General features: G+C 46.1%; 128 protein-coding genes and 1 pseudogene. 85 read left to right on the top strand and 44 right to left on the bottom strand.

Annotated features, from left to right (window positions below; genetic code table 11):
- On the top strand, positions 1-211 hold a 211-nt coding region (locus L5M29_RS17895; protein WP_263163063.1), incomplete at its 5' end, for a transposase.
- A 203-nt stretch (positions 212-414) separates the two neighbouring features.
- Here the strand turns inward: L5M29_RS17895 and L5M29_RS17890 are convergent.
- Together L5M29_RS17890 and L5M29_RS17885 are read right to left on the bottom strand one after the other, a co-directional pair.
- On the bottom strand, positions 415-3501 hold the full coding sequence (locus tag L5M29_RS17890; protein WP_263169208.1) for an efflux RND transporter permease subunit: 3087 nt from the start codon (positions 3499-3501) through the stop codon (positions 415-417).
- A 3-nt stretch (positions 3502-3504) separates the two neighbouring features.
- Positions 3505-4587, bottom strand: a complete 1083-nt coding sequence (locus tag L5M29_RS17885; RefSeq protein ID WP_105251364.1) for an efflux RND transporter periplasmic adaptor subunit — start codon at positions 4585-4587, stop codon at positions 3505-3507.
- Positions 4588-4715: 128 nt separating this feature from the next.
- On the opposite strand from L5M29_RS17885, the gene L5M29_RS17880 reads away from it, so the two are divergent.
- Positions 4716-5705 (top strand): LysR family transcriptional regulator, encoded by a 990-nt coding sequence (locus L5M29_RS17880; RefSeq protein ID WP_113940006.1) that lies wholly within the window; start codon positions 4716-4718, stop codon positions 5703-5705.
- A gap of 1 nt (position 5706) precedes the next feature.
- Here L5M29_RS17880 and L5M29_RS17875 read toward each other — a convergent pair whose 3' ends face one another.
- Positions 5707-7074, bottom strand: coding sequence for an MATE family efflux transporter (locus L5M29_RS17875; protein WP_173246972.1), 1368 nt, complete (start codon positions 7072-7074; stop codon positions 5707-5709).
- 224 nt (positions 7075-7298) lie between these two features.
- Here L5M29_RS17875 and L5M29_RS17870 point away from each other — a divergent pair, with 224 nt between their 5' ends.
- The 8 genes from L5M29_RS17870 (at position 7299) to L5M29_RS17835 (ending at position 14117) form a co-directional block, all read left to right on the top strand.
- On the top strand, positions 7299-7589 hold the full coding sequence (locus L5M29_RS17870) for a co-chaperone GroES (protein WP_006086113.1): 291 nt from the start codon (positions 7299-7301) through the stop codon (positions 7587-7589).
- 57 nt (positions 7590-7646) lie between these two features.
- Positions 7647-9284 carry a chaperonin GroEL gene (gene groL / locus L5M29_RS17865; protein ID WP_011847850.1) on the top strand — a complete coding sequence of 546 codons (1638 nt, stop codon included), beginning with the start codon at positions 7647-7649 and terminating at the stop codon, positions 9282-9284.
- Positions 9285-9688: 404 nt separating this feature from the next.
- Entirely contained in the window at positions 9689-9925 is a 237-nt protein-coding gene (hipB, locus tag L5M29_RS17860) for a type II toxin-antitoxin system antitoxin HipB (RefSeq protein WP_263169219.1), read from the top strand.
- Between the two features lie 3 nt (positions 9926-9928).
- Positions 9929-11230 carry a HipA domain-containing protein gene (locus tag L5M29_RS17855; protein ID WP_263169205.1) on the top strand — a complete coding sequence of 434 codons (1302 nt, stop codon included), beginning with the start codon at positions 9929-9931 and terminating at the stop codon, positions 11228-11230.
- 474 nt (positions 11231-11704) lie between these two features.
- On the top strand, positions 11705-11941 hold the full coding sequence (locus L5M29_RS17850) for a hypothetical protein (RefSeq protein WP_263169202.1): 237 nt from the start codon (positions 11705-11707) through the stop codon (positions 11939-11941).
- Between the two features lie 8 nt (positions 11942-11949).
- Complete coding sequence (locus L5M29_RS17845) at positions 11950-12426, top strand: hypothetical protein (RefSeq protein WP_263169200.1); 477 nt, start codon at positions 11950-11952, stop codon at positions 12424-12426.
- A gap of 622 nt (positions 12427-13048) precedes the next feature.
- Positions 13049-13612 carry a hypothetical protein gene (locus L5M29_RS17840; RefSeq protein ID WP_263169197.1) on the top strand — a complete coding sequence of 188 codons (564 nt, stop codon included), beginning with the start codon at positions 13049-13051 and terminating at the stop codon, positions 13610-13612.
- Between the two features lie 118 nt (positions 13613-13730).
- A complete protein-coding gene (locus L5M29_RS17835; RefSeq protein WP_263169196.1) occupies positions 13731-14117 on the top strand; it encodes a carboxymuconolactone decarboxylase family protein in 387 nt (128 codons plus the stop codon).
- Positions 14118-14276: 159 nt separating this feature from the next.
- Here the strand turns inward: L5M29_RS17835 and L5M29_RS17830 are convergent, their stop codons facing one another.
- Positions 14277-14528 carry a DUF2999 family protein gene (locus L5M29_RS17830; RefSeq protein ID WP_006083102.1) on the bottom strand — a complete coding sequence of 84 codons (252 nt, stop codon included), beginning with the start codon at positions 14526-14528 and terminating at the stop codon, positions 14277-14279.
- Positions 14529-14885: 357 nt separating this feature from the next.
- On the opposite strand from L5M29_RS17830, the gene L5M29_RS17825 reads away from it, so the two are divergent.
- From L5M29_RS17825 to L5M29_RS17815, 3 genes are all read left to right on the top strand, one after another.
- Positions 14886-16400 carry an ATP-binding cassette domain-containing protein gene (locus L5M29_RS17825; protein WP_263169195.1) on the top strand — a complete coding sequence of 505 codons (1515 nt, stop codon included), beginning with the start codon at positions 14886-14888 and terminating at the stop codon, positions 16398-16400.
- A 532-nt stretch (positions 16401-16932) separates the two neighbouring features.
- Positions 16933-17229, top strand: a complete 297-nt coding sequence (locus tag L5M29_RS17820) for a DUF134 domain-containing protein (RefSeq protein WP_012088215.1) — start codon at positions 16933-16935, stop codon at positions 17227-17229.
- The gene (locus tag L5M29_RS17815) at positions 17226-17741 is read left to right on the top strand and encodes a NifB/NifX family molybdenum-iron cluster-binding protein (RefSeq protein ID WP_105251373.1); all 516 of its coding nucleotides are present in this window, start codon (positions 17226-17228) and stop codon (positions 17739-17741) included. The genes L5M29_RS17820 and L5M29_RS17815 overlap by 4 nt, the downstream gene beginning before the upstream one ends.
- A gap of 19 nt (positions 17742-17760) precedes the next feature.
- On the opposite strand, the gene L5M29_RS17810 is transcribed toward L5M29_RS17815, so the two are convergent.
- Both L5M29_RS17810 and L5M29_RS17805 read right to left on the bottom strand, forming a co-directional pair.
- Entirely contained in the window at positions 17761-18108 is a 348-nt protein-coding gene (locus tag L5M29_RS17810) for a thioredoxin family protein (RefSeq protein ID WP_263169192.1), read from the bottom strand.
- Between the two features lie 287 nt (positions 18109-18395).
- Entirely contained in the window at positions 18396-19043 is a 648-nt protein-coding gene (locus L5M29_RS17805; protein WP_263169188.1) for an excalibur calcium-binding domain-containing protein, read from the bottom strand.
- Positions 19044-19454: 411 nt separating this feature from the next.
- Between L5M29_RS17805 and L5M29_RS17800 the strand changes: the two genes are divergently transcribed.
- Together L5M29_RS17800 and L5M29_RS17795 are read left to right on the top strand one after the other, a co-directional pair.
- Positions 19455-19841: a PadR family transcriptional regulator gene (locus L5M29_RS17800; protein WP_105251375.1), complete on the top strand. Its 387-nt coding sequence runs from the start codon at positions 19455-19457 to the stop codon at positions 19839-19841.
- Between the two features lies 1 nt (position 19842).
- A complete protein-coding gene (locus tag L5M29_RS17795; protein WP_263169187.1) occupies positions 19843-20805 on the top strand; it encodes a hypothetical protein in 963 nt (320 codons plus the stop codon).
- A 147-nt stretch (positions 20806-20952) separates the two neighbouring features.
- Here the strand turns inward: L5M29_RS17795 and L5M29_RS17790 are convergent, their stop codons facing one another.
- On the bottom strand, positions 20953-21768 hold the full coding sequence (locus tag L5M29_RS17790; protein ID WP_263169185.1) for a transporter substrate-binding domain-containing protein: 816 nt from the start codon (positions 21766-21768) through the stop codon (positions 20953-20955).
- Positions 21769-22095: 327 nt separating this feature from the next.
- On the opposite strand from L5M29_RS17790, the gene L5M29_RS17785 reads away from it, so the two are divergent.
- The 4 genes from L5M29_RS17785 (at position 22096) to L5M29_RS17770 (ending at position 27035) form a co-directional block, all read left to right on the top strand.
- Entirely contained in the window at positions 22096-24153 is a 2058-nt protein-coding gene (locus L5M29_RS17785; RefSeq protein ID WP_411569046.1) for a TonB-dependent receptor, read from the top strand.
- Positions 24154-24412: 259 nt separating this feature from the next.
- Positions 24413-25255: an AraC family transcriptional regulator gene (locus tag L5M29_RS17780; RefSeq protein WP_263169179.1), complete on the top strand. Its 843-nt coding sequence runs from the start codon at positions 24413-24415 to the stop codon at positions 25253-25255.
- A gap of 138 nt (positions 25256-25393) precedes the next feature.
- A complete protein-coding gene (locus L5M29_RS17775) occupies positions 25394-26107 on the top strand; it encodes a LysE family translocator (protein ID WP_028759343.1) in 714 nt (237 codons plus the stop codon).
- Positions 26108-26204: 97 nt separating this feature from the next.
- Positions 26205-27035 (top strand): hypothetical protein, encoded by an 831-nt coding sequence (locus L5M29_RS17770; RefSeq protein ID WP_263169178.1) that lies wholly within the window; start codon positions 26205-26207, stop codon positions 27033-27035.
- A gap of 667 nt (positions 27036-27702) precedes the next feature.
- Here the strand turns inward: L5M29_RS17770 and L5M29_RS17765 are convergent.
- Positions 27703-29643 (bottom strand): GGDEF domain-containing protein, encoded by a 1941-nt coding sequence (locus L5M29_RS17765; protein ID WP_263169175.1) that lies wholly within the window; start codon positions 29641-29643, stop codon positions 27703-27705.
- A 224-nt stretch (positions 29644-29867) separates the two neighbouring features.
- On the opposite strand from L5M29_RS17765, the gene L5M29_RS17760 reads away from it, so the two are divergent.
- The gene (locus L5M29_RS17760) at positions 29868-30626 is read left to right on the top strand and encodes a phosphatase PAP2 family protein (protein WP_263169213.1); all 759 of its coding nucleotides are present in this window, start codon (positions 29868-29870) and stop codon (positions 30624-30626) included.
- Positions 30627-30681: 55 nt separating this feature from the next.
- Here the strand turns inward: L5M29_RS17760 and L5M29_RS17755 are convergent, their stop codons facing one another.
- Positions 30682-31230, bottom strand: a complete 549-nt coding sequence (locus L5M29_RS17755) for a DUF2799 domain-containing protein (protein WP_113939984.1) — start codon at positions 31228-31230, stop codon at positions 30682-30684.
- A gap of 179 nt (positions 31231-31409) precedes the next feature.
- Here L5M29_RS17755 and L5M29_RS17750 point away from each other — a divergent pair, with 179 nt between their 5' ends.
- A complete protein-coding gene (locus L5M29_RS17750) occupies positions 31410-31727 on the top strand; it encodes a hypothetical protein (RefSeq protein WP_006086079.1) in 318 nt (105 codons plus the stop codon).
- Positions 31728-32062: 335 nt separating this feature from the next.
- Positions 32063-32923 (top strand): PA4780 family RIO1-like protein kinase, encoded by an 861-nt coding sequence (locus L5M29_RS17745; RefSeq protein WP_006083079.1) that lies wholly within the window; start codon positions 32063-32065, stop codon positions 32921-32923.
- 713 nt (positions 32924-33636) lie between these two features.
- Here the strand turns inward: L5M29_RS17745 and L5M29_RS17740 are convergent.
- Positions 33637-33870, bottom strand: coding sequence for a transposase (locus L5M29_RS17740; protein WP_106649408.1), 234 nt, complete (start codon positions 33868-33870; stop codon positions 33637-33639).
- Positions 33871-34542: 672 nt separating this feature from the next.
- Between L5M29_RS17740 and L5M29_RS17735 the strand changes: the two genes are divergently transcribed.
- Positions 34543-35232 carry an OmpA family protein gene (locus L5M29_RS17735; protein WP_263169210.1) on the top strand — a complete coding sequence of 230 codons (690 nt, stop codon included), beginning with the start codon at positions 34543-34545 and terminating at the stop codon, positions 35230-35232.
- 265 nt (positions 35233-35497) lie between these two features.
- Complete coding sequence (locus L5M29_RS17730) at positions 35498-36334, top strand: molybdate ABC transporter substrate-binding protein (protein ID WP_263169173.1); 837 nt, start codon at positions 35498-35500, stop codon at positions 36332-36334.
- A 79-nt stretch (positions 36335-36413) separates the two neighbouring features.
- Here L5M29_RS17730 and mgtE read toward each other — a convergent pair whose 3' ends face one another.
- The 11 genes from mgtE to L5M29_RS17675 all read right to left on the bottom strand — a co-directional run bounded on the left by mgtE (position 36414) and on the right by L5M29_RS17675 (position 44844).
- Positions 36414-37778, bottom strand: coding sequence for a magnesium transporter (gene mgtE / locus L5M29_RS17725; protein WP_219250594.1), 1365 nt, complete (start codon positions 37776-37778; stop codon positions 36414-36416).
- Between the two features lie 250 nt (positions 37779-38028).
- Entirely contained in the window at positions 38029-38304 is a 276-nt protein-coding gene (locus L5M29_RS17720; protein ID WP_006083073.1) for an HPr family phosphocarrier protein, read from the bottom strand.
- Positions 38291-39145, bottom strand: a complete 855-nt coding sequence (rapZ, locus tag L5M29_RS17715) for an RNase adapter RapZ (protein ID WP_113939979.1) — start codon at positions 39143-39145, stop codon at positions 38291-38293. Before rapZ ends, L5M29_RS17720 begins: the two co-directional genes overlap by 14 nt.
- Positions 39142-39585, bottom strand: coding sequence for a PTS IIA-like nitrogen regulatory protein PtsN (ptsN, locus tag L5M29_RS17710; protein WP_006083071.1), 444 nt, complete (start codon positions 39583-39585; stop codon positions 39142-39144). Before ptsN ends, rapZ begins: the two co-directional genes overlap by 4 nt.
- 2 nt (positions 39586-39587) lie before the next feature.
- A complete protein-coding gene (gene hpf / locus L5M29_RS17705; RefSeq protein ID WP_028759468.1) occupies positions 39588-39875 on the bottom strand; it encodes a ribosome hibernation promoting factor in 288 nt (95 codons plus the stop codon).
- A 28-nt stretch (positions 39876-39903) separates the two neighbouring features.
- The gene (locus tag L5M29_RS17700) at positions 39904-41382 is read right to left on the bottom strand and encodes an RNA polymerase factor sigma-54 (RefSeq protein ID WP_263169171.1); all 1479 of its coding nucleotides are present in this window, start codon (positions 41380-41382) and stop codon (positions 39904-39906) included.
- Positions 41383-41489: 107 nt separating this feature from the next.
- On the bottom strand, positions 41490-42221 hold the full coding sequence (gene lptB, locus L5M29_RS17695; RefSeq protein WP_105251392.1) for an LPS export ABC transporter ATP-binding protein: 732 nt from the start codon (positions 42219-42221) through the stop codon (positions 41490-41492).
- Positions 42218-42772: a lipopolysaccharide transport periplasmic protein LptA gene (gene lptA / locus L5M29_RS17690; RefSeq protein WP_105251393.1), complete on the bottom strand. Its 555-nt coding sequence runs from the start codon at positions 42770-42772 to the stop codon at positions 42218-42220. Before lptA ends, lptB begins: the two co-directional genes overlap by 4 nt.
- Positions 42759-43319, bottom strand: a complete 561-nt coding sequence (gene lptC / locus L5M29_RS17685) for an LPS export ABC transporter periplasmic protein LptC (RefSeq protein ID WP_105251394.1) — start codon at positions 43317-43319, stop codon at positions 42759-42761. Before lptC ends, lptA begins: the two co-directional genes overlap by 14 nt.
- A complete protein-coding gene (gene kdsC, locus L5M29_RS17680) occupies positions 43316-43867 on the bottom strand; it encodes a 3-deoxy-manno-octulosonate-8-phosphatase KdsC (RefSeq protein WP_028759542.1) in 552 nt (183 codons plus the stop codon). Before kdsC ends, lptC begins: the two co-directional genes overlap by 4 nt.
- On the bottom strand, positions 43867-44844 hold the full coding sequence (locus L5M29_RS17675) for a KpsF/GutQ family sugar-phosphate isomerase (RefSeq protein WP_168825500.1): 978 nt from the start codon (positions 44842-44844) through the stop codon (positions 43867-43869). Before L5M29_RS17675 ends, kdsC begins: the two co-directional genes overlap by 1 nt.
- Positions 44845-45487: 643 nt before the next feature.
- Here L5M29_RS17675 and mlaF point away from each other — a divergent pair.
- The 7 genes from mlaF to murA are packed head-to-tail and all read left to right on the top strand — an operon-like array spanning position 45488 to position 50119.
- The gene (mlaF, locus tag L5M29_RS17670; RefSeq protein ID WP_063882287.1) at positions 45488-46306 is read left to right on the top strand and encodes a phospholipid ABC transporter ATP-binding protein MlaF; all 819 of its coding nucleotides are present in this window, start codon (positions 45488-45490) and stop codon (positions 46304-46306) included.
- Positions 46303-47088 (top strand): lipid asymmetry maintenance ABC transporter permease subunit MlaE, encoded by a 786-nt coding sequence (mlaE, locus tag L5M29_RS17665; RefSeq protein ID WP_105251396.1) that lies wholly within the window; start codon positions 46303-46305, stop codon positions 47086-47088. The genes mlaF and mlaE overlap by 4 nt, the downstream gene beginning before the upstream one ends.
- Before the next feature lie 56 nt (positions 47089-47144).
- Positions 47145-47618 (top strand): outer membrane lipid asymmetry maintenance protein MlaD, encoded by a 474-nt coding sequence (mlaD, locus tag L5M29_RS17660; RefSeq protein WP_028759401.1) that lies wholly within the window; start codon positions 47145-47147, stop codon positions 47616-47618.
- Between the two features lie 11 nt (positions 47619-47629).
- Positions 47630-48292, top strand: coding sequence for a phospholipid-binding protein MlaC (locus L5M29_RS17655; RefSeq protein WP_105251397.1), 663 nt, complete (start codon positions 47630-47632; stop codon positions 48290-48292).
- Positions 48289-48573: a lipid asymmetry maintenance protein MlaB gene (locus tag L5M29_RS17650; protein WP_105251398.1), complete on the top strand. Its 285-nt coding sequence runs from the start codon at positions 48289-48291 to the stop codon at positions 48571-48573. Before L5M29_RS17655 ends, L5M29_RS17650 begins: the two co-directional genes overlap by 4 nt.
- 19 nt (positions 48574-48592) lie before the next feature.
- The gene (locus tag L5M29_RS17645) at positions 48593-48850 is read left to right on the top strand and encodes a BolA family protein (RefSeq protein ID WP_006086065.1); all 258 of its coding nucleotides are present in this window, start codon (positions 48593-48595) and stop codon (positions 48848-48850) included.
- Positions 48851-48859: 9 nt separating this feature from the next.
- Positions 48860-50119 (top strand): UDP-N-acetylglucosamine 1-carboxyvinyltransferase, encoded by a 1260-nt coding sequence (gene murA, locus L5M29_RS17640; RefSeq protein WP_105251399.1) that lies wholly within the window; start codon positions 48860-48862, stop codon positions 50117-50119.
- A gap of 98 nt (positions 50120-50217) precedes the next feature.
- Here murA and degS read toward each other — a convergent pair whose 3' ends face one another.
- The gene (degS, locus tag L5M29_RS17635) at positions 50218-51300 is read right to left on the bottom strand and encodes an outer membrane-stress sensor serine endopeptidase DegS (protein WP_212600141.1); all 1083 of its coding nucleotides are present in this window, start codon (positions 51298-51300) and stop codon (positions 50218-50220) included.
- Positions 51301-51415: 115 nt separating this feature from the next.
- Positions 51416-52768 (bottom strand): Do family serine endopeptidase DegQ, encoded by a 1353-nt coding sequence (gene degQ, locus L5M29_RS17630; RefSeq protein WP_131524126.1) that lies wholly within the window; start codon positions 52766-52768, stop codon positions 51416-51418.
- Positions 52769-53179: 411 nt separating this feature from the next.
- Between degQ and zapE the strand changes: the two genes are divergently transcribed.
- From zapE to rlmB, 8 genes are all read left to right on the top strand, one after another.
- Positions 53180-54292, top strand: a complete 1113-nt coding sequence (gene zapE, locus L5M29_RS17625) for a cell division protein ZapE (protein WP_168825494.1) — start codon at positions 53180-53182, stop codon at positions 54290-54292.
- A 290-nt stretch (positions 54293-54582) separates the two neighbouring features.
- Positions 54583-55011: a 50S ribosomal protein L13 gene (rplM, locus tag L5M29_RS17620; RefSeq protein ID WP_105251403.1), complete on the top strand. Its 429-nt coding sequence runs from the start codon at positions 54583-54585 to the stop codon at positions 55009-55011.
- Positions 55012-55025: 14 nt separating this feature from the next.
- A complete protein-coding gene (gene rpsI, locus L5M29_RS17615) occupies positions 55026-55418 on the top strand; it encodes a 30S ribosomal protein S9 (protein ID WP_006083052.1) in 393 nt (130 codons plus the stop codon).
- 138 nt (positions 55419-55556) lie between these two features.
- Positions 55557-55745, top strand: coding sequence for a DUF2065 domain-containing protein (locus tag L5M29_RS17610; protein ID WP_105251404.1), 189 nt, complete (start codon positions 55557-55559; stop codon positions 55743-55745).
- A 72-nt stretch (positions 55746-55817) separates the two neighbouring features.
- Positions 55818-57113 carry an adenylosuccinate synthase gene (locus tag L5M29_RS17605; protein WP_263169168.1) on the top strand — a complete coding sequence of 432 codons (1296 nt, stop codon included), beginning with the start codon at positions 55818-55820 and terminating at the stop codon, positions 57111-57113.
- Positions 57114-57225: 112 nt separating this feature from the next.
- Positions 57226-57882, top strand: coding sequence for a flagellar protein MotX (gene motX / locus L5M29_RS17600; protein WP_113939975.1), 657 nt, complete (start codon positions 57226-57228; stop codon positions 57880-57882).
- A 39-nt stretch (positions 57883-57921) separates the two neighbouring features.
- The gene (rnr, locus tag L5M29_RS17595) at positions 57922-60345 is read left to right on the top strand and encodes a ribonuclease R (protein WP_263169165.1); all 2424 of its coding nucleotides are present in this window, start codon (positions 57922-57924) and stop codon (positions 60343-60345) included.
- Complete coding sequence (gene rlmB / locus L5M29_RS17590) at positions 60346-61086, top strand: 23S rRNA (guanosine(2251)-2'-O)-methyltransferase RlmB (protein ID WP_028759536.1); 741 nt, start codon at positions 60346-60348, stop codon at positions 61084-61086.
- A 127-nt stretch (positions 61087-61213) separates the two neighbouring features.
- Here the strand turns inward: rlmB and L5M29_RS17585 are convergent, their stop codons facing one another.
- Complete coding sequence (locus L5M29_RS17585) at positions 61214-62656, bottom strand: MFS transporter (RefSeq protein WP_263169163.1); 1443 nt, start codon at positions 62654-62656, stop codon at positions 61214-61216.
- Between the two features lie 242 nt (positions 62657-62898).
- Positions 62899-63642: a YdiY family protein gene (locus tag L5M29_RS17580; RefSeq protein ID WP_212600147.1), complete on the bottom strand. Its 744-nt coding sequence runs from the start codon at positions 63640-63642 to the stop codon at positions 62899-62901.
- A 213-nt stretch (positions 63643-63855) separates the two neighbouring features.
- Here L5M29_RS17580 and rpsF point away from each other — a divergent pair, with 213 nt between their 5' ends.
- The 4 genes from rpsF to rplI are packed head-to-tail and all read left to right on the top strand — an operon-like array spanning position 63856 to position 65294.
- Positions 63856-64251: a 30S ribosomal protein S6 gene (gene rpsF / locus L5M29_RS17575; protein ID WP_105251410.1), complete on the top strand. Its 396-nt coding sequence runs from the start codon at positions 63856-63858 to the stop codon at positions 64249-64251.
- An 8-nt stretch (positions 64252-64259) separates the two neighbouring features.
- Positions 64260-64565 (top strand): primosomal replication protein N, encoded by a 306-nt coding sequence (gene priB / locus L5M29_RS17570; RefSeq protein ID WP_105251411.1) that lies wholly within the window; start codon positions 64260-64262, stop codon positions 64563-64565.
- Positions 64566-64577: 12 nt separating this feature from the next.
- Positions 64578-64805 (top strand): 30S ribosomal protein S18, encoded by a 228-nt coding sequence (gene rpsR, locus L5M29_RS17565; RefSeq protein WP_006083042.1) that lies wholly within the window; start codon positions 64578-64580, stop codon positions 64803-64805.
- 36 nt (positions 64806-64841) lie between these two features.
- The gene (gene rplI / locus L5M29_RS17560) at positions 64842-65294 is read left to right on the top strand and encodes a 50S ribosomal protein L9 (protein WP_113939970.1); all 453 of its coding nucleotides are present in this window, start codon (positions 64842-64844) and stop codon (positions 65292-65294) included.
- 254 nt (positions 65295-65548) lie between these two features.
- On the opposite strand, the gene L5M29_RS17555 is transcribed toward rplI, so the two are convergent.
- Positions 65549-67747 carry a S46 family peptidase gene (locus L5M29_RS17555; protein ID WP_263169162.1) on the bottom strand — a complete coding sequence of 733 codons (2199 nt, stop codon included), beginning with the start codon at positions 67745-67747 and terminating at the stop codon, positions 65549-65551.
- A gap of 125 nt (positions 67748-67872) precedes the next feature.
- On the opposite strand from L5M29_RS17555, the gene dnaB reads away from it, so the two are divergent.
- Together dnaB and alr are read left to right on the top strand one after the other, a co-directional pair.
- Entirely contained in the window at positions 67873-69279 is a 1407-nt protein-coding gene (dnaB, locus tag L5M29_RS17550) for a replicative DNA helicase (protein ID WP_105251415.1), read from the top strand.
- A 102-nt stretch (positions 69280-69381) separates the two neighbouring features.
- Positions 69382-70458: an alanine racemase gene (gene alr, locus L5M29_RS17545; protein ID WP_263169160.1), complete on the top strand. Its 1077-nt coding sequence runs from the start codon at positions 69382-69384 to the stop codon at positions 70456-70458.
- A 424-nt stretch (positions 70459-70882) separates the two neighbouring features.
- Here alr and L5M29_RS17540 read toward each other — a convergent pair whose 3' ends face one another.
- Complete coding sequence (locus L5M29_RS17540) at positions 70883-71347, bottom strand: chemotaxis protein CheX (RefSeq protein ID WP_105251417.1); 465 nt, start codon at positions 71345-71347, stop codon at positions 70883-70885.
- A 953-nt stretch (positions 71348-72300) separates the two neighbouring features.
- Between L5M29_RS17540 and L5M29_RS17535 the strand changes: the two genes are divergently transcribed.
- The gene (locus tag L5M29_RS17535) at positions 72301-72786 is read left to right on the top strand and encodes a hypothetical protein (protein ID WP_263169157.1); all 486 of its coding nucleotides are present in this window, start codon (positions 72301-72303) and stop codon (positions 72784-72786) included.
- Positions 72787-72818: 32 nt separating this feature from the next.
- Here the strand turns inward: L5M29_RS17535 and L5M29_RS17530 are convergent, their stop codons facing one another.
- The 16 genes from L5M29_RS17530 to L5M29_RS17455 form a co-directional block, all read right to left on the bottom strand.
- Positions 72819-73070, bottom strand: coding sequence for a hypothetical protein (locus L5M29_RS17530; RefSeq protein WP_263169155.1), 252 nt, complete (start codon positions 73068-73070; stop codon positions 72819-72821).
- Positions 73067-73240, bottom strand: coding sequence for a hypothetical protein (locus L5M29_RS17525; RefSeq protein WP_263169152.1), 174 nt, complete (start codon positions 73238-73240; stop codon positions 73067-73069). Before L5M29_RS17525 ends, L5M29_RS17530 begins: the two co-directional genes overlap by 4 nt.
- Positions 73233-73508 carry a hypothetical protein gene (locus L5M29_RS17520; RefSeq protein WP_263169151.1) on the bottom strand — a complete coding sequence of 92 codons (276 nt, stop codon included), beginning with the start codon at positions 73506-73508 and terminating at the stop codon, positions 73233-73235. Before L5M29_RS17520 ends, L5M29_RS17525 begins: the two co-directional genes overlap by 8 nt.
- 217 nt (positions 73509-73725) lie before the next feature.
- Entirely contained in the window at positions 73726-73998 is a 273-nt protein-coding gene (locus L5M29_RS17515) for a hypothetical protein (protein ID WP_259574237.1), read from the bottom strand.
- Positions 73998-74399: a hypothetical protein gene (locus L5M29_RS17510; RefSeq protein WP_263169147.1), complete on the bottom strand. Its 402-nt coding sequence runs from the start codon at positions 74397-74399 to the stop codon at positions 73998-74000. Before L5M29_RS17510 ends, L5M29_RS17515 begins: the two co-directional genes overlap by 1 nt.
- 336 nt (positions 74400-74735) lie before the next feature.
- A complete protein-coding gene (locus L5M29_RS17505) occupies positions 74736-74945 on the bottom strand; it encodes a hypothetical protein (RefSeq protein ID WP_263169145.1) in 210 nt (69 codons plus the stop codon).
- Complete coding sequence (locus tag L5M29_RS17500; protein WP_263169144.1) at positions 74938-75735, bottom strand: HNH endonuclease signature motif containing protein; 798 nt, start codon at positions 75733-75735, stop codon at positions 74938-74940. Before L5M29_RS17500 ends, L5M29_RS17505 begins: the two co-directional genes overlap by 8 nt.
- Positions 75728-75964 carry a hypothetical protein gene (locus L5M29_RS17495; protein ID WP_168823769.1) on the bottom strand — a complete coding sequence of 79 codons (237 nt, stop codon included), beginning with the start codon at positions 75962-75964 and terminating at the stop codon, positions 75728-75730. Before L5M29_RS17495 ends, L5M29_RS17500 begins: the two co-directional genes overlap by 8 nt.
- The gene (locus L5M29_RS17490; protein ID WP_263169142.1) at positions 75961-76599 is read right to left on the bottom strand and encodes an S-adenosylmethionine-binding domain-containing protein; all 639 of its coding nucleotides are present in this window, start codon (positions 76597-76599) and stop codon (positions 75961-75963) included. The genes L5M29_RS17495 and L5M29_RS17490 overlap by 4 nt, the downstream gene beginning before the upstream one ends.
- The gene (locus tag L5M29_RS17485) at positions 76596-77015 is read right to left on the bottom strand and encodes a hypothetical protein (protein ID WP_263169140.1); all 420 of its coding nucleotides are present in this window, start codon (positions 77013-77015) and stop codon (positions 76596-76598) included. The genes L5M29_RS17490 and L5M29_RS17485 overlap by 4 nt, the downstream gene beginning before the upstream one ends.
- A complete protein-coding gene (locus L5M29_RS17480) occupies positions 77012-77578 on the bottom strand; it encodes an ead/Ea22-like family protein (RefSeq protein WP_263169137.1) in 567 nt (188 codons plus the stop codon). The genes L5M29_RS17485 and L5M29_RS17480 overlap by 4 nt, the downstream gene beginning before the upstream one ends.
- Positions 77575-78099: a hypothetical protein gene (locus L5M29_RS17475; protein WP_263169134.1), complete on the bottom strand. Its 525-nt coding sequence runs from the start codon at positions 78097-78099 to the stop codon at positions 77575-77577. Before L5M29_RS17475 ends, L5M29_RS17480 begins: the two co-directional genes overlap by 4 nt.
- A 42-nt stretch (positions 78100-78141) precedes the next feature.
- Positions 78142-78489 carry a hypothetical protein gene (locus L5M29_RS17470; RefSeq protein ID WP_263169133.1) on the bottom strand — a complete coding sequence of 116 codons (348 nt, stop codon included), beginning with the start codon at positions 78487-78489 and terminating at the stop codon, positions 78142-78144.
- Between the two features lie 27 nt (positions 78490-78516).
- On the bottom strand, positions 78517-78768 hold the full coding sequence (locus L5M29_RS17465) for a pyocin activator PrtN family protein (protein ID WP_263169130.1): 252 nt from the start codon (positions 78766-78768) through the stop codon (positions 78517-78519).
- Positions 78765-78935: a hypothetical protein gene (locus tag L5M29_RS17460; protein WP_263169129.1), complete on the bottom strand. Its 171-nt coding sequence runs from the start codon at positions 78933-78935 to the stop codon at positions 78765-78767. Before L5M29_RS17460 ends, L5M29_RS17465 begins: the two co-directional genes overlap by 4 nt.
- Positions 78936-79277: a hypothetical protein gene (locus L5M29_RS17455; RefSeq protein WP_263169126.1), complete on the bottom strand. Its 342-nt coding sequence runs from the start codon at positions 79275-79277 to the stop codon at positions 78936-78938.
- 172 nt (positions 79278-79449) lie between these two features.
- Here L5M29_RS17455 and L5M29_RS17450 point away from each other — a divergent pair, with 172 nt between their 5' ends.
- Both L5M29_RS17450 and L5M29_RS17445 read left to right on the top strand, forming a co-directional pair.
- Complete coding sequence (locus L5M29_RS17450) at positions 79450-79869, top strand: hypothetical protein (protein WP_263169122.1); 420 nt, start codon at positions 79450-79452, stop codon at positions 79867-79869.
- Between the two features lie 18 nt (positions 79870-79887).
- Positions 79888-80208: a zinc ribbon domain-containing protein gene (locus L5M29_RS17445; protein WP_263169121.1), complete on the top strand. Its 321-nt coding sequence runs from the start codon at positions 79888-79890 to the stop codon at positions 80206-80208.
- A gap of 49 nt (positions 80209-80257) precedes the next feature.
- On the opposite strand, the gene L5M29_RS17440 is transcribed toward L5M29_RS17445, so the two are convergent.
- A complete protein-coding gene (locus L5M29_RS17440; protein ID WP_263169119.1) occupies positions 80258-80956 on the bottom strand; it encodes a helix-turn-helix transcriptional regulator in 699 nt (232 codons plus the stop codon).
- An 80-nt stretch (positions 80957-81036) separates the two neighbouring features.
- Here L5M29_RS17440 and L5M29_RS17435 point away from each other — a divergent pair, with 80 nt between their 5' ends.
- The 37 genes and pseudogenes from L5M29_RS17435 to L5M29_RS17260 form a co-directional block, all read left to right on the top strand.
- Positions 81037-81231 carry a Cro/CI family transcriptional regulator gene (locus L5M29_RS17435; protein ID WP_259544833.1) on the top strand — a complete coding sequence of 65 codons (195 nt, stop codon included), beginning with the start codon at positions 81037-81039 and terminating at the stop codon, positions 81229-81231.
- Between the two features lie 37 nt (positions 81232-81268).
- A complete protein-coding gene (locus tag L5M29_RS17430; RefSeq protein WP_263169115.1) occupies positions 81269-81913 on the top strand; it encodes a hypothetical protein in 645 nt (214 codons plus the stop codon).
- A complete protein-coding gene (locus L5M29_RS17425; protein WP_259213817.1) occupies positions 81913-82110 on the top strand; it encodes a hypothetical protein in 198 nt (65 codons plus the stop codon). Before L5M29_RS17430 ends, L5M29_RS17425 begins: the two co-directional genes overlap by 1 nt.
- Positions 82107-82433, top strand: coding sequence for a hypothetical protein (locus L5M29_RS17420; protein ID WP_263169111.1), 327 nt, complete (start codon positions 82107-82109; stop codon positions 82431-82433). The genes L5M29_RS17425 and L5M29_RS17420 overlap by 4 nt, the downstream gene beginning before the upstream one ends.
- A 122-nt stretch (positions 82434-82555) precedes the next feature.
- Positions 82556-83332 (top strand): helix-turn-helix domain-containing protein, encoded by a 777-nt coding sequence (locus L5M29_RS17415; RefSeq protein WP_263169108.1) that lies wholly within the window; start codon positions 82556-82558, stop codon positions 83330-83332.
- Positions 83333-83334: 2 nt separating this feature from the next.
- Positions 83335-84069, top strand: a complete 735-nt coding sequence (locus tag L5M29_RS17410) for an ATP-binding protein (RefSeq protein ID WP_263169106.1) — start codon at positions 83335-83337, stop codon at positions 84067-84069.
- A 2-nt stretch (positions 84070-84071) separates the two neighbouring features.
- Positions 84072-84296, top strand: a complete 225-nt coding sequence (locus L5M29_RS17405; protein WP_263169102.1) for a hypothetical protein — start codon at positions 84072-84074, stop codon at positions 84294-84296.
- Positions 84297-84298: 2 nt separating this feature from the next.
- Complete coding sequence (locus L5M29_RS17400; protein WP_263169099.1) at positions 84299-85561, top strand: tyrosine-type recombinase/integrase; 1263 nt, start codon at positions 84299-84301, stop codon at positions 85559-85561.
- A gap of 55 nt (positions 85562-85616) precedes the next feature.
- Positions 85617-85835 (top strand): helix-turn-helix domain-containing protein, encoded by a 219-nt coding sequence (locus L5M29_RS17395; protein ID WP_263169096.1) that lies wholly within the window; start codon positions 85617-85619, stop codon positions 85833-85835.
- Complete coding sequence (locus tag L5M29_RS17390) at positions 85822-86175, top strand: hypothetical protein (RefSeq protein ID WP_259213804.1); 354 nt, start codon at positions 85822-85824, stop codon at positions 86173-86175. The genes L5M29_RS17395 and L5M29_RS17390 overlap by 14 nt, the downstream gene beginning before the upstream one ends.
- Positions 86176-86183: 8 nt before the next feature.
- Entirely contained in the window at positions 86184-86606 is a 423-nt protein-coding gene (locus L5M29_RS17385; protein ID WP_263169094.1) for a hypothetical protein, read from the top strand.
- A complete protein-coding gene (gene orn, locus L5M29_RS17380) occupies positions 86606-87226 on the top strand; it encodes an oligoribonuclease (protein WP_263169092.1) in 621 nt (206 codons plus the stop codon). The genes L5M29_RS17385 and orn overlap by 1 nt, the downstream gene beginning before the upstream one ends.
- A gap of 688 nt (positions 87227-87914) precedes the next feature.
- Complete coding sequence (locus L5M29_RS17375) at positions 87915-88274, top strand: DUF4406 domain-containing protein (RefSeq protein WP_263169089.1); 360 nt, start codon at positions 87915-87917, stop codon at positions 88272-88274.
- Between the two features lie 191 nt (positions 88275-88465).
- Positions 88466-88726, top strand: coding sequence for a hypothetical protein (locus L5M29_RS17370; RefSeq protein WP_263169085.1), 261 nt, complete (start codon positions 88466-88468; stop codon positions 88724-88726).
- 199 nt (positions 88727-88925) lie between these two features.
- Complete coding sequence (locus tag L5M29_RS17365; protein ID WP_263169083.1) at positions 88926-89459, top strand: lysozyme; 534 nt, start codon at positions 88926-88928, stop codon at positions 89457-89459.
- Positions 89440-89943 (top strand): hypothetical protein, encoded by a 504-nt coding sequence (locus tag L5M29_RS17360; protein WP_263169081.1) that lies wholly within the window; start codon positions 89440-89442, stop codon positions 89941-89943. Before L5M29_RS17365 ends, L5M29_RS17360 begins: the two co-directional genes overlap by 20 nt.
- Entirely contained in the window at positions 89825-90073 is a 249-nt protein-coding gene (locus L5M29_RS23810) for a hypothetical protein (protein WP_227257030.1), read from the top strand. Before L5M29_RS17360 ends, L5M29_RS23810 begins: the two co-directional genes overlap by 119 nt.
- Positions 90054-90389 carry a phage holin family protein gene (locus tag L5M29_RS17355; RefSeq protein WP_259213791.1) on the top strand — a complete coding sequence of 112 codons (336 nt, stop codon included), beginning with the start codon at positions 90054-90056 and terminating at the stop codon, positions 90387-90389. The genes L5M29_RS23810 and L5M29_RS17355 overlap by 20 nt, the downstream gene beginning before the upstream one ends.
- Positions 90343-90876, top strand: coding sequence for a terminase small subunit (locus tag L5M29_RS17350; protein ID WP_263169078.1), 534 nt, complete (start codon positions 90343-90345; stop codon positions 90874-90876). The genes L5M29_RS17355 and L5M29_RS17350 overlap by 47 nt, the downstream gene beginning before the upstream one ends.
- The gene (locus L5M29_RS17345; protein ID WP_263169076.1) at positions 90851-92848 is read left to right on the top strand and encodes a phage terminase large subunit family protein; all 1998 of its coding nucleotides are present in this window, start codon (positions 90851-90853) and stop codon (positions 92846-92848) included. The genes L5M29_RS17350 and L5M29_RS17345 overlap by 26 nt, the downstream gene beginning before the upstream one ends.
- 29 nt (positions 92849-92877) lie before the next feature.
- Complete coding sequence (locus L5M29_RS17340; protein ID WP_263169074.1) at positions 92878-93084, top strand: hypothetical protein; 207 nt, start codon at positions 92878-92880, stop codon at positions 93082-93084.
- Positions 93084-93269 (top strand): hypothetical protein, encoded by a 186-nt coding sequence (locus tag L5M29_RS17335; RefSeq protein ID WP_263169069.1) that lies wholly within the window; start codon positions 93084-93086, stop codon positions 93267-93269. Before L5M29_RS17340 ends, L5M29_RS17335 begins: the two co-directional genes overlap by 1 nt.
- A 16-nt stretch (positions 93270-93285) precedes the next feature.
- On the top strand, positions 93286-94866 hold the full coding sequence (locus L5M29_RS17330) for a phage portal protein (RefSeq protein WP_263169067.1): 1581 nt from the start codon (positions 93286-93288) through the stop codon (positions 94864-94866).
- Positions 94769-96859 carry a ClpP-like prohead protease/major capsid protein fusion protein gene (locus L5M29_RS17325; RefSeq protein WP_263169065.1) on the top strand — a complete coding sequence of 697 codons (2091 nt, stop codon included), beginning with the start codon at positions 94769-94771 and terminating at the stop codon, positions 96857-96859. The genes L5M29_RS17330 and L5M29_RS17325 overlap by 98 nt, the downstream gene beginning before the upstream one ends.
- An 80-nt stretch (positions 96860-96939) precedes the next feature.
- Positions 96940-97263 carry a DUF2190 family protein gene (locus tag L5M29_RS17320; RefSeq protein WP_263169061.1) on the top strand — a complete coding sequence of 108 codons (324 nt, stop codon included), beginning with the start codon at positions 96940-96942 and terminating at the stop codon, positions 97261-97263.
- The gene (locus L5M29_RS17315) at positions 97256-97600 is read left to right on the top strand and encodes a hypothetical protein (protein WP_263169058.1); all 345 of its coding nucleotides are present in this window, start codon (positions 97256-97258) and stop codon (positions 97598-97600) included. Before L5M29_RS17320 ends, L5M29_RS17315 begins: the two co-directional genes overlap by 8 nt.
- Positions 97601-97603: 3 nt before the next feature.
- Positions 97604-98161: a hypothetical protein gene (locus L5M29_RS17310; RefSeq protein ID WP_263169055.1), complete on the top strand. Its 558-nt coding sequence runs from the start codon at positions 97604-97606 to the stop codon at positions 98159-98161.
- A gap of 33 nt (positions 98162-98194) precedes the next feature.
- On the top strand, positions 98195-98620 hold the full coding sequence (locus L5M29_RS17305) for a hypothetical protein (RefSeq protein ID WP_263169052.1): 426 nt from the start codon (positions 98195-98197) through the stop codon (positions 98618-98620).
- A complete protein-coding gene (locus tag L5M29_RS17300; RefSeq protein WP_263169051.1) occupies positions 98617-99339 on the top strand; it encodes a hypothetical protein in 723 nt (240 codons plus the stop codon). Before L5M29_RS17305 ends, L5M29_RS17300 begins: the two co-directional genes overlap by 4 nt.
- A 92-nt stretch (positions 99340-99431) precedes the next feature.
- Positions 99432-103352, top strand: coding sequence for a tape measure protein (locus L5M29_RS17295; RefSeq protein ID WP_263169049.1), 3921 nt, complete (start codon positions 99432-99434; stop codon positions 103350-103352).
- Positions 103353-103390: 38 nt separating this feature from the next.
- Positions 103391-103762 (top strand): hypothetical protein, encoded by a 372-nt coding sequence (locus L5M29_RS17290; protein WP_259544799.1) that lies wholly within the window; start codon positions 103391-103393, stop codon positions 103760-103762.
- Positions 103763-103769: 7 nt separating this feature from the next.
- The gene (locus L5M29_RS17285; RefSeq protein ID WP_263169045.1) at positions 103770-106208 is read left to right on the top strand and encodes a hypothetical protein; all 2439 of its coding nucleotides are present in this window, start codon (positions 103770-103772) and stop codon (positions 106206-106208) included.
- A gap of 12 nt (positions 106209-106220) precedes the next feature.
- Positions 106221-107147, top strand: coding sequence for a hypothetical protein (locus L5M29_RS17280; RefSeq protein ID WP_263169042.1), 927 nt, complete (start codon positions 106221-106223; stop codon positions 107145-107147).
- Positions 107140-107427 carry a hypothetical protein gene (locus tag L5M29_RS17275; protein WP_263169040.1) on the top strand — a complete coding sequence of 96 codons (288 nt, stop codon included), beginning with the start codon at positions 107140-107142 and terminating at the stop codon, positions 107425-107427. The genes L5M29_RS17280 and L5M29_RS17275 overlap by 8 nt, the downstream gene beginning before the upstream one ends.
- Complete coding sequence (locus L5M29_RS17270; protein WP_263169038.1) at positions 107424-109184, top strand: hypothetical protein; 1761 nt, start codon at positions 107424-107426, stop codon at positions 109182-109184. Before L5M29_RS17275 ends, L5M29_RS17270 begins: the two co-directional genes overlap by 4 nt.
- Before the next feature lie 25 nt (positions 109185-109209).
- Positions 109210-109422: a hypothetical protein gene (locus L5M29_RS17265; protein ID WP_263169036.1), complete on the top strand. Its 213-nt coding sequence runs from the start codon at positions 109210-109212 to the stop codon at positions 109420-109422.
- Positions 109423-109530: 108 nt separating this feature from the next.
- Positions 109531-109673 (top strand): annotated as a pseudogene (locus L5M29_RS17260) (IS4 family transposase); the annotation flags it as partial.

Raw genomic sequence — 109673 nt, 5'->3', positions numbered from 1 at the left:
GAAATCTGTTATTCCAAGGCGCCGCTATAAGAATACACCTCAAGAAAGAGTCGATTGGTGCTTATATCGGTATCGACATTTAGTGGAGAATGCTTTTGGAAGAATTAAGCACTATCGAGCAATATCAACAAGATATGACAAGCTAGCAAGAAATTACGCCAGTATGGTGTCACTGGCGTTTATGTTAATGTGGCTGCCGATGTATTGCTGAACAACATTTGTACAGCAAAGATCAACAGACCCTAGTTATCGTAATTAAAGATCAATCTCAGTTTGCCAAACTTGTTTATTTAATTGATGAGTTTGTTTAAATTGTCCCTCAAACTGCAATAGATCAAAAATGAAATGGCCAGCCAGCCACGAATGACTGACCGGCCGCGCCGGGAAGCGTTTTTGGATAAAATGCGGAGCAGGTTAGCTGGGTGATTGACCTCCTGTTGCCGTCGCTTTGATATTGAATACTAGGCTGTACATCACTGGCAGTACGATGAGCGTCAGCAGAGAAGCGAAGCCTAGACCGAAAATAATTGTAATCGCCATAGAACCGAAAAACGCGTCGGGGATCAGCGGTATCATCCCGAGCATAGTGGTTATCGCGGCCATCATCACTGGGCGAACACGGCTGACACAGGAGTCGATTAAGGCAAAATAGGCTGGTTTACCTTCACTGAGCTCGAGGTTGATCTGATCGACCAAGACAATACCGTTTTTAATCACCATGCCCGACAAACTCAGTAATCCGAGTAGTGCCATAAAGCTGAAGGGCGCATCGAACAACAAGAGTCCCGCTGAAACCCCAATCAATGCCAGTGGCACAGTAAACCAGATCACTAAGGGCTGACGCACTGAGTTGAACAAAAATACGGTAATCAAAAACATCGCCAGATAACCTAAGGGAATTGAGCTAAATACCGACGCTTGTGCTTCACCTGCGGTTTCAAATTCACCGCCCCATTCCAAGCGGTAACCCGCGGGCAAGCTGATCGCTTCGACCTGGTCTTTGATTTTGCGCAGTACAGAATCGGCGGTTTCATTGCTACCAAGCTTAGGGTCGGCCATCACAGCGAGCATGCGCATGCGATCGCGGCGCATCACCAGCGGATTTTCCCACTCAGTGTTGAAGCTACTGACTACTTGGGTGGCGGGCACAAAGGTATTGTGTTCGCTGCTCCAAATTTGCAGCTTCCATAGGCTGTCGGCCTGCAAACGTTCTTCGGCGGGCGCTCTGGCGACGATGGGCAGCAAGTGGCTGGTTTCTCGGTATAAACCAATTTGCTTACCGCTAAAGTTAACCAATAGGGCATTGTCGAGATCTTGCTTACTGATCCCTGTTTCGCGCGCTTGGGCATTTTCCAGTTGCGGACGGATCAGCGGCACCTGATTACGCCAGTTGTGACGTATGCCATCCATGCTTGGTTCGGCGTGGAAAATCGCCTCGGCTTGAGCACCTAAAGCGCGCAGCACTTCAGGGTTATCACCGTAAAAGCGTGCCTCAATTTTGGCGGCGGGCGAAGGGCCGTTTTCCATGTTTTTTAAACGATATTGTGCCTGTGGGAAACGTTGATTTAACAAGGTTTCTAATTCTGGCATATAGGCTTTAACTGCGTCTAAATCCTGCATTTCTACAATCAACTGGGCAAAGGCGGGATAGCCTTTTTCTGGCTGATAGGGCAGGACGAAACGCTGCGAACCTTGGCCAATAACGGTTGTTAAGTGTTTTAGCCCAAAGTCTTTTTGCTCGTCCAGCGCAAGCATTAACTTCTCGATATCAGCGGTAAAACGCTCGGTCGCCTTGATGTCAGTCCCCTCTGGCATCCAGATATCCACAAAGAAAATCGGCGTGTTAGAAGCAGGAAAGAACACATTCTTGATATGACCAAAGCCCACCACAGCGCTGAACAGCATGGCCACAACCAGCAGTATGCTCACCAGCCTAAAGCGCAGTGCCACAATTAAGCTTGTGCGATATAAGCTGAAGAACCAGCCCTTGTAGGGATCTTGGGCTTCTTCATCGCTCGGCGCATCTTTAAATAACAGATGACAGAAAAACGGCGTGAGTGTGATGGCGGTGATCCAGCTGATAAACAGTGAAATCATCAACACTTGGAATAAAGAACGGCAGAACTCACCGGCGGCATTTTGCGATAAGCCAATGGGGGCAAAGGCAATAATGGCAATCACAGTCGCGCCCAATAGCGGCCACTGGGTTTGGGACACTATCTGTTTGGCCGCTTCCAAACGGGTCTTACCGCGACGGATACCAATTAAAATGCCTTCAGTAACGACAATGGCGTTATCGACCAACATACCAAGGGCAATAATGAGTGCGCCGAGGGAGATGAGCTGTAGCTCAATCCCGAGCACTTTCATCACGATAAAAGTACCTAGAATCGTCAGCAGTAAGATCAGGCCCATCAATAGACCTGAGCGCAATCCCATAAACAGCAGAAGCACGGCGATCACTATGGCAATAGATTCCATTAGGTTGATTAAGAAGCCGTTAACTGTCTCATCTACCGCCTGACTCTGATTATAAACCGTCGCTAAATTCATGCCGATTGGGCGTTGTGATTCAAGCTCGGCTAAACGGTCACTGACCTTTTGCCCGATTTCGACTACATTCACACCGCTAGAGAAAGAAATCCCCAGCGATAACGCAGCTTCACCTTTATTGTGATAAAGCACGTTAGGGGTTTCGTCATAATCCCTTTCAATATTGGCAATGTCGCCAAGGTAAATCAGCTCAGAGCTACCTGGAGGGCTGACGATCAAACGCGCGAGATCCTGCACATTGCTAAATTCGCCCGTGGGATGAATGCGGATACGGTTATCGCCAATCACTAAGCTGCCCGCGTTAGAGACGACGTTTTGATTGTTCACTAAGCCATAGATATAGCTCTGATCTAACCCCAGTGCCGATAGCTTTTGCTGGGAGATTTCAATCACGACTTGCTCGGTGACGTTGCCAGCAACAGAAACCTTTTTCACTCCAGGTACTAGCACTAGCTCGCGGCGCAGATAGTCGGCGTAATTGCTCAACTCGCGGTTACTGTAATCAGGTCCCGAAAGGTTAAATAAAATGCCATACACATCGCCAAAGTCGTCCATCACCTGTGGCGTTGCTGTGCCAGGCGGCAAGTTTCCCGCAGCATCATTAACTTTACGACGCACTTCATCCCACACTTGCGGCAGGCTGGTTTTATCGTAACTTTCTTTAATCTCGATTTGGATTTGTGATAAACCCGCACTATTAATTGAAGTCACATGCTTAATGGCGTCGAGTTGCTGCAGGGCATCTTCGAGCGGTAATGTCACTTCTTCTTCAACTTGCTCAGGCGATGCACCGGGATAAGCCGTGATCACTAAAGCTTCTTTAATGGTAAATTCGGGGAATTCTAGTTGCCCCAAACCGGTAAAACTGACGCTACCACCCACGAGTAGTAGCAACACAAACATCCAACTGATGACTTTGTGGCGTATCGAATACTCTGCAATGTTCATCAATTACACCCCACGCTGCCAGCGTAGTGGTTTGACTTTCATGCCATCGGATAATTGAGACACTCCAGCGCTGACGATGAGATCGCCCTTGTTGACGCCCGTTAAAATCTCAACACCTTGATTACTGACGCGTCCTAGCGTCACCATCGTCGGTTTTACTTCACCCGATTGCGCTTGATAAATCCACACTTGCACTTGGCCATCTTGGTCGCGCTTATCGATAGCGGTCACTGGCACTACCGTTGACGCGAGGGCACTAGGATCTTTGACTAAGGCTAAGGTCAACTCGGCACTCATTCCTGGAAGTAACTGAATATCTTGAGGTTGAGGTAACGAAAACACCACTTCATAGGCTTGGGTGCCCGGCGTGACTTGAGTCGAGTATTCTTTAAATTTGGCATCGAAACTTTGCTCGGGGAAGGCACTAAAACGCACCTTAGCTGTAAAATGAGCTTGATCGGTATATTGCTTCAAACCCGCCGCCATCGACTCGGGAACTTGAATGCTAATATCGAGCAAATTATTGTTTTGTAATGTTAATACCCCTTGGTTTGCTTGCACTATTTGGTGGTTATCCACTAAACGTTTGGCGACTGTACCGCTAAAAGGTGCCGTTAAACGGGTGTAACTCAGTTGATCGCGTGCAGCGGCTAAGGCGGCGGTGGCCGATTTGAGTTGCGCTTGAGTGCTATCAAACTCAGATTGTGAAATCAGCTTGCGATTGAGTAGCTCGACTTTACGTTTAAAGTCAGCGGCTAACAGTTCATGCTCCGCCTCACGGGTCATTAAATTATTGTGGGCGTCCCTGTCATCAAGTTTTGCGAGTAAGCTACCTTGAGTGACTCTTTGCCCTTCAACTAATGCCAATTCTGTTAATTGTCCTGAAATGCGGAACGATAATTCTGCGCGACTATTGGCGGCAACGCGGGCTGGAAATGTTCTGAAATCTCCGTCTTCTACATTGAGTACTTCAAACAGTTTAACCGGACGAATTGTTGCCACTTGCACTGAACTTTCCGCAGGCGAACAACCACTGATCAGGGCTGGAAGCAGCATTGTCAGCGGCAAGAGTCGATATGATTTCATGGTGGAGATTTCCTAGTTAACAAATTGTCAGCATTTCTGGGCGCGAAGATACCAGCTAAATTAGTTGCAATAAACGGGATACTTTGGGATTATCAGTCCCACATAATGAGATTGAACTTAAGGTCAAAATGAAGACAGAGGACTTAGCGTTATTCCACCGAATTGCTGAAACCGGTAGTTTGATTGAAGCGGCGGATTTACTTAACTTACCTAAATCGACTGTGAGTCGGCGTTTGCAAGCCTTGGAAGATGAGCTGAACATTAAATTGTTCCACCGTCAGAGCCGCTCTATGACGCTCACTTCTGCGGGCAGCCATTTTTACCAGCGTTCGCAGAATATTTTGGCTCAGCTCGACGAAACCCTCTTCGAAATGACCAATGACGATGCTGAGATCAGCGGGCATTTGCGCATTCAAATGTTCCCTATCCACAGCATGAAAATCTTGATGCAAGCCATTTTCCGCTTTATGGATATGCATCCTAAACTCACCTTAGAAGTCATCAGCAGTTCAGAATCCGTTGATATGGTGAAACATAATCTCGATGTGGCTTTTGTGGTCGAGCCTGCGTTGGATACCTTAGATTTAGTAGTGCGGCCGATTTTTACTACTGACTTACGTTTTTACGCGAGTCCGCAATATTTAGCGGCACACGGTACACCTAAAACACCGAAAGAGATTGAAGCACATAATGTGTCTATGTTCCGTTTATCCAACGGCAAAATCTTTAATGAGTTATTTATCGGTTCAGAACAAGAGGTGAGAGTCAGAGGTAATTTCTGCTCCAACAGTATTGAAGTGGCGGTTGAGTTTGGATTGCAAGGACGCGGCATAGTGTATGCGCCTGCTGAAGTCGTGGATGAATATGTACAAAGCGGTGAGTTAGTGACTTTGTTACCTGAAATCCAGCCCCACCAAGGCGAGTGTTTCTTAGCTTATCCATCAAGACGTTACGTGAGTTTAGCCTGTCGACGCTTTATCGACTATATCATGCAAGAGTTAGTACCAAATGGCGTGCCGATCAACATGAGTGAGCAAGGCCCACGTCGATCCTGCAAAGCCTCTACGGGAGCGTTTTCAGACGACGTGTTGCGCTTTCCCGTTAAAAAATCAAGCTAGTTTACCCCTCGCTAATGGCGTTTGCGGTCGTGATCTTTGTGGGCTCACAGATCCGCTGCGCCAGCCAATAACAGGCAATTCCCATCAAAATATTGGTCACAGGTAGCGCGAGCAGCAGGCCTTTAACGTCACCTATATACGATCCCAAGGCTGCTAGCGGCAGCATGAGCAGTACTAAGCGGCACAGATTGATGACTAATGAACTCATAGGCCTGTGGTAGGCATTGAGCGAGGTCGCGACAATAATCACTATACCTAAAGGTCCGTAGGCGCAGGGCAGCACTAAGATATAAAAACTTAGCCATTCGATAACCTGCGGATCGGTACTGAATAAATGCGCGATAGGCTCGGCTAAAAAGATCAGTGGGATATAGAGTAAGGTTTGGAAAATAAAGATAAATTTTATCGATAATAGCAGGGCTTCTTTCGCTCTGTGTGGCTGTCCTGCCCCTAAATTTTGCGCAATAAAGGGCATTAAACTCGACGACAGTGCCATCACCACTATTAATAGTACTGACTCTAATCGAGTACCGGCACCAAAGGCTGCTACGGCGCTGTGATCGATATGCGCCAACATGGCCATAATAATGGCATTGGCTAACGGATTGATTAAATTCATCAAGGCGGCGGGTTGTGCTATATGGGCTAGTTTGCTCCAGTTCGCGCGCATTCTGTCTATGTCAAAGGCGGCCCATTCGAGCATTTTGCGCCTGACAATCAACAAATATCCCGACAAAGATAAGGCAATCAACCAAGCAAACAGGGTTGCAATTGCGGCGCCTTGGATTTCTAAACGTGGAAATGGCCCAATACCAAAAATCAGTAACGGATCGAGGATAAGATTGATGAGCGCCGCCAGCGCCATGATCATCGCCGGCGAGCGGGTGTCGCCAGTGGAACGTAAACCTTGATTGCCTACCATCAACAATACCAGCAGCGGTGCGCTGACATACCAGTAAATCATATAGTCGTGGATCAGCGGCAAGCTGTCATCGTTTGCCCCGAGTAAGCGAAACAGTGGCGTAATAAAAATGCTACCCAGAGCGGCTAAACTGGCGATCAAGACAAAGGTGAGCAATAAGGCATCATGCAAGAACACTTTGGCCTTGTGGGCATTACCTGAACCGATAAGTCGACCTAAATTGGTCGAGACTCCAGCGCCAATACCAATGGCGATGCTCGAGATCACTAAGGTCACCGGAAAGGTAAAACTGATGGCGGCTAAGGCTTCAGTGCCCAATTGGCTGATAAAAAAAGTGTCAGCGAGGCTGAAACCTAGAATGGTCATAATGCCAATTAAGTTGGGGAGGCTCATGTTGAGCAGTACACGACCAATTGGCGCGGTGAGCAGCCCGTGTCTGTCTTTCATGGAAAAATAGTGCCTTGTTAGCGAGCGGAGGCGAGATTCTAGCAGGATTGTGCGGACTTGAAAAAACCGACATCAAAAAATTGAAGTTTTTTTTGTAAATGCCCTTGGATCTCGACACTGTCAGCCCCATATCTCAGACAGCAAAAGAGCAGACTAAGGTGTCTGTTTTTTTAATCACAAATAGGCTCGATTGTAGGGCATCAAATCATTAGGAGAGTTCATAGATGAATATTCGTCCATTACATGACCGCGTAATCGTTAAGCGTCTAGAAGTTGAATCTACATCAGCGGGTGGCATAGTACTGACCGGTAGCGCCGCTGAAAAATCAACTCGCGGTGAAATCCTTGCTGTGGGCAATGGCCGTATTTTAGAAAATGGCACAGTTAAGCCACTGGATGTCAAAGTGGGTGACGTGGTGATCTTCAACGAAGGTTACGGCGTTAAGAAAGAAAAAATCGACGGTCAAGAAGTCTTGATCCTGTCGGAAGCTGACCTGATGGCAGTAGTGGGTTAATCCTCAGCATCAATTCGACATTCCAATTAATCATTAAAAATTTAAAGGATAATCAAGATGGCAGCTAAAGAAGTTGTATTTGGTAATGACGCTCGCGTAAGAATGCTGGCTGGCGTAAACATTCTCGCAAACGCAGTAAAAGTGACCTTAGGCCCTAAAGGCCGTAACGTGGTATTAGACAAGAGCTTCGGCTCACCACTGATCACTAAAGACGGTGTTTCTGTTGCCAAAGAAATCGAGTTAGAAGACAAATTCGAAAACATGGGCGCGCAAATGGTGAAAGAAGTTGCTTCTAAAGCCAACGACGCCGCCGGTGATGGTACTACTACTGCAACTGTACTGGCTCAAGCCATTGTTGTTGAAGGCTTAAAAGCCGTTGCAGCCGGTATGAACCCAATGGATCTGAAGCGCGGTATCGACAAAGCCGTTATCGCTGCTGTGGCTGAATTAAAAGCCTTATCACAACCTTGTGCAGATTCAAAAGCGATTGCACAAGTTGCGACTATCTCTGCAAACTCTGACGAATCTATCGGCGAAATCATCGCAACTGCGATGGAAAAAGTCGGCAAAGAAGGCGTGATCACAGTTGAAGAAGGCCAAGCGTTAGAAAACGAATTGGACGTAGTAGAAGGTATGCAGTTTGACCGTGGCTACCTATCTCCATACTTCATCAACAAGCCAGAAACGGGCAGCGTTGAGTTAGACCACCCATTCGTACTGTTAGTAGACAAAAAAATCTCTAACATTCGCGAACTGTTACCTATCCTTGAAGGTCTGGCAAAAACCGGTAAGCCATTGCTTATCGTTGCTGAAGACGTTGAAGGCGAAGCATTAGCAACATTAGTTGTGAACAATATGCGCGGTATTGTGAAAGTGGCTGCCGTTAAAGCACCTGGCTTTGGCGATCGTCGTAAGGCAATGCTGCAAGACGTAGCAATCCTGACTGGCGGTACTGTTATTGCTGAAGAAATCGGCCTAGAACTTGAAAAAGCAACGCTGGAAGATTTAGGTACAGCTAAGCGTGTTGTGATCACTAAAGACAACACCACCATCATCGATGGTAACGGCGAGCAAACACAAATTGCTGCTCGTGTAAGCCAAATCAAACAACAAGTTGAAGAATCAACGTCAGACTACGACAAAGAAAAACTGCAAGAGCGTATGGCTAAACTAGCTGGCGGCGTAGCAGTGATTAAAGTTGGCGCAGCGACTGAAGTTGAAATGAAAGAGAAAAAAGCCCGCGTTGAAGATGCTCTGCATGCAACTCGCGCTGCGGTAGAAGAAGGCGTGGTTCCTGGCGGCGGTGTTGCTCTGGTTCGCGTAGCTTCTAAGATCGCTGAAGTAGAAGTATTAAACGAAGACCAAAAACACGGTGTGGTTATCGCACTGCGTGCAATGGAAGCGCCACTACGTCAAATCGCCACTAACGCGGGTGAAGAAGCGTCAGTTGTGGCTAACACAGTGAAGAACGGCAGCGGTAACTTCGGTTACAACGCTGGCAACGACACTTACGGCGACATGTTAGAAATGGGTATCCTTGACCCAACTAAAGTGACCCGTTGTGCATTGCAATTCGCTGCGTCAATCGCAGGTCTGATGATCACTACAGAAGCTATGGTTGCTGAGATCCCACAAAATGCTAGCCAAGATATGGGCGGAATGGGTGGCATGGGCGGAATGGGCGGCATGATGTAATCTTACTTGTCTAAATCGGTGATAACTGCGTTGCTTCACCACTCGTTTAAGAAAGCTAAACGTCGTGGTAAAGCGCCTTGTTCTAACTCGATTTATCCAACGTAAGATACTTTGCTGGTCTGGAGCCTAAAAGCCTCAAACCAAAGTTCTTGTAAAAGAAAACCCCGATACTGGTAACAGTTTCGGGGTTTTGTTTTTGGTCAGGTAATTTGGGTAAGTTTCTGGTGTACTTAGCTACACTTTTTGGGATTTAAGCACTGAAATGACCATAAAAGTGTAACATTGTACACTTTTGGTTGACTTGTCATTTTCAACAATCCAAAAGTGTAGTTCTGTACACTTTTATATTGAATGGGGCTGGTTTTAGGGCTAAGGTGTATGAAGTTACACTTTTGGAGATGATGATGGTATCACCGCTAAATCAACAATCCCTCGGCTTGTTAATTAAAGAGCGAAGGAAAAGTGCTGCTCTTACTCAAGACGTGGCTGCCATGCTGTGCGGCGTAACCAAAAAAACGCTGATCCGAGTTGAAAAAGGTGAGGATGTTTATATCTCAACCGTATTCAAAATCCTTGATGGTCTGGGGGTTGATATCGTTTCGGTTCAAACCAGCGACACCGAAACTAACGTCTGGTATTAACCTATGAGTACTTCCAAAAAGCTCACGTTAGAGATGCACCTCGGTGATTTAATTATCGGGGAATTATCCTTTGATGCGACGACCGACACCTTTGCCGTACATTACACCAAAGACTGGCAACAGAGTGGATTCCCACTATCCCCAACAATTCCCTTAGATGGCATAGGAAGTAGCAGTCAGATATCGATGTTTTTGGTTAACTTATTACCGGAAAACAAAGGATTAGATTATCTAATTGAATCGCTTGGCGTCTCCAAGGGAAATACCTTTGCCTTGATCCGTGCAATTGGCCTCGATACCGCAGGTGCTGTTGCATTTGTTCCTAAGGGGACTTTGCTGCCTGAAACACAATTACGGCCAATTAAGGCTGAAGAAGTTATTCAGCGAATTGAAGATCCCACAATGTGGCCGATGGAAATTTGGGACGGCAAACCTCGACTGTCGGTAGCGGGTGTACAACCTAAATTAAACCTGTTTTATAACGGTGAAGAATTTGCATTTGCCGAAGGTGCGCTTTCATCAACCCATATTGTTAAATTCGAAAAATATCGCCATTTAGTGCTCAATGAATTTATGACGATGCGCCTAGCTAAGGCGATTGGAATGAATGTGGCTAATGTTGATATCGTTCATTTTGGCCATTACAAAGTACTCTGTGTCGAACGCTTTGACCGACGTTATATGCCAAATGAGCAAAGGGTATTAAGAAGGCATATTGTCGATAGCTGCCAAGCACTTGGTTTTAGTGTTAGCAAAAAATATGAACGTAATTTTGGTTCAGGGCGTGATGTTAAAGATATTCGTGAAGGGGTAAGTTTTAACAGGCTCTTTAGTCTTGCTGCAACATGCCGTAATCCAGTGGCTGCTAAGCAAGACATGTTGCAATGGGCGCTGTTCAATTTACTGGCCGGTAATGCCGATGCACACGGTAAAAACTACTCATTTTTTATGACGCCAAGCGGAATGGAGCCAACTCCTTGGTACGATTTGGTCAGCGTGGCTATGTATGAAGATTTTGAACAACAGCTTGCGATGGCAATTGATGATGAATTTGATCCAAACAGCATTTACGCGTATCAATTGGCTGCATTTATTGATGGCTTAGATTTACCAAGGAATTTATTAATCAGTAACTTAACGACAATAGCGCGAAGAATACCACAGGCAATAGATGGTGTGATTTCAATGCTCCCGGCCCTCGATGAGAGTGAAACAGTATTTGTGGCTCATTACAAAGCGCAGTTGCTGGCGAGATGTGATCGTTACCTTAGTTTTGCCGCCGAGATCAGGGATGTGGAAGTGTAGTGCTAGCTACATCTTATCAGCCAGCGTTAATTTCGCAGGGAAGGGGGTACTCCTGTCACCTTCGCTTTATTTGTTAATCTATAGAGTTGTGCATATCCCATCTTTGTCCGTCTTGCCGAGGTGAATCAAAGTCGTGGGGCTTCACCCCACACCCGACCAAGAGGGGATCAACAGCAATTCCCTCTTGGATCTCCCTTGCCGCCCCTGTACCTACGGAAGCTAGCCGGACATCCATGTCCGGACTCACGTAATTTATTCCAACGCCCTGCGGCAACTTCGCAGGAGAGGGTGAACTTGTGCGGTCTTGGTGTCGGCTGTTAAATCTAAAAGATTTATACCTGTCCCATCTTTGGTCAATTGGTGGCACATTAAATTCATAAAGCTTTAAATAGCGAGGTCAATTTAACCGTGATAATCTGCTCAAGTGTATGAATATTATACTTAAACATAGCCTAATGTTATCAAGGATTGAATATGTCTATTTCAGAGGAAGCAATGCAACCTAAATGTCCTGTTTGTGGTGCTCAGCCTGTTCATACTGATGAGCATCGAAAGTTTATGATTTGTAAGGAGTGCGGTCATAAGGAGAATTTTGACGATTTTATGGAGGAGCTTAGAACTAAGGTTTTACGTGAGGTCGGTGACTCTTTAACCAAGTCTTTCGAGAATGCATTTAAGGGCAATAAGAATATTAAGTTTACTAGGAAGTAGGGGGCTTTATGGAATTGACCGTTAGTGATATAGCGGCTATTGCAGCAGCGATATTTGCGGGGGGCTCATTAGTACATAGTGTGATAATCCATCGTAAGCAGAAAGATCTACTAAGAGAGTTAGGCTGTCTCCAGCGTGAGCTAACTGCTCTTCAACTAAAAGATGCTAAAGAGCGTGAGCTAAGTAAGGCAAAGGCAGACTTTACCGCTAGATTTGTCATTTCTGGTAGTAGTAAGCGACTAGTTATTACCAATGTTGGCTCAGCTCCTGCTAGGGATGTAAGAATAGACTTTGGAGGGGAAATTTACTTTGTTATAAATTCAGAAATAGAAGCTCTGTTCCCTTGTAGCTTGGATAGCTCTGAGTCTGTTAAGTTGTTAGCAACAAGCTCATGCAGTAACCGCGCTGTAAGAGAGTCGTTTAGGCTAACGTGGATGGACGGTGCTGGCGGTGGCAGTAAGGACTTTAATGTCCAGTATAGCTAGTTCTTCTATATGCAAACGAAAATTTAACGAGCCATCCATTGTTAAATTTGCAGAGTGTATGCTTGTAAAAAAGGCATACAGATAACTGGATAGTTGGTTGGATTAAGCATTGGCATGTAAGTGACCGTTGACGGCATGGCCGCTCTTTCACATCCATGTGATCGCGGCATTTGCACTTTCGTATGCAGCAGATGCCGTCGTCGAGCCCTCATGGATACTTCTTGTGAAATAAAAGGGGTGGCGTGTCACTGGAATGACAGTGCTTAAGCATCAGCTTCCGCTGTTAAGCCGCAAACGAGCAGCAAAAGAGTTTGCCGACCTTTGATAAGATCGAAAGCGAGGACTGACACATTTCTTTCTGAGTTATTTACAAGAAAAATATAGGTGTCTTTGAGTATTCCAAGCTTCTATGACTTGGCCGTAGGGTTATATAAAAATGGCAGTCTTATGTGTGATAGATTGGAGACTATTCTAATGATAAATTGGTTGAATACTAATGTATTGGCAGACATTTAAGCTGAACAAAAATAGTGGGTTAAGCTCTTATTCTCAATAACAATGCACTATTTTCATTCGCTAAATGCGGCATTAAACGAGCAGGAAACCCAGTATGAATATCCCAATGATTACCGCGCTTCAGTGTGCTATTACCGAAGCGCTCGAGAGTATACCAACCGCTGAGGCGGAGCAGATTTATGCATTGTCTTTCTATATCAACAACGAATATGACGATCCCCGTCTACCTACGCTGACAGTCGGCTATAACACAGTCGACGAGTGGCATGCCTCGATTCCAAAGGCTTCTAGCTCTGACGAAGCAAAATGGAACTATGCCTTCTGGCTTCAAAACGAACTCCTCGTCTTTGGGGATCCTGACTCTCAGACTGCGGATATCTTAGCTCGCTGGGTGGCCGATCTCGGTCTCGGGTACAGTGATGCGGAGGAAGATGTCGATTTTGATCGCTGCCTTGAGCTCGGTCAGGAGATAACCGAGCAATTTGTTGCCGCAGTATGTGTTGTCGCTTCTACACTCCATTCCAACTTAACCGTTAGTCGCGTTTTCGGTCGTTCTGTACCCATCATAGTTCACGAGCTCGAGTACTATAACGAGATCGCAGATCAGACAGAGGCCTGTAACCCTCCCAGACTCGCCGAAGAGTTCGTTGCTTGGGTGCGCTCAATCTAACGTTAGTAATCAGTTACAGTTGGTAAGGATATAGGGCAGATTGGTTGGCGGCGGTTCAATAAGTCTAATTACAGAGCTTAATCACATAGCTTAATCACATAACAAAAAGGATGCATCGATGAACGATGAGCAATACAAAAAGGGGCTTGAGGTGCGTCGTGCTGTGATGGGCGATAGCTATGTGGATAAGGCGCTCAATAGTGCGACGGATTTTACGCAACCGCTGCAAGATTTAGTCACGGCCAATTGCTGGGGTGAGGTTTGGGTGCGTGATGCCATTTCAAGGCAAACGCGCAGTTTGATTACCATAGCGACGCTGGCGGCATTAAAGGCGCCGACTGAATTAAAGGGCCATGTGCGGGGCGCGCTAAACAATGGCTGCTCGGTTGAAGAGATCCAAGAAGTCTTACTGCATTGCACCGTTTACTGCGGTATGCCTGCGGGGATTGAAGCTTTTCGAGCGGCGAAAGAGGCGATTGAGGAGTGGCAGGCGCAACACAGTTAGCTCACTTGGTATTAATCATTTTGAGCGTCAATGGCTATGAGGTTTAGTTGCTGTGAGATTTAGTTACATTGAGGTTTAGTGGTTTTAACATTCGCTAGGGGATCTGAGTTACGCGCATTCCCCTAGCGCATGATGGCTACAAACTTGAACAGTCTGCGCTTATTTTTGCAGTTGGGCTTTTGCGGCTTCTACTTTTGAAAAATCCAAACCGAGTTCAAGTACGGCCTCTTTGATCAAGGCTGGTTTCTGCATCACTAGCCCCAGCAGTTGTTGTAATTTTTCGGCTGGGATGCCTAATTGACCGAGCGTACCCATCGCCATTAATGGATTTTCGGTTAATGTTTGAAACAGTTCTTGGATTTTAGCGTCACTGACGTTGTGTTCTTTTAAGATGGCAATAATGGGATTCATTGCATTACCTTGTTGATATGAAAGTTAAACAGGTGCCGATTTTATCACAGTTCTGCCAGAGTGGTTGCCTCACACATGCTGTACCCGTTGGATGTTGCCACGCTTTACCTATGCCATTAAGCGCATTAGATTTTATCCCCAATAAGCTTTACTCTGGTGACGTATTCCCCAAAATCTGCCGATAAAACCTGAGCGACTGTCGTGCATCGTGAGCCGTTGCATTGGATATTATGGCTCTAGATATCATGCTCTAAGATATTGTGGCTCTAGATATTATTGCCTTAGATATCATGGATCAATGCGATTGGGTAATCGCTGGCTTTTATCATCCCTTAAAAATAGAAAGGAACTGTGGTTATGCTTGATGTTGTCGCGAACCAAGACAAAAGTATTGTGGTTAAACAGTTACGATACGGGCGTGATAATGAGGTGCTAGTGGTCGATGAGTGGCAACTGCACCCTGCTGAACATTGGGCGATTTTCGCGACCGACAGTTATTGTGGTTCCTTGCTCGGGCGAATATTAACGGGTGATATTCTGCCCGATGAAGGGACGATTGCTGGCCTGCCGCAACGTATCGGCTGGGTGTCACTTGGACTGCAGCAAGCGTTGCTGGAGCGCGAGTTAGAAAAAGACGAGTTGGATTACGGTTCGAGTGTCGAATCCTTAGTGTTGGAATGCTGCCAAGATGCCAAGCAACTCCCAGCATTATTACAAAAGGTTGGGCTTGAGCCGCTGCGCCTGCGCGGTTTTCGGCAATTATCCACGGGCGAAACGCGCAGAGTCATGCTGGCACGTGCACTGGCAATGTTACCGCAATTGCTGATTTTAGATGACCCTTACGCTGGGCTCGATGCTGAACATCAGGCGAGTTTATCTGAGCTGCTGAGTGAAGTGGCCGAGCATAGCCAGTTGCTGATCATTACCTCTCGCCAAGAAGAATTGCCGCCGTGCATCAGTCATGTGGCGCTGTTTAATGGTGAGATGCTCAAATCGGGGCAGAGTGTGCACAAACTCAGCCCGTCGATGTCGATTGAGCAATGGCACAATCATCCTGTGATGGCGCAGCTGAATGCGTTATCGGCGCAACGTAGCGATGAACTCTTGGCCTTGATGGAGCGGCAAAGGCACAACGCCGAGGCGTTTGATCCTCTGGTCGAGATTAAAAATGGCAGAGTGGAATATGTCAGTGGGCTGATTTTCAGCGGCGTGAATTGGCGCATCGAGGCGGGGCAACATTGGCAAGTTCGCGGCCCAAATGGCTGCGGTAAAAGCACTTTGCTGGGGCTGATTTTAGGCGACCATCCCCAATGCTATAGCAATGACATCACGCTCTTTGGCCGACCTCGCGGAAGCGGCGAGAGTATTTGGCAGATTAAACAACGGATTGGCATAGTGTCGTCGGCGCTGCACTTGCAATATCGCGTCAGTTGCTCGGCATTAGATGTGCTGCTTTCGGGCTTTTTTGACTCTATTGGCCTGTACCATAAACCCACTAAACCTCAGCTGGATTTGGCGAAGGAATGGTTGGCTATTTTGCACATGACAGGGCTGGCGAGCACGAGCTTTAAGAAGCTCGATTATGGTCAGCAGCGGTTATTGCTGATAGGTCGTGCCTTGATTAAACAGCCACTGTTACTGATTTTAGATGAGCCGTATCAGGGCTTAGATTTTATCAATCGCACCTTAGTGATGCGGGCGCTGGAGATGATAGCCGAGCATCATCTGAGCCAATTGCTTTACGTGTCGCACCATAGGGAAGATGCCTTACCTGCGATTAAAAACTTTGTCGATTTTATTAAGCAAGATGACGGCTATTCGGTACAGGTGAGCGATAGTGAGTCTGAGGATTTCACCCGTTTAAATCCATGAACATCATCAATAACAGCGGCTTAACGGCTGCTTCTTTGTTTGCAGAGTTTGTCATTATCCCTCGGCACTCCAACGCAGGTTAAAATTGACTTTACAGGGCGCTAGCCATTGAGTGTGTTAGTCACGCTCAATGGCAATATACCTGTGGCGCGAAAGATTTTCGTATTCCAGTGAAAACTGAGATGCACCACATATCGATAATGAGGGTATCGCCCTAGTGTTTAATCCCCCATTCGTCAGACAGCAGTTCTGTTAATTAGTCATGCTTGATATAGGTAACTGTGAGCCGTCTTACAGTTTTGAATGTCGTTGGCGCGAATAATAGTTTCTGGCCTAGGCCAGAAACTCGTGACAGTTTTATGGTTCATCCACTGAACTTATTCATCAAGTCAGTTATTACGCTTGAGAATCCAGAACTATGGACTCCCTTAGCTAGATGAGCCCGAGTGTTACTCGTAGTACCGAAGATGTGCACTTAAGACCTAAAACACGATTTCAAGACATTTAAGACGACTTAAAGATAAAAACCGTTATGCCAAGACCCAAAAAATGCCGTCAATTATCGAGCTGTGTGCCCTGTAGCCTATTTAAGCCTAATGGGATCCCTGCGGTTAAATTAACCCATATTCAATTAGAGGCCGATGAGTTTGAGGCCCTCGAACTGGGTGATGTTAAAAGATTAAGCCAGATCGAAGCAGCGGCCTTGATGGGGATCTCTCGGCAAACCTTTGGATACCTTCTCGCCAATGCCCGCAAAAAGGTGGCGACGGCCATTACTCAAGGTCAAGCCTTGAGGCTGCCAACCCAAACAGACAAGGATTTATCATGATTATTGCCATGCCGATGAGCCGCGAACGCCTCGCCAGTCACTTTACGAAAGCCCTACAAATTGGCTTTTATAATGAACAGTTTCAACGAATCAAACTGGTCGATAACCCGGCAATTGAAGGTGACTGTAGTGCTAAAAAAGCCTTACTAGAGCTGATTATTCAACAAGGTACCGACATTGTACTTGTGCAGAATATCGGTGAGCGAATGTTAGGAAAGTTGCTCGATGCGGGGATTAGCGTGAGTAAAGGCAGTGCCAGTCAAACAGTGGCGACTTTGCTGGCACAAACGGCGGATCTTAATCTTAGATTGACGGATGCATCCCAAGGCCGCGCTTCACTCAAACATGCAGCCAAGGGCGGATGTTGTCATTCTACAGGTGACGGCTGTGGTTGCAGCGGTAAAGCTAAAGCAGCACCTAGCTCAACACGTCTTATAAGCACGCCAGCAGTACAGGTTAAGCTCGATAAGTCAGTGCATTACGCTGGGTTTAGACCCTTGGTAAATAAATAATCTCAGTGTTTAATTTGAATTATTCCGCCACAGTTAAAGCGTAGGGGCGGGCAAGCGCCCCTCGAATATCCACTAACGAAAACACCTTGGAAAACCGTCCAAAGGTTTTGCCATAAAACACACATTCCACCACAGGCAAGGCAAATACATTGCGGCTCGCCGCTATCTCACCTTGGGCTTGGCAATCAATATAGGCCATCCGCATCTGCGGGAATTCTTGCACCAACATCTCAGCAATTCTCGGTTTGAGCGTTTGACACACACCGCAGTTTGGCGCGCCAAATAACAACAGCACCGCCGCATGCTCAGTTAACATGGACTCCAGTATTTCAGGTGAATCAATGTGCGTGATGATATCAGTGTGCATGCGTTACCATTTTGAAGTTGCTATGGGTATGAATTCATGGGCTAGTTTGCGTATTTCTAGGGTTAAAGCCAGCCCATTTTTACCACGCTACTACCGATAAATTGACCAAGGTAGAATAAGCCAAGCATGAGAAGCCCGATACAGGCTGCAATCACTCCGGTTTGCTGTATGCCTGTCAGGCTATCTCGCCATTGTTTAGATTATTTATCATTTCACTACCTGCTACCTGCTACCTGCTACCTGCTCAGGCTTAAGGTTATACGCGTGACTTTACATATGTCGCATTGCTAACTGCACCACTGGCGCTCGCAGGGAATGCCATCATCGTCACCATCCATTTGAGTATTGGGGCAATTTTGGATGTAGAAAGTCGCCTCAGCACAGGAACTCATGTGGCTGCAATGGGTTTTACCCGCTTCACATTGGAAACTTGGTGTTGCCGTTGCTTGTGTTCGCGCTTTAGTTTCATACATGGGCATTGGCTGAGTGTCTTCATTCGTGAGGACTGGTACTTCATCGATTGCAGGAGCTTCATTGAATTCTTGGTATTGTTTAAAGCCAAAGATAACAATGGCCACGATGATTAGCAGCGGGATTATCGTATTAAAAGAGGATTTTCGTGGGCTATGGTAATGCGCTTTGTTTTTGTTATTGAAGTTTTCATTGCGTGATTGGATATGAGAGTGGGAGCGTGTTGTTGCACTCGCTGCAACGACAGCGACGCCTTCAATCGAGGCGATAACCGCTTTTCTTTTGCCGTCATTTTGCACTTCCGTTTGAAACAGAATGCTGTCGCCCACTATGGGTTTTCTCGCCATCTTTTTCAGCACCGAAATGTGAATAAACACATCTTGGGCTGCGTTTTTTTCAGGCTGAATAAAGCCAAATCCCTTTTCATCGTTCCAGCGTACCAGCACGCCTCTATCCATGAGCATTTTCTATGTCCTTAATTTAACCGCTTAATATTTTTAGTTATTGAATATCAATACTTACTTGAGTCGTTCAGATTTATCTTTTTTAAGGAGCAAACCGTACTTAGGTTGACGAATCGGCTATTCAATGTTGGATGCTAAGTTACTCAAGCAAAGGAAGTTTTGCAATTTTTTATCTTGAATTTGCTTATGTGTGACTCATTCGCATTGAGTGTATGGCGGTGGGGAAATGTGAGCACTTAGCAGAAACGGTTGGCATTTTGGTAAATTCAATACAAACAATAGATTGCATTAACAATAAACAAATCGATCAAAAAACGTGCATGAAAACTTGCAATCTTACTGTGTGCTACATAGTATTTGCTGTGTGGCACACAGTGTGTGTGACACAGTGTTAAGGACAGGAATTCGACAATGACAAGTTCACAGCTAGTCAAAATGCGACTCGAGTTGCGCCGTGGGGTATTAGTGTTGGCGGTACTGGGATTATTAAAACAAGCCCACTACGGTTATTCGCTCCGCAAACAGTTGCAGGAAGGCGGTATCGATATTGACGAAGGGACTCTGTATCCCTTAGTGCGCCGCCTAGCCGATCAAGGATTGTTGGATAGTGAGTGGCGACAGGCCGAAGGGCGTGAGCGTCGTTATTACCAATTGTCGTCATTGGGGGCTGAGTTGCTCAGTCAACTGACCGATGAATGGCAGCAACTTAATGGCGCCTTGGCTTTTTTACTGGAGCAAAGCGCTGACACTAATGGCTCTGATATGAAAAGCTCAGACGAGAGTGCAGAGGAGATTTGATATGGAATTAGTCGATCGCTATATCGCCGCGGTGCAGCGAGAATTACCCGAGAATAAACGTCAGGAAATAGGCCGTGAATTAAAAGCCAATATCTGCGACCAATTGGATGCCCTATCTGAACAAGGTGAATTGACTGAAGCGCAAATTGTCGCGGTATTAAAGCAAATGGGTCATCCCTGTAAGGTCGCGCAGCAATTTGTTCCGGCAGTACCTATTATTGCCTCTGAGGATATTCCGCTTTTTAAACATACACTTTTCACTGTGCTTGGGGTCTTGTTTGTGCTGCAGGTTGTGGGCGGCACGACTCAATGGTTGGGCTCTGCAGAGGGGGATCTATTAGGATTTATCCACCATATTGCCAAAGGTTTTATCGGCGATGCCTGTCTTGCCTTTACCGCTATCCTGTTGGCCTTTTGGAGTTTCTCGGCTCAGGGGAAACCCCTATCTGGCAGCAATTGCCAAAAATGGCAGCCGCAGAATTTGCCTAAGGTTGGGCCCGGTTGGCAGCATATTAGTTTAAGCGATGTGTTTACCGATCTGGCGACATATCTTTTTCTCTTACTTGTGATTTGGTGTTCTGTGTGGATGAGTAGCGAGCAATTAGCCGCGCGGACTGTGATTTTCAGCGCCAGTGCTCAGCAATTGTTGCAATGGTTTAGCCCTATTATTTTGCTGTCTATGGGGAATAGTCTCTGGCAACTACGCCGCCGAGTGTGGACTACTGAATTGTTACTGGCGAATATGGGGATCAATCTTGCTTATGCCTCGTTCTTAGTCTTTCTGGCCTTTAGTTCGCCACTATTACAAAGCCAAGTACAAAACCAAGGAGCTGAATTAAATGGGGAGTTTACGTTATTACAGTTAGAACATTGGCTAAGTTATACTCTAGTGATTGCCGCTATGTTCCCTGGCTATGAGGTGATTCGCGATGGGGTGCGTTGGCGTAAACTCGCAAGCAAATAAGTAAGGTTTAACCTAGGTTTTGTAGGTGAGTTTTATGCGCTTTTTCATCGAATACATGGCCTGTTCAGTATGATTGAACAGGCTTTTTACATTAGTGCCATCTTCTGTGGAGAAAAGTAAGACACGACTTTTACCGTCGATGCTGATTTATTCTGGGGTATCGCCATGATTCATTTCATTATTAAGCGATTTTTGGGCCTGTTGTTTGTAGGTGTCAAATATGCCTTCTTGCTTCATCTGTTTGAGCTCCCGAGCAAGATTAACGGCGAGTGCCGCGTGACGTTTATTTAAGTAACCATAGCTGGTGAGTTCTTCTAGGGTGGTAATCGCGATTATTTTGCTGCCTTGAAACTCAGGCGTTTGTAATAGATCCAATGAGCTTGCCTCCGTATCAATATAGATATCGATTCGGTCGCGGAGCATTTTACGAAAGGAGCTCGCAGGGGATGAAGATTCAGTCAGACGCTCCTTAGGAATGAGTCCCTTTAGCTTTTGTTCTGCGAGGAACACGCCTCGATAGTATTCGATCTTGTATTGACTCTTTTGCAGTGCTTGCCAGTCAGGTATTTTGATTTCGGGATTGTGCGCGAAGGCAATTAAATGGGTATCGATAACCGGTTCTTCAATTCGAATGAGGTTGGTAAACTTTTCGCCATAACGAGATACTCGCCCCGGCTCGCCATCCACTTTACCTGAGTCCGCCATCATACTGGCACTGGCTGCGGGAACCACTTGATAGGAGAAGTCATATCCTAAGCGTTCAAAGGCTTGGGCGTAAATCAGTTCAGCCCATTTAAAGTAGAAGTTATGTTTGGGGTCCTCATAAAACGCCATCGTAATGATAGGTTTATCAGCAATCATCGCTGTGGTTTCTGCTGTTGATTTGCTGGTTGCATGAACCGAGACACAAAAGAAAAGGCCTACCCACACACTCCAAATGTGCATATTGCTCCATCGTTGCATAGCGTGTCTCTCAAAGTGTTGAGTTATTTAGAGTATAGCTAGCCTGATAAATGGGTTCATTTTTATTCAAGCAAGATTATTTCATTACCATGATTTCGCACTAACACACGGTTGAAATGTGATCTGCTGGCGGACATTTTGTCCTTTTGGGTTTAAAAATGTGCGATACGGCACATAGAAATGATATTTGCCCGTATTTTGCTGGTTTTTTATTCATCAGAGTTTGAGCTTGATCGGTTTTTTGCTTGTAAATAAGGCGTTAAATCCTTGCCGTCTATCACCTGTAGTAGGAAAGAAAGGATGAAATCGGGACTGGGATTATCAGGAATGCGGTTATCAAAGCTTTGGTTATCAATGACGTGGTTATTACCTCTTTGTTGTTTATCGAGTGCCGTAGTGGCAGAGGCGGCAACGGACAATATCGAACGCCTTGAGGTGCGCGGTAGGCAAATTAATACCTTAGGCCATAGTACTTCGGCATCTGAGGGAATAGTCGGCGCGGCAGAAATCGAGAGTCGACCCCTATTACGAACCGGCGAAATCCTCGAATTTGTTCCTGGGATGATAGTCACTCAGCACAGTGGTTCGGGTAAAGCGAATCAGTATTTCTTACGCGGTTTTAATTTGGATCATGGCACAGACTTTAATACTCGAGTCGATGGTATGCCTGTGAATATGCGAACCCATGGGCACGGTCAGGGTTATACGGATCTTAACTTTTTGATCCCTGAACTTATAGGCGAGATCCGTTATGCCAAAGGCGCTTATTATCCTGAGGTGGCCGATTTTTCTGGCGCGGGTGCTGCGCAATTACTGCTGGCTGATCAACTCCCCCATAACCAAGTTGGGGTGACGTTGGGTGAATATGGCTACCAGCGACTCGTGGCGACTCAGGAGTTAAACACTGACATGGGGCGTTTTATTTGGGGTGGTGAGGCACAAACCTATGATGGCCCGTGGACGGATATTGATGAGGATGTGAGTAAGATCAGTGTCGTCGGGCGTTATTTAACTCGGCTCGGCGAGGGTGACTTGAGCGTCACTATGATGGCCTACGACAACAGCTGGAATTCGGCGGATCAGATCCCCGCCCGTGCGGTGGATTCTGGATTAATTGATTTTTATGGATCTTTAGATAAAGACGTCGGCGGTGAATCGAACCGTTATAGCGTTTCAGCTAATTACGATGCGGGTGATTGGCAGGGAAATGTCTACGCCATTCGTTCGACTATGAATTTATTCTCTAATTTTACCTATTTCTTAAACGATCCCATCAATGGTGATGAGTTTGAACAAGTCGATGAACGCACGATTTGGGGCGGCGATCTTAAGCGTGATTGGCAGACTTTACTTGGTGGCACTCAACTGAATTACAGTGTGGGCGGCGATGTGCGTTATGACGATATTGGCGCAGTGGGTTTGTATAACACTCAGGCGCGACAACGGCTGAATACGGTAAGGCTTGATGAAGTGCAAGAGTTGTCGAGTGGCATCTTTGGCAAAGTTGAGTGGCTGCCAGCTGATCAATGGCGTTTTAATCTTGGGCTGCGTTACGATTATTTTGATGTGCAGGTCGACAGTGATAATCCGCTTAACAGTGGTGATGCGTCTGATGGTATGTTCAGCCTCAAAGCCGGCGCTTCTTATTTGTGGAGCGATAATCTTGAGTTATATGTTAATGCAGGCCAAGGGCTACATTCGAACGATGCCCGCGGTGCAACAATCAAGGTTGACCCAGTGAGTGGCGATGAGGTCGAAAAAGTCGATCTACTTGTGCGCTCAAATGGCGGCGAATTTGGGGTGAAATACTATGACAGGGACTTTATTAATTTCTCTGCTGCGGTCTGGTATCTGCAACTAGATTCAGAATTAGTATTTGTGGGCGATGCGGGTAACACTGAGCCGAGTCGTGCATCTGAACGTTATGGTGCTGAATTAACGGCTTATTATTGGCTGAATGAGGCAATCAGTATCGATATGGAATTAGCGTGGACTAACGCTAGATTTACTGAAAATGAATTTGAAGAGGGCAAGTATATCGATGGCGCAGTTCCCTTTGTTGCCAGTGCGGGCATCACCTATCGACCCGACGGCGATGGCCTGTATTCGAGTGTACGCGTGCGGCACCTTGGCGAGCGGGTGCTCGACAGCTTTAATGACCACAAGGCTGATGCGACCACATTAGTTAACCTCGCATTAGGATACGAGTTCCGCCGCTTCGATATTAAGCTTGAGCTGCTCAATGTGTTTGATAGTAAAGATCACGACATAGATTATTTTTATGCCTCTCGTTTGCCCGGCGAAGCTGCCGAAGGTGTTGAAGATCAGCATTATCATCCTGTTGAGCCACGAATGGTGAGAGTCAGCGTGAGTTATCATTTCTAGTGATATTCATCTGTTAAGGCGATATCGAAGGTTATTACGTATGTCGCCGAGCAAAAATGTATCTCATTAAGCGTCCAGATGGTTGGGCGCTTTTTTCTGCTGCACTCATTTAAGCACTAATCTAAGCCCAAATCGTTTCAAACTATGTGGCTGCAATAATTTACTATTCCCGCGCTGACAATGGAGGCTAGAATGAGGACGAGTCGATCTGAGTTTCCCCCTGTTTTACAGCTGATGCTATAGGTAATCGCCGCGAGTTATGAGTACTGCAACCCCCATTGAAAACATTAATTATTGGCGTCATCCTAGCTTATCAGGCATAGAACTGAGTCAGGCGGAATTTACGCATTTCAGTTTTGATAAACATGTGCATCTGGATTACCACTTAGGCGTAGTCACTCAAGGTGCGCAGCAGTTTGTGAATAAGGGCAGCAGTTATCAGCTTGGTCAGTATAGTTTATCGACCTTAAATCCCGACGAAACCCACGATGGTCAGAGCCGCGATGCCGACGGTTATCGGGTGAAAGTGATGTCGATCCCCGTGGAATATATGAATGAAGTCAGCCAAGAACTGGGTTTGAAGGAGCACTTTTTCAGCGCGCCTATGGTGGATGACCCTACGCTTTATCAATATTTTATTCAGCTACACGAGCTATTAATTCAAGGCCAATGCAGTGCGCTTGCGGGTGAGTCCCACTTACTGAATTTTATTCATCTGCTGCTGGAGCGTTACCCGAGCGGTATTTCATCTTGCCTATCTAAACCGAATCAACCGCAGGGGTTATCTAAGTTGCAGGTGAGCTTAGTGAAACAGCGAATTCACGATGAGCCTTGGCATAATACTCAACTTGAAACCTTAGCCAATGAAGTGAATTTAAGTAAGTTTCAGTTTTTACGGCAATTTAAACAGGCAACAGGGATGACTCCCCATGCTTATCTCAAGCGGGTGCGTTTAGAGTTGGCGAAAAAATCCTTAAGCCATGGCGCTCTAGTGGCGGATGTGGCGCAGCAGTTTGGATTTTTCGATCAAAGTCATTTAAACAAAGCTTTTAAGCAGGCATTCCTATTATCGCCAGTGCAATTTCAGCGGCGTATGCTCTAATTTCCCCCCGTCGTTCGACGCCGCTGGTTTTTAAAAAACACTGAATAGTGCAATTTATTACAATTCAGCGCTGCGACAAATTGCCATACTGGCTGCCTCAGTTATCGTTATTAACCTTTTTTGCGGAGCCGCATATCTATGGATTTATCTTTATTACTCACCTTGGCTGTAATCCATGCCGTTGCTTTAATCAGTCCCGGACCCGATTTTGCTATTATGGTGAAGATTGCGACTCAGCAGTCCAGAAGCACTGCGGTTGCCGCCGCTGTGGGGATTTCAATAGCCATTTTAGCTCATACGATTTTGAGTCTGACCGGTGTGAGTCTACTCATTAAGAGTTCGCACACTCTGTATCTCTTAGTGCAAATTGTGGGCGCTTCTTACCTCGCTTGGATGGGGTTTGGTGCCCTGCGTGCCGGTCTTGCGATACTCGCTAAACGTAAAATGAGTGCCAGAGTCCATGCAGGGACAAATGATGATGCTGTCATTAGTGCTGGTGACGTTGAAGGTGTGGCGTCTGTTGCTGGTGGCTTAGGTGGCGCTATGTCGCGCAGGCAAGGTTTTTTGACTGGGCTTTATACCAATCTATTGAATCCGAAAGCATTAGTGTTTTTCTTAACCCTGTTTTCGGCCTTGATTACCCCAAGTGTTACAACGAGTACTAAAATCGCTTCCGCTATTTTGTTGTTGTCTTTGTCATTGGCATGGTTTGGCTTTTTAGCGGTAATGTTGTCAAAGGCGCAGGTGCAACTTAAATTGCAGCGACTAACACCGGTTATCGATGCGGTTATTGGTGTCATCTTTATGTCAGTAGCCTTGGCGATTTACTCAAACCTATTATTAACCGCTTAGTCAGGCGCAGTGTAAATCACCTTAGGTTTTAGTCTGAGGCACTTATGGTATTCTTGGCCTTTAGTCTCAGCAGAGACATTTGGAGTAAGGGATAAAGATGCCATTCGCCTCACGACTTAAGGGAAGCAAATTAGCTGTTTTCAGCCAAGTTAAACTGATGAATATCGCGTTTTCAGCGGCGTTAATATTCAGCGTTATGGGTTTAAGCATCAATGCAAACGCCGCTGATGAAGCCATGCCACAGGAATATATTCCTCTGGTGCAGGGGCTTATCGACGCCGCCAAGGCCAATGATCCTGAAGCGATTGCTAAGCGTGTGGCTTACCCGCTTAAACGTGAATATCCGATCCCCGCGATTCAAAATACCCAGGAAATGATCGCACGTTTCGATCAGGTTTTTGATCCTAAGCTGCTTGAGCAGATCGCCCATTCTAAGATTGAAGCCGATTGGCAGACGATGGGCTGGCGCGGCATTATGCTCGGTAGCGGTGTTGTGTGGCTGGATTTTGATGGCAAGATCATCGCCATTAACTATCAAACACCGGTAGAGGCAAAACTGAAAGCAGAGCTTATTGCTAAGCAACAAACGGCATTACATCCGAGTGTGAGTGAGTTTGTCAGCCCAGCGTTATCTTGGGAGACCGCCAAGTTTACCATTCGTGTCGATGATATGGGGAACAGCCAATACCGCTATGCCGCATGGGCAAAGGGTAAGTCATTGAGCGACAAGCCAGATTTAGTGCTGAATAAAGGCAAACTCGTGTTTGATGGCAGTGGGGGGAACCATTCATATCAATTTCGCAGCGGCCCATACCAGTATTATTGTTATGTCACCGTCTTAGGCGGCAGCGATAGTCCTCTAGGCGAGCTAGTGGTGTTTAAGAATGACCAAGAAATACTGACACAAGCTGTTATTAAAGCAGACTAGTCTCGTTTCCCTATCCCTATGAGTGAGATTTAAAGCAGCGACTATCCGTTGATAGTCGCTGCTTTAGTAATCCATGTTTTAGAAAGTCACTGGTGCAACAATGCTAATCTTAACTAACCCTCTCGCTGTTCGTTTAGCTAAAAAGCTACTGTCCAAAAGCGAGTTACTTACTGTTCACTCATGCTATCGCGTTTTCTCTGCTGATTAAGAGTGAAACATTAAAGACTGATAAGTATTTGATTATTTATGCATATTGCCTGCCTTAATCGAGTTCTGCACAAGTTTGTCATGATAATGCGCAGAATACGTCGACTAAGCGCTAAAACACTCGAAAATTGCACTTTAACTATAATTAAAGTGAAAATTTATTTCTAATCTGTACAGTGTGAGTATGACTCTTATAGCTTCTAATATTGAGGTCAAAATCCGTATGCCACTACAGATGGACTTGTTGCGTGTTGATGAGTGAATGACATGGCAAACCTCTATGAGTGGATATCAGCAAACGCAAAACTGCTAACAACTAAAATTATTGGTCCCAAACATTAGTCTTCAACACATATCTCTATCCAAATGTGAGTTATAACATTCTGTGGAAATGACTATTCACGTAGCATTATTCAGTCGGTTTTAATTCGCGAAATAAAAAAGAGCATTAAGGATGAACTTAATGCTCTTTTTTATGGATAAATGCCTGCTCAAACTGTGTTGCGGTAATGGGTTTACCGTAGAGATAGCCTTGGCCTAAGTCGCATTCTTCGTGACGAATAAAGGCATCTTGTTCTAGGGTTTCTACGCCTTCGGCGATCACTTCCAAGTCCAGTTTCTTACCAATGGCAATAATTGCCTTTGTTAACTCTCTATTTTGTTCGTTTTCTTCGAGTTTACTAATAAAGCAGCGATCGATTTTTAAGGTGTCGAAAGAGTATTTTTGTAGATAACTTAAGGATGAGTAGCCTGTGCCAAAATCATCTAGGGATATGCGGATACCGAGTTCTTGTAGTTTTTGGATGGCATTGTGGGCAATGTGTTCATCCTGCATCAGCATGCCTTCGGTAATTTCAAGTTCTAAGGCGGTGGGGGGCAATTGATAGAGGGTGAGTAAGTCGGCTATGTGTTCGCTAAAGCGGGGATTGCGCATTTGCAAAGGGGAAATATTGATGGCGATTTTAAACTCTTGGCCTACCTCGCGACACCATTTTGCCGCCTGAGACAGCGCGGTATGCAATACAAAATTGCCAATATCGATAATCTGGCCATTACGTTCAGCTAAGGCGATGAATCTGTCTGGGGCGACATTGCCAAGGATGGGATTATGCCAGCGCAGCAGGGCTTCGGCACCAATCACTTGCTTCGTCTTTAAGTTAATAAAGGGTTGGTAATGCAGACTTAATTCGTTCTTGTTCAGCGCATCGACCAAGTGGGATTCCAGTTGATAGCGTAGGTTTAAAGCGGCTTGCGTATCTTGATTAAAGAAGCTGTGAGTTGAGCCATCAGCCTTGCTGATCGTCATGGCAGCTCCGGCTTTTTGCAGCAGGATGGCGGCATCGATACCATCCATAGGCGCTTGTGCTATGCCCATGCTCGAGGGAATCGTGATTACAAAATCAGCCACACCAAAGGGCGTGTTACAGCAGTTAAGCACTTTATTGATGAGTTTATTGGTTTCGTTATTCGAAGGTTTGTGGGCTTGAATAATCACAAACTCGGCGCCAGCGATGCGGGCGATAAAGGTGTTTTCATCGGTATAGTGCTGTAAACGTTGGCTGAGAATAGTGAGAATTTTATCGCCAATCAGGTAACCATAACTGTCGTTGATGGATTTGAAATTGCGCAGCCCAAGATAGAGTACTGAAATCTTTTCTTTGCGATTAACTTTTTCGAGCATGATCGACAGACTATTAATCAAATTGATGCGGTTGGGTAATCCCGTGAGCGGATCGTAGCTTTTATGGTATTCCAGTGAGGTTTCGGTGGAGGTGCGGTTTTCGATTTCTTTAATGAGCTTACCGCTAAGTTCGGCGAGTTCATGGGTGCGCTGTTGTACTTTTTGCTCTAGCTGCTGATTGTGCAGTTGTAGCTTAGCCTGTTGATAAAGGGTGACTAGGTTAGCTTCGATACCATTTTGAAACCGAGCGAGTAAGCTGCGAAAAGATTGGCGGTAATTATGCTCTTGGCTATCGAGCATGCAGATAGTGCCAAAGGCACTGCTATCTGGCCAACGTAAAGGTAAACCACAGTATGCGATCATGCCGAGTTTAATGTCAGGATTTTTGTCCCAGTTTTTATCTTTTAGGGCGTTAGGAATGTGGAGTTCCTTACCTTCTTTGATCACTGTTTCGCAGTAAAGCCCGTGGCCTAAACTGTCTTTATCATGTTTTTTATAGGGATTACCTTGGGTGCGGCTCGAGGTAAAGACCTCAATATCGGTTTGATGGACACGCATGATCAAAGCGGCGGGAGTGTCGACTAATTCAGAGAGCAAATCTAAGGTTTGTTGCCAGTTATCAACCATTTCTTGGGGAACAACGATTTTGTCTGTGTCGATAGCAATGTCGGCAAATAAACGATCTTTTTGAGACTGGTTAATGGCGAGGTTGTATGGCATGAATGCTCAGTCCTAGAGGCGCGATACTATTCATAAACTATAGTCTTTTTACTCATGATGTGAGTCTTTTCGGTAAATTTAGTTACTGCAAAATCTCGGTTCTATCTTAAATACTGCGCTGTTAGATCTCTTAAGTGTTAGGTAAGAATTCAACGGTACTCTAACACTAAATGTTCTGGTTTTTGGATTTATTAGTGAATAACTATCTGAAAGATAAAGTTATGATGACATTTATGGATTTTGCTAAGGGGCATTTAATTACGCCGCTTTTAGTGTTTGCAGTGATCATAGTGGGGCTTGAATGGACTCACGCTGATATGAAAGTCGCGACTTTGTTATTTCATTGGCAAGGGGGCATCGACTCTTGGCCATTGAGAGGATATTGGTTGACCGAAGATTTACTGCATGTCACTGGGCGTAACTTTGTCATCTTGCTGGCGGTGAGTGTCGTAGTCGGCATTGCCTTTAGTTTTCGAAGTGACAGGGTAAAACCGTACCGCAAGGGCCTGATTTACCTATTTAGTAGCGTATTGGCGAGTGTGTTGCTGGTCCGAATTGGCAAGAGCGTTACTCACATGACCTGCCCGTGGGATGTGATTGAGTTTGGCGGCCATATGATACATTCATCCTTGTTTTCTCGTTTACCTAAAAGTGCTGAGTTTGGTCAATGTTTCCCGGGTGGTCATGCCAGCGGCGGGTTTGCTTGGGTTGCCTTGTATTACGTGCTGCGTGAGTATCGCCCGCATTTAGCTAAGTTTGGATTAATCTTTGGTTTGAGTTTAGGCCTAGTATTTGGCATTGGCCAAGAGTTACGCGGCGCCCACTTCTTGAGTCATGATTTATGGAGTTTAGCCATAGCATGGACGTCCGCTAGCCTACTCTACTATGTGTTTTTTCTGCGCTCGCCTGCGTTTAGAAAGTCTAAATTGGTCGCTTTGGGTCAAATGTTCAAGGTTATAAGTAGTGGAATACCGCAAAAATAACGAGCTGCGAAGCTAAAGCCCTGAGTCCTTATTGGGTTCAGTGTTTTTTTATGGCTTAAAATCTAAATTCGAAGCGCATATCAGGTCTGCGTAGGCGAGATCTTTCATCTAACAGTTGGTTTTTTTCGTTGAGTAGGCTGTTTTTCTGTTTCAATAAGTCAGCCTTGTCGGTGAGATTATTGATCTTGCCATCAAGACTGCTTATTTCTCTCTCTATGGTATTTAAGCGATCGGCAATCTCAGTTAAACGTTTGTTGGTCAGGTATTGTTGATGGCCTTGGTTATAGCGCTCAACAAACTGGTTATTACTGCAAACCCCATAATAACTTTCTCCCGCTAAGCCTACGCGGTAGCCATTTTCTGGCACGCAGTAACTGGCTAACCCTTGCTGGTATCCTTGTTTCCACTGCGCGGTATCGACACTGAGATTAAATTCACGACAATCTTTTTGATATTGATTTAATTGCCCAGAACTTGTCCCACGGTTGCCATCGGCAAGCCCAAGGGCAAACCAATCACTATTGGCGCATTCTTCAATAGATAAGCTGCTGCATTGAGTCAGGGATAAGACTGAAAGTGCGAGGAAAATGCTGGGATAGTGCATGGATAAGTTCTCTATATGTTGTGGCGTTTAGGATAAAGGCTCTTATGGGGGAGATCTAGCTATATATACCGCCGTTTATACGGTCATAGATGCGTTTTGTTGGGCTGAATCCATCACAGTTTAGCGGATGAAGGCATGATAACCAGCTGATATTGTGTTAGTTTGCGATTAACACTTTAATGTCTGCTTTGGGGTTAGCTATGATTTCACCCGTTTCATCGGCGCATTCTGCTTCATTACCGACGGCCAAATCGGTTCATCAATCTAGTGATACGGCGGAGCCAAGTGGACTGAAATCTTTTACCTATGGCGCATTGGGCTTGGCGGCTCCCAAAGCTGAGCCCAGTTCCGATGTTGCTGCGATGAGCAAAACTGAGGCGCCTACTCCCGATACAGCCCCTAATGACGCGAATGATTCGAACGATACTTATTACAGTGCTGGGCAAATATTGAAAGCGGCGGCGACCGTGGGAAGTGTGATTGCCTTATTTGTGTGAGTTAAGTTTCTGCGTAAACCTAGCTCGGATATCTATTTGAGCGGTCTTGAATTTGAATGTTCGCTGCAGGATAGTGGCTGTGGTTTTACCTCTTGCTTTATACAGGTTGGCGGAAAAGAATATTCTTTTAGTTTAAGCTTCATTTTCAGTCTCTTTCTTTGCCAAAGTCCTCAGTAAATCTGGTATTGTGTTTAACACGCAAGTGCATTAGTTTTTACTTAAAATTCGTTTAACAATCCTGAACTATATTCATCAAACTTCCGCTGGAGACCGCTTTTGTATGAAGATTTGCCCGCAGTATTCCATATCATGCCTAAGTAAGGTATAAGGGCGCTATGAAAACTCCGAAACGAATCCAACCCCTGGTTGATGAAGGACTGGTCGATGAGGTCATTAGCCAGTTAATGAGCGGTAAAGAAGCGACTGTGTACGTTGTACGCAGTGGTGATGATATCCGCTGTGCCAAAGTCTATAAAGAAGCGGACAAGCGCAGTTTTAAGCAAGCTGTGTTGTATCAAGAAGGCCGAAAAGTCCGCAACAGCCGTCGAGCACGTGCGATGGAGAAAGGCTCTAAATTTGGTCGCGATCAGCAGGAAGAAGCTTGGCAAAATGCCGAGGTTGAAGCGCTTTATCGTTTAGCGAATGCGGGTGTGCGCGTGCCAACGCCCTATGGCTGTTTTGATGGCGTGTTGCTGATGGAGTTAGTGACGGATGCCGAGGGCAATGTCGCACCGAGATTAAACGATGTCAGTATGTCGGCAGAAAAAGCCCTGAACGATCATGCGTTGGTGATGACCTATGTCAAACGTATGCTTTGTGCGGGTTTAGTGCACGGTGACTTGTCTGAGTTTAACGTGTTAGTCGATAGTGAAGGGCCAGTGATTATCGACTTGCCTCAGGCCGTCGATGCCGCGGCGAATAACCATGCCAAATGGATGTTAGCGCGTGATGTGAATAACATGACCCAATACTATGGCTTGTATGCTCCTGAGCTGTTAAAAACGCAATATGCCAAAGAGATTTGGGCCCTGTTTGAAGCGGGTGAGTTAAAACCTGAAACGCCATTAACCGGTGAGTTTACCGAAGTGCTGGTTGAAGCCGATGTCAGTGCCGTGTTAGAGGAAATTCAAGCGGCCTTTGAAGAGGCGCAAGAGCGTAAACAAAGGATCCAAGAGGCAAACGAAGAAGACTATTAATCGTCAGTCGTTTTTCGCCCATAAAAAAGACGCTCAAAGTAGCGTCTTTTTTATGCTAAAAATTAAGTGAATTATTATTTTTATTGTTGATTTTATTATTGTTATTTAATTTTTTGCGTTAGCCAATCCTTGGCTTAATCCCCTATGGAAGCTGGGGCCATCCTTGTTGCTACAAACAAGCTAGCAATCATCGAACAGTGTAATAAAAGGACAAGAGCTGAGAGAGAAATATGTTCATGACTTGGGGGAGCACAATTCACATATTTAATCTTTGGGGAAGATAACTCCCTCAATCCTTGCCGAAACCTTGGTCACTCTTCAGTCAATCTATGTAATACCAATCACGGCCTTCCTTGGCGCACTACACTTATTGCAGTGCTGGATCATCATTGATCCTGTGAATAAAATGACAAGGCCAGAGAGAGAAATATGTTCATGACTTGGGGGAGCACAATTCACATATTTGATCTTGGGGGAGATAACTCCCTCCCTAGTCTTGCCGAAACTTTTGCATTGTCCCTATCCGTTTGTTGCTGTTAATACTATTTCCCAATCTTCGCTGGGTTCATCAATTTGGACGACAAGGCCGGACTAAAAAGGGCGCTGTTATTATTGTTGTTAGCACATCTTTTACATCGTTAGCGTTATCAGCAGGGCGATATGCAATCTCGTCCGGCCTTGTCTATTCGGGCACGTTTAGCTTGTTGTACAGGCTAACCTATCGTGCGTAGCTCTTGATTGAGCTGTTTAATTTTTTTCTGTAGCTGGGCAATCTCACTCATTAATGCGCATTCTCTTTGCTGGGGTTGCAGATCGCTTTCTCGCACCCATTGGTAGACTGCCTTGGCAGATAAACCGTATTGACGTGCAACATCCGACAGTAAGCGACCTTGTACTTTAACCTCGGTGATAACATGTAGCTTGAGACTATTTTCTGCGATTCCCATGAGCGTTCCCTCTTTTACTGCCTTCGAACCAAAATATGACCGTTTGCGTTGCCTTTTATTGATGATAGTGACGCTGTTCTAAATCCCACTGGCTCAGACCTAGATGGCGCAGACAAATCCATTCGTGGCGACATAGTGCGATAAAGTTCATGACCTTTTTCATACTTCCTCCTTCATGACCCTAAATACTCGAGCCCATTTTCTGTCTCGATAGGTCCATTTAATTTGGATTAATCCTGTTGAAGTCGACTCTAGTTTTCGGCGATGTTTACCGCGTCTGACTGTCTACTCACTTAGTAGTATGTAAAATTCGTGCCAATATTCTAATTTTTATTTTAACCTTTTAAATCATTGTATTGCGCCTTCGATTAAAACGGCGTTATTTTTTAGTGCTGCCAATAAAGGTGCAAGGTGCACTATTTCGGTGCCATAGACTTGATATTAAATTGGCTGGTACAAGCCATCATTGAAACCCGAAATCTGTATCTTTGCTGACTAAAATCTGGATTAGCATAATTGAAGATGGATAAAGGATTGTCTCCAGCGCAATTGCTTATATACTGCCTGCTTTGTGGCAATCCCTAGGTCATTCGTATTACCTAATGGACGTGATATTTCTTGCCCTTTTGAGCGGTATTCACAGTCATCAATCATATAAAGAGGTTATAAATGATGAAGTGTTTTCAGGCAGTGCAATCTAAACCATCCCTGTTAGCCATAGTGGTATTGACGACCGCGCTAGTTGCATCGGGTTGTACAACAATCAATCCCTATTCAAACGAAGAACAAACCGCTAAAGCGACCAGTGGCGCATTAATTGGTGCCGTCGCGGGTGCCGCAATTGGAGTGGTATCTTCGAGCAAGAGCGACCGCGGTAAAGGTGCTTTAATTGGTGCTGCATCGGGCGCTGCAGTCGGTGGTGGTATTGGTTATTATATGGATGTGCAAGAAACCAAATTACGCCAACAATTAGCCTCAACGGGCGTGAGTGTGACCCGTAACGGCGATAACATCATTTTGAATATGCCTAATGAAGTGACCTTCGGCGTAGATCAAACCGAGTTAAGTGACGGTGCTAAACGCGTGCTGAATTCAGTGGCGGTTGTGGCCAAGGAATACAGCAAAACGCAGCTTAACGTATTAGGTTATACCGACAGCAGTGGCTCAGACTCTTACAATTTACGTCTGTCACAGGTCCGTGCTAGCGAAGTTGGTAATTACTTGATGAGTAAAGGCGTTGCCTCTGCCCGTGTAAAATCAAAAGGTATGGGTGAAGCGAGTCCTATTGCATCAAATGCCAATGCAAATGGCCGAGCACAAAACCGCCGCGTTGAGATCATACTAATACCAACGGGTAAATAGTCTGGTCTAAGCACAAAGTTCTCGCTGAAAAAGTCGCCAGGGGCGACTTTTTTGTTTTCAGTGGTGGGCTAATTGAGTGATTAGCTTGCCGTGCTTCAATTAGACAATTTGTCCTTTATGAAGCGCACCTTGAGTGACCTGCACCACAAACATATCACTGCTAATTACCTTGGGATGAGTTCGGCTTGATCCCTTTATCGATTTCACGTTCTGTATGGGAATAAGTCACAAGAATGACTTTTAGTGCCTAAAGGAGAATATGACTATGATAAGCAAAAATGTGTTAGTAGCCTTGAGTTTAAGTCCTGTCATCATGGTGACGGCTGTACAAGGAGTGCCGATGAAAGCCGAAGTGACCACAGGAGCCGCGCCGATAGAACTGCGCGCCGCAGGCAGTCTAAAGGCTGCGATGAGTGATATTATTACTGCTTATCAAGCACAGTCGCAAATGAGTGTTGTAGCGCAATATGCGCCCTCAGGTTTATTGTTAAAACGCATTCAAGAGGGCGAGAAAGTCGATATCTTTGCCTCGGCGAATATGAAACATCCACAGGCATTAGTGGATTCGGGTCAGGGCGAAGCGGTGCAAATGTTTGCCCGTAATCAACTCTGCGCTGTTGCTCAAGACACAGTTCAGGTGACGAGTTCGACGTTACTCGATACCTTGTTAGATCCTAAGATTAAAGTCGGCACCTCAACCCCGAAAGCCGACCCCGCGGGTGATTATGCCTGGGCCGTTTTTGCTAAGGCCGAAGCGGTAAAACCCAATGCGAAAGCTGCGTTAGAGACCAAGGCATTACAACTGGCGGGCGGCCCTGAGAGCGTTAAACCGCCTAAAGATCGCAACCCCTATGGCTGGGTGATGGAAAACAAGCAAGCGGATATCTTTTTAACCTATTGCACTAATGCTGTGCTGGCTAAAAAAGAAGTGCCGAGTTTACAAATCATCGACTTACCGCAGGAGCTCGCCGTGGGTGCCGACTATGGTTTACTGGTTTTACAAGGCGCTAATACTGCCGCTAAGCCGTTAGCTGAGTTTATTCTATCGACAAAAGGCCAAGCGATTTTGAGCAGTTATGGTTTCCAACCTCCGGCAAAATAGCCTTCTTTAGTTTTCCTGCGGGATAAAAAACGGCACCTTTGAGGTGCCGTTTTTGTTATTAGCTCAAACTGTTAAAGCGTTAGTTCATCAAGTAGAGCGTCGCTAACCCGAGGAAGGCGAACAGGCCAACCACGTCAGTGACTGTGGTGAGCACCATACCGCCAGCGAGGGCAGGATCGATTTTAAGTCTTTTTAAAATCAATGGAATACTCGCACCTGCAAGCCCTGCTACTGTCATGTTGATCAGCATGGCGCTACCAATTAATCCCGCCAGTGCCATATCATCCTTCCATAGCCACACGGCGACAAAGACTAAAATAGACCACATCAAGCCATTGAGAAAACCAATAGATAGCTCTTTACCGATAAGCCAGCGGGCGTTGCTTTGGCCGATATGGCCTAAAGCAATACCACGGATCACGAGCGCTAAGGTCTGATTACCGGCAACACCGCCCATGCTAGGGACAATCGTCATTAGGATGGCGATAGTGGCAAATTGCTCAATAGTGCCTTCAAACATATTGCTGACCGACGATGCGAGCAGGGCGGCGAATAAGTTTATGGTGAGCCAGAGCGAGCGACGTAGGGTACTTTTTAGTACAGGACCAAAGGTATCTTCATCTCCGTCCATCCCCGCCATACCCATCATGGAATGTTCAGCATCTTCGCGGATAACATCGACTACGTCATCGATTGTGATACGCCCGAGCAGCTTACCATCACAGTCGACGACAGGTGCCGATACCCAGTCATTGCGTTCGAATTTTTGCGCGACTTCGCTGTCGGACATGCTCACCGGAATACTTTGAATATTGGGATCCATGATATTGCGAATTGTGGTGCTTGGCGCGCAAGTCAGCAGATCTGCCAGCCTAACACCGCCAAGGACTTTGTCCTGTTTGTCGACCACATATAAGGTATCTGTGGTATCGGGTAGGTTGCCCCTTTGCCGAAGATAGCGCAGCACCACATCGATATTCACATCGGGTCTTAAGGTGACTGTATCTGTGTTCATCAAGCTGCCGGCGGTCTCATCTGGATAAGATAGGGCTTGTTCTACCCTCAGGCGATTTTGTTCCGTCATCGACTGCAGCACTTGTTTGTAAACTGCGTCGGGTAGACTTCGCAGAATATAGGCGAGATCGTCGGTGTCCATGCTTGCTGTCGCTTTCGCGACTCGCTCAGGGCTCATGCTGCGGATAAGTGGGTCTTTGAGTTCTTCACTCAACTCATCGAGTATGTCGCCTATTTGTTCCTGATCGATGAGCTGCCACAGTACTTGTCTGGCACTTGGCGGTGATGATTCTAAGATCAGCGCGATATCTGAGGCGGCCATTTTTTGCAGCATATTGCGCACATGCACGAACATGCCGCTGCTAAGCGCTTGGTTTAACTGGTCAAGACTATGTCCGGTGTGATCGTTTTCTGCATTATCTACGGGCATTTGTCCTCCATTGTGCGGCAAATTGGTTTGAGATCTTAGTGTTGGGCTAGGATTTAGCGGTGACTAAGCGTCAGTCGATGACACAGATTAAGGCGGCTAAGGTAAGGTTAAGGCCAGCGCAATGACCGCTAGTGTAATCGCCTGTGGCTTGTATCGTCGAGCGACAAATGTTTTGCCATGTGTGAATGGCAAGTTTTTTAAACTAGACATGAAGTGAAACTAACGATGAAGTGCTTAGTGTGAAGTGAAACTAACAGGCTTCGTCAAACTTAGCGTCGATTAAGGCACAAATAGCATCGAGAGCCGGCTCTGCATCTGGGCCTTCGGCGATCAGCTTGATGGTTTTACCCATGCCAGTTTCAAGCATCAGTAAGCCAAGTACACTGGCGGCCGATGCTTGTTTATCGCCTTGGATTAAGGTGATGGTCGCATCAAACTCGGAAGCCAGTACCACCAACTTAGTGGCGGCACGGGCATGTAAACCGAGCTTATTACAGATGGTTATCTGACGTTCAAGTTTTGGCATTATTGAGCTCTCGATGACGGGCATAAACTTTATGTTTACCGTTACTAAAGCGTTTTGCCAATTGCTCTGCGACGTAAACCGATCTGTGCTGTCCACCTGTGCAGCCAATGGCCACAGTTAAATAACTGCGATTGTTACGCTCGAGGTGCGGCAGCCAAGTCTCCAGTAAATTTTCGATTTGCCAGATGAACTTATTAACCAGTGGTTGACGATTTAAGAACTCAGCTACGGGTTCATCTAAGCCAGTCAATGGCCGCAGCGCCAACTCCCAGTGGGGATTGGGCAGAAAGCGCACATCGAACATAAAGTCGGCTTCGGTGGGCATTCCGTGCTTAAAGCCAAAGGACTCGAAGTTGATCACGAGTTCTTTATCGACACTACCAAGGAGAATTTGTCTGACTTGGTCGCTTAAATCATAGATATTCAGATTCGACGTATCTATGTAGTGATCGACCAGTTTTGACATAGGCTCGAGCAGTTTTCCCTCCAGCTTTATCGCTTCTTGCAAAGAGACTCGGCTCTTCGACAAAGGATGCAAACGGCGGGTTTCGCTGTAACGCTTGAGCAGAATTTTATCGCTGGAGTTAAGGAAGAAGCTCGTTAACTCAGTATCTGGAGGTAGGCTAGCGAGTTGTTTCACTAAGACCTTATCCTGCTCAGGCATGTTACGCACGTCGACACTGATGGCGACGAGATCGTTACTGCCTTTGAGTTGCTCAAGCAAACTGCCAATCAATGGCAAGGGAAGGTTATCGACACAATAATAGCCGAGATCTTCGAGTACCCTAAGGGCGACAGATTTGCCTGAGCCTGAGCGGCCCGACACTATGACCAGTTTCATCCAGTGATTACCTGATAGAGTTCCGTTTCATCATGCGTCTTGCGTAATTGCTTTAATATTTGCTTGTCGCTCAGCTTTTCGGCCATGCAAGACAAGGTACTTAAGTGCTGCTGACATTGGTCTGCAGGCACCAGTAGTGCAAATAAAATATCAACAGGTTGCTTATCGATAGCATCAAATGCTATCGGCTCTTCACACTTAATTAGTATGGCAATGGGCTGATCTATATCGGCTAGTCGACCATGTGGAATGGCGATGCCGTTACCTATACCTGTGCTCCCCATCTTTTCGCGCGCCACTAGGCTTTCGAATATCTCTTGAGATGAGAGGGTCGGGTACTGGGCAGCGACTAAGTCGCTGATGAGTTCCAGTACCTTTTTCTTGCTGCCCGGAGTGGCGCAGGTAGTGCACTCCGGCCGCAGTATGGTACAAAGTTCCATTATTAGTGTTTTGTTAACTTCTCTTTGTGTTTAATAACCTGACGGTCAAGCTTGTCAATCAGGGCGTCTATAGCGGCATACATGTCAGCATGCTCTGAAGTAGCAAAAACTTCACCACCTATGAGGTTTATTCTCGCTTCGGCAATCTGTTGCATTTTCTCAACATTGAGCACAACGTGCACATTATTGATCTGTTCGAAATGGCGTTCAAGTTTTGAAAACTTTTCTTCTACATATGCACGTAACGATTCGGTAATTTCGATATGGTGCCCACTTAGGTTTATTTGCATAGAAACGTCCTCCGATATCCACTGTAGGTTATAAACTTTTACGCTGATTAGAAGGTGGAATAAGCATAGCCTCTCGGTACTTCGCAATGGTTCTGCGGGCTACGTTGATCCCTTGTTCTGCCAGAAGTTGTGCCATCTTACTATCGCTTAATGGTTTTTTCTGGTTTTCCGCTGCAACCAGTTTCTTGATAAAGGCTCTGATTGCTGTGGATGAGCACTCACCACCATCGTCAGTACCGACGTGGCTAGAGAAGAAGTATTTTAGTTCAAAAAGTCCCTTAGGGGTATGCATGTATTTTTGAGTTGTGACCCGTGAGATGGTGGACTCATGCATTTCTACCGCTTCGGCAATATCGTTAAGCACCATAGGCTTCATGGCTTCTTCACCGTACTCAAAGAAACCTTGCTGATATTGCACTATGCAATTAGCAACTTTAAGCAAAGTATCGTTACGGCTTTCTAGGCTCTTAATAAACCATTTAGCCTCTTGCAGATGGCCGCGAATAAATTGGCTATCGGCTTGGTTTTTGGTACTGCGTGCCATAGAAGCATAATGTTGATTTACATTGATTTTGGGCATGCAGTCAGGATTAAGCTCAACGACCCAGCGGCCATTTTTCTTCGACACAGACACATCTGGGATAACGTATTCGTCATTATTGGGCGTGATCAACAAACCTGGGCGAGGATTGAGGGTTTGGATAAGTGCTATACCATCCCTTAATTCATCTTCTTTTAATTTAGTCTTACGCATCAATAATCTAAAATCACGGGCGGCGATCAGATCTAAATGATCTTTGATCAGCATGCGGGCGTTTTCTAGGTTGGGAGTATCAGCGGCGAAATGCGACAGTTGGATCAGCAGGCATTCACTTAAATCGCGTGCGGCAACGCCTATGGGATCAAAATGCTGAATGCGCTTGAGTACGGCTTCGACTTCGTCAAGCTCAACTTCAGGATTGCCCATGGCTTCGAGAATTTCTTCAGTGCTTTGGGTGAGATAGCCCTGATCGTCGATGGCATCAATAATGGCGGTGGCAATGGCTAAATCGGTTTCAGAAAACGGCGTGAGGTTTTTTTGCCATTCTAAGTGTTCGTACAAACCTTCACTGGTCTCGCCTTGGAAGGGCATATCGTCTTCACGACTGCCGCCGGGGCCTGAGTTTGGGGAGGCGGTAAACACTTCATCCCATGTGGTGTCCATGGGGAGCTCATCGGGCATGGATTCTTTGGTTAGCGACTCTGCCGTGTCTATGGTGGAGCTGTCTTTTTCTGGTGGCAGAGTGCTAGATTCACTGAAATCCGTATCGGATAGCGTTTGGTTTACAGGGGGTTTAGTGGCGTCGAATTGATCCTCTTCCAGCTCGAGAAGGGGATTAGAATCTAATGCTTGCTGGATCTCTTGCTGCAGTTCTAATGACGACAGTTGCAACAGACGTATGGCCTGTTGTAATTGTGGCGTCATGGTTAACTGTTGACCCAGTTTGAGCTGGAGTGACGCTTTCATGTTACCGCTGATCCCTACGTTATTATTGTTGGAGGAGGTCGCTTATTATCATTTTGAGTGAAGCCTAATGGCGGTATAAATTGTCTCCATAGGCTTCGCTCGATTAACTATAGCCTGAATTGTTCACCTAAGTACACAGCCCTAACTTGCTGATTGTCTAAGATCTCTGCTGGAGTTCCTTCGGCAATCAGGTTTCCGTGACTCACAATATAAGCATGTTCACATACATCTAATGTCTCGCGGACATTATGGTCTGTGATCAGTACGCCAAGGCCGCGACTTTTGAGTTGTTCGATAATCTTCTTGATGTCGATAACCGAAATAGGATCGACGCCGGCAAACGGTTCATCGAGCAAAATGAACTTAGGATTAGCGGCTAAAGCCCGCGCAATTTCGACGCGACGACGTTCGCCACCCGACAATGACATGCCTTGGCTGTCACGGATGTGGGTGATATGAAACTCTTCGAGCAGATGTTCTAGTTCTTCTTCTCGTTCTTCGTTTTTAAGTTCTTTACGAGTTTGCAGTACGGCCATGATGTTGTCATGAACAGTTAGCTTACGAAAGATACTGGCTTCCTGCGGTAAGTAACCTATGCCTTTGCGGGCACGCAGATGCATAGGATCTGCGGTTAAATCATCATCGTCGATAAAGATATGCCCCTTATCGCTCTTCACTAGCCCGACAACCATGTAAAAGGTCGTGGTTTTACCGGCACCGTTTGGACCGAGTAGGCCAACGACTTGACCGGTTTTTACCGTCAGACTGACGTCTTTAACCACTTGGCGACTCTTGTAACTTTTTGCCAGATTTTGTGCTCTTAAGGTGATTTGGGTCATTTAGAGTCCTGCTTTTTTACAGGTTTATCCGCCGGAGCGTCTGATTTAGCATCATCTTGATAGTTTTCAGGCTGAATAATAGTGATCACGCGATCGTCACCACTGCCAGTACTCTCGGCCATCAATTTCTGTTGAATCATGTTATAGCGGATTAAATTGCCTGTAACTTGGCTACCTGCTTGATCTAATGACGCCATACCTTTCAGTGTTAAGGTGCGGCTTGCCATATCGTAACGAATTTCTTTCGCGCTTGCCGATGCTGGGCGACCATCGTCTAATATTTGGCTATACGTAGCAGGGTTGCCTGTGGCGACCAAAGTTTTGCTATTTTCACCTTCAGCGGAAAATGCACGCAGTTCATTTGCTTGGATTTTTATTGAGCCTTGGGTAACTTCAACTGGACCAAAGAAGATGATCTGGTTGTTTTTGATATCCGCAGTTTGGCTCACAGCTTTAATTTTGACTTCTTGCTTTAAGTCGCCCACTTTCGCGAAAGCACTCATGCTCATAATTAGCATTAGGCTGGCAAGTAATACGTTATTTTGCTTCATATGTTCCTACTACCTGACTGGTCAATTGCACTTCTTGCGCGTTGAGGTCGGCATAAAGGCCTTGGCCTTGAATATTAAAATCTTTCCCTGTGACGTAAATGGTACGGTCAGAGGTCATTATCATAGTGTTGAGATCGAGTTCCAGATAACTGGTGGACAAGGTCTGAATCGGTTCTTCTGGGCTAATGGCATCGATAATAACATTATTTTCTAATACAACCTTGCCAGTTTCCTTGTTTAGCTTGCCCTGATCAGCCCTGAGCTGCCATTGTGCTTTACCTTGGTCTGGATAAACAAGATAAACAGGTTGAGTAAAGAAAGTTTGATTCGTTGAATCATAATGTTCCATGTGTTTCGCCGTCACACGGCTATTCACTAGTCCTTGCTCATTGAACTCAACACTGCGCAGATCTTCAACGATGAAATCTGGGGTATTTTGATCTTTAACTCTGTTATCGGAATCACCGCTGTGTTTGTTCTGGACCTGCCAGTAAAGCGCTAGTGCGGTTCCAAAAAAAGCGATAATCGCGAGTGTCACACGACTCATATACTCATTCCATGGGCCGAAGTGAATTTATTTTGACTTAGGAGTAACAGATCTGTGAGTTCACGCAGTGCACCGTGGCCACCATTGAGCGTAGTCACAAAATGGGCGTGTTGGCGTACATAGGGGTGGCCGTCAGCAACACTGACCGCTAAACCGACGACATTCATCACGGGGAGATCGACAATATCATCACCGATATAAGCCACTTCTTCTGGGGTGACACCATAAAGTGCGAGCAATGCTTCATAGGGCTCGAACTTATTGTCTACGCCTTGGTAAATATGGGTAACACCAAGGGCTGTCATACGGTTTTCAACGATTTTGGATTGACGTCCTGTGATCACGGCGAGGTTGAAACCGCTGGTGAGGAGTGAGCGCACGCCATAACCGTCACGGGTATGGAAGGCTTTGAGCTCTTCGCCGCTATTGCTCAAGTAAATACGGCCGTCGGAAAACACCCCATCGACGTCACAGATTAACAGTTTAATCTTTTGCGCGCGTTGCCACACATCATCACTGATTGGGCCGTAAAATCCTTGCTGTGGCATTAAATGACTCCTGCTTTAACCATGTCTAGCATGTTAAGAGCGCCGATAGGATGGCGATCTTTATCAATAACAATTAATCCGTTGATGTTTTTTGAGTCCATCACTTGCAGCGCTTGGGCGGCCAATACATTATCCGTGATCGTGACGCAGTTACGGGTCATCACATCGGCAATGGGCGTCGTGCGTAAATTCACTTCGGCATCGATAACGCGGCGTAAATCACCATCGGTGAAGATACCAACCAGCTTGCGCTGATCATCGATAATCGCCGTCATGCCTAAGCCTTTCTTGGAGATTTCGTACAGGGCTTCTGTGATGCAAATATCGTGGTTGACGAGCGGTAAGTCATCACCGCTGTGCATCACATCACAGACTTTTAACAGCAACTTACGTCCTAATGCACCGCCGGGATGGGACATAGCAAAATCATCACGGGTAAAGCCTTTCGCTTGCAGCAGCGCAATGGCGATGGCATCGCCCATCACTAAGGTTGCTGTGGTACTTGAGGTGGGTGCTAGTCCAAGTGGGCAAGCCTCTTCTGGGACTTCAATACATAAATGCACTTTAGATAATCGCGCCATATTCGATTCGGGTTTACCCGTTACCGCGATAACGGGCACGCCCATACGTTGGATGACCGGCATTAAGGTGAGGATTTCGCTCGACTCACCAGAATTTGAAATCGCTAAAATCACATCGTTATCGGCCAATACACCCAGATCGCCGTGGCTGGCTTCACCCGGATGCACAAAAAATGCGGGCGTTCCTGTGCTGGCGAGGGTGGCAGAAATCTTATTGCCGATATGGCCCGATTTGCCCATTCCCATGACAATCACTTTGCCTGTGCAGTTGAGGATCAACTCGCAAGCTTCTGCAAATTCAGCCGAATCAACATATTGATAAAGATTGTCTAGGGCTGACTTTTCAATGTCGATAACTTTACAACCCCATTGGCGCAGTTGTGATTTGTCTACCATGTCTATCTCTCTTTTTGCATTGTCTTTGTCGCCCCATTGATGGGATTGGAATAGCACAATTTGGTACGCGATAAAGATGATATGTAATAGGCTTTCTGCCAAGTATTAGTTTGTTTTCAGACAATTTAGCTTATGTCTTGCTGTGGTTAATTACCGAAAACAGCAAAACAATTGCGGCAGGCTAGAGCGATTGATCCGACTCGTCAAGTTCAGCTGCGTTAGCTATTCACGCACAATAACGTGTTTAGCGGCAGAAGGTCTTGAGCAATATCATCGTCTTTGTCGTTTATTTCAATGGATTTATCCCATATCGCAGCGGGTATTACCCTATGGGATGCCTCTATTGCGCAATTGCGTATCGACTCTCCCCGATAAAAGTGGGCGAAGAGTGAGCTAAGTGCGAACGAATTAGCCAATACTGCCAATTCTGCAACTAGGTTGAAAACATTAAGTAACATTTTACCTGTGCAGAGTGAAAACTTAGGGCGCATTTTCGCTGTAAATGAGGCAAATTGAAAGTATCGCAGGGCGATAGTGTCGATTCGGTTGTAGGTTAAAGCGCAATTACGTACAATTTGCGGCTCTTCGATTGGTCAGTCTCGGAAGACTAGGATCACCTCATTTGCAAATGTCGGAATCAAGCATGACTCAAGAACAAACGCCGTTGGTTGAGATCCGTAATTTGGGGTTTAGCCGCGGTCAGCGTGTGATATATGAAGATATTAGCCTGTCCATTCCAAGGGGCAAGGTGACGGCGATCATGGGGCCGAGCGGCATAGGCAAAACGACCCTGTTGAAATTGATTGGCGGCCAATTAACGCCTGACCATGGACAAGTGTTATTCGACGGTCACGATATCCATGGCGTGAGTCGTAATGAATTATTTAGTCTGCGTAAGCGGATGAGCATGCTGTTTCAAAGTGGCGCGCTGTTTACCGACATTAATGTGTTCGATAACGTGGCGTTTGCACTGCGTGAACATTCTGGACTACCTGAAGACATTATTCGCACTATCGTGCTGATGAAGCTTGAAGCCGTAGGTTTACGTGGTGCAGCTCAGATGATGCCAAGCGAGTTGTCCGGTGGTATGCAACGCCGCGCCGCATTGGCTAGAGCCATAGCGCTTGAACCTGAAATGGTGATGTACGATGAGCCTTTTGCAGGGCAAGACCCAATATCGATGGGCGTGTTAGTAAAGCTTATTCGTGAGTTATCCGATGCGCTGAATCTGACTTCCATTGTAGTGTCCCACGATGTGGATGAAGTGCTTGGCATTGCCGATTATGTATATGTGGTGGCTGACAAAAAAGTCATCGCCCACGGTACCCCTGAAGAATTAAAGTACGCTGATAATCCGCAGCTGAAACAGTTTATTCAAGGTGCTCCGGACGGCCCTGTGCCGTTCCATTATCCGGCAAATGATTACCAGCAAGAATTAATGGCAAAAGGAGTTGGCAAGTGAAGTTAATCGACAGTATTGCCGACTTAGGCCGCAGCGCGATTGAGCTAGTGCTCGGTTTTGGCCGTGCAGGCCTTATGCTGTGGGGGGCGATTTTTCGCTGGCCACGCGTGCGTAAAGGTTTTCCATTATTAGTGCGCCAGATTTATGTGGTCGGTGTGCAATCCATGGTGATTATTTTAGTCTCAGGACTCTTTATCGGCATGGTGCTCGCACTGCAAGGCTATAACATCTTAGTTGGTTTTGGCACCGAAGAAAGCTTAGGTCCTATGGTGGCGCTCAGTTTACTGCGTGAGTTGGGGCCAGTTGTTACCGCGTTATTGTTTGCGGGACGGGCGGGTTCAGCATTAACCGCTGAAATTGGTTTAATGAAAAGTACTGAGCAGCTTTCCAGTTTAGAAATGATGGCGATTGACCCATTAAGGCAGATTATTGCACCGCGCTTTTGGGCTGGAGTGATCAGTATGCCATTGCTGGCGTTGATGTTTACCGCTGTAGGTATTTATGGCGGGCACCTTGTTGGCGTGGAATGGAAAGGGATCGACAGTGGTGCGTTTTGGTCGATTCTGCAGGCGTCTGTCGAATGGCGTCAGGACATAGTTAACTGCTTGATCAAAAGTGGTGTGTTTGCCGTAGTGGTCACTTGGATTGCGTTATATCGCGGTTATCAAGTGATCCCAAATCCGGAAGGCATCAGCCGTGCAACGACCCAGACTGTCGTTCAGTCGAGCCTCGCTGTATTGGCATTGGATTTTTTACTGACAGCCCTGATGTTTGGCCGCTAACGGAACACTGCGGATTTCGACACAGGTTAGATGGATTAACAGAGTGGTAGCTGAACATGTTGACACGAAAAATTGAATTATTAGTGGGTGTGTTTCTTTTAACAGGATTGGCCGCTTTTTTGGTCTTAGTCTTTAACGTCGCCAATATTGAAGTGAAAAGCAGCGATAGCACTTATACCATACAAGCCAATTTTACCAACATTGGTGGTTTGAAGGTGCGTTCGCCAGTCAAGGTTGGCGGTGTTGTCGTTGGCCGAGTGAGCAGCATAGATTTAGACCCAGTTAAGTTAGTGGCTGTGGTCACATTAGTGATGGACAAGCGTTACGATAAATTCCCTGAAACCAGTAGTTTAGCCATTTTGACTTCGGGTTTGTTGGGCGAACAATTCTTAGGGTTAACACCGGGTTTTGTCGACGATGATGTCAGTATGCTGAAAGATGGCGATAAGATTGACGACACTCGCTCGGCATTAGTGTTGGAGGAGCTGATTGGTCAGTTCTTATATAGTATGGGTTCGAAGGATAAATAGGGGTTACCGCTATGTTTAAAAACTTATCTCGTTTTTTATTGCCGTTAGTGATGGTTTTAGGGGCAACGAGCGCAGTCGCCGCTGATGTGGTTGTCGATACGACAGATCCGTATGCCATGGTGAAAGCCGTTGCCAATAAAACCTTCGATCGTTTTCACAAAGATAAAGCATTAATCGACGCAAATTCAGACCATTTAAAGGTGATTGTTCGTGAAGAACTCATGCCTTATGTCGATTATAAATACGCTTCTTATAAGGTATTAGGCCAATATCTTAAGGATTCAACCGAAGAGCAACGCAATCGTTTCGTCAATGCTTTTGAAGGTTATTTAATCTCTACTTATGCTCAAGCCTTTACTGAATATACTAATCAAAAAGTGGAATTCTCACCTGGGATTGATTTTAGCAAAGAGAAAATGGTCGATGTAAACGTGCAAATCATCGAAGCCGGTCGCCCACCGATTAAACTGTTGTTTAAGGCGCGCCGTTTAAAGGATGACTCATGGAAGGCATTTGATTTAGTTGCCGAAGGTGTGAGCTTACTGTCTTCTAAGCAGTCGGAAATCTCTAATCTAATTCGCCAACAGGGTATCGATCCCGTGATTAAGATGCTCGAAGATCGCACAAAAGAGAAAGTGGTCATGAAGGCAAAATCAGGGAAGTCACAGTCGTGATTGAATTTGTGCAACAGGGGACAGTTTGTCATCTCAAAGGGCGCATAACCCAAGCCGATGTCATTACACTTTGGCCACAGCGGCAACAACTGCTGAATGAGTCAACCCAGATATTGTCTCTGTCTGGGCTCGAATACAGTGATAGCGCTGGCATGGCATTTTTGCTGGCGTTAGTGCGTGAACATCGCAGCCAACTTGTATTGAGTTCTGCTTCACCACAACTTAAAAAACTAATTGATTTATATGATTTAGATGCCTTCTTTACCGAAGAAGCGCATTGAGAATAGGGTAATAGATTTCATGGAATGCAGCTTAATCGAACAGATTTTACGTGATGCGTTAGGGCTTGAAGAAGTTCACGCTAGCTCGGATGGTAGCCATTATAAAGTGATCGCCGTAGGTGAATGCTTCGATGGTATGAGCCGAGTCAAACAGCAACAAGCCATTTATGCACCGTTGACGGCACACATTGCCAGCGGTGAATTACATGCATTAACGATCAAAACTTTCACGCCGACTCAATGGAAACGCGAAAAAGTTTTCAACATGCCTAGCTAGTGAGGAAAAGTGGATAAACTAACAATTCAGGCAAGCCCCCCGCTTGCCGGTGATGTGATTATTTCGGGTGCTAAAAATGCAGCTTTGCCTATTCTGATGGCGGGTGTATTGGCTGAAACCGATTTTGTGGTTTCTAACGTGCCCAATCTGCGTGATGTGAGTACGAGCTGTAAATTATTACGCTGTCTCGGCGCTGAAGTGACTGAACTCGGTGACGGACAGATCCGCATTTCTACCACTAATCTGAATGAGTTTTGCGCTCCCTATGATCTAGTGAAAACCATGCGTGCTTCTATCTTGATCTTAGGGCCGTTATTGGCTCGCTATGGTACGGCTGATGTGTCATTGCCTGGCGGCTGTGCCATTGGCGCAAGACCAGTGAACTTGCACTTACATGGCCTTGAAATGATGGGCGCCAAGATTGAAGTGAAAGAAGGTTATATCAAGGCCCGTGTTGATGGTCGTCTTAAAGGCGCACATATCTTTATGGACATGGTGAGTGTTGGTGCGACTGAAAACTTACTGATGGCCGCAGCATTAGCCGATGGCGAAACCGTGATTGAAAACGCGGCCCGTGAACCTGAAGTGATCGATCTCGCTAATTGCTTAATTGCCATGGGTGCAAAAATCACTGGTGTAGGCAGTGCGACATTGCGTATTCAAGGGGTTGAGCGTTTACAGGGCTGTAATTACCGAGTTATGCCAGATCGTATCGAAACCGGTTCCTTCCTCGTTGCTGCCGCGGTAACTCGTGGCCGTATTCGTTGCTTAAAAGCAGATCCTGCATCACTTGAGTCGGTTATCGCAAAACTTGAAGATGCAGGCGCGACGATTACTACGGGCGAAGATTGGATTGAGCTCGATATGCAGGGTAAACGTCCGAAGGCAGTGAATATCAAGACGGCACCTTATCCTGGTTTCCCAACCGATATGCAGGCGCAGTTTTGTGTACTCAATGCCTTAGCGCAAGGCACGGCAACCATAACTGAGACTATCTTCGAAAATCGTTTTATGCATGTGCCTGAACTTATCCGTATGGGCGCTACCATGGAGCTTGAAGGCAACACCTGTATTATCCAAGGGATTGAATCTTTAAGTGGTGCTCAGGTAATGGCGACGGATTTACGTGCGTCAGCGAGTCTAGTGATTGCGGGCTTAGTGGCCGATGGTAAGACGATTGTCGATCGTATCTATCACTTAGATCGTGGCTATGAGCATATTGAGAATAAGTTTCAAGGTTTAGGCGCACAGGTTGTGCGTATTCAGTGATCTGTTACTGATTTAAGCTAATTTTGAATCATTAAAAAAACCAGCTAAAAGCTGGTTTTTTGTTTTCTGCAGTTGAGCTTGTAATACTGAGTGACGCTCTAGTTATCGATCACAACCTTCTCATCGATAATCACAGGTAACTCTTGTTGTTTACCTTGGCGTATCACAGTCATCATCACTTTCTTACCCGGTGTAGTTTCAGCTATACGGTCCATTAGCATTTCAACGCCTGGCACATCTTCACCATCGTATTTAATAATCACATCCCTTGGCATTAGCTGGGCACGGGCCGCTGGGCCATTTGGATCGACACCCATAATGACCACACCTTTTAAATCGGGCAGATTGAGAATTTGTGCAATGACAGGGTTGATAGGTTCACCTGAAATACCCAAAGCACCACGGATCACGCGGCCGTTTTTAATCAACTTACCCATAATGCTGTGGGCTAATTTAATCGGGATAGCGAAGTTAATCCCATGGCCGCCACCTTCTTCACCCACTTGGAATGCTGCGGTATTAATACCGATAAGGCTGCCGTTAGTGTCAATGAGTGCGCCACCCGAGTTACCCGCATTAATCGCTGCATCGGTTTGTAGGAAGTCTAAGTAACCTGAACTTAAGCCGTTACGCCCCGTGGCACTGATGATGCCTTGGGTAATGGTCTGGCCTAAATTGTAGGGATTACCAATAGCGAGTACGACATCACCGACTTGAGGCGGACTGTCGAGATTAACGGGGACAATTGGTAAGTTATCGCCTTCAATTTTGAGTACCGATAAATCGGTTTCAGGATCGAAACCAACCACTTCAGAGGTAAATTTGCGTCCATCTTGCAGGGCGACAACAATCTCATCGGCTTTCTTAATGACATGATAATTAGTGAGAATATAACCTTCTTTACTCATTATCACCCCAGAACCTAGACCTTGAAGTGAGCCTGAATTAAGTGGCCGATTCTGATCTATGCTGAGGCTATAAATATTGACAACGGCAGGAGCTGCACGGCGCACCGCCTTGGCAAAGGATAGCTCGACTGTGTTGTTGGCACGGGTTTGTAGCAGACTACTACCGAGGGATTGGTTATCGAAATAACGTGTCACCAATAAAAACATGGCCGCCATGATAAGGCCGAAAAGGGTGGCTTTACCGAGATATAACAGAGTGTCTTTTATAGTCATGGCAGGATGGATCTAGAAAAAGGTGAGTTAGATTAACATGTTTAATCGATGTAAGCATAGGGAACCTAAGCTCCCTATGCTTATCTGTGGCAGAAAAAATGGCCTATTTTGTCGATTAACGTAGGACTAAATACAACATGCTCTTATCACGCATTATCTTCAGTGCAACGGCACCTTCTTGATCTTTAAGTTGTGCTTTAAGTGTCTTAAGATCTTTAATCGCAGTACGGTTAATACCGACAATCACATCTCCTTTTTGTAAGCCACTCATGGCCGCGGGTGAGCCTTGTGCGACATCGGTAATTTCAATGCCCTTAGATGAGTTTTCTAAGGACGCACCTTGCAGCATAGGATGCACGGCACCAGCCGCTGTTTCACTGGTTTGGCTCGCTTCACCTAAGGTCACTTTAACTGTTTTCTTATCACCGTCACGGATGAGTCCTAACTCAACGTTAGCACCTGCACCCATAGTGGCGACTTTAGCCCGCAGTTCTTGGAATGACTTAATACCACGGCCATCAACGCTGATGATGATATCACCTGCTTTTATACCGGCCTTCTCTGCGGCACTGCCCTTGGCTACTTCATTCACGAAGCCACCGTGTTGAGTGTCTAAACCGAAACCTTGGGCGAGTTGGCTATCGAGATCACGTCCCGAAATACCTAATACACCGCGGCGTACTTCTCCGTGTTCGGCAATTTGTGCCACGAGGTTTTTCACCATATTAGCAGGGATGGCAAAGCCAATACCGACGTTACCGCCGCCCGGTGCTACGATTGCGGTGTTAATCCCAATTAACTCGCCGTTAAGATTGACGAGTGCGCCGCCCGAGTTACCACTGTTAATCGCGGCATCGGTTTGAATAAAGTTTTCCAGCATTTCAATGCCTAAGCCGCTACGGCCTAAAGCACTAACAATGCCCGAGGTGACGGTTTGACCTAAACCGAAGGGGTTACCAATGGCAACGGCAAAGTCACCTACGCGTAAATCATCGGAATCAGAGGATTTGATTGCGATGAGATTTTTCGCTTCAATTTGCAATAATGCGATATCTGACTCTGAGTCAGTACCAATCAGTTTTGCTTTTACTTCACGGCCATCGTGAAGACCAACTTGAATATCATCAGCACCGTCAATCACATGGTTGTTCGTGACGATATAGCCTTTTTCTGCATCAATAATGACGCCTGAGCCTAAGCCTCTAAAAGGACGTTCTTGCACTTGCTCTTGTGGTGCATTAGGGCCGAAAAAGTAACGGAAAACATCAGGTACTCTTTGCTTAGAAACATGAGTCCCCGTTACCGCTACTGATACGACTGCGGGCGTCGTACGCTCAAGCATAGGCGCAAGACTTGGAATGGATTGTCCCTCAACCGTCTGTGGAATGGCGGCCTGTGAGACGACAGGCATTATAGTCAGGGTCGCGGCTAACATTGCGGCTGAAAGTACAGATAATTTTGTTTTCATCTATTCATAACTCCAAATAAGGGTTGAAAGATCTGGATGTAATGCATCAGCAATCGTGCGAGTGCCAGATCAAATCTGTATCGGTACCGGCTATTTGCCTAGGTAATCACTCTGACTCGCACCTTATTGAAAAAGTTCATTATATTAATAAATGTTAATTTTTTTAGCCTATTTTTCGGCTGTTTCATACTTGTTGCTGAACAGAAATCTGTGGGCGAGATTAGGATTTTTCAAGCCCTAATATCAGCGGATTTTGCCGATTAAAATGACCTACAGCATAGATGCTTATTAGACGTTTGTATGCAGTTTAGCGTTAAGGTAAAAGTCGTATTCTGCATTAATATATCCTGCGTCATATTGGCCGTGCTAATATCGTCACAGTTTTAATAAAGGACATAAGAGAATTTAAACGTGCCTCAGTTAAGCCCTTGGCAGCATTATCAAAAAGATCTTACTCGTGATGGTTTTTCCCATGATCCGGCCCAAGAAATTGCCGTTAAGGCGTTACAACGTGTCTATGAAGACTTAACTACGGCAGAAGAGCCGAGTTCTATTGTTGGGAAATTGTTTAGCGCATTAGGCTTAAAATCGGCACCAGCATCACCTAAAGGCCTGTATCTTTGGGGCGGAGTTGGGCGCGGTAAAACTTACCTGATGGATACTTTTTTTGATGCCTTGCCTGGTGAACAAAAATTGCGGGCTCACTTCCATCGCTTTATGCATCAATTGCATTTAGATTTGGATGAGTTAAAAGGCGTTCGCGATCCTTTGTTGGTGATTGCGAAAAAGATGGCTGCGAAATATCGCGTTATCTGTTTCGATGAATTCTTTGTCTCTGATATTACCGATGCCATGCTATTAGGTACGCTGTTTCAAGCGTTATTTAAAGAAGGCGTTGTGCTGGTTGCAACTTCGAATATTATCCCCGATGACTTATATAAAAATGGCTTACAGCGCGCACGTTTCTTACCTGCGATAGCCTTAATTAATCAACATTGTGAAGTACTCAATGTGGATTCTGGCATTGACTATCGATTGCGTACCCTTGAGCAAGCAGAGATTTATCATCATCCGTTAGATGCACAAGCTGATGCCAATCTGATACGTTATTTTAGTCAGTTAGCGCCTGAGTCTGAGGTGCTTACTGGTGACATCGAAATAGAAGGCCGCAGTATTAGTATTCGACAGCAGGCGCAGGGCGTATTGTTGGCCGATTTTAGAGCGCTCTGTGATGGTCCGCGAAGCCAGCGTGACTACATGGAACTTGCGCGGATTTATCATACTGTTCTCGTGAGTGGCATAGAACAAATGGGCGCCTTTTTGACTGGCGATGACATCGCTAGACGTTTTTTAGCTATGGTCGACGAATTTTACGAGCGCAATGTAAAGCTGATTGTATCGGCTCAAGTGCCACTCGAAGATATTTATGCCGATGGTTTGCTTAACTTCGAATTTAGGCGTTGCCGTTCACGCTTAATTGAGATGCAATCCCACGATTATTTAAAAACCGAACACCTGCCGTAACCCAGTAGCGTAAGAGTTTTGCATTAGCTGCGGCCTTAAATCACCAGAGGCTTGTTAATCCTTAGGATGACAAGTCCGATTGGTCGATATTTTATAATTTTTATCAAAATATCAGGTGATTTTTAACTCAGCTTTGTCTATACTCCGCCACCTGCCCACGTTACTCCGCCAATTGGGCGGAAGTTGTAAGCCGAAGTCGGTGCTCGAAGGGGTACTAAAAGGCAATTTTGTGTTGTTTGCAAATGCAGACAACATGTGAGACAGAAAATTAACTTTGGGTTTTTGTAATAATGAAGACTTTTACTGCTACACCAGAAACTGTAACTCGTGACTGGTTCGTCGTCGACGCAGACGGCAAAACTTTAGGTCGTATCGCTACTGAAATCGCTGTCCGTTTACGCGGTAAGCATAAGCCAGAATACACTCCACACGTTGATACCGGTGATTACATCATCGTTGTTAATGCTGAAAAAGTGACTGTTACTGGTAACAAAGCGAAAGGCAAAACGTACTACTCGCATTCAGGCTTCCCTGGTGGCATTAAGCAAATCAGCTTTGAAAAGCTGCAAGCGCAAAAGCCAGAAATGATCATCGAGAAAGCAGTTAAGGGTATGTTACCAAAAGGTCCTCTGGGCCGTGCCATGTTCCGTAAACTGAAAGTTTACGCTGGCGCAGAACATAACCACACTGCACAACAACCTCAAGTTCTTGATATCTAAACGGGATTAAGCAAATGGCTGCAACTCAGTACTACGGCACTGGCCGTCGCAAAACCTCTACAGCTCGCGTTTTCGCTAAAGCAGGTAGTGGCAACATCGTTGTAAATCAACGTCCTTTGGATCAGTATTTTGGTCGTGAAACTGCTCGTATGGTTGTTCGTCAACCTTTAGAGTTAGTTGAAATGACTGACAAGCTGGACATCTATGTAACTGTTAAAGGCGGTGGTATCACTGGCCAAGCAGGCGCAATCCGTCACGGTATTACCCGTGCTCTGATGCAATTAGATGAAGCACTGCGTCCATCTCTACGTTCTGCTGGTTTCGTTACCCGTGACGCTCGTAAAGTTGAGCGTAAGAAAGTGGGTCTACGTAAAGCACGTCGTAAGCCACAATTCTCTAAGCGTTAATTCGTTTTTGGAATATCAAAAAACCCAGCCTATGCTGGGTTTTTTATTGGCTAAAAATTGACGGTATAAGAAAACTCTTTGGTTGGAGTATGCTGATATACAATAAATTTATATTAAGCGAGTGAGTTTGAGGTAAGCATGACTTTTCAAATTTTTATGCTAGCAGTGGCACTTGTGTTGGTTTTGGAAGGCCTTGGGCCATTATTATTCCCAAATAAATGGCGTCGTTATTTAAATGAACTCTCCCATCAAAATCAGCAAGTTATCCAGCGACTTGGTGGGGCATTAGTCACTGCTGGAGTCGTGATTTGGGTTATTTTTGCGTAAAAAATAGCCTGCTTGCCCTTATTAACTAAGATCTGTTAAAATTCTTTTTTAACCGCAACCTTGCAGCAAATAATGGGCAAAAACGTAGTTGTTCTCGGCACCCAATGGGGTGACGAAGGAAAAGGTAAGATTGTCGACCTTCTAACAGAACAGGCAAAATATGTAGTGCGCTATCAAGGCGGCCACAATGCTGGTCATACCTTGGTTATCGACGGTGAAAAAACCGTTCTTCATCTGATCCCATCGGGTATCTTGCGCGATAATGTGAAATGCATTATTGGCAACGGTGTGGTGCTTGCACCTGACGCCCTGATGAAAGAGATCAACATGCTGAAAAATCGTGGAGTTCCTGTTGAGGAACGTCTGTTGATCTCTGAAGCGTGTCCGCTGATCCTTCCCTTCCATTGTGCCCTTGATATTGCCCGTGAAAAAGCGCGCGGTAATAAAGCTATTGGTACGACTGGCCGTGGTATTGGACCTGCGTATGAAGACAAGATCTCTCGTCGCGGTCTGCGAGTAGGCGACCTGTTCAATGCTGAACTGTTTGCTGAAAAGCTGAAAGAAGTTATGAAATACCATAACTTTATGCTGACAGAGTACTATCAAGTCGAAGCGGTTGATTACGAGCAAACGCTAGCAGATGCTTTGGCTATGGCCGATTATCTGAAGAGCATGTGTGTTGATGTGACTGAACTCTTGGATACTGCGCGTAAAGCCGGTGAGCCAATTCTGTTCGAAGGCGCTCAAGGTACATTACTCGACATTGACCACGGAACATACCCATTTGTAACCTCTTCAAATACCACAGCCGGTGGTGTTGCGACGGGTTCAGGTTTTGGTCCGCGTCACTTAGACTATGTCTTAGGTATCATGAAGGCTTACACCACTCGCGTAGGTGCAGGTCCATTCCCAACTGAACTATTATGTGAAGTCGGCGATCATTTAGGTACTAAAGGTCATGAGTTTGGTGCAACAACGGGTCGTAAGCGTCGTCCAGGTTGGTTGGATGCTGTGGCAATGCGCCGCGCAGTTCAAATCAACAGTGTTAGCGGCTTCTGCTTGACTAAGTTAGATGTACTTGATGGTCTGAAAGAAGTGAAGATTTGTGTCGGTTATCAGAATCCTGATGGCACTATCTCTAAAGTCACTCCGCTGGCCGCTGAAGGTTATGAACTGGTTACGCCGGTTTATGAAACTATGCCGGGTTGGAGCGAGTCGACTTTTGGCGCGACATCAATTGAGCAACTGCCTCAAGCAGCGATCAATTATATCAAGCGTCTTGAAGAGTTATTAGAAACACCAATCGACATTATCTCTACGGGTCCTGATCGTAACGAAACCATGATTTTGGTTAATCCGTTCAATTAAGATCTGTTAAGGCCGTGTTTCACGGCCTTTTTCTCTGCTTCTTTATGCCTTTCTCTGTTTCATTCTGCGGTTAGAAATTCAGCTCAAGCTCAAGAAATAGGTTATACTGCCGATGCAAGTATTCATCCTACTGTCATTGAGAGTCGTTATGCTACGTACAGCACTCGTTGCGCTACTGCCTTTAGTATCTTCAATGTGCTTTGCTGAAACGCAGGCGGTAGATATTTATAGTCAAGATCAATTGCTTGATTTGATCCGTAGCAATCAATACTTAGCGAAAGTGAAACGTGATGATTGCCAGTTAGTCCAAGACATTGAGGCGCGAGCCCAAGTCTTAAAACAGCCTTTATATCAATTTCTTTGGGGCGAAATGCTCAATCATGGAACGTGTGTGAAGGCTAACCCTGTGAAGGGTATTGCTTTGTTACGTGACTCGGCCGAACAAGGTAGCTCAGAAGCGATGTTAAAGCTTGCCGAGTATTATCAGAGTGGGAAATTTGTCATCCGCAATAAAGACAGAGCAGTGCATTATTTACTGCCTGCGGCTGCAAGTGGCAGTTTATCCGCTCGTATGATGTTAGTTCGTTTATTTGGTGAAGGTTATGGTAGTCCTAGGGATTACGAGATGGCCTATCACTGGTTATATAACGATGTATTTGCGGACGAGGCGACTAAGAATAAAGCCTTGTCTTTACTGCAGGTGTTAGCAGCTAAAATGCCCCCCAGTGCAGTGGCGCGGGCCCAGCAAGAACAGTTGCGAACCCGTTAAATGGTCTCTTAATCTAGAGACACATTATTTGGATATTGAATGATCAAAGACCCTCATTTTGAGCGTGAACAGGATAAGTACGAAAACCCTATCCCAAGCCGTGAGTATATTATCGATTACTTACGTTCTCAGAAATCACCTATCACTCGTGACAGTATTGCCGCGGCGTTAAACATCCAAGAGGAAGAACAACTTGAGGCCTTGCGCCGTCGCCTTCGTGCGATGGAACGCGATGGCGAACTGGTGTTCACCCGTGGGCAGAGCTATGGCTTGCCCGAGAAAATGGATCTTATCCCCGGCACTGTACTCGGACACAGAGAAGGCTTCGGCTTTTTCAAACCCGATGAAGGCGGTGATGACTTATTTATTTCGAACCGCGACATGCTGATGTATTTCCACGGTGATAAAGTGCTGGCACAAAAAGCGGGCACAGATCGTCGTGGCCGTCGCGAAGCGCGTTTGGTTCGTCTGATCCAGCCGCGAAGTGCCGCGATTGTTGGCCGTTATCATGTCGATAGCGGTATGGCATTTGTCATTGCCGATGATAAGCGTATTACCCAAGAAATTTTAGTCGCGAATGAAGATCGCAACGGCGCCCGTCAAGGTGATGTGGTTGTGGTTGAATTAACGCGTCGCCCAGGCCGTTTTGTTAAGGCTGCGGGTAAAGTGACTGAAGTGCTCGGTAAGCAAATGGCGCCGGGGATGGAAATCGAAATTGCCCTGCGTAATTATGATTTACCCCATACTTGGTCACCTGTGATTGAGAAGAAACTGCGCCGTATTCCCGATGAAGTAACCGACGCCGATAAAGTCGGTCGTGTGGATTTACGTCATCTGCCATTAGTGACTATCGACGGTGAAGACGCCCGCGATTTTGACGATGCCGTGTACGCGGAGAAAAAAGCCGGTGGCGGCTGGCGTTTATGGGTTGCGATTGCGGACGTTAGTTATTATGTCCGCACTGATTCTGCCTTAGATACCGAAGCACGTGCCCGTGGTAACTCTGTGTATTTCCCATCGCAAGTGATCCCTATGCTGCCGGAGAAAATCTCCAATGGCCTATGTTCGCTTAATCCTCACGTCGACCGTTTATGTATGGTCGCCGAGATGACCGTATCTGCTAAAGGTAAGTTGTCGGGTTATAAGTTTTATCCGGCTGTAATGTATTCCCATGCCCGTTTCACTTATACCCAAGTGGCAGCAATGTTAGAAGGCGGCCCAATTGCGCCTGAGCATGAAGTCTTGTTCCCGCATTTGCAGTGTTTACAGTCATTGTATTTAGCACTAGATGAGCAAAGAGCCGAGCGTGGTGCGATTGCGTTTGAAACCATGGAAACGCAGTTCATTTTCAATGAGCAGCGCAAGATTGATAAAATCGTGCCGCGTGGCCGTAATCAAGCCCATAAAATCATTGAAGAATGCATGATTTTAGCCAACGTATCTGCGGCTAAATTTGTGAAGAAACACAAAGGCGACGTGCTGTACCGAGTGCATGAAGCGCCATCTGAGCAAAAGTTGGCGAACTTTAAAGAGTTCCTTGCTGAGCGTGGTTTGACTATGCCTGGCGGACTTGAGCCAACGCCGTCAGATTACCAGAACGTGATGCTGCAAATTGCCGACCGCCCTGATGCTGAACTTATCCAAGTGATGTTACTGCGCTCTATGCGTCAGGCAATTTACACTCCGGATAACGAAGGTCACTTCGGTTTAGCCTTAGAAGAATATGCGCATTTTACCTCGCCCATTCGCCGTTATCCGGATTTAGTGTTACATCGTGTGATCCGTTATTTACTGGCGAAGGAAAGAGGTGAAGCTACTGAGAAGTGGACGCAGGATGGTGGTTATCACTATCAGCTCGATGAGCTCGACCAATTGGGCGAAGAGTGTTCGACCACAGAACGTCGTGCCGATGAAGCGACTCGCGATGTTAGCGATTGGCTGAAATGTGAGTTTATGCAAGATCACGTCGGCGATACCTTTGAAGCTGTAATTGCCTCAGTGACCAGTTTTGGTTTGTTTGTGCGCTTAAATGAACTGTTTATCGATGGCTTAGTGCATATCTCAAGTCTTGGTAGCGATTACTACCAATTCGACCCTATGCGTCAACGTCTTATCGGTGAGCACACAGGTCAAGTTTATCAAGTTGGCGATCCTGTGACGGTTAAGGTCGCTGCAGTTAACCTAGATGACAGACAGATTGATTTGGTTATGCTGGGTGATGACGGCAAAGGTGGTAAGCGTAAAGCATCTGCCAGCCGTGATAAGCCGATGACAGCCCGTGAGCGCGTTAATCGTGAAGGCGCTAAGCAAGGTAAAGCAGGCAAAACCGCGGCATCTAGCGCCAAGGCTGAAACAGGTAAAACCAAACCTAAGGCCAAAGCTGGCACTAAAGCTAAAAAAGCAGCAGTAAAAGATCCGGCTAAAAAGCCAAAAGCCGCTAAGCGGAGCACGAGAAAGAAATAAATGAAAAAACAAGATATTATTTTTGGGATCCACGCAGTTGAAGCCCTGTTAAAACACAGCCCTGAGCGCATTATTGAGTTGTGGCTGTTACAAGGTCGTGACGATGAGCGCTTAACTGTGCTGGCCGATCAGGCCAAAGCCTTTGGCACGACGATTCAAGTCGCTTCTCGTAAAGCCTTAGATGACAAAGCGGAAAGCAGCCAACATCAAGGCATAGTCGCGCGTGTTAAAGCGGCGAAAGTATTGAATGAGCAAGATTTAGATGTGCTGCTTGCTAACACTGAGCAAGCATTCCTGTTGATCTTGGATGGTGTGACGGATCCCCATAACTTAGGCGCTTGCCTACGTAATGCTGATGCGGCTGGCGTACAAGGTATTATCGTGCCTAAAGACAATTCAGTTGGCTTAACGGCGACTGTGAGTAAAGTGGCATGTGGCGCTGCGGAAACAGTGCCTTTATTCCAAGTGACTAATCTTGCGCGCACTATGCGTCACCTGCAGGATAAAGGTGTGTGGATTGTGGGCACTGCGGGCGAGGCAGATTGCGAGCTTTATCAAGCCGATCTCAAGGGATCATTGGCGATTGCCATGGGTGCGGAAGATAAAGGTTTACGCCGCTTAAGCCGTGAGTCTTGCGATTCACTGATCTCTATCCCTATGGCCGGTAGTGTTTCTAGCTTGAACGTATCGGTTGCAACGGGTATTTGCTTGTTTGAAGCAGTGCGTCAGCGTCGTAGCTAATATGCTTACGTTTGCCTGATCTCACATATGCAGTATCAGGCTTGAAGTAACAACCTGCAGTAACAACTGGTCGTAATAAAAAGGCGGATTAACGATATAAAGTTAATCCGTTTTTTATTGGCCTTTTTTACGTCATCGCTTTGTCTAGGTTGATCTGATGGCTATCAGTTTCATCTATTTGAACGGCTTCAGGCTCTGCTTGCTCAATATCGAAACTAAAGGCGAGTTGCTCCTCATCACTCTCATTATCATCGATAATATCGTCATCGACGCCATCGGCACCTAAATCATGCTCCGATTCATCTAAGTTAGCGCTGGGCGTCATATGCTCTTGAATTGATTCAACATCAACCCGTGGGTCCAATGCTGCCGCCAGTGGTGAAGAGACTAAGTCGCCCGTCGCCATTATGTAGTCTTGGGTGACATTAGTTTCGACTTTTTGCTGTGAATGTACATAACGTAAACGCACAAAGAGTATTAAGGTACAGGCTGACATAAAGCCATATAACATGTTATTGCCAAACCATTGCATTAATGTCGATGCGATAAGCGGACCGATACTGGCGCCTAAGCCGAAGGTTAATAGTATTGTTGCTGATAAGCCGACCCGCTCATTTTGCTCTACTCGAGAGTTGGCAAGCGCTGTGGCGAGCGGATAAAAAGTGAAACCTAAAATACCAAATAGAAAGGTCATCACCAGTGAAATCACCGGATGATAAGGGGTTAAGGCGATAGCCAAGGCTAAGATACCGAGCAATATACAGTTGATACGGATAAGGCGACTGCGGGACATAATGTCGGACAATTTTCCCATTGGCCACTGTGCCAGTAATCCCGCTAAAATCGTTGCCGTCATATACGTGGCGACTTTTTCAGGCGGTAAACCTAAGTTACTGGCGTAGGCGGGAGCGAGACCATAAAACGAACCCACTATCATGCTACCAATCGCGATTGTCGTGAGTGCTTGTGGCGCTTTTTTCCAGTAATAGGCAATTTTGAGTGGGGCTGGCACTAAGGGCGCAGGGTGAAGACGACGCGTGAGTGAAATCGGTACGATACAGAGTGAAAAACAAATTGCGATAAGCAGTAGTGGCTCTAGTCCTAAGTCGGGGAAAATACTGATCGCACCTTGGCCCAAGATTAAGCCGAAGTAAGATACGATCATATAACTCGCAAACACTGTGCCCCTTTGATTACTTTCAGCTTGTTCGTTGAGCCAACTTTCTAACACCATGTATTGGCACATCATTCCCATGCCGACTACAAGTCTGAGGAGCAGCCAAACCGCTAGCTCATCCACGAGTGCATGGCCTAATGCCGATGCAGCGACTATGCCTGCACTGGCGACAAAGGCGCGGATATGGCCCACTTGAGCGATAAGTCGATGACCAATCTTAGAGCCAGCCACTAGGCCAACATAGTAGGCCGACATCATGCCGCCAATCCATATTTGTGGCACATTCATTACTGAGAGCCTGAGCCCAAGATAGGTGGTAAGCAAGCCGCCGGCTAATACCATTAATAATGTGGTGCTATATAAAGAGGCGAAAGTGCGCAGCGGATTAGTCATATACAACTCCGAAAACACAAACTAGATTGATAATGAGGAGTGAGTATATCAGGGGTTAGTGTTTATGTTGTGTTGCAAATTGTTGGTAAATCTTGATTAATTGCGCATTTCTGCTCAAAAAATCACTGAATTATGTCGGAACAACTCAAGGGGATGCTTGTGAAGCATTCACATAGACGCCAGCCGAGTAGGCTGTGAGCGTCATGTTAGTCTATGTATTTTTTCGTATTTTTTAAAAGGAGTTATCTAAAAGTGTAAAGCAAGTTGAAGGTGGTGATGGTATCCATGGGTTGGCTTCCTTCTGGTACCACTTCAGTGTATTTGATGTTCATACCGATCTTAAATGCCCAATCTTGGAACACCAGATTTTTATAGTTCATATCTAAGGTGAGGGTGTTGTTGTTCTCGCCCACTTCCGCGGTGAGATCGGCATTGAGACTGCTGTATTCCTGTAGTTTTTGAGAGAATTTGGCAGCGGTACGAAGAATGACATCTTTTTCGGCATCAGGGCTGGGGATGGTTATCGATTCTGCAGGTAAGTTATATCGATAACCTGGGCCGAACTCGAGACTGAGTTTTGTTTTATAACTACTGATAGCATTGAAACCGTAACCACTCGAAAGCGTTGATATTTGTGTGTAACTACCGAATTGATCCCAAGTAAAATCACCACGTCCGAAGACATAACCCTTAGTCAGTTTATAGTTCGATTGTAACTGTAGCTCATATTTTTCGGAGGTTGTTTGACTTTTTTCTGAGGCAAAATAGGCTTTTAGTGTGGCTTCTTGCTTGGTTTGCTTTGTATCGTAAATCAGTTGGGTTCGACCATTAAAACTGCTGGATTCGGTATTGCCTGTGTTCAGTTGCAAGCCAGCTTCGATTTCCGCGGTAAAATCGCTGGGCGGTTCCTGATAATCAGGTGGAACAAGCGCAAGCGCAGGAAATGAAAGGAAAAACAAACTGATTGGCGCAATAACTTTTAGCATTATGTTTTATTCTTGGTTAGCTGATTTCAGACGTCCGAATGTAGGCGAACCGCCATCATACCTGTATTGATTGGCGAGGCAAAGTTATTGCTTGAGTTTCTGGCTTGCTTTCTGTACTATCTCGCGCTCAAATCAGTCACTATTTTTCGTTCCTTGCCTCCATTTGGTCTGACTGAGCCAATACCGAGGCTACATAACCGTAAGGAGCAATAAATGCGTCATTACGAAATCGTATTTATGGTTCACCCAGATCAAAGTGAACAAGTACCAGGTATGATTGAGCGTTACACAGGTGTTATCACCGAAGCTAACGGCACAATCCACCGTTTAGAAGATTGGGGCCGTCGTCAACTGGCTTACCCAATCCTTGACCTGCATAAAGCTCACTACGTTCTGATGAACGTTGAAGCTAAAGCAGAGACGATCGAAGAGCTAGAAACAGCTTTCCGTTTCAACGACGCAGTTCTGCGTAACATGGTAATGCGTACTAAAGTTGCCGTTACTGAAGCATCTCCAATGGCTAGAGCTAGAGATGAGCGCGATTCACGTCGTGGCCCAGCTGGCGAACGCTCATATGATGAAGCTCACGCTGAAGAAATCGCTGAGTAAGGTAATCTGTGACCACCAATAACTTGGTGTTGTCAGGAACGATAACTCGTTCAAGACGCTTTAAAAGCCCAGCAGGTATTGCACACAGTGTAATTATGTTGGAACACAAATCGCAGCGTTATGAAGCCGAAATGCTCCGCAACGTCTACGTACAAATTCAAGTGATATTGAGTGGCCCACGCTTTGAAAGCGTCGCAGAAGATCTGAAAGCAGGTGTGGAAGTACAAGTGCAAGGCTTTATGACGCTTCAACAGGGGCGTAATGGTCAGAACCGCTTAGTCATCCATGCCGAAAATGTCGAATTGAAAACTTAGGAGACTGTCAACATGGCACGTTATTTCCGTCGTCGCAAGTTCTGCCGTTTCACCGCTGAAGGTGTTGCAGAAATTGATTACAAAGATATCGTTACTTTAAAGAACTACATCACTGAAAGCGGCAAGATTGTTCCTAGCCGTATCACTGGTACTAGTGCTAAATATCAGCGCCAACTAGCTCGCGCTATCAAGCGTGCTCGTTATCTTTCTCTACTGCCATACACTGATTTACATCAGTAATTGCAGTATTCCTAATCGAATATAGAGGATTTGATAATGAACGTTATTCTGCTTGATAAAATCGCTAACCTAGGCAACTTGGGTGACCAAGTTACTGTTAAAGCTGGTTACGCTCGTAACTACCTTTTGCCACAAGGTAAAGCTGTTGTTGCTAACGAAAGCAACGTTAAAGTATTTGAAGCTCGTCGCGCTGAATTAGAAGCTAAATTAGCTGCTGAATTAGCTGCTGCTAACCTACGTGCTGAGAAAATCACTGCACTGGAAGCTGTTGTTATTGCTTCTAAAGCGGGTGATGAAGGCAAACTGTTTGGTTCAGTTGGCAACCGTGACATCGCTGATGCAGTGACTGCTGCTGGTGTTGAGCTGGCTAAATCAGAAGTTCGTTTACCATTAGGCGCTCTGCGTACTACTGGCGACTTCGAAGTTGAAGTTCAGTTACACACTGAAGTTAAAGCTGTTGTTAAAGTTTCTATCGTTGCAGAAGCTTAATTACTCCTTGCTTTAATCTTAAGAGAAACACCGCTTCGGCGGTGTTTTTTTATGGCTGAAATTTAGGATTTGAGTATATTTAGGTTTTGATATCGGCTCTGCGATGGATTTAAGCGATAGGTGATACGCGCCTACTCATTCAATCTCATCATCCCAAAGTGCATTCGCTGCTAAAATACGAGCCCAAATAAAAGCCGCTTACTGCAAAACAGTGAGCGGCTTTTTGTTTAGATCAACTGATTCAGCTCTGGGTGTTAATTTCTTACTAAATCCAGTTCTTTAATCAGATTATCGGCATGGTCGACTTCATCCATCATCCACAGGATATAGCGAATATCCACGTGCACTGCGCGGGTGATGGTTGGGTTGAAGAACCAATCTTTAGTGATAGCTTCATAGGTTGAGTCGAAGTTAAGGCCCACTAACTCACCTTTTCCGTTGAAGACTGGTGAGCCGGAGTTACCACCTGTGGTGTCCACGCTGGATAAGAAATTAACCGGTACTGAGTTAAATTCCTCTGGTTTATCTAAACAAGAGAAGAGTCTGCAAATCCAGCTTCGGGGATCTTGATAAACCGACTTCACCAGATGATCGCCAAAACGTTGTTCGCTAATCGCATCGAGGAGTTTTTTCGGCGCATTATAGGGCTCAACGCCTGTGTGTTTTGCGACTATGCCATCAAGACGAGTAAACGGCTGTTTATAGAGCGCATCACGTGATTGATAACCATCAACCATGCCATAGCTGATCCGTAGCGTACCGTTGGCGTCAGGGTAGACTGGCCAGTTGTTTGCTTTGTAGTATTCGATCACAGCCGCCATATAATCAGGGCGAGCACTAGACAGCTTGCCGTCTAAGATTTTTTCTGACTTTTCCTGTGCCATATTCGTGTCATAAAGTGCTACGGCTAAACGAATAAAGGGATCGGCACTGGTTTCGAAAGCGCTAGCATCGGCATTCATCCACGCGAGGCGCTTAGCTTGGTCTGTGAGCGTAGTGAGTGAGTACAAACCATCGAGTTTAGCTGCGAGATCGGCATCTTTAGTGTTCGCACTTAGCATTTCATCGAGTGCAGCTACGCGATTTGATTGGCTAAGGTAAGCATTTAAATCCTGTAGCCACAAAGTCTTATCAACAGTGACATCAAAACTTGAATCGATACGTTTAAGACGTGAGCTTAGCATTGCAATATCACGTTCTTGGTAGCCTTGCTCACGCTCGGCATCGGGCTTTTGTTTTTCTTTAGCAAGACGGTAGAGGCTGTTTGCTGCGGTTAACAATGTGCTAGATTGGGCATTGGTAAAGTAGTAATTACTTTGGAACGCTTGTTGTTGCTCGGCGAGTAACACTTCTAACTCAGCAATGAGATTTTGATTTAGCTTAGGGTTTTGTTTAAGCCAAGCTAAAAAATTATCTTCACGGCTTTGCTTAATGCCAATGATATCCGTTGCTTTAAAACCCGCTAATAGGCCGTTGAGTTTCTTCATCCGGTTGGCCATTGAGGCCATATTACCAGCGTACTTAATGGCGATATCGGCATCTTTTTGTCCCATAGCCTCGATAGTATCAATCTGTAATTGATAACGCTTAGCTTGGGTTGGGTACAACCAATCACTGGCAAATTTAAGTTCACTGGTCAGGTTGTAACGGCTAGTCGTGCCTGGGTAACCCGCCACAAACACGCCGTCACCGGCTTTTACGCCATCGGCATTGACCTTAAGGTAACTCTTTGGCTGGTAAGGAATATTATCGTCGCTATACACGGCGGGTTTGCCATCTTTACCCACATAAGCCCGTAGGAAGGCAAAATCACCCGAATGGCGTGGATATTCATAGTTATCAATATCGCCACCATAGCCCCCAACACTTTCAGGTGGTGCGTAGACTAAGCGCACATCGCGGATCATCAATTGCTTGATTAAGTAGTATTCTAAGCCGTTATGGAAACTGCGCACATTACAACGATAGTTAGCATCGGCTTCACAGCTTTTGATGAGCGCTTTACTGTGATTTTGAATGTCTTCGTAACGACTTAGCGGGTCTTGGCTGAGGTCTTTATTGATTTGCGCGGTGACATTGGTCACTGCTTCTGTGATGTATAAACGTTCGTTAGGACCGGCAGAGGGTTCCTTGTCCATCGATGTTGCTAAAAAGCCTTGTTCTAGGTAGTTATGCTCTTGCTTAGTGTTATATTGTATCGCCTTGTAGGCACAATGGTGGTTTGTCACAACTAGCCCTTGGGGGGAGACAAAACTGGCGGTACAATAGCCCAGCCCAACCACAGCGTTCATTGGATAACTTGTCAGTTCGGCCAGTTTTTCTGCCGGAATATCGATTCCGCGTTCACTGAGTTTGTCTGCAATTGAAGGCATTTGATAAGGTTGCCATTGTCCTTCGTCGGCAGTTGCTATGCCGGATGTCAGTACTAAGGCCGCAACCAATGCAATACGCATGTTCTTTCCTTATTGATTGTTAGAGTGTCCGTTGGAATGAAATAACAGGCGAGTGTAAACATCCTGTTTGCTTGACGCGGGTTTTATATCATATTTTGTTAAGTTGTTGGAAATCGGGAGCGTTAATGTCACAACAAGGTGCTTTTAAGCCTAAAAGTAAGCCAAGAGATTTGCAGCTTGATGGACTCAAGCTGCCACCGCATTCAATTGAGGCTGAACAATCGGTATTAGGCGGCTTGATGTTAGATGCCGAAGCGTGGGACAGGGTCGCAGAGGCTGTCGTAAAAGAGGATTTTTACTCTCGCTCACATAAGATGATCTTTTCTGCCATGCACAGATTGGTTGATTTAGGGCAACCGATCGATTTGATCACTGTTTCTGAACAGTTAGAAGTTGAGAACCAATTAGAAGATGCCGGTGGTTTTGCCTATTTAGGTGAGATTGCGAAAAATACCCCAAGTGCGGGTAATATTTTATCTTACGCTGAAATCGTCCGTGAACGTGCTGTCGTTCGTGACATGATCCGCGTCGCGCATGAGATTGCCGATGCGGGCTATAACCCAGAAGGTCGGGACTCGGGTGAATTACTCGACCTGGCTGAGAGTAAAGTCTTTAAGATCGCCGAGATGCGAACTAATGCTAACGAAGGTCCCGAAGGCATTAAAACCATTCTGGAAAAAACCGTCGATAAGATTGAGCAGCTTTATAACAACCCCCATAACGGTGTGACTGGAGTATCGAGCGGTTTTAACGATCTCGATAAAATGACCGCAGGCTTCCAGTCCGGTGACTTGATTATCGTTGCGGCGCGTCCTTCTATGGGTAAAACCACCTTCGCGATGAACTTGTGCGAACAGGCCGCAATGAATGAAGATAAACCCGTACTTATTTTCAGTCTCGAGATGCCGTCCGAACAGATTATGATGCGTATGCTGGCCTCCTTGGGTCGCGTTGATCAAACTAAGATCCGTACTGGTCAACTCGATGACGAGGATTGGGCGCGGGTTTCATCGACTATGGGTATCATGCTCGAGCAAGGCAAAATGTATATTGATGATGGTTCGGGATTAACCCCGACAGAAGTTCGTAGCCGCGCGCGTCGTATTGCCCGTGAGTACGGTGGTTTATCTATGATCATGATAGATTACCTGCAGTTAATGCAGGTGCCCGCCTTAAAAGATAACCGTACCTTAGAAATTTCTGAAATTTCACGCTCGCTGAAAGCATTAGCCAAAGAGTTGGAAATCCCGATTATTGCCCTGTCGCAGCTTAACCGCTCGCTCGAACAAAGGGCCGATAAACGTCCTGTTAACTCGGATTTACGTGAATCAGGCGCTATCGAGCAAGATGCGGATCTCATCATGTTTATTTATCGCGATGAAGTGTATAACAACGATTCTCAAGATAAAGGCACGGCAGAAATCATCATTGGTAAGCAACGTAACGGCCCCATTGGTCGGGTGCGGCTCACTTTCCAAGGGCAATTTTCGCGTTTCGATAATTATGCTGGGCCGCAGTTTGAAGAAGATTAATTGACGTTTAAAAACAGTCAGTTTGCGTTTGCAGAAGATGAGCTGTATTGATGTATTTTTTATATCCGTGACTTTTTATTTCCTGAGTAAACAAGGTAAATTTTGAACCCTTTTCCCCGTGCAGAAATTAGCAGTAGTGCACTGCAAACCAATCTCGCTGCGTTGCGTCAACAGGCACCAGCGAGTCGTGTGATGGCCGTCGTTAAAGCGAACGGTTATGGTCATGGATTATTGAATGTCGCTAATTGTTTAGTTAGTGCCGATGGCTTTGGCCTAGCACGATTGGATGAAGCCTTAGAATTACGATCGGGCGGCGTGACAGCGCGTTTATTGTTGCTGGAAGGTTTTTTCCGTGCCACCGATCTTCCGTTACTCGTCGGGCATGATATTGACACTGTAGTGCACCACTGTTCTCAGCTTGAGATGTTAGAGCAAACTGTGTTGTCAAAACCTGTCACTGTCTGGCTTAAAGTGGATTCAGGCATGCATCGTTTAGGTTTTACGCCCGAACAATTTTCAACGGTTTACGCAAGGTTAATGGCCTGTCCCAATGTGGCAAAACCGATCCATTTGATGACACATTTTGCCTGTGCGGACGAGCCTGAAAACACCTATACCTCAGTACAGATGGCGGCTTTTAATACGTTAACGGCAGGCTTGCCCGGATTTAGAACCTTAGCAAACTCTGCTGGTGCCTTGTATTGGCCTCAGAGCCAAGGCGATTGGATCCGTCCTGGTATCGCACTCTATGGTGTATCTCCTGTTACTGGTGATTGCGGTGCGAATCACGGGCTAGTTCCTGCGATGGAATTGGTATCACAGTTGATTGCGGTACGGGATCATAAAGCCAATCAGCCAGTGGGCTATGGTTGTTTCTGGACCGCGAAGCAAGATACTCGTTTAGGCGTAGTGGCGATTGGTTATGGTGATGGTTATCCTCGCAATGCACCGGAAGGCACGCCCGTGTGGGTCAATGGTCGCCGCGTACCCATAGTCGGCCGTGTTTCTATGGACATGTTGACTGTTGACTTAGGCCAAGGGGCACAAGATAAAGTTGGGGATAGTGCATTGCTGTGGGGTAAGGCATTACCCGTGGAGGAAGTCGCTGAACATATTGGCACTATCGCTTACGAATTAGTCACTAAGCTTACGCCAAGGGTTGCTGTTTGCTTAGCTTAACCCTGACAGATGGAATTATTCTGGGACACTTTTTAGTAAGAAAAGGGTGATTAAACACCGTTTTCTTTTATGTAAAGTGTCAGGATGAATAATTGTCACTACACGAGTGGTTACTGCAAATAACACTATGAATTATATGTATTTATTAGCGGGAGAAGTGTCGAACCAGTAGGGCTGAGATAAGCAAAATAGTGGTTTGTAGTTCACCGTTGGCGACGCAATATGTTTTGGACCTGAGGATGAAGCTGTGCTGAACTGGTGTTAGGCGGCAAAATAGACGATAAAAATATCTCAATTCAGGTTACGGTAAACCAGCCGTTCTGATCTTTGTTATCTGGCTTTAAATAAGCGAATGAAACATAAGATCCAGAGCGACAGGATATTTAATGTATTTTGAGCTGACTGGCTTGATGCATTTAAGCTATTAGTTTTCAAAACATATTTCAATATAAGCAGTACCATGCGGGCTTGTAAATGGCATGATAATCTTAGTGCCATTAGCTTTATGGGAAATAGTATGGCCTTTTCCTGATACGACCATAGGAGTGGCCATTTCAAATTCATAGCCTTTTTGACCCAAAAGATTTTTTGCGCCACCAGTCACCATATTCGTAATTTCGCCTACTAAGTCAGTCACTTCCTCGTTAATTTTACCCGGGTTTTCGCCCAGCATATTCTGCATTATCTGCAAAACAAGCTTTTGTTCGAAGGTAATCGACAGTGATCCTTTTGTTTGGGGTCCAACAAGACCTATTAGGCCGGATACATCACCCTTAGCTAAGTTATCTACTTTGATTTGGGGTTTGCCCGGCGTCAAATCCATGCTCGCCATCGTAGATATGACATTGAGCAAAGATTGGAGGAAAGGATTAATAAAATTAACGTTCATGCCTAAGTTTGTCCTCTTTTGAGCCTAAACCATGGAGTAATGGCATTGCTTAAGGCTATTAGAAAAGTTGCTTATCGACAGCAATCTTGATCACACTCTATCAGCTTAGATGAGACAGCTATAAATGTGAGGCTAATTTAAAGATATTCTTATCATTTATCTGAGTTATAGGCCGCTAAAGCTCCATATAACCGTGTCCTTTATTGTTTAGACCGTTTTGTAGATGGTTCATAAGTTTGCTTGGAAGACGCTTATCGTCAAATAGCGTTGTTTACGTCTCATACATACAAAAATGGGCTGCATTAGCCCCATTCATAGTGGCTCATGAGTGCCGATGCTGCAAAGTTTTTTAGCCTTTTTATGGAGTAACTCGACTTTTATTTGCACTTAACTCGTGAGAAGGCGTTGCTACTCAACTCTCTATCCCATCGCGTCTTACGTAATCCCATTTTATATGGCTATTTTCGGCATTGTGGAGTGCTATCAAAAAGGCGTCTTGGCCTTGAGCGTCTTAGCTGACTTTGTAAAAGTGCGATGTTCGCTGTAAACTGTCTCATTTTTTGCTTCACCCTGACGACGCATTTGTAGTGTGTTGTTCAGTACGTGTTTTCAGGTCAATTACTGGGAACATCATCTTGAGCGCTCAATCTTATAATTTGGGATACCTCACAGGATGCCCAGCAATTAGACAAATGCACAAATGTGTAAAAACAGCTTAAAATGTGAGTGTGATGATTCAATCTAAAATGAGTAAAACCCCTGTTATATCAACTATTCCAATCGATAGGACATTTAGCGTTGCGCCCATGTTGGATTGGTAAGATTTTAATTTAACCATTTGATTTATATAAGGTGGTTAAAAGTGTGGTTCACTATAGGATCACCGATTTTAAAAAGTTGTTTCATGGTTCCCCGCTGGTGATATGATTGCTCAATAAGCATTGAGGTGATCTATGGATAGAAAAACTTTAATAATACTCGCACTGATATTAACGATCGGTCCTACTTTTTCGGCTAATGCTGAAGTCTATAAATGTGCTGATGGAAAGTATCAAGCAGATCCCTGTGATGAAAACAGTCAGCCAGTTGATTTAAGTGGCGTCGGTAGCTTTATTAAAAGCAGTGACAGCATTTCTCAATCAAGCGTGGGTTCAAACGCAACTTCTGATAAGAAAAAAGAAATCAGTACGTATATTGAGAAGCAACGTATTACTCGTGAAATCACTCGGCTTGAGGGTGATCGTAAGCGGGTAATTGCTGCTCGTGATCAGCGGTTGCGTAACCTCCGCGAAAGCAGACAGTACGCGAATAACAACTTAGCCGGTGCAACGTGGCAGCAAAGCTTAGCGCAAGAACAAGTGGCAGCAGCCCAAGAGGCTGACACATTGGTGTCATCTATTGATAGACAAATTGAGCAGCTTAAAAATGAGATAAAATAAAATGGCCGTTTGGCCCTTTTATTCATTTGGTCTTAATGCGACCTAGAAAGCGGTTTAAACAACTGGTTTGCTTTTATATAGAGCGCTGACTCTTTCTTTTCTAACTTGTCGAGATAGCCATCATTGCGCGTCTCTTTACGTTTTGACATGCTGATCGCTAACTTACGTGGTCTGCTAATACCCTGTTTCCGCAATGTACTACGGACTATCCACATAGATATTCCAGTTTCTGCTGAAACTTCTTCAATGCTCATGCCTGATAAGTACAGTTCAGATATGTTCATTTCATCCCCATCCTATCTAATCGAGCAATCACTGCTTGCTCACGGCCTTGAACAGTTGATAGATCAAACTCAGGGCGCTTACTCAGGATTACCACTTGTTGCTCAAGCTCGGTAATTCTGGCTTTAAGCTGGGCGTTCTCTGCGATAGCTAGGTTAAGTCTGTCATTCATCTTCATGCTTCACCTGCCTTGGCTTATGCCATACTTCCCATGTTTTAGCCTGAAACATACCAGCAAAAGTCTTGAATGTACCAAGTATAATCAGCTTCCAAAATGCCATGATAATATGAACCAAAAAGCCGAAAGCATTTAAAGAAATAACCGCGAAAATAGTGGGAAATGTCATTAACACCATTAACGTTCTTCTAATGCCGTTATGTTTGATTGTGCCAATATATCTAGGCCTTAAACTTTTTTTATCTTCAGTGAACTCAAACATTAATTACCACCTTGTTCAAAACATCTTTTATATCTATTCCTGTACTTTTCATCGCTAAGCTTTGATAAAAAGCTCGATTCTATTAAAGGCCAATCAGCAGAACTGTTAAAAATTGCCGATTACCTTTTGTCGCATGACCACCCTGTATTGCTATCAGTTTCACCTTCAACCCATTCAAGTTGCTTGCATTGATGACACGACTTACTTAGGTTGCCCATCACTCACCACCCTTAGCGGCTTTATAGGTTCTACCATCGCTGCACTTGACTATTTTCCCGGTATCAGCGTTAAAAGATGGTGCGATACTGCGACCAATGCCACTTCCTGAAATGACATAGAGCACGCCATCGTGACACTCATACCGCGCGCCAACGTGTTTGCCATTTACAATTGGCGAGCTGTCATGCTCACACTTGGCTAGCAATACTACTAAGCCGATAAATAGCGCAAAGAAGAAAAGAATCTTGATGAGGCTTTTCAGTACGCCCATCACTCTCCCCCCTTATCTATTCTAGGAATGTGAAGCCACCCAACTGGATTTTTTTCGTACTCATTTTCAAAGTACATATCGTGACCTTCGCCGTCATTGCAGTTAATTGCCGCGTAAACCCAGCATTGTTCAGTTTCGTTCCAGTGTCCTGTTGTTAAAAATCCGAATCCGGCATCAAGCATAATCATGTCTGATCTAGGCGCAGTGGACATTGGATGTAATTCTGTTGTCACTGCATTAAGCGTGGCGGCTGTTTTAGCTGCAATACCAAGATCAACTTTCATCGCGTTTACTTGGTCCTTTAATTGCTGAATCTCGGTACCCAGTTTTTGCTTAACATCGACGAGCTCGGTGGCAGGAACGTACACACCAAGACCTTCAACTCTGCGTTTAGTTGTCATCACTTACCTTCCTTTGCTAAATCTTCTGCTAATTTTTTTCAGGAAATGTTGACAGCTTCCTGAGGTTTCTTTGGGTGCCTTGTACCATTTCCGCAAGGCGTCACGGATGATTTTTGATTGCTTCATGCTGCCTCCTTGGTGCGTTCAGTTGTTTCGCAAAAATGGCCGCGTCTGCCTCGGTTACGTTACCTAGTTGAAATGGGCCAGACTTGCAGATGTCGCAATACCAGCCGTTCTTTTTGAAAGCCGCCCCGCTTATTACGTGTAAAAAGCAGATGTGACGCATCGAATCAGCTTTACATTGAGGGCAATTAGGAGGTGTCCAGTCGGTTAAATTCATGCTGATCCCTTAATGGCTTTTTCAGCTTTCTTTTTGATAGTGACAGCCGTTTTGTGCAGCGTTTTTTTATTACTGAGTGAGGCTGTGGCGGCAATTATTTGATTTGCCATTGAAAGGGCTTCTTGTGGATCGCGCTTGAGTAAATATTGAAGTGAGATTTTTGCATCATCAGCGCTGGTATTTAGGTATCCCTGCAGCTTAGACATGATGGTCACCTTTAAGCCGTTTAGTGGACGCCATTTTTATACGCGCTAATAGCAAAACCGTTTCTTTAGCGTCGGCATGAGCGCGGCCTAAACCCATCTTGTTGACAACGGCATGCTCTGCGGTGGTGACAAGCATTAAATTGCTAATGTCACAGTTGGTGCGGTCGTTATCGATGAACCAAATTTTATGGCTTTCGGGCACTTTACCGTGGCGTTTTTCCCACTCGATAATGTGTTTTAGTCGCCATGTTCTAGGTTCAGATACTTTTACCATCACAAAGCCGTCTTTATTATCGATACGCTCTGATCCAACAGGTTTGTGGTTCAGTGGCATATCGCCTTTTTTAAACTGGGTTGCTGCAGAATTTCCGCCAGCTTGCCAACCTTTCATCCCAGCATTCCACGTTTTACAACCAGGATTAAATCGGCCAGTACGTCCCGATTTCATTTTATGGTTGCGGGTGAAAGCACGGATCTGATTAATCGTTTTTTCAGTACCAAAGGTATGGTTAAATGCCGTGGTAATTTGCTCGATGGTGAGGCGTTTATATTGCAGCTTTACCCACTCATATTGTTCGTCGGTAAAACTGCGTAATTTGCCTTTCGTTATTTCACCTTGTTTGCGTCCACAGGTGATACCGTGGTTCGAACATGCGGCTTTAATCTGCGATAGCGTCTTGGTGTAACCAAAGGCACAATTGAACAGTGCTGTGGTTTCAGCAAGTGACTTTTCAGGATACGTTGCACGCAAAAAATCAAGCATGGCAACAGTGAAGAAGAATCTAGCCATTCTTAGCCTCCAACATTTCAGGGAGTTTTCTACCTACGCCCATGTCATTTGCTGCTATTTGCGCATCGAGTGCTAAACGTGCGTTAGCCACAATTTGTGTCGAAATTTGAGTGACTGACTTGGAACGATGGATTTCATCTTGCAGCGCTTCACCTTTTAAGCTTTCGTCAGACAGTCGCTCAAGCTGTGCAAATAGGTGATTATTTAGGTCGATAAGTTTGTTTTTCATGCTGCTTCACCTGCAATATCTTCTTGCTTAAGCGGGATTTCGATTGAGCCTTTTACCTCGTTACCAAACACATCCCAGCCTTTAGTTTTTGTCCTGGCGAACATTTCAAGGCGAGGAACATCACCCATTAGCTCAACGCATTTATCACGAAATTCATCGGGCTTTTGGCTGTGGCGAATGTTTTGATATGCGCCTACGTAGCAAAGGTGTGCGAGCACTTCATCAAGGCTTTCTGGATCAAAATTACCCACTGCGCGAACGCTGCGGCATGCGGGTGTTGGTTTTCCTTTTACTGCGATGATTGCCGATTCACTGCCTGCACGGGACCAAAAGCCCATACCAAAGAATGGATTGTTGTTCACTGTTAGCTTGTTCCACACAAAGCCATTCATGTTTTTAAGGGTGAATCCCCAGCTTTTAACCAGATCAATGGCATCCTGCGGCATGGCTCCCACGTACCACATCACCAGTACACAGTTGTCGTCGGCAATGCTGCCCACATCGAGGCGCTTTAAGTCCTCGGTGCTGGTGACTGTGTACTTGGCTTGGGCGCTGGATTTCATCGAGCCGCCCGTGTTCTGGTTGCTAAATGCCCATGGTGGATCTGCGTAAATCACTTGATATTTTTTGCTCATGCCGCATGCTCCTTTGAATCATTGATAGCAGCGCTAAGTTGCTGCTCAAGTAGTTCATTCATTCCTATTGCATGCAGATAGCTTGCTGCCATGCTCACCAACTGCTCGAGTTCAACGATCCGCGCATTTGCCGCGGCTAACTTGGCTAGATGCTTTTCCCAGTCGATTTCTTTGATGGCTTCAACAACGCCCATAGTGTTGTTAAGCGTGGTTTGGGCGCGCATCAGGTTTGATAGCTCGATAAAGTGGCGAGCGGCGCAGCGTTCTGGATCCAAGCCTGTGGTGTAGTGCAGCTTTATGGCGGCAATAGTGGGCTCGGATACAATGCGCGTTAGCGATAGCAGTAAGTCGAGCTTGTGCTCTGACTCACTGCCCGCGAGTAAGTAGAGCATTTCGCGAGTGGCGGCTTTAGTCATGCTGCCACCTCTGGCTTAGTCAGTGACATGATCCAGTTGCGTAGCTCAATCATTTGAGGGCAAAACACCATTGATTCGACGTAGGTGTAAAGCTTTGGATAGTCGTGCTGTTTGCGATTGATGAACCAATCAGCGTCGGATTCTGTCAAGCAAGACTTAACAATGTCCTCATACTCTTCAACCCAAACAGTTTCAATTCCTTCCAGATCGTCATAGTCTGAATCAAAGTTTTCAATAAAATAATCAATCTTTCCCTGACCGCTAGAAATTCCAGCGCAGCGATTATCAACCCAGCTTTCCAAGCAAACTGGTAGATCATCCTCATCACAATCCAAGTAATTTACTATTTGCTCATTTATGTCACCTAAAAAACTGTCAGCAACTAAAGAGAAATCATTTTCACGATCAACAACATGAAATCTATCTGAATAATTTCTATCTGTCGGTCTGAATCTTTTGCAACGAACCTGCCAAATTGGATCGGCTGTACATCGATTATCTTGCGAGTGCATTTGCTGTGACATTTCAAGCAGGAATGCGGGGACTTCGATACGTTGGCTCATGCTTTCACCTCAACTTTTGCGGCTTGATAAGCACTTTTTACGGCTTCATATTCGCTGCCAAATATCTCGGTCGCATCGATAAGACTAAGGCGGGTATCGAGGTAAATAACATCATCGTGCAGGAACAGCGAAAGCGGGGCGAATAAGCAGTCACCCCAATTTGTACCAATCGCTTCTAGTAAAGGTATGCGTGAAACTTTTTCAGGCATCATGGCATTGTATTTAGCTGTGATAGCTTCTAACGCTTCACGATCCGCGGCTTTCGGCTTGCCGTATTTGGGGGATGAAGCAAAGCAATTAGCAGCTTTCGGCTTGAACCATAAGTGATTATTTTCAAGCTGGTTGAAGTTGTGAAAGTTAATGCCAGCACACGAAATGCATTCAACGCGATTGCTAAAAATAGGTTTGCCACCGAAGTGGTCGGCTAATTTAGTCGCTTGCTCAATCAAGTTTGCTTTAGCTGCATCAAAGGCTTTGAATGCTTGCACTGCGGTTGCGTTGGTAATTTTGTAGTAACTCATATCGATTCTCTCTGCTCTGTTTTCACTGCACTTATGGTTGCGTTACGCTGCTATTTCGCCGTTGTAGACTTGCCAAGAGATAATTTCTTTCTTGGTCTTGGGGTTAACCTTGCCAGTGGCCTTGCGGTAACGAACGTGCAGGTCGCGGCATTGGTCCTGTTTTTTTGCTAACTCAATGTATTGCGCGCAGAGCGAAGGCGTTGAGAGCGAATGCGACAGCTTTTGTGGCTTCATGGTTTCAAACTTGGCCTTTGCCATTTCATTTAGCTTGGCTTGGTATTCCGCTTGGCTGAGTTCGCGGCGGTTCGGGTGTGCGCCTTCGTATAGGCTGCACTTTTTAGCCGCTTCTTTTTTAGCTATGGTCATGGACACGCCGTATACGAAGAACATGGTTAACTCCCTATTTTTGTTCGCTGCTTAGGCTGCGCGGATCTGGTCTTTTGCTGCTGCGTCGCGCTGTTTGTCGAGGTAGGCGGCTAGGTCGTTGACGTTGACTAACCACGGGGCTTTATTGCCTTCGCCGCCGCGAAAGGCTGGTACGGGCAAGCGGCCTGCTTTGGCGTAGTTCGATGCTGTGCGTGGCTCAAGGGCAAAAAACTCTTTGCTGATTTCTTCCAGTGGCACGATCACTTTGTTGAACTGGGCCATGAGTAGTAATGCGGTGTTCATGCTATTTGCTCCGCAGCTTGCTTTAGGGCTCGCTGTTGCAGTTGTTGTTGAGTGCGCTGCCAGCCTTTGATCAGTCGCTCGAAAGTTGCGGTTTCTTGCGGGTATATGATGATCAACAGTTCACATTCAGCGATTTGCTTGTCGCAATGTTCCATGGCCGCGTTCATTTATGCTCTGCTCAAACTGAGTTGGTGCACGTTGGTTGGGGCAGTTTCATTGCTCCAAACCATCACTGAGCCGTACAGGCCTTGCTTGGGTTCGGTGAAGCGCAAGCAAAAGCTGGGGCCGAGTTCGCCAGCGTTGCCGATGAACTGGCTGTGAAAGGCTGGGCTAGGGTGGTTGTAAGCAAAGTGCTTAGTTAACTCTGCGCAGCGCGCTTGCACTCGTTGGCAATCCATTGGGTTGGTGTGGCCCTTGGCGATTGCCATGAGGCAAGCAAAGCGAATAGCAACAAGTAGACGAAACTCGGTGCGTTGCTTAGTTGATGTTTGAACTTTTGATAGAATCATTTCCGTGTTCCTAGGTAGTGGGTTTAAGTTTTCTTAAACATAATTTAGGAAAGCTTAAGTTCTAGGTCAAGTTAAAACTTAGGAAAACTTAAAATATTTTTGGTTATTTTTGATTTGGTGATTTTTACAGCAAGGGGTGATATAAATTAAGATGTTGAACTAAGGAGGGTTTATGGTCTTTTTTAAAGGTTTTTTAGCCATAGCAATTCTATTATACGTAATGCCGGCTCAATATGTTTTTGGTGCTGTTTTTAAGTGTGAAATTGGCGGAAAGCTAATTTTTCAGGACGAACCATGCCAAGAGGGAGCACAGCAAACTGTGGTTGTTGCTCAAGAAAACTCGCAACCAGAAGTGGAGTATGACCAGCATAAGTATGACGAGAGTAAATTCAGTGATTGGGAAAATACATTGATCAAGGCTGGCAAGGTTGAAGTTGGTATGAGCGTTGAGGCGCTAGAACAAAGTTGGGGAAGCCCTAAAGATATAAATCGTTCAGCTTACGGTCCTGAACAATGGGTTTTTAGGGATGGTATGTATGGACAGCGTTATGCGTATGTTCGTGATGGTAAAGTTGTGAATTGGCAGGATTAAATAACAAAGGGAAATTAAATGGCATTAATAAATTGTAGTGAATGTAATCGTGAGGTTTCAGATAAAGCTGAGTCATGCCCAAAATGTGGAGCCCCTATTTTAGGCGCAAAAGAAAGTATTTCGGCTGGTTCAAATATACGTACGATTCAAGAAACAAGTAAGAAGTTTAAGATACAGCAATTAGCCTCAATTTTGTTGTTTTTAACTGGTTTTTTCATGAGTATGTCTGGGGTAAGTGACCCTGATTATAAGCCATCAGTATGGCCTGGGTTATTTATGATAGTTGGTTTTTTGTGGTATGTTGTTAATCGATTTAGGATATGGTGGCATCATAAATGATGTACATGTTGATCTGTAGCATGATTATCTTGCTACAGATCAACAATGATTAGATTAATACCGAATACCAAAACACTTTACCGATGATCTTGATGTGTTTTTGCTTTTCAGTGTCCAGATGTTCGTCTGGCCATTCTTCTGTGTTGTAGCTGCGTAGGCGCAATCCGCCACCTGGTAACTTATAAAGCATTTTTACGCGCAACATGCCGTCGTGGTTAATGGCGTACATTTTGCCGTCAATAATATCAACTTTAGAGGTGTCTACTCCAACGGTTGAACCGTGGGGTAATACGGGTTCCATGCTGTTGCCTGCCACTTTTACGCAGGCGGCATGAGTGGCGTTAACGCCTTGGTGTTTTAGGGTTGATTTGGCAAAGCGTAGCTTTGGACCATAGTATTCCCCCGCTTCTGCTATTCCTGCACCTGCGGCAAGTTCTACCTCCATGTAAAAGGGTATCTCCACTTCATCATCACCTAAGGGGGTACTACTGTCCCATGTTTCAAATCCACCCGCCCATTCAGCATTTGACTCAGGTTTTTTTGGTTTTTCTTCACCAAACATCAACCAGTCAGGTGAGCATTGGAGTGCTTCAGCCAACTTATAAAGGTTTTGGCCTTTAGGTGAGGTATCACCAGATTCCCATTGCGAAATGGTAACGCTCGATACTCCTACTTTTTTACTAAGTTGGAGTTGAGTGAGTCCGATGAGTTTTCTTTGCTCTTTTGAGCGATCGCCGAGTGTTTTCATATAAGTAATCTTAAATCAATTTGACTTAGGTTTTATTGGTATTCATACTTAGGAAAACTTAAATTTAAGGATTCCTTAAAATGAAAACGAATGACGCTGTTGCCCACTTCAAGGGGAAATCGAAATTAGCCAAAGCGCTTGGGATTAATCCTGCCTCAGTTTCCCAGTGGGGTGATGACGTTCCTGAGCTTCGCGCTTTTCAAATTGAGCGTTTAACGGATGGTCAACTAAAGGCGACTGCGTTGCAGTTGACTCATCCCATCCAAGCGGCCTAGTGCTTAGGCTTAGATTAGCAAACAGAGGGTAAGTCGCATGAAAACCAATTCACATGTCTGTGTTAGTCGTTTGAATCTATTAATGAAGTCTATTCATCGCGTGTTAGAGCTGCCGAAAATGAATCGGTTTGCGTTGGCGATGGATTTTGTGGCTGCGGTTGATCGCCTTGGCTTGAATGATGTGTTAGCCACTGAGGGGATTAGTTTTGCTCGCACTCACGATGTTCACAATGATGCACGAGTGAATGCACAAAAGCTGTTCCGTTGGCTAGGTCAGTATGAGGGGCAGCATCCACAGGCTGATCGCTTGTTTCATGTTGAGCAAGCACTCGTGGCGGCACTGCCTGAGCATTTACGGGTGCAGTATTTGAATGATGTGTTTGGCTGTGCTGGTGTGACTGTGATTGCTGATCAGGTAACTGATGGGCATGTGTTGCATGTGGCTGATATGGCGGCGCAGCTGACAAAAGAAAACTCCGAGGCACAAATTGCGGTAATCCATTTGGCTGATGCTCCAAAACGTGAGGATTTGCTGAAGGCACATCGCGAGCTTAAAGAGTCTGCCGCGACGACTAATGGCAGCATTGCTGCGCTTGAGTTGGCTCATCCGTTTTTGGCGCGTTCTGGTTGTGCTGATAAGTCGTCTTCTATTGAGTTGCGCAAAAGCGAGCAGGTGGGCTGATGTCGGATAACGTTGATGATGCAAACAAGTTGGCCGATTTGCATTTGAATATTGCATTGGCTAAGCGTGATTTGCCTGCGCCTAGAGCCGTTACTGGCGTGTGCCATTGGTGTGAGGCTCCGGTTGATGGCGTGGTGTTTTGTGATGCCGATTGCCGTGATGATTTTGAACGTGAACAGCGGAGAGCTAAACGATGAAAGCCTTTGATCCTGTTATTTCCGTAGAGGTTAAATTAAATCAGTTAACTGATAAGTGCGCGAGTGATAAAGCCGCTATTCCTGATGTAGGTGCTAAACCAAAGTTCCCTAATTGGGATGCGTTAAATCAGTTAACTGATAAGTGCGCTGATATTCCTCATACACCTGAAGAAGATGCTGAGTTTGAACGCATCGAGCGTAATCAAGAGATTGCATTGATGGCTAATGTGATTCGTTCGGCACCGACTACGAGTGCTGAGGGTGTTGCTGCGCGTATGTTCGCTGCGGGTTATCGGTTTGATAGTTCGAAGGTTGAAGTTTAAGAAAGCCCGCTAAAGTTTGGCGACCGGATGCGGGCTTAATACCAGAGAGGCATGATCATGTTACGTATACATGGGTTTTTAGTCAATTACGTGCGCGTTTTGCTTGCATTGGAGTGTTGCGCATGAGTAGAAAAGCTACCGACTGGGCATGGGACCAGTTAATTAAACCAGCAAGTTTAAAAATACTGCTGTTATCGATGGCTGATAGAGCAGATGAATACCACCTTTGCTACCCAAGTATTGCACGTTTAACTCAAGATACTTCATTAGATAAGAAAACCGTTCAGTCAGGTATTTTGAAATTAATAGAGATAGGTTTAGTGCAAGATACGGGTAAAAAAAGAGGCCCTACTCAACGAGTACGAGTGTTAAAACTCAACTTAGAAACCTTCATTTTAAACGAACCCAAAAACGGGAACATTCCCAAAAACGGTAATATTCCCGAAAACGGGACTTTGAATGATCCCAAAAACGGGACTTTGAATGATCCCGAAAACGGGATCCGTAACCAGTCATTAGAACCAGTCACTGAATCTTTAAAAGACTCTTGTCCTACAACGAGTGCTAAGTCGGTTTTCAATGCGTTTTTCAAAGCATATCCAGCCCACCGCAAAGGCGGTTCTGATGCTGCTGCGTGGAAAGCGTGGAAGTCTGAAAAGCTGACTGACCAAGATTGTGTTTTGGCGGTTGAGTGGCTGAAGAACGCTGCGGCTGTTGAACCGAGTTGGGGTTTCAGTGCTAACGGCCAGTTTGTGTTGGGGATTACCAAGTTTATCCGCGAACGCCATTGGCTAACACCGTTGCCTAAGGCTGCCTGTGCGCATTTGGGTATTGCGGTGCACAGTGAGACTGGCGGACGTTTTGATTCGATTGGCGACTTTTTTAATACGGAGCTGTGACGATGATGGATATGAGCAGCGAAGTGAGTAAGTTATTAAAAAGATTAGGGGCACCTAAGCATATTCAGCCTGATCCGCCTGAGGTTCATCGTCAAAAAATCCGCGAGTTACAACGCCGTGATGAGGTGATCAAGTCGAATGAGCATCGCAGTCGTTTGAATAACGCTTTGTTTGGCAAGAGTGGCTTAAATGCACATTTTTTAAGTTGTTCCTTTGAAAATTATAAGGTTGAACGTGCTGATCAGCGTAAGGCGCTTGATGTTGCTAAGCGGTTTGTGGAGAAGTTTGTTGAGTTGTCGGCGGTGGGTAAGGGTTTTTTGTTTATCGGTACGCCTGGCACGGGGAAAAACCATTTGGCTGCGGCGATCGCCAATGCGTTGATGGCAAGGCATCACTCTGTTGTGTTGTTGAGTGTGATGGATTTATTTGCTCGGGTACGTGAGAGCTATAACGACCGTTCGCTGAGTGAGGAACGTTTGATTGCTGAATTTATGCGACCTGAGTTGTTGATCATCGATGAGATTGGATTACAGCGCGGCAGTGTTGACGAAATGCTGTGGTTAACGCGGATCATCGATAAGCGCTTATACGGCCTTAAATCGACAGGGTTTATCACTAATCTGGATACTGCTGAGTTGCAAAAGGTGTTGGGTGAGCGGGCTTATGAGCGTCTGCTTGATGCGGCTACTGTGGCCGTTAAGTTTGATTGGCCGAGTTTTCGCGGCAAGGGGGCTTAATTATGTCAAATAAACCATTAACTCAGTTGCAACGGTTGCAGAAGATCATCACGGGTAATCGTTATTGGACCTTGTTTGAAATCCAGCAGGAGTGTTTAACCCGCTTTGGTAAGTTTGATAGCGAAACTGCGTTAAGTGCGCGTTTTAGGGATATGCCGCTGGATAAGCGCTGTAAGCGGCTGCGTGATGGCACTAGGCATACGTTTGAATATCGGTTGGAGGCGTGATTATGGTTAAGCCAGCGAGCGGGGTTGAGGTGGGTAAGTTGAACGAGGCATCGCTGCGCCGTTGGTTACGTGGCGGTTTGACGCGGGATTTTCGTGATCCACAGTTTCCTGAGCTGCGTTTACGGGCAACGGCGGATAGGTCTAAGGCTAGCGTGCATTTGGTGATCAATGAGGGCGATAAAACGGTTTGGAAGAAGCAAGGCGTGTGGCCGAGCATGTGCATTAAGACGTTTTTAGCGGATTTACCCGTGATGTTGGCTAAGCGCAGTGCGGGCGCTGATGTGTTGCGTGGTAAGTTTGCGACTGTGACTGATTTGCTGGTTTGGTATCGCAATCATTTGGAGGGTAATACGACCTTAAGCCAGAGCTGGCGCGATAACTGTAAGTCGATTATGAGTAAGCAGCTGCTGCCTAAATTGGGTGATCTGGCCTTGGCTGAGTTGTCGTTTTTGCTGGTTGATAGTGCGTTGGTGAAGGTGATGCTGAATGAGGGTTATGCGCCGCATTACATTCGTTTGTGTGTGAATGTGCTTAAGCGGGCCTTGAGTTTGGCTGCTGATTTTAGGTTGTTATTGCTTAATCCGTTGATGGGGTATCGAGTGACTATGAGTTTAACCATATCACCTAAGCCTGATACGCGCTTGATGGAGTCTGACTTAGGCCCGTTGTTTATCGCTTTGCGTGATGCGCTGATGCCTGTTGCGATGCTGTTTATGCTGATGCTGATGTTCGGTACCCGCATTGGTGAAACCCGTTTGGCAAGATGGGAGCATTTTGCGGGTGAGTATTGGTTTATTCCTGCGGCGAACGCCAAGAACCGCCAAGAGCACCGGCTACCGTTAACGCCTACGGCTAAGGCACTTATTCAGCATTATTTTCAGTGGCAGCTTAAAAATGTGGGTAAGCGGGCGTTTTTGTTTGCGGGTGATGTTGGCGCTATTAGCCAGCGCACTGCGCATTATTGGAGTGAGACGATTCGGTTTAAAGAGTTTACCTCGCATGATTTGCGCAAGCTTTGCCGCACGATTATTCAGGATATGGGCGTGGATACTATGGTCGGTGAGCGGTTGCTTAATCATGCCCTGCCTGTGCTTTTGCGTACCTATGTTCATTCGACGTTGGATAAGGGCATGTTGAGTGCGCTTGATGCGTATCACGCGCATTTAATTTCGCTCGGTTTTAGTGAGGTTGCGCCCGAGATAATCCCTAGATCGCCTGTGGATGTTGGGAGTGTTAAAACCCTTGGTGTGAGTGGGTGGCTGTGATGATCGTTGCATCAGCCTCAGAAGAGTATGCAATGGCACAAATTAAGGTGGTTTTATGAGTCATCCAGCTTCACAAATTCTAAAAACAGGTAGGGCGATTAAGGGGCTTTCTCAGGATGAGGTGGCTGAGTTTTACGGGATAAGCCGCCGAACGTATCAGCGTTGGGAGAATGGCAAGAGTAACGTGCCTTATAACCACCTTCGCTCAATTGTGGATGATGTATTTCATTTATCGATAGACCAGATCACGGAGGTGGCTAATGCGGTTATGTGATGCGCAAGAGCAGGTTATTAACATGAAAGCCCTTCGTGCTGGGCTCAATGCCTGGGGGCGTTATTGGGCGTTCCAAGAACTCGGTAAGGGCTTCGCCACTCGTAGTGCGTGCGATAAGTTCGGTGAGGTCCAAGTGTATGGCTGCTCAGTTGTTCATGAGCCTGATGTACCCAAGCATGTGGCACAGTTTGACTTAATCATCAATGTGTTATCCAGTGACTGCAAGCGCGCAATCCGCACCTGTTACGTGTGCAAAGGTCAGTGGGCATTGATGGGGTTCGACAGCAAGAAGTCTTATATCTACTGGCTTAGACGAGCAGAAATCCAATTAGCAAAGTGAGGTGAGTGATGGATATATTTGGTATTGGTAGTGCGGTGAAAGCAGCGGCTGAAATCTATTTTAATTGTGCTAGGCGTTCAGGAAGAACAACGGCTTTGATTAAAACATTAAAGCCAGGTGATCGGGTTTACTTTGCTAATTACGAAATGAGCCAATGGTTTAAGCGTCGTCTTAAAGCAGATGGCGTTGATGGTGTTGAGTGCGCAGTATGGAATGATCATGCTGTCAAACTCGCGCGTGCTAAAGGAAGGGCTATATTCGACCACACACTGATTGAAGATTTATATAAGAAAGCTATTGATGACAAAGCCAAATTGATAAAGCGGATAGAGGACGATTTTAGTGGGGTTGAGTGTGTTATTGGTGTTGATCATCAACCTGAGCGATTTAGTTTCGAATTCCATAATTTTAGAATTAAGCGAGGTGATTGATGAATCAATTCTTTTTGTTTGGTGATTTAGAAACAGGTGGGCTTAACGGACGCTTAGACAATGGGATGCTTGGTATGGAGTATTACCCTATCTTTGAGGCTGCCTTCATCGTGACTGATAGTGAGTTAAATCAAGTGGGTGAAGCGCTGCACATCGTTATACATCAAGACGATGAGAGTATTGCAAGGTCACACGAGTGGGCGTTAGATGTGCATACCAAGAGTGGGTTGTTAGATGCTGTTCGTGCCTCATCAGTATCGTTAGCGCAGGCTGAACAGATGGTGATCGAACACCTGAAAGCACTAGGAATACCTAAGCATGACCGCAAAGCTAAGACTGGCGTGGTGTTTGCGGGTAACTCAATCATGTTTGATCGTTCGTTTATCATGTGTCAAATGCCTGAGCTTCATGAGTATATGCATTACAGACAGTTAGACATATCGGCTCTAGGGCTCGCAGCCAGAGCTTGGGCGCCTGAGGTAGAGCGTAAGGCTGTTGAGGCTAAGCAGTATCAGCATGAAGCCCTTGCTGACATTCGGGAGTCGATAGCAGAACTCAAGTACTATCGCAACGAGTTGTTTGGTTGTAAGCCTTCAGCTTCATCGAGCGGTTGGTTGTGACTCAATCCAAGTGAGAACGATTACCATCGCGGCTAGATGCGACCTGTTATCATCACGGGTCCTTCCGGCCGCCTTCACTGCGGGGGCAGTGACTTGCAGTGCTTCACTACATATGAAAATTTTGGGGTGGTTGGTTGTTGTTTTATGAGCCACCTAAAAGACAAAGAAATTCAAGCAACAAAAAATTAACCTATCATTTTGATTTATATTAATTTTATTAAGTTAGTATTTAGTCATTTTTGATGGTCATTTTTGCCGCCGAATATAACAACTTTGTCAGATCGTTTTTTGATCTTCAGATCATCCAGTTTCCCATTATCTGAATTTTTTGCGTGATGACCATTTTCTTGGCGTTGGGAATATGGTTCTCATGGTTCGTGTTGCCTACCGCTGTAAATAGCTAAATCAGTTAAGTGATAAGTAAAATATAAATTCAGGCTAAATGCTTTTATCACTCAAATCAGTTAAGTGATAAGTAAATCAATAAAATTCATGTGATTAAGTTTTCACTTATCACACCTTTACAAATTTGTCAGCGACACTTTTGTCGCTTTTAGCGACACTTTTGGCGCTTTCAAGGCCCTTAAAATCGAGTACATTTGTATACGCTTGGTAAAGCTTCGTTTCTAGGTCGCACTCTCTCCCGCTCAAAGGGCTCCGTTTGGAGCCCTTTTTATTTGGTGTATTTATGGCTCGTGTCTCTTTGCGCAAAAAGGTTTATATCGCTGGCCCTATGTCTGGGTTGATTGATTGCAATCGCCCTGAGTTTCATTTGGCTGCCGATGTTCAGCGTGCGCTTGGGCATGTGGTGTTAAATCCAGCAACGCTGCCTGAAGGTTTAACCGAGCCCGAATACATGTCGATTTGTTTGCCGATGTTGATGTGTTGCGACCGAATCTATTTGCTCGACAACTGGGCTAGTTCAGACGGTGCCAAAGCGGAGTATGCGTTAGCTAAAAAACTGAACTTAGAGATTGTCTTTCAAGAGGGGATTGATCATGAAGTAGCGCTGATTGGTTTGCGTGGTAATGGCGAGGACCATTACTAAGCCGCCTGATTTCTCACAGGTGTAACCGCAAAAGAGAGTTCGCATTGCAACGCAGTCAGCGAAAGGTGGTCGAGCCAATTTTGGGATTGGTAACGGCATGACGTAGTTCGGGTTCGCGCCCCGTTAATGCATCAGTAGCGTACTAATACTTACCTAACTTACTTACTCAATTAACTACTTAGGAACTCACTATGTTTACACTCAAATTTTATAAAGTGCCTTTTGATGATGGTGCAGAATCTTCTGCTGTTGTTTCTGCAAAGTCATATGAAAAATATAAGCGTAGTAACGGCACTACAGAAATCATCGTACATGATTCAGCAGTTCAAAATCTTGGAGTTTGTTACAACGTATCAAACGAAGAACAGCATTATCAAACTTGCTATGTTGAAAACATTGCAGGAAAAACAATAGATACAGTTAATTCCTTAACATTTGCCAACCCAAGCTAAACATTAGCCAACCCCCGCTGAAAAAAAAAGCGGCCACTGCAATGGTGGTCGTGGTGGGTATGTGTTGCCGTGGTGTTCGACATTGCCGCCTCGGACGTTGAAAGACACTAAAAACATCAGCTGTTAGAGGCGGCTACCTCACCGTTGACCTAACCGTTGGCCGCGCTAAGGCTAACCTCATTTTAAAGGAGACTGACCTATGTCATTAAAGCAAAAGCTCATGGCACTGGGGCTTTCTTCTGCTGTCGCGCTGGCGGGGGCTAATTTGATTGCCCCCGCCGAAGCGCCGAACGGCGAGCCCATTCTGCATACCTATCTGGATCCGGTGGATATTATCACCGCTTGCTTTGGGCACACTGGCACCGAGCTTGAGCTAAACCAGTTTTTTAGCGAGCAGCAATGCATTGAAATGTTCGCCAAGGATTTAGGCAAAGCTGATCGCCAGTTGCGGCGGCTAACGTATCCGGTGCAACTTACCGAAGGCGAGCACGCCGCTTACCTCAGTCTGATTTACAACTTTGGTGCGGGTAACTTTCAAACCTCCACCTTGCGCAAGCTGTTACTGCGCGGTGAACGGGTGCCCGCTTGTCACCAGCTCACCGATGCATGCGGTAAACACGGCTGTAATGGTTTTGTCTATGCCGCTGATATCAAGTTGCCTGGCTTAGTCGAACGCCGCAAAGAAGAACGTAAAATCTGCTTAAAGGATTTATATGTGGAACAAAATCATTAATGCCACTGGCTCGCTGCACCTGTATTTAATCGCAGCGCTCATCATAGTGATAACGCTACTTGGCCTTAGCCTTACCGCCGTTAAAGCTGATCTCGCGTTAAAAAACTCGCAGATTGAAACGGCCACCGTTAACCAGCGAATGCTGCAAGATGATCTAACGGCTGTAACCGATGAACTGCAAGCGCAGGCCATCGAGCGTGACAGGCTTGCTAAGGATCACGCCTTTGCCTTAGCACTCAATGACAAAGCCGCTAAAGCCAAGGCCGAGATTGATCGCCAACTTGCTGATCAGCGAGAAGCCATTAAAAAACTAAGGACCTCAGCCAATGAACAAACCCGAAGTTGGGCTAATACTGCTGTGCCTGATGATGTTAAGCGGCTGCTCAAGCACGCCGCCTATTGCGCGTACCGTAGTCACCAAACAGACCCAATATGTGTTACCGCCGCAATCATTAATGAGCCAGTGCCTGCCAGCCGAATGTAGTTCAGATGCTAATGCCGATCTGCCCGATTGCATCATTCAACTCTTAGCCGTGATCACCAAATGCGATACCGATTTGCATAACATCGAAACATGGCGAACGGAAAAACAGCATGAACAATCCATACATTAATGATGTTGCCACCCAAAAAGGGCTCACGTTCAGCGCGTATATATCGTCACTAATGAGCACATTGGGAGGTGCTTTTACTATGAATGATGTGGCGATCCTCGTTGGCGTATTGCTCGCCTTCCTCACGTATTTGGGGAACATGGCTTATCAAGAATCCCGTCGTCGCCGCGAGTGTCGCCAAGAACTAAAAGACGAAAAGCGCAAACAAGAACTTCACGCCGCCGACATGCAACTGAAAGCCGCCCTGCTAAAACAAGTGGAGCATCCTAATGGCCCGCATTCAACCATCACCACCCGAGCCTGTTCTACTGAGTAAAACCGACTTATGCAAAAGCCTTGAGATCAGCACCCAAGCGTTTGATAAGTGGGACGTGCCAGTGCACAGCAAGCGCGGTCGTGTGTGTTTATACAAGATGGCCGATGTGGTGGGTAACAGAGTTGCCAACGAGCGCAAAAAAACCATCACTAAGCCCGATGAAGATGATCCCGATAAGCCTGATATCGACTTCGAACGCTGGCGCTTAACTCGAGCACAAGCCGACGGCCAAGAGCTTAAAAACGAAAAAGATCGTAAAGAAGTGGTCGAAGTGCTCTTTGCCACCTTTGTGCTAAATCGCATTGCTGCGCAAATTGCCCCAGTGCTTGATCAAATACATATACGGGTAAAACGCAAATTCCCCGACATTCCAGAACGCACAATCGACGCTATCAAAGCGGAGGTGATTAAAAGCCAAAACACCGCCGCCGATCTTGCGGAGGGCATTGAGGGTTTATTAGATGAGTATATCGGCAGCGCAGATTAAAAATCTGAAAGCCGCCGTTTCTGCTGGGCTGCGTTCGTTCTATCGCCCACCCATGCTCACCTGTTCACAGTACGCCGACGAGCACTTTTACATGTCGTCGGAGTCCTCTTACACCGAGGGCAAGTGGGAAAGTTTACCGTTTCAAATTGGCATTCTTAATGCCATGGGTAACGACCAAATCAGCACGCTTAACTTAATGAAGTCAGCGCGTGTCGGTTACACCAAAATGCTGATGGCTAACGCTGCTTACAAGATTGAGCACAAAAAGCGCAACGTGTTGATCTATCAACCTCGTGATGGTCAAGCCAAAACCTTCATGAAAAAGCACGTTGAAACGGCGATTCGTGATATCCCTGTTTGGCGATTGCTTGCACCTTGGATGGGGCGCAAACATAAAGACAGCACGCTAGAAGATAAGATTTTCACCAACGGCAAAACGCTGATGGTGCGCGGTGGTACCGCTGCAGCGAACTATCGAGAAATCTCCACCGATGATGTGATCTACGATGAGTTAGCGGGTTTTGATGAATCCATCGAGCACGAAGGTAACGCCACATCGCTCGGTGATACTCGTATCGAACTGTCGATGTTTCCTAAGTCGATTCGCGGTTCAACGCCTAAAGTGCTCGGTACCTGCCAGATTGAAAAAGCCTGCAGCGAATCACCGCACTATTTTAGGTTCAACTTGCCTTGCCCACACTGCGAAGAACTGCAGGATTTAAAGTGGGGCGGCCCCGAAGAACCATTTGGTATTAAGTGGCGCAAGAATGAGAAGGGCGAGCATGACCCAAGCACCGCATATTACCTATGCGAGCACTGTGGTTGCTGCATCGAAAACAATCAGCTCGACGATATGGAGCTGCACCCAAGCGCGGTTTGGATATGCGAAAACACCGGCATCCGCACCGGCGACTTTTTAGATTTTTATGATGCCGACGGAAACGACATCACCACACCACCCAATATCTCGATTCATATCTGGTCGGCCTATAACTCGCTCAACAGCTGGGCGAAACTGGTTACTGAGTTCTTTAAAGCCAAAGGCGATAAAGAAAAGCTGCAGACTTTCGTCAACACTAAGCTAGGCCAACCGTGGGATAACGACAACGGCGAGCGTTTAGAGTGGGAAGATTTAGCTAAGCGCCGCGAAATGTACCCGAGTGGCAAAGTGCCTAACTGGGTGGTGTATTTAACTTGCGGTATCGACACCCAAGACGACCGTTATGAAGGCCGCATTTGGGGCTGGGGCGCGGGTAAAGAGGCGGCATTAATTGACCGATTTATTTTATATGGTGAACCTGCAAGCCAAGTATTAACAGACAAAGTGGCTGAGCGTATTGCTAAAAGCTATGCCCGTGCCGATGGGGTAATACTTAATATCGGTACAACATGTTGGGACTCAGGCGGTAACTATACCGATGAAGTCTACAGTATGAGTAAAAAGCTTGGACTGATGCGGGTGATACCCATTAAAGGTGCCAACGTTTACGGCAAGCCGATCGCCAACTTCCCCCGCAAGCGAACCGCCAAAGGCGTGTACTTAACGGAGGTCGGCACCGACAACGCCAAAGAGCTGTTGATGTCGATGTTGCGAATTGCCCCTGATGTGGATGTGCGCAAACCTGGTGCGATTCACTTCCCGTTAAACGAAGCGGTATGTGATGACGTTGAGCTGCGACAGCTCACCACCGAACGCAAAATTCCTAAGCGGGTAGGTGGTCGCATTGTTTACCGTTGGGATTCGGGGAATCGCCGCAACGAAGCGCTAGATTGTTTCGTTTACGCCTTAGCCGCGCTGTATATCGCGATAGAAAAATTCGGCATCAACCTCGACAAACTTTCACAAGTTACCCCGATCGCCATATCAAGCGACCAACCCAAAGAACCTAAACCCAAAGCCGTAAAACAGGCCAATGCAAATGCTGCTTACCTAAACGGTGGCGGTGGTGGCAGTTCTGGCGGTTGGCTGTAGTTAATGCCAATAAAGCCAAGGATAACAGCATGACCAAAACCCAATGCCAACAGATGATCGATGCGTACTTTCAGGCTGAGCTTGATGTGTTGGCAGGCAAGCAAACCACGATCAACGGCAAGACGATGACCACAGAGGACCTAGGCGAAATCCGCAAAGGTCGGCTTGAGTGGGAGCGCCGTTTAAATGGCTTTAGCCGCCCACAGGGCGGCGTCAAGTTAGCGAGTTTTAGCTAATGAAAAAAGTCATTGATAAACGGAATCCACCACCGCCGCCAGTTCCTCCGCCATGTAGGATTATCGATTATAGCGAAAGTTGGTATGAGGCTTTAAGGATGGGCGCTTTTTTCTTCTGTGGTGGAATTGCTATTCCGCTTCAACTTTATCAGTGGTCGATTATTCAAAAGTTATTCTTCAATTAATTAACTAGGGGCTTAAATGAGCATTATCAATGATGCGCTGGCGATATTTGCCCCGCGTTTAGCATTACAGCGTGAAGCGGCCGCAATGAGCTACCGCAACCTGAAAGGGTATGAAGCCGCCAGCCCAAGCCGCACGCATCGCGCTAAAAAGGAAAGTCGCGGGGCTAACCAAGCGGTATTTGCAGCAGGTAAAAGCCTGCGTGAGCAAGCGCGCTGGTTAGACGAAAATCATGATCTCAGTATCGGCATTCTCGACCGGATGGAAGAACGGGTAATCGGTGCCCAAGGGATTGTGGTTGAACCGCAGCCGCGCAGTATTAGCGGTGAAATCCTTGATGACTTAGCCAACGATATTCAACGCCGTTTCGGTGCATGGTCGCTTAAGTGTGATGTGACGGGCCGCTTTAGCCGCCCTGAATTAGAGCGTTTGGTGTTACGTAGCGCCCTGCGTGATGGTGATGTGTTCGGCCAGCATGTGATGGGTAAAGTGTCGAAGTTCGGCCACCCAAATGAGCAAGGCACTCAATACAGTATTGAAGCGTTAGAAGCCGACTTTATCCCCTACGAGTTAAACGAACCAGCAAAGCGGGTTCGGCAAGGGCTTGAGGTGAACGGCTGGGGCCAAGTAGTTAACTATCACGTATTGCTTGATCACCCAGCGGATCAGGTTGGCTTTCGCTACAAAACTAAAGCGGTACCCGCATCGAGCATGATGCACTTAGGCTTGTTCAAACGCCTGCACCAGCTGCGCGGCGTGTCGTTATTCCATGGCATTTTAACCCGCCTTGGTGACATTAAAGACTATGAAGAATCCGAGCGCGTAGCCGCAAGGATTGCCGCCGCGCTGGCGTTCTACATCAAACGCGGCGATGCAACTATGTTTCAACCTGACCAAAGCGGTGAATCGTCAAGCCGCGAAATCCCTATTGCACCTGGCATGACCTTCGACGATTTAAAGCCCGGTGAAGATGTCGGGATGATTGAATCAAACCGCCCTAATGTGCACTTAGTTGAATTTCGTAACGGCCAATTAAAAGCTGCAGCAGCGGGAAGCCGTGGCAGTTATTCCAGTATTTCCCGTGACTACAAAGGCAGTTATTCAAGCCAGCGCCAAGAGTTAGTTGAGCAAGACGAATCGAACCGCATTATGCAGCAATGGTTTTGTGCTGGCTGGTCGCGGCCTGTGTTCCGCAACTTCTTAAAAATGGAAATGCTCAACAAGCAGGACCCATTAGTGTTGCCGCCTGATCTCGACATCCGCACCTTGTTTGATGCCGTGTACTACGGCCCCACCATGCCATGGATTGATCCACGTAAAGAGGCCGAAGGCTGGGAAATGATGATAGCCGGCAACGCTGCTACCGAGGCCGAGTGGGCGCGAGCCCGTGGCCGTAATCCTGCGGAAGTGAAACGCCAGCGTAAACGCGAGGTGGAATACAACCGCCAAAACCAAATGGTCACGGCCAATGACCCCGACCCGACACTTGGAGAACAAACCAGTGAAGAAAACCAAGATAGCAATAGCGGCAGCAGCGCTAAGCGCAATGCTGCCAAGCGGAGCGCTGACCGCGCCCGCCGCAACGCTGAGCCAGATTAACAACGAGTCTCACCCAAGCAAAAGCTGGTATAGCCTCAAGGCGCAAAACGGCAATGCCGAGTTGATGATTTACGACGAGATTGGCGGCTGGGGTATTACAGCCAAACAGTTTGCCCGTGATCTACAAGCGCTAGGCAAAGTGGGCACCATTACCGCCCGTATTCATTCGCCTGGCGGCGATGTATTCGAAGGCATGGCGATTTACAACATGATAAAGGGCCACCCAGCGAACAAGATTTGCTACATCGATGGTCTTGCCGCCTCGATGGCCAGTGTAATTGCCATGGCCTTTGATGAAATCATCATTCCTGAAAACGCCATGATGATGATCCATAAACCTTGGGGCGGAACCCTCGGTGATGCGGATGATATGCGCAAATACGCCGATTTACTCGACAAAGTGGAAGGTAACTTAGTCGGGGCTTATCAACAAAAAACAGGCTTACCCGAAGATGAACTTCACGCCTTATTAGCCGCTGAAACATGGTTAACAGGCCGCGAAGCAGTGGAAAAAGGTTTTGCCAACACACTAACCGATCCGCTGCAAATGGCGGCATCACTTAATTCAAAACGTCTTAAGGATTTTACCAATATGCCTGAACATCTAAAAAACCTGTTTGCACCCAAGGGAAACATTCCTTCGCCTGCACCACAACCAGCGCCTGCGCCAAGTGCTCAGGTTCCAACACCAACTACAGTGCCAGTTGCTCAACCTGATGCAGCAACCATTCAAGCGGCTGCGATTGCGTTTAATACTCAGCGTATGACCGGCATTAATGCTGCGTTCGCTGCGTTCCCGCAATTGGCTGATCTGAAGAATGAGTGTTTAGCGGATGCCAACATCAATGCTGAAATTGCCAAAGACCGCATTTTGGCAAAGTTGGGCGAAAACACCACACCAGCGGCGACCATGCCAAACCGTACTATTATCCACTCGGGTAACGGTAATATCGTTGGTGACTCGATCCGCGCTCAGTTAATGTCGCGTTCAGGCCACACGAAAGCCGAAGCGAGCAACCACTATTCAAGCTACGGAATGCTTGAGTTAGCGCGCGCATCACTGCTAGATCGCGGTATTGGCTGCGCTGGACTCAACAAAATGGAGATGGTCGGTCTAGCCTTTACCCATAGTTCAAGCGACTTTGGCAACATTCTGTTAGATGTAGCGAATAAGTCAGTATTAATGGGATGGGAAACCGCCGAAGAAACATTCGAGCGCTGGACCAAAAAAGGTATTTTAGGCGACTTTAAAATCGCCCAGCGTGTTGGCCTTGGCGACTTTAATAGTCTGCGCCAAGTGCGCGAAGGGGCTGAGTATAAATACGTCACCGTTGGCGACCATGCGCAACAAATCGCATTGGCAACTTACGGCGAGTTGTTCAGCATTACCCGCCAAGCCATCATCAACGACGATATGTCGATGTTGACTGATATCCCAATGAAGATGGGCTTTGCCGCCAAGGGCACCATTGGCGACTTGGTTTATGCTGTGCTAACGCAAAACCCTAAAATGAGCGATGGTAAAGCATTGTTCCACGCTGAACATGGCAACTTAGGTGCAGGTGTACCTAGTGTCGCTGCGCTCGATGCCAACCGCATGTTAATGCGTAAGCAAAAATCGGGTAATCGCAGCCTCAACATTCGCCCTGAATTTGTGCTATGCCCTGTAGCGCTTGAAACCACCATGAACCAGATCATCAAGTCGAGTTCAGTCAAAGGTGCGGATGTTAACGCTGGTATCGCTAACCCCATCCAAAACTTTGCCGAAGTGATCGCCGAACCACGCTTAGACGATAGCAGCGCAGTGCAATGGTTCTTGGCCGCAGGTCAAGGCCGTGACACCATTGAGGTGGCTTATCTTGATGGTATCGACACGCCTTACATTGAGCAGCAACAAGGCTTCACTATCGACGGCGTAGCCACCAAAGTGCGTATCGATGCGGGTGTGGCGCCACTTGATTACCGTGGCTTGGTGAAATCAACAGGCGTGTAAACAGCGCTAAACCGACATAAATGGGCTATCAAACGATAGCCCTTTTTTATTCAGTTTTGTTTTTAAGCAGGAACACTCTCATGAAAAATTATGTACAAGATGGCAAGACCATCAGCTTTACTCCAACCGCTGCAGTTGCCAGTGGTGAAGCCGTGTTGCTCGGTATGTTGTTAGTTGTAGCCATTGCCGCTATTGCTGCAAACACACCTGGCGAAGGTGTCGCAGAAGGCGTGTTTGAGCTGCCTAAAAAATCCACTGATGTGGTCGCTTTAGGTGTTGCTCTGTATTGGGATGATGCAGAAAAGGAAATCACCACCACCGCGACTGACAATACCCTAGTTGGCAAGGCGTGGGCTGCTGCGGCTAACCCATCTACCAGCGTCTTGGTGAAAATCAATGCCTAACGTTGGCAGCCACTTTGCCGATCGCGTGCGGGGTAAAATGGTGCGGCTGTTTCAGCGTTTGGCTGATCCGTGCCTTTTTACCCCAAGCGATGGTTCAGCGCCATTTACTCGCCTGGTGAGTTTGGATGATAACGGCGCTGAAATTGCGGCCTCGTCTAATGAATATATTCCCGAGCTAATCAGTCGTGCCGAGTTTTTACAATCCGAAGGGGCGGTAAATTCTGGTGATGATTTTGCGATAGGTGAGGGCATTAGCGCCCAGCAAGGACGCCTCACCCAACGGGTAAGCATGGATTCGGTCAGCGTGACCTTTATCTATATTCCGCTTGAGGCCTAGCCAATGGCACGCATAAAGATTGAAGGCATGGAGGCGGTAACAAAGGAACTTAACCGCATTCGTGATGCACAAGCGCCAGCGATTAATCGGGCAATTGAGGACGCCGTAAAGTTTGGTGAAAAGGCGGCAGTCGATGCCATATTTGCTCGTTATGGTTTCCGTTCCCGCAGTTACATTGAACAGCATTTGTCTGTCAGTTTTGACCCACGCAGTTTAAAAGGTTTTATCACCGCTCGTTATCGTGCCAGCACTTTAACCCGTTTTGCCAGAGCGTTAACCCGCACCGGAAAGAACGGCGGCTCTCGGCCTGACGGTCACATGATCAGTGCGCTGCGCAATCAACCTACATGGTTTAAAGGCACCTTTACCTTGATTGGCCGCAATGGCAATCAAATCATGTTCCAACGCCAGAAAGGTGATAACAGTTGGCGCAAGCTTAAAGGACAAAAAGCGATGTACGGCCCTTCAGTGGCAGGCAGTTTTAGCAAAATCCGCGACGATATTGAGCCGCCGATTATTGCTCATCTGCGAAATAAATATGGCCAGTACGCTAATCGTTAATGCCTAAAGGATAAATACCGAAAGGACAGTCCCATGATCCAAGCAATTTTAGACCGCCTAGCGCTGGTTGACGGCGCAACTGTACGTGAAGGTTTTTATGTGCAATCGGTCGCATCTGAAAAGAAGTTTATCTTTTTGCAGCCGTATACCGATGGATTTGATAGCAAAAATGGCATCGATAAATATAAAGATGATCTAGTGCTGCAAGTGGTAGCGGGTATCAATCTAACCAAGTCAACTAAACCAACAGCCGATCTCATTAACTTGGTTCGCGCCATTCGCAGTGCGTTCTATAAAGATGAACGTAATAGCGAGAAACCCAGTTGGTTGCCATTGGTGATCAGCTTTAAAGAGTCTGAGCCCTGCAAGTACATCATGCCCGAAGCCCATGAAAAACATGGCCTAGCGGTTATCACCCTATCCCTTGTTAATACCGTTAAATTTGGAGACTCACTATGAGTGAAACAGTAACCGAAAGTTACATCGGCTCAGGCATCGTGTATGTTGCTGGCCGCGATGTTGGCAACGCCTCAGGCGTTAAAATTGCCATTGAACAAGATACAAAATCCCAACCAAACTACCGTGGCGGTGGCGGTAATGCTGCTGAAATTACCAAGGTAAAATCGGTAAAACTATCTTTCACCATGAACGATTTTAGCAATGCCAACATGGCTATGGCTCTGCGTGGCAAGGTGGAAGTGCTTACTGCTGGTGCGCTTTCTACACCTGAAACCATCAACGCAGTGTTGGACGGCTTAGCCGATACCGCCTTTATGATTGATACCACTGTTGACCCCGTTGTAACTGATACAACTGCCGCAACAACGTATGTCAAAGATACCGACTACGTTGTGAGTGCAGGCGGTATCCGTGCGCTATCGAGCGGTGATATCACTGAGGGTGAAGCGCTTAAAGTGACTTATACCAAAAAAGCTGGTAACGCGATGCAAGCATTAACCGAGTCAGGTGCCGTGGTGCCTGTGGTGATTGATGGCGTAAACGATGCCACAGGTAAACCTTGGGTGCTTAAGTTCTTCAAGTGGAGCCCAAGCCCTACCGCAGGCATGGACCTCATCGGAGAAGACTTCGGATCCTTCGATATTGAAGGCGGAGTATTAGCCGATACGTCAATCGTTGCCACGGGTAAGTCTAAGTTCTTCGTCCGTAGCGCAGCATAAGTCAAAAGATTGTTCCCTATAGCCCACAGCATGTGATCCATGTGCTGTGGGCTTTTATTTTGGTTTGTTAATTCCTACCAATCGGTGATGCCATGAGTTTTAAAGATCAAGTAATCAACCTGATCATCCAAGGCCGCGACTTGTTTTCAAGCGAGGCGGCAAAATCAGAAAAGGCATTGCAAGAGTTAGCAAACCAAAGTGAAGTCTTAAACGAACGCCTAGATGATTTAAAGCAGCAACAGGCTGCGATTAAGGCGATTGATGATCTCACCGCCGCCATCACTAAAGGCGAAAAGGGCTTTATCGATGGCTCGCGCGCGCTTGAACAATTCAGCAAAGAGCAAAAGCAAGCCGCGCAGAATTTAAAGCAGCTCGAGCAGGCGCAAAAAGAGGCGGCAACCTCAACCAGCAAGCTTGAAACTGAATACAGCCAAACCGTTGCCAAGCTCAGTGAATACGATGAACAGCTGGCCGCTGCCCGTGCTGAGGTTGATCGCTTAACTGCGACGCAAGATAAAGGCGCTCAGGCCAGTAAAGACCAAGCGCAAGCCCTTGCTGCCGCGAATGCCGATTTACAACAGCTCGAAACAGCGCATAAAAATACTGCTACCAGTGCTAACCAACTGGCGACCGAGCTTGAGCAAGAGCGCATTGAGCTTAAGCAATTAAGTAGCGAAGTTGATCAGGCTGGCCAGAAAAAGGCCGAGTATGCGCTTAAGGTTAAGGGCGCGCGCACTGAGTTAAATCAACTCGGCTCTAGCCTTGGCCGCAATAAGGCGGAGTTAGACAAACAACAAACCGTGCTGAATAAAGCCGGTATTGATATGAACAAGCTGGCTGATGCCAGCAAAGACTTAAAGGCCCAGCAAGCCGCCGCTGAAATCGCGATTAAGGGCGTAAACGATAAGCTTGCTCGCCACAATAAATTGCTTGATGAAAGCAAAAAATCATCGAGTGATTTTGGCGGTAGCATTAAAGCCGCCACGGCTTCATTGCTTGCCATGGCTAGCGCTTATATCGGCGTAGACAGACTATGGGAAAGCTTAAAGTCGGTTCTCGGCGCAGGCGATAAAGCGGCCTCTTTTACTGCGCAAATGACTGCCATGATGGGCAGTATTGCAGGTGGCGAGCAAGCAACGGCGTGGATTAAGGATTTTGCTAACCGTACTGGTACTCAGCTCGATAGCGCTAAGCAAGCCTTCGCCTCGTTAAAAACCTTCGGCATTGACCCCATGAATGGGGCCTTGCAATCGATGGTCGATTACAACGCTAAGCTAGGCGGCAGCCAAGAAAAGCTAGAAGGCATCATCCTCGCCACAGGCCAAGCGTGGGCCAAGCAAAAGCTGCAAGGTGAAGAAATCCTGCAGCTGGTAGAACGCGGCGTTCCCGTGTGGGATTTGCTGGAAAAGGTCACAGGTAAAAACACGGTCCAACTTGGCAAGCTGAGTGAAGCGGGCAAGCTTGGCCGTGAAGTGATGCAGCAACTGTTTGACGAAATGGGCAAGCAAGCCAATGGTCAAGCGGCATTAAGTCTTGATCGGTTAAGTGGTCAGTTAAATCTTCTCTCGAATAAGTGGGAGTCGTTCAAGCAGATCATTGCTGATTCTGGCGCCTATCAAGTGGCGATTGATTTACTCAAAGACATTAACACCAGTTTTGATCAGTTAAATCAAAGCGGCAAGATTAAGGCCGCAGCACAAGATATTAGCGACTTTTTCAAAGCCATTTTAAAAGATGGCGGCGCAAGCCTTAAAGGCATGCTGGAAAACATTACTGCCTTTGCTACTGGGCTTAATGTTGTCGCGGGCTCTATAAGGCTAGTGTTTAATGTTTTTACCTCTGTGGTGGCTACATTTGGCGCCGCAATAAGTGGCGTGTTCGCCCTTATTCTGCAAGGTTGGGCGACGGTCATTGGGGTGTTTGGTGGTGATGAGTTAGCGCAAACTCTTCAAACCCAAGCGAACGCGCTTAAGGCTGTCTCTAAGGCTTATCTTGATCAAGTCGAGCAAGATGCCCGTGATGCGACAGCTGCACTTAAACAAATGGGTGTTGATATCCGTTTAGACTCGGATGGCACCACTCAGACCCAAGTTGATAATGCTGAAAAAGTAAAAGCGGCAGTTAAAAGCCAACTTGAACAACAGATAGAAGCGAGTCAACAAGCGGTGGCAGCGGCCGAAAAAGCCAATGAAGCCGCAACTAAAGAAGTGGATGCATGGAAGGCTCGCGAACAGGCGGCTAAAGAGCATTACACCGCATTAAAAAACTCAGGTACAGCAACCCTTGCTGAACTTGAGGCCGCGCAGATCCAACTTGAAAACGCCACATTGCGCCTCGGTGATGTGCAGTTATCGCAGCTTGATAAGCAAAATCAACTTGCGGCCTCAAATGCTGCCCTCTCAACAGCGACGCTTAATCTTCGCAACGAGCAAAATCAGCTAGCGCAAGATCAACTCACTAAAGTGCGTGATGCCTTTATTGCTGGTGAAGCATCGGTTGAGGACTATAAAACAGCCCAAGACAACGCCAAGAAAACGGCCGCTGAGTTGGCAAAAGCACAAACTCAGTTATCTACTGAAATTAAAAAAACCTCCACAGCTGCCAACGATTACGAATTGGCAATGGCAAAGGCTGGCATCACCACAATTAAGGTTTTGCGTGACCAAGCTGCCGAGGCTAAAAAGACATTTGATCAAGTTAAACAAGGCGCTAAGGATGGCACTGCGTCAACCAATGAGCTAAACCAAGCGTTTTTAAAATATGCTGAAACTGCGCTTAAGGCTGAACAAGCCTCATTAAAATACGGTGAATCCAGCAATGGCACTGTCGCCGCTGCGCTAAAACAGCAAGCGGCTGCAATGGGGCTAACTGATCAGCTGGGTAAGTTGGTTGATCAATATACCAAGGTTGATACCGCTCAATCTGGCTTTGCTCAAAATAGTAACCGCGCCTTTAATCAAGTCGATAAAAGCGCGAGTGATATGGGCGATTCAGTGGTTAATACCCTCGACACGATTGTTAAGTCTGCCGAGGATGCGGGTTCTGGCCTTGGTGATATCGCACAATATTTTGCTGATATTGGCACTGCGGTATTCACTAAGGTTCAATCATTAAGTGATGGCGCTGCGCGTTACTTCAACACCATTGTTTATGGTGTGCAGAACGTGAAAAAGGAGTTTGGTGATCTTGGCCAAGTCGAAAACGAAATAGAACGTTTAACGGGTGTTATCTATGAGCTTGATAACACGTTAGCTAAAACGGTTGATTTTGTCGGGCTTCGCACCTGGGCACTTGAAACCGAGAAAGCCGGCAAGATTGCCGAACGTGCCTATTACCGCCAAAAGCTTGAACTGCTTAATCTAGTGGATGCACTCGATAATACTGATAAAGCAAATCTCAGTATTATCAACAGCGCAACACGGGCAACTAAAGCGCTTGATCTGGTGAATGATCAAGATATGTCTTTGCTCACTTCCGCACTGGACAGCGCCAAACAGCGCATGGACTCTCTGCGCGATAGTGCCGAGTCCACGCTTAAGTCGTTGCAGGATGAGCTTGATGGCTACCTTGGCCGTCAAGATGAAATAGAAAAACGCCGCTATCAAGAACAAGTTGCCGATCTTAAAGAACAACTCGCCGCTGCAGAACGCACAGGCGATAAGCAGCTTATTGCCGATTTGCACGAGGCAGAGCGAACGCTAAAGCAAGTTTATGAGTTCCGCACCGCTGAAATTAAAACCCAGCAAGCAGCCGATAAGCAAAGTGCCGCAGAGGCGAAGAAGCAAGCCGAAGCCAGTGCTGCAACGGCTAAGGCTGCGGCTCAAACTCAAGCAACCGCTACCGTTAACACGCAAGCCAATACCCAAACCAGCACGCAATCTGTGGCTAACACTTCAGATATGCAAGTGCTGCAACTGCAGGTTGGCAATAGCACCTTTAACGCTCAAATGAAGCGCAGCCTCGTCACTGAATTGATGAACGAGATCAAACGTCTGCAATCTGTTGGCGGTTAGCCAATCCTGTTATTCGCTCCAATTAATCAAAGGTCCCTATGACAACCATCGATAGCATTGATATCGCGGTGGATTTGCTGTGGCTAAACCGCGACAACACACCCCGCGTGGCGGCCAACATGAAGCGCGCCTTAAACGGCGCGCCATTGGTGCAGCAAACCATTATCCCAGCCGGTATTGCCATGGAGTTGGGCACCAAATCGGGATGGATGCTGCGCACTGAGTTTGAACAACTAAAAGCCCATGCCGCTACCACATTAGCTGCCTTCACGTTGGCCTATGAAGGCGCCAGTTACAACGTGGTTTGGGATAACACTGCAGGCTCGCCCATTACGGGTGAGGATTTATTTGACGAAGTTGGCGGGTTTGAAAAGCTCACTAACGTGGTTCTTAAGTTTCTGACCTTATAGGCTATCTATGGCAATCTCTCGCGCTGATTTAAAAGTATTCAAACCCGAGCAATTGGGCTCAAGCGATGATGCGGGTGGACAACGTACCAAGCTGGCGGTTGAGTCTGGCAAGCTTAACGAATTGTTTCGCGCTATTTCAGACATAGATCACGCGCAATCAGCGGTTGATATTGTGAAGTGTTACCCTGCACTCGATACCCCTGATACATCGATTTTGCTCGATGGTCATGTGTTTATCAGCCAAAAGCCAACCGATGATCTAGTCAGTTTATTGATCGCAGAGGCCGCTACGCTTGATGATGCTGACCGCATGACAGATATGGTTGAGATTCTGGAATCATCCGTTCGTGCTGGCCAGTTGATCCGCAATCGCTTAATTGGTTTTCTGGAAGGGCAAGATTCCTTTCCTAAGTCGTATCTGCAATCTAGTTATCTATTTAATGGTACTGAGTATTGGTCGAACGTCACATTACTGCAGGGGCAAACCGTAGTTATTTCTGTTGAGTATCCTGGCGCCGAAAGTGCACTTTACCCACGGTTTGAGCATTTCTGCCAAATTCAAGAAACGGTTACTGGTGGTCCCACTGGCATAGTGAAGTTTAAACCTGCCATTCCGTTTATCACACCTAACTACGATATAACAATCAACGGTGAGTCGGGCTGCACTAAGTTACGCTACGCCAGTGATAATGACGGGATTAAATATCATGGTGTAACCAAACTCACTGCCGCCTCAGCAACGAATACTTTAGCTGTTGAATCGACTCAAACGGAATTGCTGCCAAAAGTAAAAACGGTTAATCCACTCACAGGTAAAAGTATTGTTGAGGGTGGCAGTGGTGATGTGCCAAGTACCGTTATCAAAAACAATATTTCACAGCCTTATATCTATGGTCAATTTACCTATATTTTTGAAGTATCTGATATTTTAAATAATGATTTTGTTAATGAGGTACTGGGTTTTAAGCCGCGCCTGACGGCCTCAAATTTTTCCTATTGGAATATCAGCGTCACAGGCACAACTATCACAGCGAATACCTCTAGCCTTATACCTGGTTTAGACACGCTGACAATAGAATACGTCTCCGCTGCAAAATATGGCTTATATAGCAGTGCCACCACATTCCCTGATTTTAAAAAGATATCACTCGGTACCACTAAAATGGTGCTGACATTTTTAAATACTGCCCATGGCAGTGTCAGCATGACAGAAACATCTAGCGGCAACTTTGTCAGCGGTGGTGTGCGTTTGGCACAGCTTGATTACCATACTGGCGCAGTCACTAAGTTCCTTGATGCCCGTGGTGACTTCACTGTGCATTATGACTGTTTGATTGAGGAATCGACTTCCTCAGCCAATACCGTCAGCTTTGCGTTAGCCACCGACAGCCCAATTTATGACACCTTTTATGTCACCATTAGCAACGCTGCAGGTGACACCCTGTTATCGGGCTCAAGTGACAACGCAGGTGTGATCACCGGCTTAGGTATTAGTGGCAATATCACGGATTCAAATGTGCAGTTAACCTTTGCACAAGCCGTGGACTTAACCACGCTGCGCTATGACATTAGTGAGACTGTCACACTTTCACCACCACCCGAACTATACGGCCTTAATCCATTACGGATTAAGAACGGCGGTGTGGTGAATGCGTTTACTGCGTGGAACACCGTATCTGTACAGCACACTGAATTACAAGTGGTGAGCAGTCCCGCGCCAGCCCAAACCTACAACGCTCGCGCCAATGCGCGCTTTGTTGATATTACCGATGCTGATGGTAAATCACTTTGGACGCTGGCTAATACCCATTACACATGGGTTAAAGCAACAGGTGTTGTCACTCTCAATAGCGATTTTACGGGCTTTACTGCGCCATTCGTTCTGACCGATACCATTGGCGAAATTGCGCTAGTGACAGACGTACAAGCACAGGCATTAATACTAGCATCACCATTAAGCCAAACTTATCCAATCGGTACCAATGTATCGAGTGTGCAAAATTTGGGTGACTTACAGGCCCGTATTGGCACGGTACGTGATATGAGTGCGTGGGCTAACAATTGGGACCTCGATGGTGCACCCGCAACTGGCAACATGAATACCGTCGATTTTCCAATTGAGGTACGCAACGACACTGCAGTAAATGAGGATTGGGTGTTGATCTTCACCTCAGCAACAGCATTTAGATGTGTTGGTCGTCGCCTTGGTCAAATTGCCACGGGCGATACGATTAATGACTTTGCCCCCGTCAACCCGCTAACTCTGCAGCCGTACTTCATTATTCGTTCTGGCGCATTTGGTGGTGGCTGGCAAGCAGGCGAGGCCATTCGTTTTATGAGTTACGCCGCGAGTAAACCCGTCATGTTATTACGCACAGTGCAAAGCGGTCATAGTCAAATAACCACTGACCGGGCAGTGCTCGCGTTCCGTGGCAACGAATCTTAATAGGGGTATGCAATGGGATTACCAGTAACTGTTTATCGTTATACCGACGCGGGGGCGCCGCAATTAACTAATGGCACACCATCGGAATGGATGAACATTTTAAAAAAAGTGTTGGTTGAGGGTTATGGTGATAAAGCCCCACTCGGTTGGACATTAGAATTTGAAAATGCTGGTGTTTACAGTGCTGCATTTCGTAATTCAATCACTGATGGTGGTAGTGGTGGTTATGTAAAATTCTATTCGATAGATGGTAGTAATATTGCATCTAAAACAATAGTGATGAAGTGTGCAATGTCGATGACATCCATAGACACTTTTGTAAAACCATTGTGGACTAGAGGGTTACTATCGGCCTCAAGTACAAAGGGTTGGGAGATCATAGGGACCAGTCGAGGATTTTATTTAATATTGCATTATACAGCCAATCTTTTAAACGGTTTGCAAGGGTATGGTTTTGACACTCAAGTTTATTTCATAGGTGATATCGAATCATCGGTTGTTAATGATGTAGGTAGGTTCACTATTGCAAGCAGTAGCGGTGCAAATAGTGACTCTACTTCAAACGATGGTATCACCAGTAATAGTAATACATTGGCAACACAGTTGTATAACTCTGATGGAAGTGTTTCCAGTACAATGTATAGTTTTGAAAAATCAAATTTTTATAAAAACTCTGCTGCACCAAATGGTGATGCAGAACTATTGGGGATCAATCATGTAATGTCACCTGTACCGATTTACGGTGTACTTGCACAAAATACAAGTGTTGAGTCACCGTTTTGCCGAGGGCATGTTCCTGGTTTATACACATCATCATTTGCAGGTTATAGGACTGTGAACTGGCCTAAAGAGATTACACAATCTGGTGTGGTATGGGTTCTATTGAGATCGTATAACTCACCCCAACAGTGGGTTAAAACAGGTACATGGTATGATTAAACAACATGTAAATATAGTTGTTAAAGCACCTGTTGCTATGCAAGCAAGGGTTACTATAGACACAGACATAGATGCTGAAAGGGTGGTATTGATGCATCGAAATACAGGTGATTTATACTACATGTTTAAAGTGGTCAGCCCTGTTACATCATTTACTGTACCGTATAGCCATGCGGTGAACGATACATTGCTAGTTGGTATTTTGGACGACAACCATGTGTACAATTGCAAATTTGTCGATGGTGTACGTGCTGAAAATATTAATGCGAACGCGATATGACAGCAATAACGCTTCGGTTTGACACACCTTGGTTAAATGCGGTCAGCCCAATAACAATCAGGTTTATTGACACACCAGTTGTTGTTGATAATTCATTTGGTATCGAGTGTGGATTCAGTTGGTTTACGCTCGATGCTGTTGAACAATCATTATTGTTGGCTGAGTTTTCAAGTGATATTGAATCTAAAATTGAATCACCGTGGGATAATTACAACGCCGATGAGATTAAATTTGATGCAGTATGGTTATCCAATATTGCAAACGATTCAGTCTTATCAATTAATTGGTTATTTAATCTAAATACCCAAACAAACACCAGCGTTAATTGGTCGCTGCCAATTGATCACCAAATTACATTAAGCGTTAACTGGGTTGTACCCGATGAGCATCAAATACAACCCTCAATCAATTGGCTGGATATTGCCGCGCACCAGTTGCACACTGCAGTTGCATTGATAGACGGTCAGGACCAAGAAAGCGCGTTGATTATTCAGTACCGTGGCATTGTGGTCGATGATGAAAAGTCGATTAAATGGGGCTTTCACGAACCGCGCTGGGTTTGCTCTACCAAGTACCGCCCACCAGTTGGCAAGGTCACGCTTCGATTCAATGAGCCATTATCTACACAACCAAACCCAATTGTTTTACGGTTCACAGCCTCACCGAACGTTTGCTACTGGGACGATGGCGGCGGCCTTATCGATGCCAACCCACCATTACCCAATATCGATTTTAAAATCCCGATTGAACCACAAATCCGCAGGTACTACTTAATGCAGCCAACGATCACATGCGTGCGAGTATCAGACAGTTTACCGATTGTGATCACCAGTGTGAGCATTAGCCAAAGCCGTGGGCAGTGGGCAAGGTCGGTTAGCCTTGAGTTCTCAAGCCGTATCGATGCGCAGCGCGCCCACAATGAACTATTGCTGATCACCATCAACGGTTATGAGTTTTATGCCATTGCCGAGCAACCAAGCGCTAGCAAAGCCTTTGGTGTTGAAACCCACAGCAGTACAGGCCGATCACGCGCCGCAGAACTGTCATCGCCTTACCTTTTGCCAATCAGCTACACCAACACTGTCTTGCGCAGCCTTGGCGGTATTATCGCTGATCTGTTGCAAAACACAGGCTGGACTGCAGAGCTTAGCGGGATACCAGATTTTAGCGTCCCTGCAGGCGCGTTCAGCGTGGGTAACAAGTCACCGATCGACGCGATTAACGAAGCAGCAAGCCAATTGGGCTGCATGATCTTAGCGGATGATGCCACCCGTAAATTGACTATCATTCCCCGCTGGCCAACAGTGCCGTGGGAAATGGCAACAGCGATACCTGACCTAACAGTGCACGATGCTGTGATCACCAATTACAGTGAGTCAGTCTCCCGCAATCCGCTGTGTGATGTGGTGTGGTTGCGTGGTGAACAACAGGGGATTAGCGCCAAGGTGAAACGCACTGGCAGCGCCGGCAATATTCCTGCTGCTGATATTAGCGCTCAGTTGATCGTAGATAACCAAGCGGCGCGCATCGCTGGCACCAATGCACTAGCTGATACAGGCGACAAGCTCAACGTCACGCTATCCTTGCCCGTTATGGTTGATTTGCCACCCGCAACGCCTGGCATGCTGATTGGTATTCGTGAAGGTGCCGAAGTCTTTAAAGGAACGTGTGACAGTTGGAGCATCCGCGCCAGCGTCAGTGATCGCGGTGATATCGATATCGAACAATCCATTACAGTGATCCGCTCAATCGCGTAACCCTGCTAACAGCCAGCGAGGCATCATGCTTAAACAACTTCAAACAGCGTTAGTATTGCCACGGATGATCATGACTGTAGCTTCAGTAAACGCCGATGGCACTGTGACAGCCAGCAGCGCCAGCGGCCACACTATCCGCGCCATTGGCTCAGGAACGGTTGGGGATCATATCTATGTACAAGACGGCAGGGTGCTAGGAACAGCACCCGACTTGCCATTTGTTGAGATAGAGGTTTAGCGCTGAAGAATCCCCTGATGATTTACAAATAAATCATCAAATTAGGGTGGAAGCGCATCTTGTTGCATGATCAAATGGTTTCGCCAAAAACTACACTTGGACAACAAGATGCGCGAAGCCAATATCCTACAACATTCTTTACACCAATACTGCCCAGAACTTCACCTAAAACGATTAAACAGCTTGATGCTGGCCTCTAAGGCACTGATTGAATGTAAGACACTGACCTTGACTGAGTTAGGTCGAAATTT

Source organism: Shewanella sp. SM95, assembly GCF_025653595.1.
GTDB lineage: Bacteria > Pseudomonadota > Gammaproteobacteria > Enterobacterales > Shewanellaceae > Shewanella > Shewanella oncorhynchi.
The sequence above is the reverse complement of the archived record's forward strand: the minus strand, read 5'-3'. Positions and strand labels throughout refer to the sequence as shown.

What these genes read in the sequence shown, in the direction of transcription:
- kdsC (WP_028759542.1), bottom strand. Translation starts at nt 43,867, where the DNA reads ATGCCACAGCAAGGATTTTACGGCCCAATCAGTGATGATGTGTGGCAA.
- L5M29_RS17470 (WP_263169133.1), bottom strand. Translation starts at nt 78,489, where the DNA reads ATGTTCTTCGTATACGGCGTGTCCATGACCATAGCTAAAAAAGAAGCG.
- L5M29_RS17495 (WP_168823769.1), bottom strand. Translation starts at nt 75,964, where the DNA reads ATGAAAAACAAACTTATCGACCTAAATAATCACCTATTTGCACAGCTT.
- motX (WP_113939975.1), top strand. Translation starts at nt 57,226, where the DNA reads ATGCAAGTATTCATCCTACTGTCATTGAGAGTCGTTATGCTACGTACA.
- L5M29_RS17345 (WP_263169076.1), top strand. Translation starts at nt 90,851, where the DNA reads ATGAGTATATCGGCAGCGCAGATTAAAAATCTGAAAGCCGCCGTTTCT.
- L5M29_RS17770 (WP_263169178.1), top strand. Translation starts at nt 26,205, where the DNA reads ATGCCATTCGCCTCACGACTTAAGGGAAGCAAATTAGCTGTTTTCAGC.
- L5M29_RS17505 (WP_263169145.1), bottom strand. Translation starts at nt 74,945, where the DNA reads ATGTCTAAGCTGCAGGGATACCTAAATACCAGCGCTGATGATGCAAAA.
- L5M29_RS17375 (WP_263169089.1), top strand. Translation starts at nt 87,915, where the DNA reads ATGGCTCGTGTCTCTTTGCGCAAAAAGGTTTATATCGCTGGCCCTATG.
- L5M29_RS17485 (WP_263169140.1), bottom strand. Translation starts at nt 77,015, where the DNA reads ATGACTAAAGCCGCCACTCGCGAAATGCTCTACTTACTCGCGGGCAGT.
- L5M29_RS17515 (WP_259574237.1), bottom strand. Translation starts at nt 73,998, where the DNA reads ATGGGCGTACTGAAAAGCCTCATCAAGATTCTTTTCTTCTTTGCGCTA.
- L5M29_RS17805 (WP_263169188.1), bottom strand. Translation starts at nt 19,043, where the DNA reads ATGCTCATGGATAGAGGCGTGCTGGTACGCTGGAACGATGAAAAGGGA.
- L5M29_RS17265 (WP_263169036.1), top strand. Translation starts at nt 109,210, where the DNA reads ATGCTTAAACAACTTCAAACAGCGTTAGTATTGCCACGGATGATCATG.
- L5M29_RS17720 (WP_006083073.1), bottom strand. Translation starts at nt 38,304, where the DNA reads ATGCCAAAACTTGAACGTCAGATAACCATCTGTAATAAGCTCGGTTTA.
- L5M29_RS17300 (WP_263169051.1), top strand. Translation starts at nt 98,617, where the DNA reads ATGAGTGAAACAGTAACCGAAAGTTACATCGGCTCAGGCATCGTGTAT.
- L5M29_RS17350 (WP_263169078.1), top strand. Translation starts at nt 90,343, where the DNA reads ATGGCCCGCATTCAACCATCACCACCCGAGCCTGTTCTACTGAGTAAA.
- L5M29_RS17500 (WP_263169144.1), bottom strand. Translation starts at nt 75,735, where the DNA reads ATGGCTAGATTCTTCTTCACTGTTGCCATGCTTGATTTTTTGCGTGCA.
- L5M29_RS17340 (WP_263169074.1), top strand. Translation starts at nt 92,878, where the DNA reads ATGACCAAAACCCAATGCCAACAGATGATCGATGCGTACTTTCAGGCT.
- L5M29_RS17585 (WP_263169163.1), bottom strand. Translation starts at nt 62,656, where the DNA reads ATGACTAATCCGCTGCGCACTTTCGCCTCTTTATATAGCACCACATTA.
- L5M29_RS17285 (WP_263169045.1), top strand. Translation starts at nt 103,770, where the DNA reads ATGGCAATCTCTCGCGCTGATTTAAAAGTATTCAAACCCGAGCAATTG.
- L5M29_RS17765 (WP_263169175.1), bottom strand. Translation starts at nt 29,643, where the DNA reads ATGCCATACAACCTCGCCATTAACCAGTCTCAAAAAGATCGTTTATTT.
- lptA (WP_105251393.1), bottom strand. Translation starts at nt 42,772, where the DNA reads ATGAAGCAAAATAACGTATTACTTGCCAGCCTAATGCTAATTATGAGC.
- L5M29_RS17645 (WP_006086065.1), top strand. Translation starts at nt 48,593, where the DNA reads ATGGAATGCAGCTTAATCGAACAGATTTTACGTGATGCGTTAGGGCTT.
- L5M29_RS17845 (WP_263169200.1), top strand. Translation starts at nt 11,950, where the DNA reads ATGGAATTGACCGTTAGTGATATAGCGGCTATTGCAGCAGCGATATTT.
- lptB (WP_105251392.1), bottom strand. Translation starts at nt 42,221, where the DNA reads ATGACCCAAATCACCTTAAGAGCACAAAATCTGGCAAAAAGTTACAAG.
- L5M29_RS17415 (WP_263169108.1), top strand. Translation starts at nt 82,556, where the DNA reads ATGAGTAGAAAAGCTACCGACTGGGCATGGGACCAGTTAATTAAACCA.
- L5M29_RS17510 (WP_263169147.1), bottom strand. Translation starts at nt 74,399, where the DNA reads ATGACAACTAAACGCAGAGTTGAAGGTCTTGGTGTGTACGTTCCTGCC.
- L5M29_RS17295 (WP_263169049.1), top strand. Translation starts at nt 99,432, where the DNA reads ATGAGTTTTAAAGATCAAGTAATCAACCTGATCATCCAAGGCCGCGAC.
- L5M29_RS17535 (WP_263169157.1), top strand. Translation starts at nt 72,301, where the DNA reads ATGGATAGAAAAACTTTAATAATACTCGCACTGATATTAACGATCGGT.
- L5M29_RS23810 (WP_227257030.1), top strand. Translation starts at nt 89,825, where the DNA reads ATGATGTTAAGCGGCTGCTCAAGCACGCCGCCTATTGCGCGTACCGTA.
- rpsR (WP_006083042.1), top strand. Translation starts at nt 64,578, where the DNA reads ATGGCACGTTATTTCCGTCGTCGCAAGTTCTGCCGTTTCACCGCTGAA.
- L5M29_RS17735 (WP_263169210.1), top strand. Translation starts at nt 34,543, where the DNA reads ATGAAGTGTTTTCAGGCAGTGCAATCTAAACCATCCCTGTTAGCCATA.
- rplM (WP_105251403.1), top strand. Translation starts at nt 54,583, where the DNA reads ATGAAGACTTTTACTGCTACACCAGAAACTGTAACTCGTGACTGGTTC.
- hpf (WP_028759468.1), bottom strand. Translation starts at nt 39,875, where the DNA reads ATGCAAATAAACCTAAGTGGGCACCATATCGAAATTACCGAATCGTTA.
- L5M29_RS17310 (WP_263169055.1), top strand. Translation starts at nt 97,604, where the DNA reads ATGGCACGCATAAAGATTGAAGGCATGGAGGCGGTAACAAAGGAACTT.
- L5M29_RS17455 (WP_263169126.1), bottom strand. Translation starts at nt 79,277, where the DNA reads ATGATTCTATCAAAAGTTCAAACATCAACTAAGCAACGCACCGAGTTT.
- L5M29_RS17440 (WP_263169119.1), bottom strand. Translation starts at nt 80,956, where the DNA reads ATGAAAACACTCGGCGATCGCTCAAAAGAGCAAAGAAAACTCATCGGA.
- L5M29_RS17275 (WP_263169040.1), top strand. Translation starts at nt 107,140, where the DNA reads ATGATTAAACAACATGTAAATATAGTTGTTAAAGCACCTGTTGCTATG.
- mgtE (WP_219250594.1), bottom strand. Translation starts at nt 37,778, where the DNA reads ATGCCCGTAGATAATGCAGAAAACGATCACACCGGACATAGTCTTGAC.
- rpsF (WP_105251410.1), top strand. Translation starts at nt 63,856, where the DNA reads ATGCGTCATTACGAAATCGTATTTATGGTTCACCCAGATCAAAGTGAA.
- L5M29_RS17840 (WP_263169197.1), top strand. Translation starts at nt 13,049, where the DNA reads ATGATTACCGCGCTTCAGTGTGCTATTACCGAAGCGCTCGAGAGTATA.
- mlaF (WP_063882287.1), top strand. Translation starts at nt 45,488, where the DNA reads ATGACTCAAGAACAAACGCCGTTGGTTGAGATCCGTAATTTGGGGTTT.
- L5M29_RS17270 (WP_263169038.1), top strand. Translation starts at nt 107,424, where the DNA reads ATGACAGCAATAACGCTTCGGTTTGACACACCTTGGTTAAATGCGGTC.
- L5M29_RS17280 (WP_263169042.1), top strand. Translation starts at nt 106,221, where the DNA reads ATGGGATTACCAGTAACTGTTTATCGTTATACCGACGCGGGGGCGCCG.
- L5M29_RS17880 (WP_113940006.1), top strand. Translation starts at nt 4,716, where the DNA reads ATGAAGACAGAGGACTTAGCGTTATTCCACCGAATTGCTGAAACCGGT.
- L5M29_RS17370 (WP_263169085.1), top strand. Translation starts at nt 88,466, where the DNA reads ATGTTTACACTCAAATTTTATAAAGTGCCTTTTGATGATGGTGCAGAA.
- lptC (WP_105251394.1), bottom strand. Translation starts at nt 43,319, where the DNA reads ATGAGTCGTGTGACACTCGCGATTATCGCTTTTTTTGGAACCGCACTA.
- L5M29_RS17480 (WP_263169137.1), bottom strand. Translation starts at nt 77,578, where the DNA reads ATGAGCCAACGTATCGAAGTCCCCGCATTCCTGCTTGAAATGTCACAG.
- L5M29_RS17465 (WP_263169130.1), bottom strand. Translation starts at nt 78,768, where the DNA reads ATGAACACCGCATTACTACTCATGGCCCAGTTCAACAAAGTGATCGTG.
- rpsI (WP_006083052.1), top strand. Translation starts at nt 55,026, where the DNA reads ATGGCTGCAACTCAGTACTACGGCACTGGCCGTCGCAAAACCTCTACA.
- L5M29_RS17780 (WP_263169179.1), top strand. Translation starts at nt 24,413, where the DNA reads ATGAGTACTGCAACCCCCATTGAAAACATTAATTATTGGCGTCATCCT.
- L5M29_RS17740 (WP_106649408.1), bottom strand. Translation starts at nt 33,870, where the DNA reads ATGGGAATCGCAGAAAATAGTCTCAAGCTACATGTTATCACCGAGGTT.
- L5M29_RS17795 (WP_263169187.1), top strand. Translation starts at nt 19,843, where the DNA reads ATGGAATTAGTCGATCGCTATATCGCCGCGGTGCAGCGAGAATTACCC.
- L5M29_RS17290 (WP_259544799.1), top strand. Translation starts at nt 103,391, where the DNA reads ATGACAACCATCGATAGCATTGATATCGCGGTGGATTTGCTGTGGCTA.
- dnaB (WP_105251415.1), top strand. Translation starts at nt 67,873, where the DNA reads ATGTCACAACAAGGTGCTTTTAAGCCTAAAAGTAAGCCAAGAGATTTG.
- L5M29_RS17890 (WP_263169208.1), bottom strand. Translation starts at nt 3,501, where the DNA reads ATGAACATTGCAGAGTATTCGATACGCCACAAAGTCATCAGTTGGATG.
- degQ (WP_131524126.1), bottom strand. Translation starts at nt 52,768, where the DNA reads ATGAAAACAAAATTATCTGTACTTTCAGCCGCAATGTTAGCCGCGACC.
- L5M29_RS17750 (WP_006086079.1), top strand. Translation starts at nt 31,410, where the DNA reads ATGTCTGCTTTGGGGTTAGCTATGATTTCACCCGTTTCATCGGCGCAT.
- L5M29_RS17785 (WP_411569046.1), top strand. Translation starts at nt 22,096, where the DNA reads ATGCGGTTATCAAAGCTTTGGTTATCAATGACGTGGTTATTACCTCTT.
- L5M29_RS17490 (WP_263169142.1), bottom strand. Translation starts at nt 76,599, where the DNA reads ATGAGCAAAAAATATCAAGTGATTTACGCAGATCCACCATGGGCATTT.
- L5M29_RS17320 (WP_263169061.1), top strand. Translation starts at nt 96,940, where the DNA reads ATGAAAAATTATGTACAAGATGGCAAGACCATCAGCTTTACTCCAACC.
- L5M29_RS17525 (WP_263169152.1), bottom strand. Translation starts at nt 73,240, where the DNA reads ATGAATGACAGACTTAACCTAGCTATCGCAGAGAACGCCCAGCTTAAA.
- L5M29_RS17460 (WP_263169129.1), bottom strand. Translation starts at nt 78,935, where the DNA reads ATGAACGCGGCCATGGAACATTGCGACAAGCAAATCGCTGAATGTGAA.
- L5M29_RS17475 (WP_263169134.1), bottom strand. Translation starts at nt 78,099, where the DNA reads ATGAGTTACTACAAAATTACCAACGCAACCGCAGTGCAAGCATTCAAA.
- L5M29_RS17410 (WP_263169106.1), top strand. Translation starts at nt 83,335, where the DNA reads ATGATGGATATGAGCAGCGAAGTGAGTAAGTTATTAAAAAGATTAGGG.
- L5M29_RS17610 (WP_105251404.1), top strand. Translation starts at nt 55,557, where the DNA reads ATGACTTTTCAAATTTTTATGCTAGCAGTGGCACTTGTGTTGGTTTTG.
- L5M29_RS17360 (WP_263169081.1), top strand. Translation starts at nt 89,440, where the DNA reads ATGTGGAACAAAATCATTAATGCCACTGGCTCGCTGCACCTGTATTTA.
- L5M29_RS17605 (WP_263169168.1), top strand. Translation starts at nt 55,818, where the DNA reads ATGGGCAAAAACGTAGTTGTTCTCGGCACCCAATGGGGTGACGAAGGA.
- L5M29_RS17825 (WP_263169195.1), top strand. Translation starts at nt 14,886, where the DNA reads ATGCTTGATGTTGTCGCGAACCAAGACAAAAGTATTGTGGTTAAACAG.
- L5M29_RS17555 (WP_263169162.1), bottom strand. Translation starts at nt 67,747, where the DNA reads ATGCGTATTGCATTGGTTGCGGCCTTAGTACTGACATCCGGCATAGCA.
- L5M29_RS17745 (WP_006083079.1), top strand. Translation starts at nt 32,063, where the DNA reads ATGAAAACTCCGAAACGAATCCAACCCCTGGTTGATGAAGGACTGGTC.
- L5M29_RS17580 (WP_212600147.1), bottom strand. Translation starts at nt 63,642, where the DNA reads ATGCTAAAAGTTATTGCGCCAATCAGTTTGTTTTTCCTTTCATTTCCT.
- L5M29_RS17830 (WP_006083102.1), bottom strand. Translation starts at nt 14,528, where the DNA reads ATGAATCCCATTATTGCCATCTTAAAAGAACACAACGTCAGTGACGCT.
- hipB (WP_263169219.1), top strand. Translation starts at nt 9,689, where the DNA reads ATGGTATCACCGCTAAATCAACAATCCCTCGGCTTGTTAATTAAAGAG.
- L5M29_RS17315 (WP_263169058.1), top strand. Translation starts at nt 97,256, where the DNA reads ATGCCTAACGTTGGCAGCCACTTTGCCGATCGCGTGCGGGGTAAAATG.
- L5M29_RS17425 (WP_259213817.1), top strand. Translation starts at nt 81,913, where the DNA reads ATGTCGGATAACGTTGATGATGCAAACAAGTTGGCCGATTTGCATTTG.
- L5M29_RS17385 (WP_263169094.1), top strand. Translation starts at nt 86,184, where the DNA reads ATGGATATATTTGGTATTGGTAGTGCGGTGAAAGCAGCGGCTGAAATC.
- L5M29_RS17700 (WP_263169171.1), bottom strand. Translation starts at nt 41,382, where the DNA reads ATGAAAGCGTCACTCCAGCTCAAACTGGGTCAACAGTTAACCATGACG.
- L5M29_RS17810 (WP_263169192.1), bottom strand. Translation starts at nt 18,108, where the DNA reads ATGCACACTGATATCATCACGCACATTGATTCACCTGAAATACTGGAG.
- L5M29_RS17855 (WP_263169205.1), top strand. Translation starts at nt 9,929, where the DNA reads ATGAGTACTTCCAAAAAGCTCACGTTAGAGATGCACCTCGGTGATTTA.
- L5M29_RS17405 (WP_263169102.1), top strand. Translation starts at nt 84,072, where the DNA reads ATGTCAAATAAACCATTAACTCAGTTGCAACGGTTGCAGAAGATCATC.
- L5M29_RS17675 (WP_168825500.1), bottom strand. Translation starts at nt 44,844, where the DNA reads ATGGTAGACAAATCACAACTGCGCCAATGGGGTTGTAAAGTTATCGAC.
- L5M29_RS17390 (WP_259213804.1), top strand. Translation starts at nt 85,822, where the DNA reads ATGCGGTTATGTGATGCGCAAGAGCAGGTTATTAACATGAAAGCCCTT.
- L5M29_RS17305 (WP_263169052.1), top strand. Translation starts at nt 98,195, where the DNA reads ATGATCCAAGCAATTTTAGACCGCCTAGCGCTGGTTGACGGCGCAACT.
- L5M29_RS17875 (WP_173246972.1), bottom strand. Translation starts at nt 7,074, where the DNA reads ATGAAAGACAGACACGGGCTGCTCACCGCGCCAATTGGTCGTGTACTG.
- L5M29_RS17885 (WP_105251364.1), bottom strand. Translation starts at nt 4,587, where the DNA reads ATGAAATCATATCGACTCTTGCCGCTGACAATGCTGCTTCCAGCCCTG.
- L5M29_RS17815 (WP_105251373.1), top strand. Translation starts at nt 17,226, where the DNA reads ATGATTATTGCCATGCCGATGAGCCGCGAACGCCTCGCCAGTCACTTT.
- L5M29_RS17400 (WP_263169099.1), top strand. Translation starts at nt 84,299, where the DNA reads ATGGTTAAGCCAGCGAGCGGGGTTGAGGTGGGTAAGTTGAACGAGGCA.
- L5M29_RS17430 (WP_263169115.1), top strand. Translation starts at nt 81,269, where the DNA reads ATGAAAACCAATTCACATGTCTGTGTTAGTCGTTTGAATCTATTAATG.
- L5M29_RS17365 (WP_263169083.1), top strand. Translation starts at nt 88,926, where the DNA reads ATGTCATTAAAGCAAAAGCTCATGGCACTGGGGCTTTCTTCTGCTGTC.
- L5M29_RS17790 (WP_263169185.1), bottom strand. Translation starts at nt 21,768, where the DNA reads ATGCAACGATGGAGCAATATGCACATTTGGAGTGTGTGGGTAGGCCTT.
- L5M29_RS17870 (WP_006086113.1), top strand. Translation starts at nt 7,299, where the DNA reads ATGAATATTCGTCCATTACATGACCGCGTAATCGTTAAGCGTCTAGAA.
- L5M29_RS17520 (WP_263169151.1), bottom strand. Translation starts at nt 73,508, where the DNA reads ATGTTTGAGTTCACTGAAGATAAAAAAAGTTTAAGGCCTAGATATATT.
- orn (WP_263169092.1), top strand. Translation starts at nt 86,606, where the DNA reads ATGAATCAATTCTTTTTGTTTGGTGATTTAGAAACAGGTGGGCTTAAC.
- rapZ (WP_113939979.1), bottom strand. Translation starts at nt 39,145, where the DNA reads ATGAAACTGGTCATAGTGTCGGGCCGCTCAGGCTCAGGCAAATCTGTC.
- rplI (WP_113939970.1), top strand. Translation starts at nt 64,842, where the DNA reads ATGAACGTTATTCTGCTTGATAAAATCGCTAACCTAGGCAACTTGGGT.
- ptsN (WP_006083071.1), bottom strand. Translation starts at nt 39,585, where the DNA reads ATGGAACTTTGTACCATACTGCGGCCGGAGTGCACTACCTGCGCCACT.
- L5M29_RS17775 (WP_028759343.1), top strand. Translation starts at nt 25,394, where the DNA reads ATGGATTTATCTTTATTACTCACCTTGGCTGTAATCCATGCCGTTGCT.
- L5M29_RS17395 (WP_263169096.1), top strand. Translation starts at nt 85,617, where the DNA reads ATGAGTCATCCAGCTTCACAAATTCTAAAAACAGGTAGGGCGATTAAG.
- degS (WP_212600141.1), bottom strand. Translation starts at nt 51,300, where the DNA reads ATGACTATAAAAGACACTCTGTTATATCTCGGTAAAGCCACCCTTTTC.
- mlaD (WP_028759401.1), top strand. Translation starts at nt 47,145, where the DNA reads ATGTTGACACGAAAAATTGAATTATTAGTGGGTGTGTTTCTTTTAACA.
- L5M29_RS17835 (WP_263169196.1), top strand. Translation starts at nt 13,731, where the DNA reads ATGAACGATGAGCAATACAAAAAGGGGCTTGAGGTGCGTCGTGCTGTG.
- L5M29_RS17335 (WP_263169069.1), top strand. Translation starts at nt 93,084, where the DNA reads ATGAAAAAAGTCATTGATAAACGGAATCCACCACCGCCGCCAGTTCCT.
- L5M29_RS17540 (WP_105251417.1), bottom strand. Translation starts at nt 71,347, where the DNA reads ATGAACGTTAATTTTATTAATCCTTTCCTCCAATCTTTGCTCAATGTC.
- L5M29_RS17445 (WP_263169121.1), top strand. Translation starts at nt 79,888, where the DNA reads ATGGCATTAATAAATTGTAGTGAATGTAATCGTGAGGTTTCAGATAAA.
- L5M29_RS17355 (WP_259213791.1), top strand. Translation starts at nt 90,054, where the DNA reads ATGAACAATCCATACATTAATGATGTTGCCACCCAAAAAGGGCTCACG.
- L5M29_RS17800 (WP_105251375.1), top strand. Translation starts at nt 19,455, where the DNA reads ATGACAAGTTCACAGCTAGTCAAAATGCGACTCGAGTTGCGCCGTGGG.
- L5M29_RS17435 (WP_259544833.1), top strand. Translation starts at nt 81,037, where the DNA reads ATGAAAACGAATGACGCTGTTGCCCACTTCAAGGGGAAATCGAAATTA.
- L5M29_RS17655 (WP_105251397.1), top strand. Translation starts at nt 47,630, where the DNA reads ATGTTTAAAAACTTATCTCGTTTTTTATTGCCGTTAGTGATGGTTTTA.
- L5M29_RS17760 (WP_263169213.1), top strand. Translation starts at nt 29,868, where the DNA reads ATGACATTTATGGATTTTGCTAAGGGGCATTTAATTACGCCGCTTTTA.
- rnr (WP_263169165.1), top strand. Translation starts at nt 57,922, where the DNA reads ATGATCAAAGACCCTCATTTTGAGCGTGAACAGGATAAGTACGAAAAC.
- L5M29_RS17450 (WP_263169122.1), top strand. Translation starts at nt 79,450, where the DNA reads ATGGTCTTTTTTAAAGGTTTTTTAGCCATAGCAATTCTATTATACGTA.
- rlmB (WP_028759536.1), top strand. Translation starts at nt 60,346, where the DNA reads ATGAAAAAACAAGATATTATTTTTGGGATCCACGCAGTTGAAGCCCTG.
- L5M29_RS17330 (WP_263169067.1), top strand. Translation starts at nt 93,286, where the DNA reads ATGAGCATTATCAATGATGCGCTGGCGATATTTGCCCCGCGTTTAGCA.
- L5M29_RS17755 (WP_113939984.1), bottom strand. Translation starts at nt 31,230, where the DNA reads ATGCACTATCCCAGCATTTTCCTCGCACTTTCAGTCTTATCCCTGACT.
- groL (WP_011847850.1), top strand. Translation starts at nt 7,647, where the DNA reads ATGGCAGCTAAAGAAGTTGTATTTGGTAATGACGCTCGCGTAAGAATG.
- L5M29_RS17820 (WP_012088215.1), top strand. Translation starts at nt 16,933, where the DNA reads ATGCCAAGACCCAAAAAATGCCGTCAATTATCGAGCTGTGTGCCCTGT.
- L5M29_RS17420 (WP_263169111.1), top strand. Translation starts at nt 82,107, where the DNA reads ATGAAAGCCTTTGATCCTGTTATTTCCGTAGAGGTTAAATTAAATCAG.
- L5M29_RS17530 (WP_263169155.1), bottom strand. Translation starts at nt 73,070, where the DNA reads ATGAACATATCTGAACTGTACTTATCAGGCATGAGCATTGAAGAAGTT.
- L5M29_RS17850 (WP_263169202.1), top strand. Translation starts at nt 11,705, where the DNA reads ATGTCTATTTCAGAGGAAGCAATGCAACCTAAATGTCCTGTTTGTGGT.
- L5M29_RS17730 (WP_263169173.1), top strand. Translation starts at nt 35,498, where the DNA reads ATGATAAGCAAAAATGTGTTAGTAGCCTTGAGTTTAAGTCCTGTCATC.